Annotated in this window: 115 protein-coding genes and 1 tRNA gene (1 of these 116 cut by a window edge); 46 read left to right on the top strand and 70 right to left on the bottom strand. The window is 59.4% G+C overall.

The features are described 5' to 3' along the window. The 3 genes from pyk to QQJ86_RS07095 all read right to left on the bottom strand — a co-directional run. Positions 1 to 804, bottom strand: partial view of a pyruvate kinase gene (pyk, locus tag QQJ86_RS07085; protein ID WP_284320207.1) — the 5' portion only. Its footprint begins 669 nt before the window's first position; 804 of the gene's 1473 nt are visible here — the first part of the coding sequence; it begins with the start codon at positions 802 to 804; its stop codon lies beyond the left edge, outside the window. A 248-nt stretch (positions 805 to 1052) separates the two neighbouring features. Continuing rightward, entirely contained in the window at positions 1053 to 1865 is an 813-nt protein-coding gene (locus tag QQJ86_RS07090) for a S1/P1 nuclease (RefSeq protein ID WP_284320208.1), read from the bottom strand. Positions 1866 to 1917: 52 nt separating this feature from the next. Then, positions 1918 to 2382: an OsmC family protein gene (locus QQJ86_RS07095; RefSeq protein WP_284320209.1), complete on the bottom strand. Its 465-nt coding sequence runs from the start codon at positions 2380 to 2382 to the stop codon at positions 1918 to 1920. Between the two features lie 159 nt (positions 2383 to 2541). On the opposite strand from QQJ86_RS07095, the gene gap reads away from it, so the two are divergent. Further along, on the top strand, positions 2542 to 3555 hold the full coding sequence (gene gap, locus QQJ86_RS07100) for a type I glyceraldehyde-3-phosphate dehydrogenase (protein WP_284320210.1): 1014 nt from the start codon (positions 2542 to 2544) through the stop codon (positions 3553 to 3555). 70 nt (positions 3556 to 3625) lie between these two features. On the opposite strand, the gene QQJ86_RS07105 is transcribed toward gap, so the two are convergent. Continuing rightward, entirely contained in the window at positions 3626 to 4558 is a 933-nt protein-coding gene (locus QQJ86_RS07105) for a 2OG-Fe(II) oxygenase (RefSeq protein ID WP_284320211.1), read from the bottom strand. A 192-nt stretch (positions 4559 to 4750) separates the two neighbouring features. Between QQJ86_RS07105 and QQJ86_RS07110 the strand changes: the two genes are divergently transcribed. Continuing rightward, positions 4751 to 5173, top strand: coding sequence for a group III truncated hemoglobin (locus QQJ86_RS07110; protein ID WP_345782810.1), 423 nt, complete (start codon positions 4751 to 4753; stop codon positions 5171 to 5173). Between the two features lie 86 nt (positions 5174 to 5259). After that, positions 5260 to 5523 carry a hypothetical protein gene (locus QQJ86_RS07115; protein ID WP_284320212.1) on the top strand — a complete coding sequence of 88 codons (264 nt, stop codon included), beginning with the start codon at positions 5260 to 5262 and terminating at the stop codon, positions 5521 to 5523. A gap of 52 nt (positions 5524 to 5575) precedes the next feature. Here QQJ86_RS07115 and tpx read toward each other — a convergent pair whose 3' ends face one another. From tpx to hppD, 4 genes are all read right to left on the bottom strand, one after another. Next, a complete protein-coding gene (gene tpx / locus QQJ86_RS07120; protein WP_284320213.1) occupies positions 5576 to 6076 on the bottom strand; it encodes a thiol peroxidase in 501 nt (166 codons plus the stop codon). Between the two features lie 94 nt (positions 6077 to 6170). Beyond that, positions 6171 to 7154, bottom strand: a complete 984-nt coding sequence (locus QQJ86_RS07125; RefSeq protein ID WP_284320214.1) for a fumarylacetoacetate hydrolase family protein — start codon at positions 7152 to 7154, stop codon at positions 6171 to 6173. Positions 7155 to 7277: 123 nt separating this feature from the next. Then, positions 7278 to 8576, bottom strand: coding sequence for a homogentisate 1,2-dioxygenase (hmgA, locus tag QQJ86_RS07130; RefSeq protein WP_284320215.1), 1299 nt, complete (start codon positions 8574 to 8576; stop codon positions 7278 to 7280). A 175-nt stretch (positions 8577 to 8751) separates the two neighbouring features. Beyond that, entirely contained in the window at positions 8752 to 9846 is a 1095-nt protein-coding gene (hppD, locus tag QQJ86_RS07135; RefSeq protein WP_284320216.1) for a 4-hydroxyphenylpyruvate dioxygenase, read from the bottom strand. Positions 9847 to 9959: 113 nt separating this feature from the next. Here hppD and QQJ86_RS07140 point away from each other — a divergent pair, with 113 nt between their 5' ends. Next, on the top strand, positions 9960 to 10454 hold the full coding sequence (locus QQJ86_RS07140; RefSeq protein ID WP_284320217.1) for a MarR family winged helix-turn-helix transcriptional regulator: 495 nt from the start codon (positions 9960 to 9962) through the stop codon (positions 10452 to 10454). A gap of 49 nt (positions 10455 to 10503) precedes the next feature. Here the strand turns inward: QQJ86_RS07140 and QQJ86_RS07145 are convergent, their stop codons facing one another. Both QQJ86_RS07145 and QQJ86_RS07150 read right to left on the bottom strand, forming a co-directional pair. Beyond that, on the bottom strand, positions 10504 to 12012 hold the full coding sequence (locus QQJ86_RS07145; protein ID WP_284320218.1) for a peptide MFS transporter: 1509 nt from the start codon (positions 12010 to 12012) through the stop codon (positions 10504 to 10506). Between the two features lie 233 nt (positions 12013 to 12245). Further along, positions 12246 to 13094 (bottom strand): tryptophan 2,3-dioxygenase, encoded by an 849-nt coding sequence (locus tag QQJ86_RS07150; protein ID WP_284320472.1) that lies wholly within the window; start codon positions 13092 to 13094, stop codon positions 12246 to 12248. 271 nt (positions 13095 to 13365) lie between these two features. Between QQJ86_RS07150 and pdhA the strand changes: the two genes are divergently transcribed. From pdhA to QQJ86_RS07165, 3 genes are all read left to right on the top strand, one after another. Then, a complete protein-coding gene (pdhA, locus tag QQJ86_RS07155) occupies positions 13366 to 14451 on the top strand; it encodes a pyruvate dehydrogenase (acetyl-transferring) E1 component subunit alpha (RefSeq protein ID WP_284320219.1) in 1086 nt (361 codons plus the stop codon). A 3-nt stretch (positions 14452 to 14454) separates the two neighbouring features. After that, complete coding sequence (locus QQJ86_RS07160) at positions 14455 to 15435, top strand: alpha-ketoacid dehydrogenase subunit beta (RefSeq protein WP_284320220.1); 981 nt, start codon at positions 14455 to 14457, stop codon at positions 15433 to 15435. Positions 15436 to 15513: 78 nt separating this feature from the next. Next, entirely contained in the window at positions 15514 to 16887 is a 1374-nt protein-coding gene (locus QQJ86_RS07165; protein WP_284320221.1) for a dihydrolipoamide acetyltransferase family protein, read from the top strand. 64 nt (positions 16888 to 16951) lie between these two features. On the opposite strand, the gene QQJ86_RS07170 is transcribed toward QQJ86_RS07165, so the two are convergent. The 3 genes from QQJ86_RS07170 to QQJ86_RS07180 are packed head-to-tail and all read right to left on the bottom strand — an operon-like array spanning position 16952 to position 19247. Next, entirely contained in the window at positions 16952 to 17191 is a 240-nt protein-coding gene (locus tag QQJ86_RS07170) for a hypothetical protein (RefSeq protein WP_284320222.1), read from the bottom strand. After that, positions 17188 to 18558, bottom strand: a complete 1371-nt coding sequence (locus QQJ86_RS07175; RefSeq protein WP_284320223.1) for a HAMP domain-containing sensor histidine kinase — start codon at positions 18556 to 18558, stop codon at positions 17188 to 17190. Before QQJ86_RS07175 ends, QQJ86_RS07170 begins: the two co-directional genes overlap by 4 nt. After that, a complete protein-coding gene (locus QQJ86_RS07180) occupies positions 18555 to 19247 on the bottom strand; it encodes a response regulator (RefSeq protein WP_284320224.1) in 693 nt (230 codons plus the stop codon). Before QQJ86_RS07180 ends, QQJ86_RS07175 begins: the two co-directional genes overlap by 4 nt. A 170-nt stretch (positions 19248 to 19417) precedes the next feature. On the opposite strand from QQJ86_RS07180, the gene QQJ86_RS07185 reads away from it, so the two are divergent. The 3 genes from QQJ86_RS07185 to QQJ86_RS07195 all read left to right on the top strand — a co-directional run bounded on the left by QQJ86_RS07185 (position 19418) and on the right by QQJ86_RS07195 (position 22373). Then, positions 19418 to 19921: a Spy/CpxP family protein refolding chaperone gene (locus tag QQJ86_RS07185; RefSeq protein ID WP_284320225.1), complete on the top strand. Its 504-nt coding sequence runs from the start codon at positions 19418 to 19420 to the stop codon at positions 19919 to 19921. 194 nt (positions 19922 to 20115) lie between these two features. Continuing rightward, positions 20116 to 21699 carry an inorganic phosphate transporter gene (locus tag QQJ86_RS07190; RefSeq protein WP_284320226.1) on the top strand — a complete coding sequence of 528 codons (1584 nt, stop codon included), beginning with the start codon at positions 20116 to 20118 and terminating at the stop codon, positions 21697 to 21699. A gap of 200 nt (positions 21700 to 21899) precedes the next feature. Next, positions 21900 to 22373, top strand: a complete 474-nt coding sequence (locus tag QQJ86_RS07195; protein ID WP_284320227.1) for a BON domain-containing protein — start codon at positions 21900 to 21902, stop codon at positions 22371 to 22373. 279 nt (positions 22374 to 22652) lie between these two features. On the opposite strand, the gene QQJ86_RS07200 is transcribed toward QQJ86_RS07195, so the two are convergent. Further along, positions 22653 to 24029, bottom strand: a complete 1377-nt coding sequence (locus QQJ86_RS07200) for a tryptophan--tRNA ligase (protein ID WP_284320228.1) — start codon at positions 24027 to 24029, stop codon at positions 22653 to 22655. A 67-nt stretch (positions 24030 to 24096) separates the two neighbouring features. Beyond that, positions 24097 to 25020 (bottom strand): arginase, encoded by a 924-nt coding sequence (gene rocF, locus QQJ86_RS07205; protein WP_284320229.1) that lies wholly within the window; start codon positions 25018 to 25020, stop codon positions 24097 to 24099. Positions 25021 to 25174: 154 nt separating this feature from the next. Here rocF and QQJ86_RS07210 point away from each other — a divergent pair, with 154 nt between their 5' ends. The 3 genes from QQJ86_RS07210 to QQJ86_RS07220 all read left to right on the top strand — a co-directional run bounded on the left by QQJ86_RS07210 (position 25175) and on the right by QQJ86_RS07220 (position 27032). After that, a complete protein-coding gene (locus QQJ86_RS07210; RefSeq protein WP_284320473.1) occupies positions 25175 to 25462 on the top strand; it encodes a type II toxin-antitoxin system RelE/ParE family toxin in 288 nt (95 codons plus the stop codon). Beyond that, positions 25459 to 25752: an addiction module antidote protein gene (locus QQJ86_RS07215; protein ID WP_284320230.1), complete on the top strand. Its 294-nt coding sequence runs from the start codon at positions 25459 to 25461 to the stop codon at positions 25750 to 25752. Before QQJ86_RS07210 ends, QQJ86_RS07215 begins: the two co-directional genes overlap by 4 nt. 167 nt (positions 25753 to 25919) lie before the next feature. Next, positions 25920 to 27032 (top strand): GGDEF domain-containing protein, encoded by a 1113-nt coding sequence (locus QQJ86_RS07220; RefSeq protein WP_284320231.1) that lies wholly within the window; start codon positions 25920 to 25922, stop codon positions 27030 to 27032. Positions 27033 to 27054: 22 nt separating this feature from the next. On the opposite strand, the gene QQJ86_RS07225 is transcribed toward QQJ86_RS07220, so the two are convergent. The 11 genes from QQJ86_RS07225 to QQJ86_RS07275 form a co-directional block, all read right to left on the bottom strand. After that, a tRNA-Thr gene (locus tag QQJ86_RS07225) sits at positions 27055 to 27130 on the bottom strand. A 33-nt stretch (positions 27131 to 27163) separates the two neighbouring features. Beyond that, the gene (locus QQJ86_RS07230; protein ID WP_284320232.1) at positions 27164 to 27886 is read right to left on the bottom strand and encodes an SPOR domain-containing protein; all 723 of its coding nucleotides are present in this window, start codon (positions 27884 to 27886) and stop codon (positions 27164 to 27166) included. Positions 27887 to 27915: 29 nt separating this feature from the next. Then, on the bottom strand, positions 27916 to 28671 hold the full coding sequence (locus QQJ86_RS07235) for a type III pantothenate kinase (protein WP_284320233.1): 756 nt from the start codon (positions 28669 to 28671) through the stop codon (positions 27916 to 27918). Further along, on the bottom strand, positions 28668 to 29639 hold the full coding sequence (locus tag QQJ86_RS07240; protein ID WP_284320234.1) for a biotin--[acetyl-CoA-carboxylase] ligase: 972 nt from the start codon (positions 29637 to 29639) through the stop codon (positions 28668 to 28670). Before QQJ86_RS07240 ends, QQJ86_RS07235 begins: the two co-directional genes overlap by 4 nt. Before the next feature lie 303 nt (positions 29640 to 29942). Then, positions 29943 to 30362, bottom strand: a complete 420-nt coding sequence (locus QQJ86_RS07245) for a hypothetical protein (protein ID WP_284320235.1) — start codon at positions 30360 to 30362, stop codon at positions 29943 to 29945. A gap of 13 nt (positions 30363 to 30375) precedes the next feature. Next, a complete protein-coding gene (locus QQJ86_RS07250; protein WP_284320236.1) occupies positions 30376 to 31785 on the bottom strand; it encodes an ATP-binding protein in 1410 nt (469 codons plus the stop codon). Then, entirely contained in the window at positions 31757 to 32443 is a 687-nt protein-coding gene (locus QQJ86_RS07255) for a response regulator transcription factor (RefSeq protein WP_284320237.1), read from the bottom strand. Before QQJ86_RS07255 ends, QQJ86_RS07250 begins: the two co-directional genes overlap by 29 nt. Further along, positions 32443 to 32772: a PepSY domain-containing protein gene (locus QQJ86_RS07260; RefSeq protein WP_284320238.1), complete on the bottom strand. Its 330-nt coding sequence runs from the start codon at positions 32770 to 32772 to the stop codon at positions 32443 to 32445. Before QQJ86_RS07260 ends, QQJ86_RS07255 begins: the two co-directional genes overlap by 1 nt. Before the next feature lie 80 nt (positions 32773 to 32852). Next, positions 32853 to 33833 (bottom strand): tRNA dihydrouridine(20/20a) synthase DusA, encoded by a 981-nt coding sequence (dusA, locus tag QQJ86_RS07265; protein WP_423372884.1) that lies wholly within the window; start codon positions 33831 to 33833, stop codon positions 32853 to 32855. A gap of 78 nt (positions 33834 to 33911) precedes the next feature. Further along, a complete protein-coding gene (locus QQJ86_RS07270; protein ID WP_284320239.1) occupies positions 33912 to 34817 on the bottom strand; it encodes a tetratricopeptide repeat protein in 906 nt (301 codons plus the stop codon). 166 nt (positions 34818 to 34983) lie between these two features. Continuing rightward, positions 34984 to 35694 (bottom strand): hypothetical protein, encoded by a 711-nt coding sequence (locus QQJ86_RS07275; protein WP_284320240.1) that lies wholly within the window; start codon positions 35692 to 35694, stop codon positions 34984 to 34986. 384 nt (positions 35695 to 36078) lie between these two features. On the opposite strand from QQJ86_RS07275, the gene QQJ86_RS07280 reads away from it, so the two are divergent. Continuing rightward, the gene (locus QQJ86_RS07280; RefSeq protein WP_284320241.1) at positions 36079 to 36855 is read left to right on the top strand and encodes a ferredoxin--NADP reductase; all 777 of its coding nucleotides are present in this window, start codon (positions 36079 to 36081) and stop codon (positions 36853 to 36855) included. A gap of 82 nt (positions 36856 to 36937) precedes the next feature. Here the strand turns inward: QQJ86_RS07280 and QQJ86_RS07285 are convergent, their stop codons facing one another. Then, on the bottom strand, positions 36938 to 37588 hold the full coding sequence (locus tag QQJ86_RS07285; protein WP_284320242.1) for an RIO1 family regulatory kinase/ATPase domain-containing protein: 651 nt from the start codon (positions 37586 to 37588) through the stop codon (positions 36938 to 36940). A gap of 98 nt (positions 37589 to 37686) precedes the next feature. On the opposite strand from QQJ86_RS07285, the gene QQJ86_RS07290 reads away from it, so the two are divergent. Both QQJ86_RS07290 and QQJ86_RS07295 read left to right on the top strand, forming a co-directional pair. Further along, positions 37687 to 38172, top strand: a complete 486-nt coding sequence (locus QQJ86_RS07290; RefSeq protein WP_284320475.1) for a DUF456 domain-containing protein — start codon at positions 37687 to 37689, stop codon at positions 38170 to 38172. 93 nt (positions 38173 to 38265) lie between these two features. Beyond that, positions 38266 to 40032: a DUF885 domain-containing protein gene (locus QQJ86_RS07295; protein ID WP_284320476.1), complete on the top strand. Its 1767-nt coding sequence runs from the start codon at positions 38266 to 38268 to the stop codon at positions 40030 to 40032. Positions 40033 to 40398: 366 nt separating this feature from the next. Here the strand turns inward: QQJ86_RS07295 and QQJ86_RS07300 are convergent, their stop codons facing one another. Next, positions 40399 to 41394: a hypothetical protein gene (locus QQJ86_RS07300; RefSeq protein WP_284320243.1), complete on the bottom strand. Its 996-nt coding sequence runs from the start codon at positions 41392 to 41394 to the stop codon at positions 40399 to 40401. A 337-nt stretch (positions 41395 to 41731) separates the two neighbouring features. Between QQJ86_RS07300 and QQJ86_RS07305 the strand changes: the two genes are divergently transcribed. Next, positions 41732 to 42397 (top strand): energy transducer TonB, encoded by a 666-nt coding sequence (locus tag QQJ86_RS07305; RefSeq protein ID WP_284320244.1) that lies wholly within the window; start codon positions 41732 to 41734, stop codon positions 42395 to 42397. An 80-nt stretch (positions 42398 to 42477) separates the two neighbouring features. Here QQJ86_RS07305 and QQJ86_RS07310 read toward each other — a convergent pair whose 3' ends face one another. Further along, complete coding sequence (locus QQJ86_RS07310; RefSeq protein ID WP_284320245.1) at positions 42478 to 42762, bottom strand: hypothetical protein; 285 nt, start codon at positions 42760 to 42762, stop codon at positions 42478 to 42480. Positions 42763 to 43020: 258 nt separating this feature from the next. On the opposite strand from QQJ86_RS07310, the gene QQJ86_RS07315 reads away from it, so the two are divergent. From QQJ86_RS07315 to cls, 3 genes are all read left to right on the top strand, one after another. Continuing rightward, positions 43021 to 43599, top strand: a complete 579-nt coding sequence (locus QQJ86_RS07315) for a cysteine dioxygenase (RefSeq protein ID WP_284320246.1) — start codon at positions 43021 to 43023, stop codon at positions 43597 to 43599. Between the two features lie 43 nt (positions 43600 to 43642). Beyond that, the gene (locus QQJ86_RS07320) at positions 43643 to 45049 is read left to right on the top strand and encodes an FAD/NAD(P)-binding protein (protein ID WP_284320247.1); all 1407 of its coding nucleotides are present in this window, start codon (positions 43643 to 43645) and stop codon (positions 45047 to 45049) included. 85 nt (positions 45050 to 45134) lie between these two features. Next, positions 45135 to 46535 carry a cardiolipin synthase gene (gene cls, locus QQJ86_RS07325; protein WP_284320248.1) on the top strand — a complete coding sequence of 467 codons (1401 nt, stop codon included), beginning with the start codon at positions 45135 to 45137 and terminating at the stop codon, positions 46533 to 46535. Positions 46536 to 46539: 4 nt separating this feature from the next. On the opposite strand, the gene QQJ86_RS07330 is transcribed toward cls, so the two are convergent. Further along, the gene (locus QQJ86_RS07330) at positions 46540 to 46923 is read right to left on the bottom strand and encodes a hypothetical protein (protein ID WP_284320249.1); all 384 of its coding nucleotides are present in this window, start codon (positions 46921 to 46923) and stop codon (positions 46540 to 46542) included. Between the two features lie 61 nt (positions 46924 to 46984). On the opposite strand from QQJ86_RS07330, the gene pncA reads away from it, so the two are divergent. Next, on the top strand, positions 46985 to 47623 hold the full coding sequence (gene pncA / locus QQJ86_RS07335) for a bifunctional nicotinamidase/pyrazinamidase (protein ID WP_284320250.1): 639 nt from the start codon (positions 46985 to 46987) through the stop codon (positions 47621 to 47623). 155 nt (positions 47624 to 47778) lie between these two features. Here the strand turns inward: pncA and QQJ86_RS07340 are convergent, their stop codons facing one another. Both QQJ86_RS07340 and QQJ86_RS07345 read right to left on the bottom strand, forming a co-directional pair. After that, entirely contained in the window at positions 47779 to 47967 is a 189-nt protein-coding gene (locus QQJ86_RS07340) for a CPXCG motif-containing cysteine-rich protein (RefSeq protein WP_284320251.1), read from the bottom strand. 2 nt (positions 47968 to 47969) lie between these two features. Further along, a complete protein-coding gene (locus QQJ86_RS07345; RefSeq protein WP_284320252.1) occupies positions 47970 to 48689 on the bottom strand; it encodes an HAD family hydrolase in 720 nt (239 codons plus the stop codon). 125 nt (positions 48690 to 48814) lie between these two features. On the opposite strand from QQJ86_RS07345, the gene QQJ86_RS07350 reads away from it, so the two are divergent. Beyond that, complete coding sequence (locus QQJ86_RS07350; protein ID WP_284320253.1) at positions 48815 to 49726, top strand: ion channel; 912 nt, start codon at positions 48815 to 48817, stop codon at positions 49724 to 49726. A 156-nt stretch (positions 49727 to 49882) separates the two neighbouring features. Here QQJ86_RS07350 and QQJ86_RS07355 read toward each other — a convergent pair whose 3' ends face one another. Next, entirely contained in the window at positions 49883 to 50257 is a 375-nt protein-coding gene (locus QQJ86_RS07355) for a YciI family protein (RefSeq protein WP_284320254.1), read from the bottom strand. Between the two features lie 200 nt (positions 50258 to 50457). Here QQJ86_RS07355 and QQJ86_RS07360 point away from each other — a divergent pair, with 200 nt between their 5' ends. The 3 genes from QQJ86_RS07360 to QQJ86_RS07370 are packed head-to-tail and all read left to right on the top strand — an operon-like array spanning position 50458 to position 53282. Beyond that, positions 50458 to 50757, top strand: coding sequence for a lipid-A-disaccharide synthase N-terminal domain-containing protein (locus QQJ86_RS07360; RefSeq protein ID WP_284320255.1), 300 nt, complete (start codon positions 50458 to 50460; stop codon positions 50755 to 50757). Positions 50758 to 50803: 46 nt separating this feature from the next. Then, positions 50804 to 51079, top strand: a complete 276-nt coding sequence (locus QQJ86_RS07365; RefSeq protein WP_284320256.1) for a lipid-A-disaccharide synthase N-terminal domain-containing protein — start codon at positions 50804 to 50806, stop codon at positions 51077 to 51079. A 25-nt stretch (positions 51080 to 51104) separates the two neighbouring features. Continuing rightward, entirely contained in the window at positions 51105 to 53282 is a 2178-nt protein-coding gene (locus QQJ86_RS07370; RefSeq protein ID WP_284320257.1) for an alpha-N-acetylglucosaminidase, read from the top strand. A gap of 223 nt (positions 53283 to 53505) precedes the next feature. Here the strand turns inward: QQJ86_RS07370 and QQJ86_RS07375 are convergent, their stop codons facing one another. Further along, a complete protein-coding gene (locus QQJ86_RS07375) occupies positions 53506 to 54195 on the bottom strand; it encodes an aspartate/glutamate racemase family protein (RefSeq protein WP_284320258.1) in 690 nt (229 codons plus the stop codon). 178 nt (positions 54196 to 54373) lie between these two features. On the opposite strand from QQJ86_RS07375, the gene QQJ86_RS07380 reads away from it, so the two are divergent. Together QQJ86_RS07380 and QQJ86_RS07385 are read left to right on the top strand one after the other, a co-directional pair. Beyond that, positions 54374 to 54991 carry a hypothetical protein gene (locus tag QQJ86_RS07380; RefSeq protein ID WP_284320259.1) on the top strand — a complete coding sequence of 206 codons (618 nt, stop codon included), beginning with the start codon at positions 54374 to 54376 and terminating at the stop codon, positions 54989 to 54991. Between the two features lie 229 nt (positions 54992 to 55220). After that, positions 55221 to 55727 carry a RidA family protein gene (locus tag QQJ86_RS07385; RefSeq protein ID WP_284320260.1) on the top strand — a complete coding sequence of 169 codons (507 nt, stop codon included), beginning with the start codon at positions 55221 to 55223 and terminating at the stop codon, positions 55725 to 55727. A 19-nt stretch (positions 55728 to 55746) separates the two neighbouring features. On the opposite strand, the gene QQJ86_RS22800 is transcribed toward QQJ86_RS07385, so the two are convergent. Further along, positions 55747 to 55941, bottom strand: a complete 195-nt coding sequence (locus tag QQJ86_RS22800) for an SEC-C metal-binding domain-containing protein (RefSeq protein ID WP_425604580.1) — start codon at positions 55939 to 55941, stop codon at positions 55747 to 55749. Between the two features lie 221 nt (positions 55942 to 56162). Here QQJ86_RS22800 and QQJ86_RS07390 point away from each other — a divergent pair, with 221 nt between their 5' ends. The 4 genes from QQJ86_RS07390 (at position 56163) to QQJ86_RS07405 (ending at position 57386) form a co-directional block, all read left to right on the top strand. Beyond that, complete coding sequence (locus tag QQJ86_RS07390; protein WP_284320261.1) at positions 56163 to 56507, top strand: carboxymuconolactone decarboxylase family protein; 345 nt, start codon at positions 56163 to 56165, stop codon at positions 56505 to 56507. Between the two features lie 114 nt (positions 56508 to 56621). Next, the gene (locus QQJ86_RS07395; protein WP_284320262.1) at positions 56622 to 56864 is read left to right on the top strand and encodes a hypothetical protein; all 243 of its coding nucleotides are present in this window, start codon (positions 56622 to 56624) and stop codon (positions 56862 to 56864) included. Positions 56865 to 56941: 77 nt separating this feature from the next. Next, entirely contained in the window at positions 56942 to 57118 is a 177-nt protein-coding gene (locus QQJ86_RS07400; RefSeq protein ID WP_284320263.1) for a hypothetical protein, read from the top strand. A 79-nt stretch (positions 57119 to 57197) separates the two neighbouring features. After that, a complete protein-coding gene (locus QQJ86_RS07405) occupies positions 57198 to 57386 on the top strand; it encodes a DUF805 domain-containing protein (protein WP_284320264.1) in 189 nt (62 codons plus the stop codon). A 120-nt stretch (positions 57387 to 57506) separates the two neighbouring features. On the opposite strand, the gene QQJ86_RS07410 is transcribed toward QQJ86_RS07405, so the two are convergent. Beyond that, positions 57507 to 57887, bottom strand: a complete 381-nt coding sequence (locus QQJ86_RS07410) for a hypothetical protein (protein ID WP_284320265.1) — start codon at positions 57885 to 57887, stop codon at positions 57507 to 57509. 402 nt (positions 57888 to 58289) lie between these two features. Between QQJ86_RS07410 and QQJ86_RS07415 the strand changes: the two genes are divergently transcribed. The 3 genes from QQJ86_RS07415 (at position 58290) to QQJ86_RS07425 (ending at position 60553) form a co-directional block, all read left to right on the top strand. Continuing rightward, positions 58290 to 58919, top strand: coding sequence for a class I SAM-dependent methyltransferase (locus tag QQJ86_RS07415; protein WP_284320266.1), 630 nt, complete (start codon positions 58290 to 58292; stop codon positions 58917 to 58919). 1 nt (position 58920) lies between these two features. Then, a complete protein-coding gene (locus QQJ86_RS07420; RefSeq protein ID WP_284320267.1) occupies positions 58921 to 59844 on the top strand; it encodes a flavin reductase in 924 nt (307 codons plus the stop codon). 223 nt (positions 59845 to 60067) lie between these two features. Continuing rightward, positions 60068 to 60553 carry a DUF3592 domain-containing protein gene (locus QQJ86_RS07425; protein ID WP_284320268.1) on the top strand — a complete coding sequence of 162 codons (486 nt, stop codon included), beginning with the start codon at positions 60068 to 60070 and terminating at the stop codon, positions 60551 to 60553. A 240-nt stretch (positions 60554 to 60793) separates the two neighbouring features. Here the strand turns inward: QQJ86_RS07425 and QQJ86_RS07430 are convergent, their stop codons facing one another. Further along, positions 60794 to 61420 (bottom strand): TetR/AcrR family transcriptional regulator, encoded by a 627-nt coding sequence (locus QQJ86_RS07430; protein ID WP_284320269.1) that lies wholly within the window; start codon positions 61418 to 61420, stop codon positions 60794 to 60796. Positions 61421 to 61665: 245 nt separating this feature from the next. Here QQJ86_RS07430 and QQJ86_RS07435 point away from each other — a divergent pair, with 245 nt between their 5' ends. Both QQJ86_RS07435 and QQJ86_RS07440 read left to right on the top strand, forming a co-directional pair. After that, positions 61666 to 62412: an SDR family oxidoreductase gene (locus tag QQJ86_RS07435; RefSeq protein ID WP_284320270.1), complete on the top strand. Its 747-nt coding sequence runs from the start codon at positions 61666 to 61668 to the stop codon at positions 62410 to 62412. 70 nt (positions 62413 to 62482) lie between these two features. Further along, a complete protein-coding gene (locus QQJ86_RS07440) occupies positions 62483 to 62884 on the top strand; it encodes a nuclear transport factor 2 family protein (protein ID WP_284320271.1) in 402 nt (133 codons plus the stop codon). Positions 62885 to 63098: 214 nt separating this feature from the next. Here the strand turns inward: QQJ86_RS07440 and QQJ86_RS07445 are convergent, their stop codons facing one another. The 5 genes from QQJ86_RS07445 to QQJ86_RS07465 form a co-directional block, all read right to left on the bottom strand. Then, on the bottom strand, positions 63099 to 64643 hold the full coding sequence (locus QQJ86_RS07445; protein WP_284320272.1) for a glycoside hydrolase family 30 protein: 1545 nt from the start codon (positions 64641 to 64643) through the stop codon (positions 63099 to 63101). Between the two features lie 255 nt (positions 64644 to 64898). Continuing rightward, positions 64899 to 65681 (bottom strand): hypothetical protein, encoded by a 783-nt coding sequence (locus tag QQJ86_RS07450; protein WP_284320273.1) that lies wholly within the window; start codon positions 65679 to 65681, stop codon positions 64899 to 64901. Beyond that, positions 65678 to 66769 (bottom strand): hypothetical protein, encoded by a 1092-nt coding sequence (locus tag QQJ86_RS07455; RefSeq protein ID WP_284320274.1) that lies wholly within the window; start codon positions 66767 to 66769, stop codon positions 65678 to 65680. Before QQJ86_RS07455 ends, QQJ86_RS07450 begins: the two co-directional genes overlap by 4 nt. Before the next feature lie 266 nt (positions 66770 to 67035). After that, entirely contained in the window at positions 67036 to 67911 is an 876-nt protein-coding gene (locus QQJ86_RS07460; protein WP_284320477.1) for an alpha/beta hydrolase family protein, read from the bottom strand. A gap of 153 nt (positions 67912 to 68064) precedes the next feature. Then, the gene (locus QQJ86_RS07465; protein WP_284320275.1) at positions 68065 to 69576 is read right to left on the bottom strand and encodes an MFS transporter; all 1512 of its coding nucleotides are present in this window, start codon (positions 69574 to 69576) and stop codon (positions 68065 to 68067) included. Between the two features lie 278 nt (positions 69577 to 69854). On the opposite strand from QQJ86_RS07465, the gene QQJ86_RS07470 reads away from it, so the two are divergent. Continuing rightward, positions 69855 to 70133: a hypothetical protein gene (locus tag QQJ86_RS07470; protein WP_284320276.1), complete on the top strand. Its 279-nt coding sequence runs from the start codon at positions 69855 to 69857 to the stop codon at positions 70131 to 70133. Here QQJ86_RS07470 and QQJ86_RS07475 read toward each other — a convergent pair. The 15 genes from QQJ86_RS07475 to QQJ86_RS07540 all read right to left on the bottom strand — a co-directional run bounded on the left by QQJ86_RS07475 (position 70117) and on the right by QQJ86_RS07540 (position 85237). Then, complete coding sequence (locus tag QQJ86_RS07475) at positions 70117 to 70641, bottom strand: SLOG cluster 4 domain-containing protein (RefSeq protein WP_284320277.1); 525 nt, start codon at positions 70639 to 70641, stop codon at positions 70117 to 70119. The two genes, QQJ86_RS07470 and QQJ86_RS07475, sit on opposite strands and share 17 nt — an antisense overlap. 72 nt (positions 70642 to 70713) lie before the next feature. Continuing rightward, positions 70714 to 71130 carry a DUF6326 family protein gene (locus tag QQJ86_RS07480; RefSeq protein ID WP_284320278.1) on the bottom strand — a complete coding sequence of 139 codons (417 nt, stop codon included), beginning with the start codon at positions 71128 to 71130 and terminating at the stop codon, positions 70714 to 70716. A 157-nt stretch (positions 71131 to 71287) separates the two neighbouring features. Beyond that, a complete protein-coding gene (locus QQJ86_RS07485) occupies positions 71288 to 71683 on the bottom strand; it encodes a hypothetical protein (RefSeq protein WP_284320279.1) in 396 nt (131 codons plus the stop codon). Positions 71684 to 71842: 159 nt separating this feature from the next. Further along, on the bottom strand, positions 71843 to 72997 hold the full coding sequence (locus QQJ86_RS07490) for a serine hydrolase domain-containing protein (RefSeq protein ID WP_284320280.1): 1155 nt from the start codon (positions 72995 to 72997) through the stop codon (positions 71843 to 71845). A gap of 597 nt (positions 72998 to 73594) precedes the next feature. Then, complete coding sequence (locus tag QQJ86_RS07495) at positions 73595 to 75814, bottom strand: hypothetical protein (protein ID WP_284320281.1); 2220 nt, start codon at positions 75812 to 75814, stop codon at positions 73595 to 73597. A 145-nt stretch (positions 75815 to 75959) separates the two neighbouring features. After that, the gene (locus tag QQJ86_RS07500; RefSeq protein WP_284320282.1) at positions 75960 to 76418 is read right to left on the bottom strand and encodes a DUF3592 domain-containing protein; all 459 of its coding nucleotides are present in this window, start codon (positions 76416 to 76418) and stop codon (positions 75960 to 75962) included. An 86-nt stretch (positions 76419 to 76504) separates the two neighbouring features. Next, positions 76505 to 76897, bottom strand: coding sequence for a pentapeptide repeat-containing protein (locus QQJ86_RS22805; RefSeq protein ID WP_423372883.1), 393 nt, complete (start codon positions 76895 to 76897; stop codon positions 76505 to 76507). A gap of 23 nt (positions 76898 to 76920) precedes the next feature. Next, positions 76921 to 77703, bottom strand: coding sequence for a hypothetical protein (locus QQJ86_RS07505; RefSeq protein WP_284320283.1), 783 nt, complete (start codon positions 77701 to 77703; stop codon positions 76921 to 76923). Between the two features lie 114 nt (positions 77704 to 77817). Then, positions 77818 to 78531 (bottom strand): Rossmann-fold NAD(P)-binding domain-containing protein, encoded by a 714-nt coding sequence (locus QQJ86_RS07510; RefSeq protein WP_284320284.1) that lies wholly within the window; start codon positions 78529 to 78531, stop codon positions 77818 to 77820. 58 nt (positions 78532 to 78589) lie between these two features. Then, positions 78590 to 79108, bottom strand: a complete 519-nt coding sequence (locus tag QQJ86_RS07515) for a hypothetical protein (protein WP_284320285.1) — start codon at positions 79106 to 79108, stop codon at positions 78590 to 78592. 65 nt (positions 79109 to 79173) lie between these two features. Next, positions 79174 to 79893: a hypothetical protein gene (locus QQJ86_RS07520; RefSeq protein WP_284320286.1), complete on the bottom strand. Its 720-nt coding sequence runs from the start codon at positions 79891 to 79893 to the stop codon at positions 79174 to 79176. Between the two features lie 12 nt (positions 79894 to 79905). Then, positions 79906 to 80406 carry a Panacea domain-containing protein gene (locus QQJ86_RS07525; protein ID WP_284320287.1) on the bottom strand — a complete coding sequence of 167 codons (501 nt, stop codon included), beginning with the start codon at positions 80404 to 80406 and terminating at the stop codon, positions 79906 to 79908. A gap of 30 nt (positions 80407 to 80436) precedes the next feature. Beyond that, positions 80437 to 81171 carry a TSCPD domain-containing protein gene (locus tag QQJ86_RS07530; protein WP_284320288.1) on the bottom strand — a complete coding sequence of 245 codons (735 nt, stop codon included), beginning with the start codon at positions 81169 to 81171 and terminating at the stop codon, positions 80437 to 80439. A 216-nt stretch (positions 81172 to 81387) separates the two neighbouring features. Further along, positions 81388 to 81864, bottom strand: coding sequence for a hypothetical protein (locus QQJ86_RS07535; RefSeq protein ID WP_284320289.1), 477 nt, complete (start codon positions 81862 to 81864; stop codon positions 81388 to 81390). Positions 81865 to 81967: 103 nt separating this feature from the next. Then, on the bottom strand, positions 81968 to 85237 hold the full coding sequence (locus QQJ86_RS07540) for an LAGLIDADG family homing endonuclease (protein ID WP_284320290.1): 3270 nt from the start codon (positions 85235 to 85237) through the stop codon (positions 81968 to 81970). 480 nt (positions 85238 to 85717) lie between these two features. Here QQJ86_RS07540 and QQJ86_RS07545 point away from each other — a divergent pair, with 480 nt between their 5' ends. From QQJ86_RS07545 to QQJ86_RS07565, 5 genes are all read left to right on the top strand, one after another. After that, positions 85718 to 87091, top strand: coding sequence for a DegQ family serine endoprotease (locus QQJ86_RS07545; RefSeq protein ID WP_284320291.1), 1374 nt, complete (start codon positions 85718 to 85720; stop codon positions 87089 to 87091). 362 nt (positions 87092 to 87453) lie between these two features. Then, entirely contained in the window at positions 87454 to 88836 is a 1383-nt protein-coding gene (locus QQJ86_RS07550) for a LysM peptidoglycan-binding domain-containing protein (RefSeq protein WP_284320292.1), read from the top strand. Continuing rightward, positions 88833 to 89540 (top strand): HAD family hydrolase, encoded by a 708-nt coding sequence (locus tag QQJ86_RS07555; RefSeq protein WP_284320293.1) that lies wholly within the window; start codon positions 88833 to 88835, stop codon positions 89538 to 89540. The genes QQJ86_RS07550 and QQJ86_RS07555 overlap by 4 nt, the downstream gene beginning before the upstream one ends. 661 nt (positions 89541 to 90201) lie before the next feature. Continuing rightward, a complete protein-coding gene (locus QQJ86_RS07560; protein ID WP_284320294.1) occupies positions 90202 to 91578 on the top strand; it encodes a leucyl aminopeptidase family protein in 1377 nt (458 codons plus the stop codon). A 271-nt stretch (positions 91579 to 91849) separates the two neighbouring features. Continuing rightward, positions 91850 to 93583: a M1 family metallopeptidase gene (locus QQJ86_RS07565; RefSeq protein WP_284320295.1), complete on the top strand. Its 1734-nt coding sequence runs from the start codon at positions 91850 to 91852 to the stop codon at positions 93581 to 93583. Positions 93584 to 93756: 173 nt separating this feature from the next. Here QQJ86_RS07565 and QQJ86_RS07570 read toward each other — a convergent pair whose 3' ends face one another. From QQJ86_RS07570 to QQJ86_RS07630, 13 genes are all read right to left on the bottom strand, one after another. After that, positions 93757 to 94362 (bottom strand): DUF4126 domain-containing protein, encoded by a 606-nt coding sequence (locus tag QQJ86_RS07570; protein WP_284320296.1) that lies wholly within the window; start codon positions 94360 to 94362, stop codon positions 93757 to 93759. 223 nt (positions 94363 to 94585) lie between these two features. Further along, positions 94586 to 96895: a carboxy terminal-processing peptidase gene (locus QQJ86_RS07575; protein WP_284320297.1), complete on the bottom strand. Its 2310-nt coding sequence runs from the start codon at positions 96893 to 96895 to the stop codon at positions 94586 to 94588. A gap of 9 nt (positions 96896 to 96904) precedes the next feature. Then, complete coding sequence (lipA, locus tag QQJ86_RS07580) at positions 96905 to 97912, bottom strand: lipoyl synthase (RefSeq protein ID WP_284320298.1); 1008 nt, start codon at positions 97910 to 97912, stop codon at positions 96905 to 96907. Between the two features lie 8 nt (positions 97913 to 97920). Continuing rightward, on the bottom strand, positions 97921 to 98589 hold the full coding sequence (gene lipB, locus QQJ86_RS07585; RefSeq protein ID WP_284320299.1) for a lipoyl(octanoyl) transferase LipB: 669 nt from the start codon (positions 98587 to 98589) through the stop codon (positions 97921 to 97923). A gap of 238 nt (positions 98590 to 98827) precedes the next feature. Continuing rightward, positions 98828 to 99118, bottom strand: a complete 291-nt coding sequence (locus QQJ86_RS07590) for a YbeD family protein (protein ID WP_284320300.1) — start codon at positions 99116 to 99118, stop codon at positions 98828 to 98830. A 132-nt stretch (positions 99119 to 99250) separates the two neighbouring features. After that, positions 99251 to 100480: a D-alanyl-D-alanine carboxypeptidase family protein gene (locus tag QQJ86_RS07595; RefSeq protein WP_284320301.1), complete on the bottom strand. Its 1230-nt coding sequence runs from the start codon at positions 100478 to 100480 to the stop codon at positions 99251 to 99253. Positions 100481 to 100542: 62 nt separating this feature from the next. Next, a complete protein-coding gene (locus tag QQJ86_RS07600) occupies positions 100543 to 101481 on the bottom strand; it encodes a septal ring lytic transglycosylase RlpA family protein (protein ID WP_284320302.1) in 939 nt (312 codons plus the stop codon). After that, positions 101478 to 102488 (bottom strand): lytic murein transglycosylase B, encoded by a 1011-nt coding sequence (gene mltB / locus QQJ86_RS07605; RefSeq protein ID WP_284320303.1) that lies wholly within the window; start codon positions 102486 to 102488, stop codon positions 101478 to 101480. The genes QQJ86_RS07600 and mltB overlap by 4 nt, the downstream gene beginning before the upstream one ends. Positions 102489 to 102689: 201 nt before the next feature. Next, complete coding sequence (gene rodA, locus QQJ86_RS07610) at positions 102690 to 103808, bottom strand: rod shape-determining protein RodA (RefSeq protein ID WP_284320304.1); 1119 nt, start codon at positions 103806 to 103808, stop codon at positions 102690 to 102692. Continuing rightward, on the bottom strand, positions 103805 to 105823 hold the full coding sequence (gene mrdA, locus QQJ86_RS07615) for a penicillin-binding protein 2 (RefSeq protein WP_284320305.1): 2019 nt from the start codon (positions 105821 to 105823) through the stop codon (positions 103805 to 103807). Before mrdA ends, rodA begins: the two co-directional genes overlap by 4 nt. Next, entirely contained in the window at positions 105820 to 106308 is a 489-nt protein-coding gene (mreD, locus tag QQJ86_RS07620; RefSeq protein WP_284320306.1) for a rod shape-determining protein MreD, read from the bottom strand. The genes mrdA and mreD overlap by 4 nt, the downstream gene beginning before the upstream one ends. Further along, positions 106305 to 107312 carry a rod shape-determining protein MreC gene (gene mreC / locus QQJ86_RS07625; RefSeq protein WP_284320307.1) on the bottom strand — a complete coding sequence of 336 codons (1008 nt, stop codon included), beginning with the start codon at positions 107310 to 107312 and terminating at the stop codon, positions 106305 to 106307. The genes mreD and mreC overlap by 4 nt, the downstream gene beginning before the upstream one ends. A 20-nt stretch (positions 107313 to 107332) precedes the next feature. Continuing rightward, entirely contained in the window at positions 107333 to 108379 is a 1047-nt protein-coding gene (locus QQJ86_RS07630; RefSeq protein WP_284320308.1) for a rod shape-determining protein, read from the bottom strand. Positions 108380 to 108700: 321 nt separating this feature from the next. Here QQJ86_RS07630 and QQJ86_RS07635 point away from each other — a divergent pair, with 321 nt between their 5' ends. From QQJ86_RS07635 to fusA, 4 genes are all read left to right on the top strand, one after another. Next, complete coding sequence (locus QQJ86_RS07635) at positions 108701 to 109636, top strand: carbohydrate kinase family protein (protein WP_284320309.1); 936 nt, start codon at positions 108701 to 108703, stop codon at positions 109634 to 109636. A 17-nt stretch (positions 109637 to 109653) separates the two neighbouring features. Continuing rightward, positions 109654 to 110013, top strand: a complete 360-nt coding sequence (locus QQJ86_RS07640; protein ID WP_284320310.1) for a DUF1304 domain-containing protein — start codon at positions 109654 to 109656, stop codon at positions 110011 to 110013. A gap of 4 nt (positions 110014 to 110017) precedes the next feature. After that, complete coding sequence (locus QQJ86_RS07645) at positions 110018 to 110689, top strand: M24 family metallopeptidase (protein WP_284320311.1); 672 nt, start codon at positions 110018 to 110020, stop codon at positions 110687 to 110689. Positions 110690 to 110837: 148 nt separating this feature from the next. Then, entirely contained in the window at positions 110838 to 112976 is a 2139-nt protein-coding gene (fusA, locus tag QQJ86_RS07650; RefSeq protein ID WP_284320312.1) for an elongation factor G, read from the top strand. The last annotated feature ends 32 nt before the right edge of the window (positions 112977 to 113008 follow it).

Here is a 113008-nt window from a genome sequence, read left to right on the forward strand (position 1 = left end):
GATCTTCTTCTGCAGCCCAGGCAATTCGGCATCGCCGATTTCCACGCCCAGATCACCGCGCGCCACCATCACCACGTCAGAAGCGTCGATGATTTCGCCGAGCACGGGAATCGCATCCGCGCGCTCGATCTTCGCGACCAGCGACGCATTGCCACCCGCCTCTTTCAGCAGACGGCGTGCCTGATCCATATCCGCGCCGGAACGCACGAACGACACGGCAAGAAAGTCCGCACCGATCTCGGCGGCGAGTTTGATATCCGCCTTGTCCTTATCGGACAACGCGTCGACAGACAAACCGCCGCCCTGCCGATTCAAACCCTTGCGATCGGAAAGCTTTCCGCCGATCAGCACTTTGCATCGCACTTCAGTGCCGACCACGTCGAGCACAGTAAGCGCTACCAGGCCATCATCGAGAAGGAGAACGTCGTCGGCTTTTACGTCCTTAGGCAAGCCCAGGTAGCTCACACCCACGCGGGTGTTGTCACCGGGCGGTGCATCCGAACGACAGTCGAGCACAAACGGATCGCCGTCACGCAGCTCGATCGGGCCATTGGCGAAACGCTCCACGCGAATCTTCGGCCCCTGCAAGTCCGCAAGAACGCCCACTTCCTTGCCAAGCGTCTCCGCCGCCTTGCGCACCGCCGCCGCACGAGCACGATGATCGTCGGGTTGCCCATGCGAGAGATTGAGGCGCACCACATTGACGCCTTCGGAAAGAATTTTTTCGAGCATGCCGGGCGCGTCGGTGGCCGGGCCCAGGGTGGCGACGATCTTGGTGCGACGGGATTGAGTGTCAGTAGCCATTGCGGGAGTTTTGAGATTTGTCGGACGAGACTAACAGAACCCCCTGCCGCCCCTGCAATATCTTTTTGCGTGCAATCGTATGCAATATTGCGTGTGGCACTGCCGCAAAGCGCGCGCGCGATTGGACGGCTAGACGTAAATCGGGCTCTATGCGGCAATCAGCGCTGCGTGCGCGTGTAGCCATTTCGCAACATTGCAGCTTGGATACCGTCGCGCATGGTTCTTAGCCTGGCCGGCTTGCCATGCCTTCACCCGTTCTGCAACGCCAGGTTCAACACCTCAGCCAGCCGCCTGCCCGCCTCGCGCAGGCGGCTGTCGGCGACCGGCAGTTCGGTATCGACGTAGGTCTGGTCGATCTTGTGATTGGATGGATAAATGTCGCGCGTGATCTGGCACGACTCCTCAGCCCATTGCGCCGCCGGCTTGTCGAGCGGCGCGATGGGTGCCGGCAATGGCGCAGCGCCTTCGGCATCGAGCCGCTTCGCATAGGCTTTCCAATCCAGGCCGCGCGTGCCGAGCAAACCGGAGTCCCACACGCGATGCAGGTTCATGCCCTGCCCTTGGAATTGCACCTGGTAGGTGTTGCCGCCGGCATCGTCGCGATAGCCACCATGCAACGGCTGATGGATGTCGCCCACGAAATGCACGACGAACTTGAGCGCCTGCAGCCTCGCGGCATCAGGCTGGTTGCGATCGCTCAGGATGGCGACATAGTGTGGGATCGCTTCCACCACGCACTGGCCGTTCTTGCAATCGCGCGGCGGCACGTATTTGCAGGACGGATCGCGGAAATCGATGTAGTGCAGCGGGCGCGTTTCTTTCCACAAGTCCTGTTGCTTCGGATCGTTGCGGATCTCGTCTGGCCAACTGGCGATATCAGCAAGCGACTTGGTGTGATCCACCGCCAGCAACCGCTCCACTTCCGCTTCGGCCGCCGGGCTCAGATGCCGCTGCGCGAGTTGGGCCACTACGCTATGCCCGAGCGGCCCCCATGCATACGCGGTGGGTGTGATGGCCAAGGTGGCAAACAACGCAGCGGCCAGTCGACGCACGGAAAGCATGCTGAGATTCCTTACTAAGCAGCAGAGGATGATGCCACACACCTCGTGACAATCAGGCATGACTGGTGTGGACCACCGCCCCGGTGGCATCACGCACACTTACGTCCACCACCACGCCCTGCCGCACGCTTTCGGTAACGATGCAGAAATCCTCGAACTGGGCCAGTGCACGCTCGACATGTTCGAGCGCAGCGGTCGGTTCGGCCAGTTGCAGGTCCACGTTGATGCGCGTGACGCGCAAGCGTTTATGTTCGTTGCGTTCGAGGATCGCGCGTGCCTTGGTCACAAGTTTGTCGGGCGCGTTTTTGTACTTGCGCAAAGCGAACAACAAGCTGGCCGACATGCAGTTCGCCACGGCGGCGAGGAGCAAACGATCCGGGTTAGGCCCTGCTTCACTGCCCAGCGGTGCGGTTTCGTCCGTGGTGATGTCCGGTATGGCGGTGCCGTCGAAGCGGACACGGAACTCGTAATTGCCGGTCTGCTCCAGGGTCAGTTCAATGACCTGTTCGTCGCTCATGACATTTCCTCACGTAAGACTGGTTGAGCATCATGCAACGATTCCGTGCGTACGGCCCCTCCCCGGATGAGGGATACGGCCGGTTCGGGCTAGAATGCGGGTTTCGGCGGCCCTTCTGGCCGCCGTGCTGTCCCATCATCCTTTGGAGGACGCTGTCTCATGGCCATCAAGGTCGCCATCAATGGTTACGGTCGTATCGGCCGCAATACTCTGCGCGCGCTGTATGAAGGCAAGCGCACGAACGAATTCCAGATCGTCGCGGTGAACGACCTCGGCAACGCCGAGACCAACGCGCACCTCACCCAGTACGACACGGCCCACGGCCGTTTCCCGGGTGAAGTGTCAGTAGAAGGCGGCGAGCTGGTCGTCAATGGCGACCGCATCAAGGTTTGCGCCGAGCGCGATCCGTCCAAGCTTCCGTGGGCCGACCTGGGCGTTGACGTGGTGCTGGAATGCACCGGCCTGTTCACCTCCAAGGCCAAGGCCGGCGCGCATCTCGCGGCTGGCGCCAAGAAGGTGATCATCTCCGCCCCTGGCGACAAGGACGTGGACGGCACCTTCGTGTACGGCGTGAACCACGACAAGATCACCGCGTCGCATCAGGTGATCTCCAACGCCTCCTGCACCACCAACTGCCTGGCGCCGCTGGCCAAGGTGCTGCACGAAAAGATCGGCATCGTGCACGGCCTGATGACCACCATCCACGCCTACACCAACGACCAGGTGCTGACGGACGTCTACCACTCCGACCTGCGCCGCGCCCGTTCGGCCACGCATTCGCAGATCCCGACCAAGACCGGCGCCGCCGCCGCAGTGGGCCTGGTGCTGCCGGAACTCAGCGGCAAGCTGGATGGCTTCGCGATCCGCGTGCCCACCATCAACGTGTCGGTGGTGGATCTCTCCTTCGTAGCCGCGCGCAACACTACCAAGGAAGAAATCGACGCAGCCCTCAACGAAGCCGCCAACGGCGCGCTGAAGGGCATCCTGGCGGTGAACACAAAGCCGCTGGTGTCGATCGACTTCAACCACAACGCCCACTCCTCCATCTACGACTCGACGCAGACGCGCGTGATGGGCGGCACCCTGGTGAAAGTGCTCAGCTGGTACGACAACGAGTGGGGCTTCTCCAACCGTATGTTGGACATGACCAAGGCGTTGTTGGCGGCGAAGTAAGCCATCGTCCCTGCACATGCAAAACGGCCGCCCTGAGGCGGCCGTTTTTTTATGGCATGGCAGTTTCGTTTCAGCGCCGGAATCGCACATATGCCCGCTTGGCGAGATAAAGCAGGTGACCGGTCAACCCACGGTCCTGTGCTTCGCGCAACCCGGTGTTGTCTGTGTAGAGCATGCGGATATGCGCATCGCGTTGCTCCAGCAGTTGCTTGATTTCTGCCACGTCGCTACGCGTGAGCGTATGTCCATCGGTGAAACGCTCGGGCAGCTGGCGGTTGACGTAAAACGTGGTGTGCCTTGATGCCGTTTCTTCCGCCGGACGATCCTTGCTGTAGAAATACAAGGCGACTGAGCGACGCGTCATACTCGCGTGCTGCTCAGGGAGGCGGATCGCGTCGAAGCCGTGCCACGAACGCTCCGACGTCTCGAAGATCACGCAGCGATTGAACACCGGGCTTACCGTACGCGACGGGCGACCATCAGCGTGAGGATCACGGAACAGCTCCAGGTGGCCGCCCCACGCATCTTCCCACGCTGGGTTGAGATAGACGATCAGATTGAGCCGGCGATGCCAGCGTTCACTGGGGTGGTAATTGAAATCCACATGTGGATCCAGTGCCATGCCGTTGCGGTTTTCGTGCGTACCGCCACCCAGATACCAAGGATCGTAGATCAAGCCATCGACGCTCGTGATGCGACCGATCGTGTCCAGAAAAGCAGGGCTTTGAATCGCATCATCCAGTTGCTGATAAGCCTGTCCTAGATTCCGCACCTTGGCGAGCGTGGACTTGCCGCCGGGTTCACCGCTGTCTCCGATGAAATTGCCGCGCTCGAACGCAGGAAAGGCATCCAGCAAGGCGTGTGCGAAAGTCGGCTCGAGAAAATCGTCGATGACGACGTGCGGAAACGGTGCCGCAGTAGCGAATTCCCTGGAATATTCGGAAACCTTGGCCAGCACGACCGGATTGATGATGGCGGTTTCTGCAACAGCTTGCACTTGCATCGGTAGATCCCTCTCGTTCCCTTGCCACCCTTTCGTAGGCGGGCTTTGCACCATGGCTTTGATCCATGGGATTTCGCATTCTAACCGTTCCATCTTCCAGCGAGCATGGCCTGGGTGAACGCCCTTGGACATGCAGCGATTTGGCTTCAGTGTCGTCTTGCCGCAGCGGGTTTGGCATCTGCCGGTAGTACCATGACGAGCATGCAAGAACCCTCCAAACTCGATGCCTCGCGGATCGCACTGCTGGTCGATTGCTTCTACGCGAAAATACGCGTCGATCCCCTGCTCGGCCCCGTTTTCAACGCCGCCGTCCACGACTGGGAAGAACACAAGCGCACACTGACTTCCTTCTGGTGCTCCGTCGCACTGCAAGCCAACAGCTATCGCGGGAATCCGATGGCGGTACACCGCATGCAGCCAGGCATTCGCGCCGAGCATTTCGAGCGCTGGCTGTCGCTATGGAAGACCACCACGCGTGAACTGCTGGATGAGTCCGACGCCAAACTCATGCTCGAACACGCTGACCGTATCGGCCGCAGCCTGCGATTGGGGATGGGCCTGCCGGAGCGGCTGGAAACACGCGGATTGGCAATCCAGGTCATAGGCAAAGCCTGACCCACATCTCCCGCGGCATCTTTCCCCTTTCGCCTGCATCCGCCTGCACGCAATACTCGCATCTGGGGACAAACAGGGGCTTGGGAATGAAGTGGATGAAGCATCGTGCGCTTCGGTACGGGATTGCGCTCTGGATACCGCTCGCCGTTACATCGACCGCCGCGTACGCGCGAGACGACGCTCCACCAACCGCCAACGGCGCACCGATCCAAAAACGCATGTCGGATGCCGATTGGGCAGCGCTGTTCGACCCGCATACGCCATTAGTGGATCGCCAGTGCACGCTTGCCGAAATCGAGCAGTCGCCGCATCTGGGGGACGCGCTCTATCACCTCAAGGATTCGCATTGAGACAGACGAAAAAGGCCGGGATTAACCGGCCTTTTTTGCGTGCGTTCTGCGATCACTGCAAAGCGGCAAGTGCCGCGTCGTAATTCGGCTCGTGGGCGATCTCGCCGACCAGTTCGGTGTGCAGCACCTTGTCGTGCTCGTCCAGCACCACGACCGCACGCGCAGCGAGACCGCTCAGCGGACCGGAAGCGATCGCCACGCCGTAGTGCTTGAGAAAGTCATGGCCGCGCAGGGTCGAAAGCGTTACCACGTTGCTCAAACCCTCGGCACCGCAAAAGCGTGCCTGCGCGAAAGGCAGGTCGGCCGAAATGCACAGCACCACCGTATTGTTGAGCTGGCTGGCCTTTTCGTTGAACTTGCGCACCGAGGTGGCGCAAGTTGGCGTATCGACGCTGGGGAAGATATTCAGCACCTTGCGCTTGCCATTGAAGCTGGCAAGCGGGACATCGGAGAGATCTTTGGCAACAAGGCTGAACGCCGGTGCTTTGTCACCCGCAGCCGGGAGATGGCCGTCGACTTGAACCGGATTACCTTTAAGAGTGACTTGGGACATGCGCTACTCCTGACGTGAGGGGGGGAATCAGTCCAGGAAGATAGCGCTGATGCCACGGCGCGTCATCTCTGACCGCGCCGTGACTGGAAGCTCGTCATTTCAGAGAAGCAATGGCCTGCTCGATAGCACCAAAAATCGACTCCCCCTGTTCATGCGTGATCTCGATGCGCAGCGTATCGCCGAACTTCAAGAACGGCGTACTCGGTTTGCCATCACGCAGCGTTTCCACCGTCCGCTGCTCAGCCAGGCAGGAAGCGCCCTTGCTGGTGTCTTCATTGGCGATGGTGCCAGAGCCCACGATGGTGCCTGCCGTAAGCGGACGCGTCTTGGCCGCATGCGCCACAAGCTGCGCGAAGTTGAACTGCATGTCCACGCCGCATTCGGCTTCGCCGAACCATTTGCCGTTGAGCCAGGTACGCATCGGCAGATGGAGCTTCTCACCTTGCCATGCATCGCCGAGCTCATCGGGCGTGACGAACACCGGCGATAGTGCCGAACGAGGCTTGGATTGCAGGAAGCCGAAGCCCTTGGCGAGCTCGCCCGGGATCAGGTTGCGCAGGCTGACGTCGTTGACTAGGCCCACAAGCTGAATATGGCCAGCGGCCTGCTCGACGGTCACAGCCATCGGCACGTCGTCGGTGATGACCACCACTTCGGCCTCCAGATCGATGCCGTACTCCTCGCTCGGCACAACAACCGGATCGCGCGGCCCAAGAAAACCTGCACTCGTTGCCTGGTACATCAGCGGATCGACGTAGAATGACTCGGGCACTTCCGCACCGCGTGCACGGCGCACGCGTTCGACGTGCGGCAGATAGGCGCTGCCATCGACGAATTCGTAGGCACGCGGCAGCGGTGCAGCGAGTGCGGTCATGTCTAGCGCAAACGCACCCGGTGCATGGCCTGCGTTGAGCGCATCTGAGAGCGCATTCAAGCGCGGCGCACTGTTCGACCAATCGTCCAGCGCGGCCTGCATGGTCGCAGCGATGCCGGTGGCCTTCACGGCCTGCTTCAAATCGCGGCTTACCACGATCAGCGTGCCGTCGCGGCCGCCTTCCTTGAGACTTCCCAGTTTCATGCGTTCACTCCGCCAGGCTGCATCATGCGCAGCCGTCCAAGTCATCAATCGGCGGCAGCACTCCGACGTGCCACCAGGTTATTTGTAAAAGCAGCATCGTACCCAGTGTGAGCCACGCGCGACTCATGCGCGTTCCGGATCGAAATGCTTGGCGATGCCTTGCCAGCACTGGTAATAGTCGCGCTGCAGCTGCGGCGCATCGAGCGCCTGCTTGGTGGGATGGATCACTTTGCGCGTTTCGAACATGAAAGCCATCGTGCCGGTGATGTGATCGGGCTTGCTGACATCGGCGTTGCTGGCCTTTTCGAACGTCGCAGCATCCGGCCCATGCCCGCTCATGCAGTTGTGCAAGCTGGCGCCGCCCGGCGCAAAACCGCCGGCCTTGGCGTCGTACACGCCTTCGATCAGCCCCATGAATTCGCTGGCGACGTTGCGGTGAAAATACGGTGGACGGAAGGTGTGCTCGGCCACTAGCCAGCGCGGTGGGAAGATCACGAAATCCACGTTGGCCGTACCAGGGGTGTCGCTGGGCGACGTCAGCACCGTGAAGATGGACGGATCGGGATGATCCACGCTGATCGAGCCGACCGTGTTGAAGAGTGTGAGATCGTATTTATAAGGCGCGTAGTTGCCGTGCCACGCCACCACGTCAAGCGGTGAGTGGTTGATGCTCGCTGTCCACAATGCACCTTGGAATTTCGCGATCAGCTCGAAATCGCCTTCGACATCTTCGTAAGCCGCATGTGGTGCGAGGAAGTCGCGAGGTAAAGCCATGGAGTTGGCGCCGATCGGGCCGAGATCCGGCAAACGCAGCAATGCACCGAAGTTTTCGGCGACGTAACCGCGTGCTTCGCCATCCATCAACTCGACACAGAAACGCACGCCGCGCGGAATCACGGCGATTTCCAGCGGCTTGATATCCAGCACACCAAGCTCAGTAGCGATACGCAGACGGCCAAGCTGCGGAACGATCAACAGCTCGCCATCCGCGTTGTAGAAAAAGCGCCCCTGCATCGATCGGTTGGCCGCATACACGTGGATGCCGCAACCTGCCTGCTCGGCCGGACCACCGTTGCCGGCGATCGTCATCAGGCCATCGACGAAATCCGTCGGCTGCGACGGCAGTGGCCATGGATCCCAACGCAGCTGATTCGGTGTGGCCGGCGCTTCATCGAAGCGGTTGTGGAAGCTGGCATGCGCAAGCGACTCGAACGGCTTATGCATCGCAGCCGGGCGAATCCGGTACAACCAGCTGCGGCGATTGGTGTGACGCGGTGCGGTGAACGCGCTGCCGGACAGCTGTTCCGCATACAAACCATGCGCTACGCGCTGCGGTGAATTCTGGCCCGTCGGCAGCACGCCAGGGATGGCCTCGCTGGCGAACTCATTGCCGAAGCCGGATTGGTAGCCGTTCGATTCCATCTAGGTTTCACTCTTGCCGAGCTTTTTACTCCCTCTCCCCTCCGGGGAGAGGGCGGGGGTGAGGGGCCAATCTTGCGTGGAAAGTGCAATCGAAGCGAGGTTCTTTCACAGCTTACGGCAAGCCTTGTCCCCTCACCCCAACCCCTCTCCCGAATCGAGAGGGGGCTCAATTACGTTACAGCACGCCGCGGCGCATCTGGTCGCGTTCAATCGATTCGAACAGCGCCTGGAAGTTGCCTTCGCCGAAGCCTTCATTGCCTTTGCGCTGGATGATCTCGAAAAAGATCGGCCCGACGTTGTTCTGCGTGAAGATCTGCAGCAGCTTGCGCTGCTTGGTTTCCGGATCGGCGTCGATCAGGATCTTGTTCTTCGCCAAACGCGGCACGTCTTCGCCGTGGTTAGGAATACGCAGGTCGATCACGTCGAAATAGGTATCGGGCGTATCCAGGAATGCCACGCCCTTCGCGCGCATCGCTTCTACCGTTTCGTAGATGTTGTCGGTGAAGCAGGCGATGTGCTGGATGCCTTCGCCGTGATACGCATCGAGGTATTCGTTGATCTGGCTCTTCGGGTCGCTCGACTCGTTGAGCGGAATGCGCACGATACCGTCCGGTGCGGTCATCGCTTTCGACACCAGGCCGGTTTTTGCACCCTTGATGTCGAAGTAGCGGATCTCGCGGAAGTTGAACAGCCGCTCGTAGTAATCGGACCACTTCTGCATGTTGCCGAAGTACAGATTGTGCGTGAGGTGGTCGATGAAGGTGAGGCCGAAGCCAGCCGGATGTGGGTCCACGCCCGGTAGTGCTTCATAGTCGCCGTCGTAGATGTTGCCGGCATCGCCATAGCGGTCTACCAGATACAGCATGCAATCGCCGATGCCTTTCACCACCGGGGCATTTACCGCCTTGGTGTCTGCTTTGTGTGTGGAAGCCTCACCGCCATTGGCAAGCACCGCCTTCAGAACTTCATTGGCAGGCTTCTCGAAACGGATGGCGAAACCACAGGCGCAGGGACCGTGTTCGGCGGCAAAGTCGGCTGCGAAAGAATCCGGGTCTTCGTTGACCAGGAAGTTCACGCCACCCTGGCGATACACAGTGATGGGACGGCGCTTGTGCTTGAGCACCGCCGTAAAGCCCATGTTCTGGAATAACCTATGCAGTTCGTCGCTTCGGCCCGCCGGGGCGGCAAATTCAACGAATTCGAATCCGTTGATGCCCATGGGGTTCTCGAAGGTGGTCACGTGCATGCCGAGATTAGGCTGGGCGTTCATGGCGCTCTCCTGACATAGTCGGTGCGCGATGGCAGCCACGCTAGCGTGCCACCATCGGGATAAGGTCAACGTTATAGTTACAATTGCAACTAATTGCAAGGAACACCGCCACAATGTCCCATCCGCGCAAGCCCGCCCCCGCTGGAGCCGAACACGCCCCCTTGGAATTGGAGCGCTTTCTGCCCTATCGGTTGTCGATCCTTTCAAACACGGTGAGCCAGGCGATTGCGGACGACTACCAGCGCCGCTACGACCTCAGCGTGACGGAATGGCGCGTGATGGCGGTACTGGCCCGTTTCCACGGACTTTCAGCACGCGAAGTGGCCGAACGCACGGCAATGGACAAGGTGGCCGTAAGCCGTGCACTCGCCCGCCTGGTCGAAGCCGGCCGCGTGCATCGCGAAACGCACGGCAATGACAAGCGTCGTTCGGTGCTAAGCCTGACCGAGGCCGGCTGGCTGATTCACGACGATGTGGCCCCGATGGCGCGCGCGCGCGAACGCGAAGTGCTGGACAAGCTCGATTCCGAAGAACGCGCATGGCTGACGCGCATCCTGGACAAGCTGCTGGAAGGCGTCCAGGGAATGGGTGATGACGGGGAACCGTGAACGAGGAACGGCGCGTACCGAGATACGTCGACGTTCCCCGTTTCTGCAGCTATTTCACGCCATGCATCAGCCGATTCACAAGCGGCGAAATCAGCAACAGCAGCACGCCCGACCCCGCCAACACGTAGAAGCAGAACGTAAACCCGCTCAGTGCGGACGCAGCCGTCATGCCCGTGGCCCCGCTGATATGCGAAGCCAGCATGCCTGAGAGATTGCCGCCGAGCGCAGTGGACAAGAACCAGCCGCCCAAGCCGAGACCCACCAGACGCGGCGGCGCCAGCTTGGTCACCATCGACAGGCCGATCGGCGACAGGCACAGCTCGCCCACGGACTGGAACAGGTAGCACATGGCCAATGGCCAGAATGGAATCAGACCGTTGATGCCAAGCAGGTGCGACAGCGCGTAGATCAGGCTCACGAAACCCACGCCGTTGAACACCAACCCTAAGCCGAACTTGCGTGGAATCGACGGCTCTTTATGCCGCTTGGCCAGCCAGCCCCACGCGAACGCCGTCACTGGCGCCAAGGCCACCACCCATAGCGGCGTCATGGACTGGAACCAACCCACCGGGAACATCCAGCCACCGAACATCTGCCGATCAACAAGGTTTTCGGCCAGGAAGTTGAAGGTGGTGCCGAACAAGTAATAGAACACCCAGAACAGCACGTTGAACGCGAAGATGATCAGCATCGCGATCACCCGGTCGAGCTGCACACGATCATGGCGCTTCGCTTCGGCGATCAGCACCACCACCATGCCGACGAAGAGCAGTCCCATCACCCATTGCAAGCCTGCCGCGCCGAGCTTGGCGAGCAGCAGATACGTTGCAGGGACCGCCACCACCACCCCACCAATCACCTGCAACACGCGCATGCGGCTTTCGCTGCCAGGCGCCGGACGCCCCACGCCGCGCAAGCCACGCCGGCCAAACCAGAACCACAACAGGCTCAAGATCATGCCCACACCGGCTGCCGCGAAAACAACACGGAAGTTCTGCTGCAGCGGCGTCTTCGTGAAATAACTGGCCATCCAGCCCGTAACCAGCGGTGCCAGGAACGCACCGCAATTGATGCCCATGTAGAACAGCGTAAAGCCGCGATCGCGACGCTCGTCGCCGGGCGCGTACAACTGGCCCACCATCGAGGAGATGTTCGGTTTGAACAGGGCATCGCCCACGATGACCATCGCCAGGCCGAACAGCAAGGCATCACGACTGGGGATCATCAGCACAAACAAGCCCGCGGACATGACGACTGCGCCGAGCAGGATCGAGCGCTGATAGCCGATGATCTTGTCAGCGACATATCCTCCGAACACACCGAAAGCAAACGCCAGCGCCACGTAGGCGCCGAAAATGCTGCTGGCCCAACCCTGCCCGGTGGGATCACCGTTATAGAACTGCGCCACCGCGTACAACGCCAACGCCCAGCTCAGGCTGTAGTAGGCGAAGCGCTCCCAGAACTCCGTCATGAACAGCATCCACAGCGGACGCGGATGACCGAACAGCTGCGGAAAGTCGGGCGTGGTTTGGACGCCGGCTTCGGAATGCTGGTTCACTTAGGTTCCCCTTGGGATTGGACCCGGAAGATGTAACGGGCATGGTGCGTTCAAGTCAAACGCGATGCAGCAACTTTAGGGAATGGTCATTCCGACAAAGGCCGGCGTGCGAGGAAGCATATGGACATGTTCGGCCTTGAGGGCGAGGAATCCCGCACAGAGCGCATAGGCTGGAGTGCAAACCCCAACATCGGAATGTATCTGCACATGGGACGTTGGGTTTGCACCCTAACCTAGGCGCCAAGCACCGTGCGCACATCCAGCAGCTCAGGAAAAAATTCCAACTCCAGCGCCTTCTTCAAGAACGCCACACCCGAGGAACCACCCGTACCACGCCGATGTCCGATGATGCGCTCCACCGTTTTCATATGACGGAAACGCCAAAGTTGGAAACTCTCTTCCACATCCACCAATTGCTCGCACATGTGGTACTCCGACCAGAACGCCGCACGCTGTTCATAGATGCGCTTGAACACCGCCAATAAACCTTCATGGCGCTGATACGGTTCGCTCCAGTCGCGCTCCACTCGCTCCGCCGGCACGGCATGGCCGTGACGCGCGAGATAGCGCAGGAATTCGTCGTACAAACCCGGCGCCTCCAGCACTTCTCGCAACTGCGCCTGCGCCGAAGGGTCGTAATCGAACACCTTGAGCATCTGCGAATTCTTGTTGCCCAGCATGAATTCGATCATGCGGTACTGAAGCGATTGAAAACCCGACGACGAACCCAGCGCGTCGCGAAATTCCAGATACTCCGACGGCGTCAGCGTCTCCAGCACCGCCCATTGCTCGAACAACTGCCGCTGCACATGTTTCACACGCGCAAGAATTTTCAGGCATTCGTTCACGTCGTCGATACGCAGATGCGCGATGGCTGCTTTCAGCTCATGGATGACCAGCTTCATCCACAGCTCCGCCACCTGATGCATCACGATGAAAAGCATTTCGTCGTGATGCGGCGGCTGGGTGACGGGCTGCTGCGCGGTAAGCAATTGATCCAGCCGCAGATAGCCGCCATAGGTCATTCGGCCGCTCAAGTCGAGCTCAATCCCTGCCTCGAGGTCCCGCTGGTTGTCCGTCATGGTTGCCCGCAAACCCGCAAAAAGATTGATGTTAACCGCTATCGCGAACGCCCACGTACGGGCTCGCATGCTGCAGTGTACCTTGCGACGCAACAAGGCCGCCTGCTATCAATTGGCGTTTGTCTGGGTCCAAAAGGCTGTTTTGACTGTACGGACAGCGTCAGTGATGACCACGTAAAATACGTCAAAGCATCCTCAAGTGCGTCCGGCCCCACTGGATGGGCCGCGCCTCCCCCGCAGCGTTTTCCCTACCCTCATCCGGGAGCGAGTCGTGTCCATCGCCGCCAAGTTTGAAATCGAATATCTGCAGTATCTCGATGCCGAAGGCAAGCAGGTTCGGGATGACCTGCCCGAATTCACCAAAGATCTCGACCACATGGTCGAGCTGTACAAGCTGATGATGTCCACCCGCGTGTTCGACGCGAAGTCGGTGGCGTTGCAACGTACCGGCAAGCTTGGCACGTACGCAAGCTGTCTCGGTCACGAAGCCTCGCACGTCGGCATCGGCAGCGCCATGAAGCCGGAAGATGTGCTCGCCGTGAGCTATCGCGAATACGGTGCACAGCTCTATCGCGGCGTGCAGCCGCGCGAGGTATACATGTATTGGGGCGGCGACGAACGCGGCAACGATTATCAGAACGAGCCCGCACGTCATGACTTCGCCTGGTCGGTGCCGATCGCCACGCAATGCCTGCATGCAGCCGGTACCGCCTTGGCGTTCAAGATCCGCAACGAGAAGCGCGTAGCCGTGTGCACGATCGGCGACGGCGGTTCGTCTAAGGGCGACTTCTACGGCGCCATCAACATCGCCGGTGCACAGAACCTGCCGATGGTGGCGGTGATCGTCAACAACCAGTGGGCCATCTCGGTACCGCGCAAGATCCAGTCCGGTGCGCCGACCTTGGCGCAGAAAGGCATCGCTGCGGGTCTCTACTGCATCCAGGTGGACGGCAACGACATCATTGCCGTGCGCAAGGCGATGGAAGACGCGCTTGAGCGCGCGCGTAACGGCGAAGGCGGCAGCGTACTGGAGCTGGTCACCTATCGCCTGAGCGACCACACCACCGCCGATGACGCCCGTCGCTATCGCGGCGAGCAGGAAGTGAAGGACGCCTGGGCGAAGGAGCCGATGAAGCGCCTGCGCAACTGGCTGGTCGCCAAGAAAGTGTGGGACGACACGAAGGAAGAAGCCTGGAAAGCCGAGTGCGACGAGTGGATGGACAACGAGGTGAATGCCTACCTCCAGACCAAGACCCAGCCCGTCACGGCGATGTTCGATTACACCTTCGCCGAAGTTCCCGCGGATCTCGCCAAACAGCGCGATCTCGTGCTCTCGCTCGACAAGAAGGCGCACTAAGCCATGGCACAAATCACTCTTATCGAAGCCGTCACCCAGGCGCTTGCTTATGAAATGGCCCACGACGACAGCGTTGTCGTACTGGGCGAAGACGTCGGCGTCAACGGCGGCGTGTTCCGTGCCACGCAGGGTCTGCAGGAAAAATTCGGCGCGCTGCGCGTGCTCGACACGCCACTGGACGAAACCACCATCGCCGGTGTCACCGTAGGCTTGGCCGCGGCAGGCATGAAGCCGGTCGCCGAAGCGCAGTTCGAAGGCTTCATCTATCCGATGATGGAGCAGATCGCTTGCCACGCCGCGCGCATGCGCAACCGCACGCGCGGCCGCATTACCGTGCCGGCTGTATGGCGCGCACCGTGGGGTGGCGGCATTCGTGCACCGGAACATCACTCCGAAGCGAACGAGCATCTGTTCACCAATATTCCTGGTCTGCGCGTGGTGATGCCTTCGTCGCCCGCACGCGCTTACGGTCTGTTGCTCGCCGCGATCCGCGATCCGGATCCGGTGATGTTCTTCGAACCCAAGCGCATCTATCGCCAATACAAAGAAGAAGTGCCGGATGACGGCGAAGCGCTACCGCTCGATGTGTGCTTCGTGCTGCGCGACGGCACCGACGTCACCATCGTGACCTGGGGCGCACAGGTGAAGGAAGCACTGGAAGCCGCCGATGCACTGGCCGAGGAAGGCATCAGTGCTGAGGTGATCGATGTAGCCACGCTTACCCCGCTGGATTTCGACACCATCGCCGAATCGGTGCAGAAGACCGGCCGCTGCGTGATCCTGCACGAAGCACCCAAGACAGCTGGCTTTGGCGCCGAGATCGCCGCGCGCATCGCGGAGGAATGCCTGTACGACCTGCTCGCGCCGGTGGAGCGCGTAACCGGCTGGGATACGCACATTCCGTTGTTCCGTCTGGAGATGAAATATCTGCCGAGCACGGAGCGCGTGGTGGAAGCCGCCAAGCGCACGCTCGCCGCATCCTGACGTCCTCGCTCCCTCCCTTGCCGCATGCACGGGAGGAAGCAAAAACCGAACACACACTCACATTTCGGAACTCCGAACATGGCCGACATCAAGACGTTCTACCTGCCGGACCTCGGCGAAGGCCTACCCGACGCAACCATCGTCGAGTGGCACGTGAAGGAAGGCGATCAGATCAAACTCGACGCGCCGCTGGTATCGATGGAAACCGCCAAGGCGGTTGTCGACGTCCCCTCCCCGTACACGGGCAAGGTCGCCAAGTTGCATGGCGCAGCTGGCGACGTGATCGATACCGGTGCAGCGCTCGCCGAATTCGAGCCTGATCCGAACGCCAAGCAGCGTGCTGAAGCCGAATCCACCGGCCATCATCACGGCCCCAAGAAGGCCGCTGCCGCGGAGCCGAAGAAAGTCACCGCCTCCGACGAAGGTGGCGAGATCGAGACCAATGGCAAGGCGGATCGCGAAGACGAAGGCACCGTGGTCGGTGCGATGGTCAGCGGCAGCCACGTGCATGTGGAGCAGGCCTCCAGCGTCGGCGGCGTGAAGGCCGTACCGGCCGTGCGTGCATTGGCGAAGAAGCTCAAGGTCGACATCACGCGCGTGCGCGGTAGTGGCGCCGACGGCGTGGTGACCATGCAGGACGTGAAGAACGCCGCCGCCAATGGCACCGCTGCGCTTGGCGCCGCGCCCGCGCGCGCCGTGCCGGCTTCCGCCGGCCGCCACCTCGCTCCAGAACTGCCGGAACCGGAACCGGCACGCACCCCCGTGTCGCTGGCCGGCAAACCGGTGCGTACTGCGCCCCCGAGCGTCAAAGCAAGCGGCCAGCCGGAGCAACTCAAAGGCGTTCGCCGCAACATGGCGCGCGTGATGGCCGAAGCACACGCCAACGTAGTGCCGACTACGCTGGTGGACGATGCGGATCTGCATGCCTGGATCGGCAAGCAGGACATCACCGCCCGTCTGATCCGCGCGATCGTGACGGCGTGCAAGACAGTGCCCGCGCTCAACGCATGGTTCGACGGCAAGAACCTCACTCGTACATTGCATCCGCACGTGGACATCGGCATTGCTGTCGACACGGAAGACGGCCTGTTCGTGCCCGCATTGCGTAACGCCGATGTGCTCGATGGTGCCGGCATCCGTGCAGGCATCCAGCGTCTGCGTACGCAGGTGGAAGACCGCACGATTCCATCTTCGGAACTCAGCGGCTACACCATCAGCCTGTCGAACTTCGGCATGTTCGCTGGCCGTTACGCAACACCGGTGGTAGTACCGCCGTGCGTGGCGATCATCGGTGCCGGCAAGCTGAGCCATGACGTTGTCGCCGTGATGGGTGGTATCGAAGTACATCGCCGCATGCCGATCAGCCTCACGTTCGATCATCGCGCGGCGACCGGCGGTGAAGCTGCTCGCTTCCTGAAGGCGCTACTGGATAACCTGTCGCTGCCAAACTGATCTATCAAGCCGCACAAAAAAAAGGCGCCCGCAATGGGCGCTTTTTTTGTGCCTTCCATCGCTATCATTTTTGTTGCAAAAATGCGGTTACATGGGTGCCGACTGCTTCCGGCACATCTTCAAGGCAGTAATGCCCTACCCGTTCCAACTTGTATATGGTCGGTTGAGTGAAACGCACCCCATAAGCCGGCAACCAGGCATCGCTGATCAACGCATGGTTCTGGAATCCACTGTGCTTCAGCGTGCTCAAGATGTTGAAACCGAGTTCGCCTAACACAATGTGATTGACTGCCGCTTCGATCACGCGTCTTCTGAAGGCGCCTGTGCCGGCAGATGCATGATGATCTCCAACCCGCCACCATCCACGTTGCGCGCTGCAACTTTGCCGCCATGCGCGTGCATCACGCGCTGAACAATCGCCAGGCCCAACCCGTGGCCAGTGGCTTGCTCGGCGTTGCTGCCGCGAAAGAACGGGCGGAATAACAGATCGAGCTCTTCTTCAGGCACGCCCGGTCCGTGATCGCGAATACGTAGCTCCCACTGGGCAGCTAGCTCAGTCAATGCAATATGCACCACACCGTTCGATGGGCTGAACTTGATCGCATTGGCAAGCACATTGTCCAAAGCGCGTTCAAGCAGCAGGCCGCTGCCCTGCACCACCATCGACCCATTTCCGCTCATCTGCAGGACGATGCCGCGCGCCTCTGCATCAATACCTGCCGCCGCCACACGATCTTTGGCCAGTGCTGCCAGATCGACGGATTCACGCACCATGCCCGGCAGCCCGCCTTCCAGTCGCGACAGCGCCAGCATTTCCGCTGTCATACGATCCATGCGAGCAATCTCTTGCTCGGCACGCTGAAAATGGGCTGCCGCTTCGTGTGGATCGCTACTGTGTTGCGCCAGGTCCAGGATGAGATGCAGACGCGCCAGTGGCGAGCGCAGTTCGTGCGAGAGATCCTGCAACACGCCGCGATCGTGTGCGACGAGCATTTCGATGCGTTCGGCCATGGTATTGAAATCGTGAGCAAGCTGTCCGAGTTCATCGTGCTTGCTGATCCAACGCCGATCGACGCGTGTGGCAAATTCGCAGGACGCCATCAAACGCGTGGCCGTGCGCATGGCCTCTACCGGCCGCGATACACTGCGCGCCACCCACCAGCCGATGATGCCGATCATCAATAAGGAAAGCATGCCTTGCACAACGAGCAAAATCTTCTCTCGCGTGCGCGGTGGAATGCGGGTGCGCGAACTGCTTACGGCAACCATCTGCCGAGCATGGCCGTCGCTGCCCGTTACGTTCTGCACGGCGATATAGAAGCCCGGCCATGGATTCAACGTGATGTCGTGCCCGGAAGACAACCAATCGGGCAGCGTGTGACGAATGGGCGATGGCAGGCGGATGTCGCGTAGCGGTTCGCCGTTTTCATACAGTGTGGCATCGACACCCTGCTCGCGTTGCTGCGTGACCCAAACATCCAGGCCGTCATGTCCGCCTTTTTCATAGGCTTCGTTGGCCGCTTGTGCCAAGGCCGGCCAATCGAATGCCTGCTGCATCGAATACGCAAAGTAACTGCGCGTAAGCAAACCTCCCAACATCAACACCAGCACGTTGGCGATGCAAACGGAGATCAATAAGCGCCAGAACAGTGGGCTGCGGAACGTATTCATGCCTGCGCACCGTTCGGTACCAGTACGTAACCCGCACCACGCACTGAATCGATGCGTGGCGCCTGCGCCGAGGCCTCTGCCAGCTTGTGGCGCAGGCGGCTGACGTGCACGTCAATGCTGCGATCGAACCGCTCCAACTCGCGACCCAGCGCTACGCGCGTGAGTGAAGTCTTGTCGATGACTTCGCCAGCGCGCTGCACCAGCATCAGCAGCAGGGCGAATTCGGCGCCGGTGAGATTGAGTTCCTGCTCACCGGCGTACGCGCGTCGCTCACCTGGCAGCAGGCGCAATACGCCCGCGGTCAACTCACCCACGCTCTCCACGGTATGACGGCGTAGTTGTGCACGCACACGCGCAAGCAGTTCGCGCGGTAAGCATGGTTTGGAGAGATAGTCGTCCGCACCAAGCTCCAGCCCTACAACGCGATCCACCGGTTCTCCGCGGCCCGACAACATGATCACCGGCAAGCGATGTTGTGCGCGCAAGTCGCGTAGGGTATCCAGTCCACTGCGACCCGGCATCATCACGTCAAGAATCAGCAGATCCGGACGCAATGCCGGATCACGCAGCCTTGCCAGCACACCCTCGCTGTCATGCACGACATCCACCTGTAATCCTTCGCGGCGCAAGTATTCGGCGAGCAATGCGCACAGCTCGCGGTCGTCATCACCAATCAGTATCCGGGACATGCAGGCAGCCATCGACAGTACGTAGTTACTATCGCATGACAACCGGAAACGGCCGTAGGCTCGCTTGCGCTGGGCTGACTTTACCCTTCTTTACACCGCAGCAAAGATCTTCAACTCGCCCCTGCTTTCCAATAGTTACCACAATCCCTCACCCAAGCAGGAGCTTCACCATGCGTAAGTCCATCACGTTGTCGCTTATCCTTTCCGCCGCCCTCGGCATTTCCGCGCTGGCCTTTGCCGGCGGCCCGGGCGAAGGTGGTTTCGACCATGGTCCCCGTGGTGGCCACGCGGAAGGAATGCTCGCCCTCCGCGGCCTGAATCTCACTGACGCGCAGAAGGCCCAGGTCAAGCAGATCGTTCAGCAGAGCTTCGCTTCGCTGAAGGCACAGGGACAGGCCGTGCACCAGCAGCGCGAAGCCTTCGAAGCCTTGTCGCCGAGCGCTTCCAACTATCAGTCTTCGGCCGCCGCCCTTGCCCAAGCTGAAGCCAATTTCACCAGTGCGCGCATCATCGCCCGCGCGGCCGTCACGGCGCAGATCTACAACAGCGTGCTGACCAGCGCCCAGCAGAGCCAGTACACCACCCAGAAGGCCGCGTTCGAGGCCCGCAAGGCGCAATGGCAGCAGTTCAAGGCAGAACATCCGCTGCCGGCAACTGCGAGCTCCGCGCAGTAAAACATAACAAGAACAGCGGTTAGCCGATCTTAGCGGACGTTCTAACCGACACTTGAGCGATCGCCGCTGCACCGGCGATCGCTTTTTTGTTGCGTGTCTGCCCTCTTTCCTCGCGAACGAACGCCACGCGCTGTCACGCTTTTGTCTTGCGCAGCACTTAGCTTTCATCGGGCTGACCACCGAAGGGCACGCCCATGCAGACGGACGCCGCTGTTGCCAGTACCACCACCTCCACGCAAGGTTCCGGACGCGTGTTCGGCATTATCTTTGCGTTGATACTGCTGGTGGGAGCCGGTTATGCGGGCTTGCACCTGATCGATGATCTCTCCATCGTACGCTCGCATTCAACCGCGCCGTTCATCCTGTTGGGTGTGGCGTTACTGATCGCTCTAGGCTTTGAATTCGTCAACGGCTTTCACGACACCGCCAATGCGGTAGCTACGGTGATCTATACGCATTCGATGCCAGCCAATCTTGCGGTGATCTGGTCGGGCATCTTCAATTTCCTGGGCGTGTTGACGTCCTCTGGCGCGGTCGCCTTCACCGTAGTGTCACTGTTACCGGTGGAATTGATTCTGCAAGTCGGCAGTGGCGCAGGCTTTGCGATGGTGTTCGCACTGCTGTTCGCAGCCATCCTGTGGAATCTCGGCACCTGGTATTTCGGCTTGCCAAACTCTTCATCGCATACGCTGATCGGATCGATCATCGGCGTGGGTCTGGCCAACCAGCTCACCGCAGTGAAAACCGGTACCAGCGGTGTGGACTGGAATGCCGCCATGGATGTGTTGAGAGGCTTGGTTTTTTCACCTATCGCAGGCTTTCTGCTTGCCGGCCTGTTGATGTTGTTGCTGAAAGCGTTGGTCAAGATTCCCGCGCTGTACCGTGCCCCGGAAGGCCGTAAGCCGCCGCCGTGGCCGATTCGCCTGCTACTGGTGCTCACCTGCACCGGTGTCAGCTTCAGTCATGGCTCCAACGATGGCCAGAAAGGCATGGGCCTGATCATGCTGATCCTGATCGGTACCGTGCCCACCGCGTATGCCTTGAACGGCGCGGTATCCGGCAACCAGGTGAAAACATTCCACGAGGTTTCCGTGGAAGTCCAACAGGTGCTGAGCGTGATCGATCACGGCGCACCGGTGAACGGCAATCCACGTGACATCGTCACCACGTCGCTGCAACAGCGGAAGTTGCTGCCTGACACAGTGCCGGCGCTTTCCGCACTCATCGCTCAAATTGACCAGCAGGTAGGCAATCGCCCATCGTTGCGCTCGGTACCGCAGGAACAAATGGGCAACGTACGCAATGACATTTACCTCGCCAATTCCGCGATCCCTCTCGTGTTGTCACAGCCAGGTTTAAGCAGTGAACAAACCAGCACGCTCACTGCATGGCGTGGTCTGGGTGTCAAGGCAACTCAGTTCATTCCGGCATGGGTGAAGGTGGCGGTTGCGTTGGCATTGGGACTCGGCACGATGGTGGGCTGGAAGCGCATCGTGGTAACGGTCGGCGAACGCATCGGCAAGGAACATCTCACGTATGCACAGGGCGCATCCGCTGAATTGGTGGCGATGACCTTGATCCAGGCGGCCGACATGTATCACTTGCCGGTCAGCACCACACATGTGCTCACTTCGGGCGTCGCTGGCACGATGGCGGCGAACGGCTCGGGCCTGCAGTGGAGCACTGTGCGCAATCTTCTGTTGGCCTGGGTGTTGACGCTGCCAGCTTCGATTGTGCTTGCGGGCGTGCTCTTCATTGCGCTCAAGCATCTATTCTGAAAACACTCGCGTGCGCTGCTCGCAACGATTGCACAACAATCGATTGCCGACATCACCACATCACTGAACGGACGCAACACTTCTTGGTGTTTTGCGACGCTGCTTTAACGCATGCCCTGTTGCCATGGACCCGCGGATCGACAGCGATGCGCCTGTTTGCACGCTGATGCAGGCAGTCCACAGCTCCGAGGAGATTGCTCATGCGTAATCTGACTTATCTGCGCAAATCCCTGATCACTGCTGGAATGACAATAGCGTTTGTCGCTGTGCCATTCTCATTGATGGCACAGAGCACGCCATCATCCATGCCGCAGCAACAGACGCCGCCGTCGAACATGCAGCAACCCTCGACCATGCAGCAGTCGACACCGATGAACGATCAGTCGACCACCACCCGCAGCAACGAAACCGTGCCGGGCAAAGTCGACGACAGCTGGATCACCACCAAGGTGAAATCCAAGCTCGCTGCAGCGAAAGGCGTGAAGGCTTCCGATGTTTCTGTCAGCACGACCGACGGTGCCGTGACGTTAACGGGTACGGCAACATCCAAGGCGGAGAAGAATCGTGCGGTTCACATCGCGAAGGGAGTGAAGGGTGTGAAGAGTGTCGACGCCTCGGGCTTGACGGTGGGAGAGGCGAACTCCACGCCGAATAGCTCGTCCAGCGGCACATAAACTGGCTGCGTCATTTCCGCCTTGGTGCATTCCTATCCGGGGAAATTTTTACCTGGGTTGCCGAAATGCCTAAATGTTCGTCGTCCCGGCGAAAGCCGGGACCCAGCGACTTGGATGTTCATCAACGTCACTGGACCCCGGCCTTCGCCGGGGCGACGAACGGTGTTGTTGAAATTAAACGAAATTTCAGCAATCAAGCGATATGCAAAAAAATCTGACATCGCTTCCCCAAACAACAATGCACTTTCGCGGGAATGATGCCACCGAGGCAAATACGAATTACGCGCTCTTTTCCTGCTCGACCAGCAGATCCAGTGCCGCGCGCAAATAATTCAGCGCCTCATCGCGTTCAATATCGTCTGCGTAGTCGGGTGTGGTGGCGACGGGCTCGTCATCGAGTTCAAGCACCAGCGAACGCGGCAAACTGATCAGCGTAGCCGCGGAAGCGCCCAGCATTTTAAGGCGTTTCTGCACCGCGCCCGCTTCTTTGGGATCCTTGAAGGATTTCGATAGCAGCAACTCGTCGCCTTCCGATGAAAACAGCCGGAAGCGAAAGCTGCCATCCGTATCGCGGAAGCTCGCGAAGCGCGGTGGCCGAGAAGCTTTCACTGCCTGTCGTGGCTTGGTGGCAGCCACCGTTGCAATGGCGGACATCGAACGCAATCCGATCGCATCGCGCAGCTCGGCAATCTTCGGCCCAGCAATCGCACGTGCCTTGCCCGCACCTTCGCGCAGAATGGCTTCGATGTCGGCAGGCCGTGCAATCAGCGCCTCGTAGCGTTCGCGCATGGGCGCAATGTCTGCCTCGAGGCGCTCGTACAACACCTGCTTGGCTTCACCCCAGCCGATGCCCTCTTCCAGCGCACGGCGATAGGCGGCACTCTCGGTTTCGCTGGCAAAGGCGCGGAAGATCGTGAACAGCGCAGAGCTGTCCGGGTCTTTCGGTTCGCCGGGCGCGCGCGAATCGGTGACGATACGCATCACGGTATCGCGCAGCTGGTTCGTACCGCCGGCGAACAATGGAATGGTGTTGTCGTAGCTCTTGGACATCTTGCGGCCATCCAGCCCCGGCAGCGTGGCGACCTGTTCCTCGATCACCACTTCCGGCAGCACAAAGAAATCATGACCGTAGATGTGATTGAAACGCTGCGCGATGTCGCGCGCCATTTCGATGTGCTGGATCTGATCTCGCCCCACCGGCACCTGCTGCGCATTGAACGCCAGGATGTCGGCCGCCATCAGCACCGGATACATATACAAACCTGCCGTGATGGCTGCATCCGGGTCTTCACCGGCTTCCGTGTTCTTGTCCACAGCAGCCTTGTAGGCATGCGCGCGATTGAGCAGGCCCTTGGCGGTGACGCAGGTGAGGAACCAGGTGAGTTCCGGAATTTCCGGAACATCCGATTGCCGATAGAACGTCACCTTGTTCGGATCGAGCCCCGCTGCCAGCCAGGTGGCCGCGATTTCCAGGCGTGAACGTTCGATGCGGGCCGGGTCGTCGCTTTTGATCAGCGCGTGATAGTCGGCCATGAAGAAGAACGCATCGACTTCGGGTCGGCGGCTGGCAGCAATAGCGGGCCTGATCGCACCGACGTAATTGCCCAAGTGCGGCGTGCCGGTGGTGGTGATGCCTGTGAGGACGCGAGTTTGCATGCGGCAATCCAAGGAAGATCAAACACCCGCGCACCCTGCGCGGATAGGAATTTTCAGTGTACGGGCTTTAATCCGGTTCACGCATCAGCGTGGACTTGCCGAACAGCGATTCGACCAATTCCACCGCCAGCCTCGCGGTGCGATTGCGCTTGTCGTAGGCAGGGTTCAATTCCACGATGTCCAGCGAAGCCAAGCGGCCGGTATCGGCAATCATTTCCATGCACAGCTGCGCTTCGCGATACGTGGGGCCACCGCGTACCGTAGTGCCCACGCCGGGAGCAATGGAAGGATCGAGAAAATCCACATCGAAACTCACGTGCAAATGCGTGTTTTCGTCGAGGCCATCGAGCGCTTCTTCCATCGTGCGCTTCATGCCCACTTCGTCGATGTGGCGCATGTCGTAGATGTCCATCCCTGCCTGACGCACCAGCCTTTTTTCGCCTTCGTCCACGGAGCGGATGCCGATCTGGCGGAACACATCGGGCGTTACAGCAGGTACGCGATCGCCGATTTCCACCAGCTCGCGCGGACCATTGCCGCAAAGGCACGCCACCGGCATGCCATGGATGTTGCCTGATGGCGTGACTTCCGACGTGTTGAAGTCGGCGTGTGCATCCAGCCACAGCACACGCAGCTTGCGGTCCTGCTCGTTGCAATGGCGCGCCACTGCGCTGATCGAACCGATCGCCAAGCTATGGTCACCACCCAGCATGATCGGCAAGCGGCCGGCCTGCAGCTCCTGATGAATCGCCACATGCACGGCGAGGTTCCACGCGACCACTTCCGGCAAATGCCGGTAACCCTCCTCCGGCGGCTGCCAGGGGTTCATCGGGCCATGCAGATTGCCGCGATCGATCACATTCACGCCACGGCGGCGCAACTTCTCTGCCAGTTGCGCCACGCGCAGGGCCTCTGGCCCCATCGAGGCTCCGCGATGCCCCGCACCAATGTCGGTCGGCACGCCGACCAGTGCAACCGCTTGTTTTTTCATGCTGTTTTGCTCGTGCTCTTATGCATGGGCCTGCAAGTGTAACGGGTCGAAAGCTCCATGCGCTTACTGCACGAATGGCAATCAGCGCCTTGTGAGAGCCCTACCGAATGCTTTTTATTGTATCTAAAAGGATACAATAACCATGAAGTAGGGTATCAAGCAGACAGAAGAGTTCGCCGTCTGGCTTAAAGGATTGCGAGATGTGCAGGCGCACGCAGCGATTACCCGCCGCCTGGATCGTGCAGCCAATGGCAATCTGGGTGATGTCCAAACCATTCGCGAGGGCATTTCAGAGATGCGCGTGGACATGGGCAAAGGTTATCGGCTGTATTTCGTTACGCGCGGCCGAACCATGATCGTGCTGCTATGCGGTGGCCATAAGAAGACTCAGCGAACTGATATCAAACGAGCGCTGCAACTGGTTCAGGAGTATCGACTATGAAAAAGAAACTGCTTCCCTTCGATCCTTCCGAACTGCTCGACAGCGATGAAGCGATCGCCGCCTACCTCACGCAGGTATTGGCCGATGGCGATACGGACGAACTGTTGCGAGCCATCGGCTACGTAGCAAAAGCTCGCGGCATGGCACATATTGCGGAAGAAACGGGACTTGGTCGCGAGAGTCTTTATAAAGCGCTTCGCCCGGGTTCCAATCCGCGTTTCGATACCATCCTGAAGGTTTGCCAGGCCATCGGCATTCAATTTACAGCTCACCCGGCCGCACACGCGTGAGGCGCGAAAGCGTATGCTGATGGTTCAACTCGAACAAGCCTTGAATGGATGACAGCACCAAGAGCATGCTGAGCTCGCGCAAGATTCAATTCAAACAATGACTACGGCGAGCAGTTCTGGCAGGTCTTTGCTAGATTGACGCACCGCGCTCAAGCAGGGGACCTTGTGTGCCGTACCGCCTGGCTGTTTACCTTTTTCTGATAGGCCTGATATCCAGCGCCACGCCGGCTGGCGCGCAACAGATACCGCCACCACCTCCGCCGCCTTACGGCATGCGCGGCACACCACCACCGGGCATGCCGCCACCTCCGCCGCCTGGCGCGTGGTTGCCCCCACCGCGACGGTTGCCGCCGGCACCCTTACCATCACCCCCTTCTGCTTCCGTGATCCCAAGTCCGGCGACGGTATCCGCGGGGGATCAAACCAGCCATACGCCAGTCTCGATCACCTCGCCAGCAGATGCGGCATCGTCGCCACATCCTCCCGCAGTCGAACAACCCTCCGCACCAGCAGTCGTCGAACACACCCATGCAATGGCGGACACTCCGCGTCCGCCAAAAAACCATCTGCCATGGTTGCTGCTGGCCGCCCTGGCCGGCAGTTTGCTGGCATGGTGGGCTACCGCTCGAAAGAGCCGGCAGCTCTCGCTAGAAACCGAACGGTTGTCGCGGCGAGAGCGATTCCTGCATTCGGCTCATCAACAATTGCAGCAGAAATCGAAGACGCTGCAGCAGCTGTCCATGCACGACCCTTTGACCGGCGTACTAAACCGACACGCCTTCGCAGCAGAACTTCGCGAGCGCCTGGATCACTTGGCGCGCTATAACCAACCACTCAATCTGCTGCTGCTCGATCTGGATCACTTCAAAGCGATCAACGACCGTTACGGTCATCTAGTGGGCGATACAGCGCTGTGTCGGATCGCCGGCGTAGTGCGCGAACAATTGACCAGCGATGATCTGCTTGGCCGATTCGGCGGCGACGAATTCATGATCGCTTGCGCTGGACGCAGTCTCGACGAGTGCGTAACGCTGGCCAACGCGATTCGCACCGGCCTCGCCAAACAATCATCCACCGCTGAACCTGCCACCCCTACGCTGACGCTCAGCATCGGCATTGCACAGGCCAACGCGCAGACCAGCTATCAGCCGGAAGAGTTGTTCGCACGGGCGGATACTGCGCTGTATGCCGTCAAGCAGCGTGGGCGCGATGGCGTTGCAGTGGCCGATGAGGATTTGCCGCCTATGCCAGCGACGAATACGCTGCGGCGGCATCTCTAACGCAAGGGCTAGAGCTAAGGAATGGTGCCGACAGTCTGACTCGAACAGACGACCTACCGCTTACAAGGCGGTTGCTCTACCAACTGAGCTATGCCGGCACTGGGCCGTAGATTCTAACAGAGCATCCCTATCTAAAAGCAGCCCGTGCTGTGCGAACCGATGGCCGGGTCATGGACGCGACTGCGCCAGTCGAAGTGCTTGCTATCGGTCGGGATCAGGTCCAGCCAGTATTCGGGCACGGTTTCGGTGCGCTCGGTCATCTGCACCTGGAAGCCAGCGGCGACGATTTCGTCGCGGCGTTTGCGCGCATTGGCCGGGTCCTTGAACAGACCTAGCGATACGGTGTTCTGGTTGTCGCCCGCACTCACCACGAAATAGTCCTGGATGTTGCGCGCGCCAAGCTGACGCGCCTGGGCCAAGGCAGCCGCGTGATTCGGGCTGGGTGGCAGATGCACCCACCAGCCACGGGTTTGCGTGGTCTGCTCCTGCCGGGCTCGCATGCGCTGAACTTGTGCGCCGAGCGCGGTGCGCGCGATACGCAGATCCTCCTGCGTAGCGAACGGTCCCAGCGCCATGCACGTATAGCTGAGTGCGTTGGCATTGGTCGACGCGGCCGGCGCATTTGCGGTGGCAGGTGCTGTGGATGAAGGTGTAGCGGTCGTCGCCGACGGCGCCGCTGAAGCGGCTTGCGCAACGGTGGTGGCGGGCGGCGGCAATTCCGAAAGCAGGCGCAGTTTGGGAACGCCCGGATCGGTGGAGAAACGGGCGTGCGTATCTGTCTGACCCAGCAGCAACCACGCACCAACAGCGATATTGAGAGCGATCAGCAGAACGAACAGCAGACGCAGAACCATCAGCCACTTCCCCCAAGGATGATCGGATTCTAGGAGGATGGACGCGGCGGATGTGCGCTCGCCCACACATTGAGACCACGCAGCACGCTGTCCGCGGCAAGCTCGGCACGCGCGTCAAGCAGCGGCAGCAAGGCCACCGCATCGCCTCCATCCAGCAGCAGACGCTGTGCGCCGCCGGATTGCCTGGCGACATGGGTAGCAAAGCGCTCGATCAGAGCGGCTACCGCTTGCCAGCACCCCGAAACCACCGCGTCGGCCGTGTTGTCCGCGATATCACGTATCGCGCCGGGATGGTCCGGCCGCACGCGAGCGGTCGCACCGAGCAGGGATTGCTGCATCAGCAGTGGCCCGGGGGCAATCAAACCGCCCAGGTGTTGGCCGTCTGCGGTCAGCGCGTCGAGCGTCAACGCGGTGCCGATGCCCGCCAATATGCATGGCGCTTGCGCCTCCGCATGCGCAGCGACCATCGCAAGAAAGCGATCGACACCCAGCCGTGATGGTTCGGCGTAAGCGATACGCACGCCACAGGCTTCGGCCGGTGTGCGCACCCACTCAACCTGGCGCCCAAAACACTCAGTGACGACGCGTTCGATCTGACTTTCGCGAGACGTATCCACCACCGATGCGCCCAGTACGCGATCCGGCTGTTCCAGATCGGACCATGCGCGAGCCAGCACTACCGAAACATCCTCGTCCCACGCTACAGCACCGCGCTCACCCCAGTTGTCGGCGGACACCATCGCCCATTTCAATCGCGTGTTGCCTAGATCGAGCAGCAGCTTCATGCGCGTCGCACCGTGACGTCAGCGCTGTCGATGCCACGCAGGCCCGCCGCTGTTTGCAACTGCAACGCGCCACGCGCATCGATACCCGCGCCGATACCGTCGAGATCACCTGTCGGGCTACTCACGCGCAGCGGCACGCCACGCAAGGCATCGTGCTCGGTGTATTCGTCGACGAACGCTACGAAGCCGTCACGCTCGAACTGGTCAAGGCCTTCGACCATGCTGGTGATCAACGCGGCGGCCGCACGGTTGCGATCGGGAGGCGTGCCGTGAGCGAGCGCGGCCAGGTCGCATACCGGCTGACCCGCCTGCTCGCGCAACGCCTCGGTAAGCCGCAAATTGATGCCCACGCCGATGATGGCCGCGCATGGCCCCTGATATTCGCCACTCAGCTCGACCAGGATGCCCGCGAGCTTGCCGCCATCCGCCAGCACGTCGTTGGGCCATTTCAAGCGAGGTCCATGAATGCCCAGCGCCTGCAGTGCACGCAGCACGATGACGCCAGTGGCCAGTGACAAGCCCGACAGCGATGCGAAGCCCGCCTCGAACCGCTTCAGGCACGAGAGATAGATGTTCAAGCCCGGCGGTGACAGCCAGCTGCGCCCTCGCCTGCCGCGGCCCGCGGTCTGCGTCTCGGCCATCACGATGCTGTAATCAGGTGCGGAAGCAGCCCGACGCTGCAATTCGCTGGAGGTGGAATCAAGCTCCCAGGCGACTTCCAGCGCCCCCAGCCGAGGCACAACGTTGACTGGCAACACGGAACGGATCGCTTGCTCGTCCAGCATCTGCACCGGCCAGGGCAGTCGGTAGCCCGCCGTGCCGGCTGATTCGACCGGAACCCCGCGATGGCGCAGGGCTTCGATCTGCTTCCAGATGGCAGCGCGCGTGACGCCCGCCTCGGTGGCCAGGCGTGCCCCGGAAAGCGTCTCCCCGGAAGCCAGGGTGGCGAGAAGCTGTTGCGGCTGCATGGGTCTAGTGATCCCAGGAACCAGCGGATCGCGACGGCTGCAGAGAGATAGGAAAAAGAGCAACTGGCATGGATGAAAATAAACTCAAGGTTTAGAACGACAACAAATGTTGTCAGCTGCGCCGACCAAGACTTCCTCCTAAAAATCAAAAAGTTGCCTTCCAGTAGAGTCATCACTTCGGCATGGGATGAACTATAAGTTTATCGCTTCATCAATATTTGTTTACTTTGCTGTCAACAAAATGTTGACGAGCGCCATACCAGGCACTGGCATCCAGCCCAAGTTTCTGGGACGATCAGGAGGCTAGGCTGTTGCCTTTGGGGGCTTGATCGCCATGCGCGCCACGACGCTGTTGCTCGGATGCTTGCTGAGTCTTGGGGCCATCGCCAACGCGGCGGCCGCAGGCGCTGCTGCGTCCGCGGGTGCCATGAACGCCAGCGCTAACTGCACTGACCATAGCAGTGGTGGCAGCGAACACAGCAGCAGCCACGACACCTCTTCGTCCAACGGCGATGCGATGAACGTGCCACACAGCGTGAGTTCCTCTTCCTCGCCGTCATCCAGCAATAGACGCTCCAGCAGCACTAGCGGCAGCAGCAACATGGATGACAGCCCTACACGCTTCGGCGCCGATAGTTCGCCTGACGGGTCTTCGCACAGTTCATCCGGCCTTGGCTGGCAATCACTGCTGCCCGGTTCGATCCAGTAACCGTCTTCGGTCAAACCCTACTTCGAATCATGTGGCTGGTAATGCTACGCTGAAGCGCGCGCCGTTGAATTCCGCTGAACGGTCCACCGTCAGCTCACCGTTATAAGCACGCACAATGTCCTGCACGATCGACAGGCCGATGCCATGGCCTTTCACGCGCTCGTCGCCACGCACGCCACGCTGCAGGATTTTTTCGATCATGTCTGTTTCGATACCGGGGCCGTCGTCTTCGACGCTGAGCAGCAGACCCGGTCGTGGGCGTCCCGGTTGACGCTGCGCCTTCACCACCAACAGCACGTGGTGGTTAGCCCACTTGAACGCGTTTTCCAGCAGGTTGCCCATAAGCTCCAACAAATCGCCCTGCTCGCCGTAGAACGCTGCGCCGTCTTCGATATCGAATTCGCACAGCACGTTCTTAGCGGCATAGACCTTTTCCAGGCTTTGCACCAAGTCTTCGGCATAACCGGCAATGGGCACCGCACTTGCGGCGAAGGTCTGACGTCCCGTGGTCGCCGCGCGCGCAAGCTGATACGCAACCAGTTCGTCCATGCGCCGCACCTGGTCGAGCACTGGCGCACGCACGGGCGGCGGCAGTTCGCTGGCTTCTACCTGCGAGCGAATCACTGCCAGCGGCGTTTTCAAGCTATGTGCAAGATCAGCGAGCGTGTTGCGATAGCGCGTGCGCTGCTCGCGCTCGCTGTCGACGAAAGCATTGATGCGATCGGTAAGGCCGGTGAGTTCGACCGGATACTGGCTATCCAGATGATCGCTCTGGCCACGCTCGACGCGGCTCATATCGCTGGCCACTTTGCGTAACGGCGTAAGGCTCCAGCGCAACAGCAGCAACTGCAGCACGATCAGCATCACGCCCAGCGTGGCGAGCCAGCCCACCAGGCTGCGCCGATAGACGGCGGTGTTGCTCTCCAGTTCGTCTTCCGTCTGCGCCACCGTAAAGGTGAGACGCACCGCAGGTCGCTCGGGCACGTCCAGTGCCACACCGAAGCTGTAGTAATAAAGACGTCCAAGCTCGGTATCGACCGGCCCGATGAATTGCGACTGCCCCGGCTGCAGTGGATGCAAAAAGCTGAAGTCGCGCCCAAGCGCAGAGGATGATTCCCAGTGGAAACCATCGTCGCCCAGCACCACGGCATACAAGCCGGAGCCGGGGCGGGAGAACATGGGATCGGGCGGCGTATCAGGCATCAGCGGCGTGCCATCGCGCCGCGGGTCGGTACCGGCGATATAGGTTATGACGTAATCGTGCAGCCGGCCTTGCAGCTTGTTGATTTCGCTGGCGTTGTAGGTGCGCGACAAGGTCCAGCCGATGGCGCCCAGGAAGGCAGCCAACACGAGGCCGGTGGTAAGCGCTGCTCGCGCCGCCAGCGAGAACGGGCGGCGCTCCGCTGCATCATTCGTCTTCGCTGCGAGGGATGGCAAAGCGGTATCCGCGTCCACGCACCGTCTCGATCGGCTTCAGAGTGCCTTCCGAATCCAACTTTCTACGCAGACGGCCAATGAAGACCTCGAGCACGTTCGAATCGCGATCGAAATCCTGTTGATAGATGTGCTCGGTGAGGTCGGCTTTCGACACCAGCTCGCCAGCGTGGAGCATGAGGTATTCCAGCACCTTGTACTCGTAGCTGGTGAGGTCCACCGGCTTGCCTTCCACCGACACGGTTTGCGCGGTGGTGTCCAGCTTGATCGGGCCACAAGCCAGTACCGGCTTGGACCATCCGCTCGCACGGCGCACCAGCGCGTTGATGCGCGCCAGCAGCTCTTCGACGTGGAACGGCTTGACCAGGTAATCGTCGGCCCCGTGCTTCAAGCCTTCGACCTTGTCCTGCCAGCTACCGCGTGCGGTAAGGATAAGAATGGGGTAGCGCTGACCAGCTTCGCGCAGTGCCTTGACCAGATCCATGCCCGACATCTTGGGCAAGCCAAGATCGATGATGGCCAGATCGAACGGCACTTCACGGCCCAGGTAGATGCCTTCTTCGCCGTCCTGGGCGGTATCCACGGCAAACCCGTCGCGTTTGAGTCGAGCCGCCAGCGTCTCGCGCAGCGGCGCTTCGTCTTCGACCAGGAGGATGCGCATCAGTGTTTCTCCTTTTTGCTTCCGCCGTTAGGGGATTTCTTGGTGGGAGATTGTGCCGCAGGCGGCACGTGCGTGGCATCAGACGGCACGGCTATCACGCGTACGTGCCCCTCGGGCGTAAGCACCTTGATGCGGTATTCCACCTTCCGCCCGATGTGGCGCGGCTCGGCCGACAGCACCTTGCCGCCCACCCTTTGCTGTACTTGCGTAACGGCCTGGTCCAGGCTCAGACCGGTCTGTGGTGGCGATGACTGGGCGGCGACCACGCCGGTCGCCAACAGCCCGGCCGCGGCCATCCATGCGAGTTGCTTCAAAGCCTTAAGTCCCATGTTGAATACCGGAGCGATCCGGCTGACGGAACATACTGCGCAACCTGGGCTGAATAATGACCGGCCGGCTGAACGCCGCTTCACGCCGCCGCAGCCATCGGTGCCATGGCGCGCTGGATCAGCGACCATCCCGCACCATCCAAGTGCGCGCCCTCACTCAACGTGCGACGGAAACCGCGCGCCCCCGGTTCGCCCTGGTACAAGCCAAGCAGGTGACGACAGATGTGCTTGAGTGCCGTGCCTCTTGCCAACTCTGCCTCGACGTAAGGACGCATGTGCTGCAGCACGCTCTCGCGCGAAGGCAGCGGCACGTCGTAAAGCGCCGCCTCGACTCGCGCGAGTACATAAGGGTCGTGATAGGCCGCACGCCCCAACATCACGCCGTCCACGTGTGCCAGATGCTCGCGCACCGCATCCACAGTCGTAATGCCGCCATTGATCACCACCACCAGCTGCGGGAATTCACGCTTGAGGCGATAAACGCGCTGGTAATCCAGCGGTGGAATCTCGCGATTCTCCTTCGGCGACAACCCTTGCAGCCACGCTTTGCGTGCATGCACCACCAACACTTCCACGCCGGCTTCCAGCATGGTTTCAGTGAAGTGCTGCAAATCCGCGTATTCGTCTTGATCGTCCACACCGATGCGGCACTTCACCGTAACCGGCACGGAGACTGCATCGCGCATCGCCTTGACGCAATCGCCAACCAACACCGGCTCACGCATCAGGCACGCACCGAAACGACCGGATTGCACGCGGTCGGAAGGACAACCGACGTTGAGATTGATCTCATCGTAGCCGGCCACTGCGCCGTGTCGCGCCGCTTCTGCCAACTCCTGCGGATCACTGCCGCCCAATTGCAACGCCACGGGATGTTCCTGCTGGCTATGTTCCAGCAACCGCAGTTGCTTGCCGCGCACCAATGCCGCGCTGGTCACCATCTCGGTGTACAGGCGGGCATGGGGTGAAAGCAGGCGATGAAAGTAGCGGCAGTGCCTGTCCGTCCAGTCCATCATGGGCGCTACGGACAGGTGCCAATTGTGGGGGTTGATGCGGTGCATGGTGCGCATTCTACCCGGCCAATCATCGGATCGGCCCGTTGCAACCTGCACGCCCCTCGTAGTGTGTGTGCAGCACCACTACTGCGGATGAGCATCCCCCTGCGATTGATCCGTCGAAGAAGCTGGCGGCGTTGAAGGTGTCAGGAGTAACGAACTGTTGCTCACGTTCTCCAATGGTCCAACCTTGACGGCAGCCTTCCAAAAACTATCGGCCGCCTTAAAGTACATGGAAGAGTTCCAGCGATTGTCGGCCCAATAATCCCCGCAGCCAGTGATCGCACCACCCTCGATCGGACTGAGATCGCACCGGGGAAACTGACCTCCAGAGTCAAGCCCAGTAGCTCCTGTGGTGGGTGGTATTACCAAATTGCGAGGGGTCGAACCGCTAGAACCCAAACTGTTTGAAAACTGTGCAAGGGTGCCTGCCGCTAGATCGCCCCCAACGCCGGCGGGCGAACCGGTCATATGCAGCTTTTCTTGTTGAAATATGGCCATCAGGCGCCGCTTCGCAACAGCGTCCCCGTATTCGGTCGTGAGTTGCTTGAGAATCTCATTGGCCTTTTCTCGCTGCTGGGGATCGAGCTGCGCCCAAAGGCTATCGCGTGTAGCCACAAACTGCGGATAGTTGCGTTCCGCGGAAAGTGCTACCCATGCGTATGCCGTAGCGGGATCTTTAGCAACGCCCTGACCGTTGAAATACATCAAGCCAATATTTAGTTGCGACACCTTGTCTGCATAACGAGCACCGGAGAGGAAGTATTTCATCGCCCCGGCGTAATCACCTTTTTCGTAACGAAGAAGGCCTCCAAATTGGCCATGCAAATCAGGATGACCTTCGGTCGAATTTGCGCTCATCGACTCCAGCATGTGCTGCATTTGCTTGTCGGATAGCGCAGGCGCGTTGTTGCCGTCGGAGGCAAAAGTGATGGAGGGACCGAATCCGAGCACAACACTACAGATGATTGCACGACGTAGAGCTTTCATGACGCCCCCTTAGCCCACGGCAAAAGGCAAGTCGAACGAGCAATACGCAAGGCAGCGAGTCTACTCCCGGCGATGCGGGCCGTGTTACGAAATTGTTGAATCCCATTGTGACCCGATGTCCCCTGCAAACTTGCAGACGTCCAACTCCATCGACAGCATCAGCGGTCTACATGCTTGGCGCAGCCGTGCCGTCCGACCATTTGCCCACCGCTATCATCAGCACATTGATCGGCTCGGGCTCCCCATGAAACTGGGGATTCAACATGACAGGCGATCCGGCCTGATCAGCACCCCAATCCACATTGGTGGCCGTATAAAACATCAAGTGCGACATCCAATGACCGTATTGGTCATCGAGATAGCCTTGCTTGGACATCATGTAAGACATCGCTCCGGGTTCCAGCGGCGGCAGCTGCTTTGCGGCGAACGCAGCCGTCATGTCCTTTTTGATTTCTTCCCTGGATTTTCCACTCAGCACGAGAGCGGTTCTTTTAAGCGTGATGGGCAGGATGGATTTGACGGCCGGTGGGTTGAAACATATCGGCCCGCGCAGTTTCGGATTCCAGAACTGTGGCGCATCGAAGGGCGACATCCATCCCCGTTCCACGACACACACATAGCCATTCGTACCTTCCGCCGCCGTTACGTAACCATGCGACTGCAACACCAGCACCGTGGCGTGATCGGAAATAGCCGCTGGCGCCGCGCTTCGCGCCAGCTTTATTTCGGCGTCCCGATCCGTCATCACGTATTGGGAAAACGGCGCCATGCTCGGATAGCTGTGCTGCGCTTGCTGGGCGGAGGCGGCAGGGCCGGCAACCAGCGCGGCGAGCATGCATGATTCAAGCAAACGGCTGAAAGAATGGGCTTTTTTCATCTTGCTTCACTCCCCTTGTTCGTTGCTGTGACGGATGTTCGAAGCGCAGGCAAGCTACCGAACCTGACTCGCGCCTGGCCGGCAACCCACTGTGCTAGTAAACGACGAAGGCGTAGAGAGAAAATCGACATCTAAAGCCTTCAACATGACGCAAGCTGCAGGGGCCTCGAACCTAATGCTCTGTGCATCCCCTTGTCTCGCCCACCCAAATCCCCATGTGTGAGGGGCATTAACGCGGGCACAGGGCAAATGGCGTAACCTATGCGGCTTGTCCCGTGGCATACACGGCGCTCGCAAGGCAACGGCCCCGCCTCTCCCCGCGAGTTTTCGCTGTTTCATGCAGCGCGCAGTCCCCCTGTTCCACAACCCGAGAAGACAACGACCATGGTGGCTTTGGCGACCGAGCAAGTTATTGACGTTCACCACTGGAACGGCAGCCTTTTCAGCTTCCGCACCACGCGCGATCCGAGCTTCCGCTTTGATAGCGGGCAGTTCGTGATGATCGGCCTGGAAGTGGATGGCCGTCCGCTGATGCGCGCGTATTCGATCGCCAGCGCCAGTTGGGAAGAGCACCTGGAATTCTTCTCCATCAAGGTGGAGAACGGCCCCCTTACCTCGCGGCTGCAGCACCTGAAGCCAGGTGATCGCCTCACGGTGAGTCGCAAGCCCACCGGCACGCTGGTGCTCACCGATCTCAAGCCCGGCAAGCATCTGTATCTGCTCGGTACGGGCACCGGCCTGGCGCCGTTCATGAGCATCATCCGTGATCCGGAAACCTACGAGCGCTTCGACAAGATTGTGCTGGCCCACGGCGTGCGCAACATCAGCGACCTGGCCTATTCGGACTACCTGCAGAACGAACTGCCGCAGCACGAATACCTGGGCGAGCTGGTGCGCGAGAAGCTGATCTACTATCCCACTGTTACGCGCGAACCGTTCCGCAATCGCGGCCGCATCACGGATAACATCGTGGATGGCGCGATGGCCGCAACCATCGGACTGCCGACGCTCAATCCTGAGACGGACCGCGTAATGCTGTGCGGCAGCCCTGCGATGCTGGATGATCTTTGTGCACTGCTGGATGCACGCGGGTTCCATGCTTCACCCCGTACGCGCGAGCCGGGCGATTACGTGATCGAGCGGGCGTTCGTCGAAAAGTAATCAAAGACGAGAATGCATACGCAACCCTCGCAGCCGTTATTCCCGCTTTCGCAAGAATGACGGCCATCGGGGCTATGAAGGTCTAATCACGCACGCGTCCCTTACCTTCGTTATCCCAATACCCGAAAACCCTTCGCGCAATCAGCTTGTAAAGCCGCTTGCCCGTTGCACGCCACAAGCGCGAATGCGGTGCGGGCGTATTCAACATCACCTGCTGGCGTGCGCTGAGCGCATGCGCGCAATAGGTACGCTTATGCTTGAGCAGATGGCGCAGATCCTCGCGCGCCAATAGTCGGAACAAACGGCCGCGTTTTCCGCGTGTCCAGGCAATCTGGAAATCGACCAGCGCCGGACGCCCATCCGTGCGCACCAACCAGTTGGGCTCCTTCGCCAGATCGTTGTGCACGATGCCGTGTCGATGCAGTTGTGCCAGCAGGCGCAGCGCGTCGCGGTAGTAGGCAGGATCGCGTGGTTGCGCCTGCTGCATCGGCCTGCCGTCGATATAGCCACGCAACAGTTCATGGCCGTTCCACGCGAGCAACGCGGGCACACCGTCGACACCTCCCAGCTTGGCCAGCGCACGCGCTTCGCGCTTCGCCGCACGATAGGCGAACGCATACGCCCACCAGCGCGCCGCACGAATATCACGGCGAATACAACGCACGCCGTTGCGCTCGACGATCTCGATGCGGCCCAGTTCGTCGGCCTTCAGCAGCGTGGTGTTATCTGGCACAGGTTCACCCAGGAAGTAACGTGTCCGCCGCGAAACGGCGACAGACTATTGTGGCCGATTCACGGCCGAGCCGCTCCAAGGACCACTACATGTTTTTCATGGACATCGCCCTGTACGCACTCGCCATTGCCCTGATCCTGGGTGGCCTGATTGGCACCGTGCTGCCGAACGTGCCAGGCATTCCGATGATCTTCGGCGGTGTCTGGCTGGCCGCGGCCCTGGACGATTACCAGCACCTGGGTGTTATCTGGCTGATTGTTCTCGGCGCATTGGCCGCCTTCGGCGTGGCGATGGATTTTATCGCCGCGTCGCTGGGCGCCAAACGCGTAGGGGCCAGCTCGACGGCAGTCTGGGGCGCATCGATCGGCACCTTCGTCGGCATGTTCCTCGGCATTCCCGGCCTTATCCTCGGCCCCTTCGTCGGCGCCCTCGCCGGCGAGCTCATTTCCAGCAAAAGCGTACTGCGTTCCGCGCACGTGGGTATCGGTACGTGGCTGGGGCTGCTCTTCGGCACGCTGGTGAAGCTGGTGCTGTCGGTGGTGATGGTGGCGCTGGCAGCAGGGGTGTGGCTGCTGAATCTGTAACCCAAGTAACCCAAGCTTCTGGGCCATGGCACGGAGTCGGTCATAACGAATAAGCTCGCGCGACCAACCGACCCCACAGGGATATCCATCATGATGAAACGTCTCGTCTTGGCCGCGGCAATCGCCCTGGCTGCCACCGGATCGGCGTATGCACAAGGCACGCAAACGCCGTCCTGGGTCGAACGCAGCAACGGGGATGCCAAGGCGCTGCTCGACGCGCTGGCCCAATTCAATCCTGAAAACGCCACGCAGATCGGCCTCGCCGGCTACGACGACAAAGTCACCGATCTGAAACCCGACGCTGACGCACGCCAGCGCAAAGTGTTGCTCGACGCCAAGGCAACACTGCAGGGCAAGCTGGCCGCGGAGCAAGATCCGAATGTACGCCAGGATCTGCAGATCATGATCAAGTTCGCCGACCTGTCGGTCGAAGGCATCGACCTCAACGACAAATACATGCTGCCCTACCAGGACATGGGTCAACTGATCTTCAACGGCGAATTCGCCTTGCTGCGCGACGAAGTGGATGCCAAGCGCAGGCCGAACGCACTCAAGCGCCTACAGTGCTACGTCGGCCAAGCACCAGGCTGCACACCACTCACCAAGCTGGCAGAAGCACAAACCGCAGCGCGCTTGTCCGATCAGCATCTGCTTGGCCCCTACAAGGGCAACGTGGATCAGCAGCTCTCCAACAGCCAGCGTTATGCGCAAGGCGTGCGACAGTTGTTCGACAAGTACAAACTCAACGATGCCCAAAGCAAGGCGGCGCTCGATGCGCTTGATGCGCAGCTGAAGGAATACGACGCGTGGGTGCACACAACCATCGTGCCGCGCCAGCGCACCGACTTCCGCCTGCCCGAGCCGATGTACGCCTATAACCTCAAACAAACCGGCATCGACATTGCTCCCGAAGAACTGATCAAGCAGGCGCAGCTGGAATTCTCGGAAGTGCGTCAGGGCATGCAGATGATGGCGCCGATCGTCGCCAAGGAAGAAGGTATTTCTTCCAACGATTACCGCGACGTACTCAAGGCACTTAAAAAACAACAGCTGGGCAAAGATCAGGTAATGCCGTGGTATCACGAAGTGATCGGCAAGATCCAGGACACCATTCGCAGCGAACACATCGCCACCCTGCCGCAACGCGAAATGCAGATACACATGGCTTCCGACGCCGAGGCCGCCGCCACGCCCGCACCGCACATGGATCCACCGCCGCTCATCAACAATCATGGCGAACGCGGCACCTTCGTGCTGACGATGGGCAACCCATCCGCAGACGGTTCTACGGATGCGTATGACGATTTCACCTACAAGGCCGCCGCTTGGCCGCTCACCTCACACGAAGGCCGCCCTGGCCACGAACTGCAATACTCGGCGATGGTGGAACGTGGCGTATCGGTGGCGCGCAGCCTGTTCGCATTCAACAGCGTGAACGTGGAAGGTTGGGCGCTCTATTCGGAAGCGGAGATGCTGCCGTATGAGCCACCAGCCGGGCAATTCGTCACGCTGCAGCTTCGCCTGGTGCGTGCGGCGCGTGCGTTCCTCGACCCGATGTTGAACCTTGGCTTGATCAGCAAGGAACGCGCGCATGACGTGCTGCGCTACGACGTAGGCCTGTCCGAAGCCATGACACGCGAGGAGCTGGATCGCTACACCTTCAACAGCCCCGGTCAGGCGACGGCGTATTTCTACGGCTACATGCACATCCAGCAACTGCGCCTGCAGACCGAACTGGCCTTGGGCAACAAGTTCAACCGCCAGGCGTTCAATGATTTCCTGATCGGCCAGGGCGTGTTGCCGCCGGATCAGATGGCGGAAGCGGTGCGCACGCAGTTCATTCCATCGCAGAAGAAGTAATTCGTCTGAGCTCACGATGATCCGCCCCTCCCCTGCTCGCAGGGGAGGGAACTGCATCTCGCATAGCACAGCAACCTGTCCCCCTTTAACGAAGCCGTTGGTTTCCATCGGCAGAGCCTCCAACGATGGATCACCGGAATTGCGGCCAGGATCACAAGACCCGGTTCGTGAAGATGATCGTCACGCGAACTCCACGGTTCATCAAGCTCCCTTTCTGGAAGATAACTGCCACGGATATCGCCTCCCCGATATCCGTTAATCCTGCAACCCCGCACCCCCGCGGGGTTTTTTTTGGGGCTAAAAAAGTTTGGGCTAAAAAAAAGCTCCCCCGCCTGTTTGAGACGGGGGAACCGGATAACGCTTGGATCAATATCTCAAGGTCACGCTGCTCGACGTGGTGGAGACGTTATAGCTGCACTGTGGCGACGTGGAACCCACCGGATAATCCGCGCCCCATGGCGTATTGGAAATTTTGGTGAAGGCGGTGTTGTAAACGGCAATGCTCGAATACGTCAGTGGCGAGCTTGCCGGTAGCTGATTACAACTGCTGACGCCGTACACCTCCATCACGCCACCGAACACCCAAAGCAGATTGCCGTAAGGCTTCGTGGTGAGCGTGGTGCTCGTGTTGGTCGTCACATCCTTGGAGGTAATCGTCCAGGTGCTGCAGCTATTGGCAGCCTTGCACTGGGTGGTGCCAAGAATCGTATCGCCCGCTTTTACGTTGATCGGGCCGCTGTAGTAAGTCGTGCCGCTCACGCAGCAGTTCCAGCTCGACAGCGTCCACACGGTGCCACTAAATGCGCCGTAGCCGAGTACCGGTTGCAGGATGCTCTCCACAGTCGGCAACTGCTCCAGTCCAGGGAAGAAGTAATCGGTTTGTCCGGACTGGTTGGTCGGCGTGCTAGGTACTTTCCAGGTTGCCACAATCTTGCCAATGTTCACCGAGCTTGAGTAATTGGCGTCTTCCACCCAGCCGTTGATGGTCGGTTGGCGCGCCTGGATCGGCGGCAGGGAGAAACTGCCATTCGGCTCAACACGCGAGCCGTCGAAGCGATAGTGCGCTTGCGTGCAAAGCGCCGGCTTGCGCACCACGCCGTTCGCAGCTTCGATGCTGCCATCGGCATGCAAGGTTTCACCTTCTTCCACGCGCTGCACACAGGATGGCGAGAAAAAGCCGTTCGGTGTCACGACGTAATCAGTCGGCACGCCTTGCGGGCGCTGACTCGCTTCGAACTCGCTGACACCTTTCGGTGTAAATGTTTGCACCGCATTGTCCGCTGCAAACGCCACGCCGCACACGGCCATGACAAGCAGCGCGCATGCACTCTTCCACGTTATCCGCTGTGTAAATGGTTTCATGATTCGCGTATCCCTCTTCAATGTGAGTGAACGCGCTCCTTCGCATACGAAGGGTTTTTCACCGCTCGAGGTGAAGCACGAAACACAGATCCCCGATGGGGTAAGTCCCGGAACAGTCCCTGTCATCACCCCGGCAGACGGGGCCGGGGCACTTTCCGGATGAGGGTGTGCATTGGGGGTGAAGAACGCGCTGTTTTTTCACACAATTTGGACGGCTATTGCACAAACCCGAAAAGCAGGCATACGCTGGAGCCGCACCGGCCACGATCCCCCCGTGTCCCCACACGGCGTGCAACCGATGCATACAACTCACATCGTTCTGTCAGGAGGTCGTCCTATGTCGTCCGCAGGCCTGGCTGTCGTTCGTCGTGCGCATCATCCGGATATGGATATGATGCGCGTTGCCGCACTTAGCGCGGCTATCACCCTCAACCTTGCTGCACTCATCTTCGCCATGCGTCCGCTGGCGCCGCAGATTGCCGAAGTCATTGAATCGGTAAAACCCACCACGATCCACATCTTCCGAGATCCGCCACCGCCCCCACCACCGCCGGATATCGTGCTCAAGCCGTTGCCCAAATCGATGCCGGTCACCGCACCGGTACACGTGATGCAGAAGGTGTCTCCACCGACCCCAACGGCACCTCCCACGATAGAACCTTCGGACAACCCGAGGCCTGCCCCACCACCGGTAAACGTGACACCGCCACCTAGCATTGCGCCAGGTGTGGTGTCGCTTGCCTATCGTGCTTCACCGCTGCATTTCCCGGTCCAGGCGGTGCGCATGCACATGCAAGGCACGGTATTGCTGCGCGTACTGGTGGATGAAAACGGCAAGCCGATCGATGTGGTTGTCGAGCACAGCAGCGGCTACTCCGCGTTGGATAAAAGTGCGCGAGAACAAGTGTTGTCGAGCTGGCTATTCCAACCCGCCGTCATCGATGGCCACGCAGTAAAAGCGTGGGCGCAGGTACCCGTCGACTTCGTGCTGCGAGATATGTAACGAAAGCGATGAGGGAGTAGGGAGTACATCAACGGCACTGCCTTGGGTGCCGACGGTATTCCCTACTCCCGATTCGCGCTTCAGCGCGACACCGGCGTGGCAGTTGGCCGGCGTGCGAGATGGACGATCGTCCAGACCAGCCCGAACAACAGCAGAGCTGGCAACAGCACAGGCAGCAGCGATAGTGCAATCAGCGGCAACACCAGCAGCATGACCAAGCCACCAATAAAAAACCCGAGCGCGCCTGCGAGCAAGCTAAAGATGCCGCCGATCAGGCCGAAGGTCACTTTGAAGACAAGGCCGATCAACGAACCAACCAGCCACAGAGCGCCCACCACCAACAAGATTGCCATCAGCTCGATCATGTCCGTTCCTCCGACGTCGGTGCACGGTTAGATGCGCGTAGGTGCGGTCATGGTTTAAAGCACTGCATGCAGTCAAACAAAAGCATTAAAAATTTGTCTGCAAGCGCTGCATTGCCGCAACCATGGTCAGTCATAAGCATAGGCTGATGCGATCTGTCCTTCATGCCTCGAAAGTCATAGCCGATTGCTTCGACCTTACGACCATTTAACGGTACGCATGCTCCACTTCGAATCATCTCCGGTCTGCTTACGAGCCCTATGCGTACATACCGACACAGTCTCAAGAGCTTGCGTGATATTGCGCTCGCGTATTCGCTAGAAAAAAATCCGGATCTCGCTTCGCTCTCGCGTGAACTTGGCGCCATCGTCCATCGCGACGCGAAGGCGCTTGGCGATGGTTTGTACGACTTGCGTGCGCGCAATCGCGGTTTCGAACGTTGGCTGCTGGGACGCCGTGGCCGTCCGGGCGTGAGCGTGTTGGTGATGGCGTGGCCGCCTGGCTATAGCTCACCGTCGCACGATCATGCGGGTTTGTGGGGAATTGAATTGAGCTTGTATGGCGCACTCGAAGTGGAGTCCTGGTCGCGTGCAACCACCAACGATCCGTGGCAATTGCGAGGACGCGATTGGCTAGGCCCTGGCGATGCAACCTGGTTCGACACCGACCCGCCGTACATGCATCGCTGCCGCAATCTTTCGCGACAAGAGACTGCGTTGACACTGCATGTTTATGGCGGCGATCTTGACGATTACGCCACCTACGAGCAGGTCGAAGCTGAACCGTACTGGTTGAGCTTGCCGCAGCGCGCACGGATTGCCGGACCGATTCGCGTCTGATATCAACGTAAAGCCCAGGCTTACCTCTTCATCAAGGAGTGACATGTTTCGACGCGTCGCCATCATTGGCGGCGGCGCTGCGGGAGCCACGCTGCTCAGCGAACTGCTGGAGCGCCCCGTAGCGCAGCCGTTGCACCTGGACTGGTACACCGGTGGCGGCACGCCTGGTCGTGGCATTGCCTACGGCACGCGTTCGGAACGTCATCTGTTGAATGTACGCGCCGCATCGATGGGCATGTTCGCCAACCGTCCCGGCGGTTTTCTGGAATACATACAGAAGCGCAATCCGAAGGTTTCCGGCACAGATTTCCTACCGCGATGTTGGTACGGCGATTATCTTGAAGCCGAAACCGCCAGCGCGCTCGCCCGCGCCAAGAGTCAAGGCCACGACGTACACGTCATACCGTACAACGTCGACGCAATGGTGCCGGAAAACGACGGCGTCACCATCTTCCAGGGGGAAACTTCCACACGTGTCGAAGCTGCCGTGCTCGCGCTCGGCACGTTGCCTCCGCGCCCGCTTTCGCAAGTCAGCGATGCAGCATTAGCCAGCGGACGCTACGTCACGCAGCCCTGGTCTTTGCTGGCTGAGGCAAAGCCAGATACCCAGGCCCACCATGTAGCGATCATCGGGCTTGGACTTACCGCGGTCGACATCATCATCGAACTGGCCGCGCTGTGGCCCAACGCGCGCTTCACCGCCGTTTCCCGTCACGGCCTGCTGCCAGAAGTGCATGCAGCCAGCGCAGCGCTGCCCTACGAGGACAGCGACGAATTGATCGAAGCGATGCGCGATGCGCCCGACATCCGCACTTGGATGCATCTGTTGCGCGACGCTGTTGCGCACACCGATGACTGGCGCCGCGTGATCGACTGCCTGCGTCCACATACTTCAGCGCTGTGGGGATCGCTGCCGCACGCCGATCGCGCGCGCTTCCTGCGTCATGCGCGCTGGGCATGGGAACGCTCGCGCCATCGTCTGCCGCCGCAAGTAGCACAGGCCATTGGCAAGCTGGAGCGCGAAGGGCGGTTGACGCGCCTGAGTGGTCATCTGCATGGCGTTGCTTCGGCAGATCGTGGTTTGGAACTGCAATACGTACCTCGGGGTGGGCAACAGGTAGGCGCGCTCGATGCGGACTTGGTCGTGCAAAGCACCGGCCTCGATAACGATGTGCGTCGCGCTCAACATCCCCTGCTGCTGCAACTGGTCACCAACGGCCACATCCGCCCCGACCCCTTCGGCCTGGGCATCCAAGCCACTCCGGACGGCCATCTGTTGCACAACGGCAGCGCCTGGCCGCGGTTGTTCGCCATCGGCTCCATGCTTCGCGGCACCTTGTGGGAATCGACCGCGATGCCGGAAGTCCGTCAACAGGCCCGACAGTTGGCGGATCATCTGCTCGAACGGGAAGAGCAACGCAAGTTGGGCAAGGCGCACGCCGAACCCTGACATGGTCATCTGCACGACTGCGCTGGGGTTCGGGTAGGCTTCCTCAACCTACCCGTGCGCGCCAGGGAATGCTTTACTCGCTGCCATGACCCTGCCGCACATCCTGCCCCTGCTCGCCTTCCTGCTGCACCTGGCTGGCATTCTCGCCGCCATGCATGCAGTGATGAACACGCGCACGGCGCAAGGTGCGTTCGCATGGGCGCTGGGGCTGTCGTTGCTGCCCTATGTCACCCTGGTGCCTTACCTGTATCTCGGACGCAGCCACTTCCACGGTTATGTCACGCTGCACCGTGCTCATCACCGACGACTCTCGCAAACAACACGACGTGGGGAGCGTGTCGGCGTTCCGGAATCGTGCGTGCGCTACAGCGAAATGGCGCAGATGGTGCGCGGCACGTTTCATCCTGGCCAGCAGCTGAAATTACTGGTCGGTGGCGAAGCCGCTTTCGAGGCGATGTTCCAGGCGATCGCTCGCGCCGAACAGTGCATCCTGATGCAGTTCTTCATCTTCCACGACGACATGCTTGGCCAGCGCATGCAACACGCGTTGCTCGAACGTGCGTCGGCAGGTGTGCGCGTGTTCGTGCTGTTCGATGGCATCGGCAGCCACGCCCTGCCCGGCCATTACGTGGAGACACTGCGGAAAGGTGGTGTGGTCATCTATCCGTTTGCCACACGGCGGCGGCCCAATCGATTCCAGCTCAATTTCCGCAACCACCGCAAGATCGTGGTGGTCGACGGATCGCTGGGTTTTCTTGGCGGTCTCAACGTAGGCGACGAATACCTCGGCCTGAAACCACCGCTTGCGCCATGGCGCGATACCCATCTGCAACTGGCCGGCCCGGCCGTGGTCGAGTTGCAACGCAGCTTCGCGGTGGACTGGCATTGGGTGACGGGCGAACTGCCGCCCATGCTCCCATCGAGCCCCGCACAAGGCAGCGCGCATACGCTGATCGCCGCCACCGGCCCAGCCGACCCGCAGGAAACCTGTTCGCTGTTTTTCACGGCGGCGATCAATGCGGCACACAAGCGGCTATGGCTGACCACGCCCTACTTCGTGCCCGACCAAGCGGTGATGTCGGCACTGCGCCTGGCCGTGATGCGCGGTGTCGATGTGCGCGTACTGCTGCCCTCGCGCCCCGATCATTTCACCGTGTTTCTTGCCTCCACCCTGCACGCTCGCGATGCCATCGCAGCAGGCATCCGCATCTACCGTTACCAACCGGGTTTCATGCATCAAAAGGTCATCTTGATCGACGACGACACGGCGTGCGTCAGCAGCATGAATCTGGACAACCGCTCGTTCCGGCTGAATTTCGAAATCGGTGCACTGAACGTGGATCGCGCATTCGCTGCCGATGTGGAGCGCATGCTGACGGAGGATTTCGGCAAAGCGGTGGAAATCACACGCGAGGAATATCGCCGATCGCCCTATGTGCGTCGGCTGGCGATGCACGTGGCGCGGCTATTCGATCCGATCCTTTGAAAGGTCAATCTCCACGTAGAGCCCCACGCCAATCGCCGCCGCGCAGAATCCAGCCCACACCCGCGCCTACCAACGCACCGACCATTTCCCAGAACACGCGCAGCCCGATGTTGTCCGGATCGTGCACCTCGGCCAGCTTCGCCTTCAAGAACTGGATCGAATCCATGCGTGTGTAGTTGAAATAAATCAGATCCCACATATCGCCACTGGCGGTAAGCAGCAAGGAAAGCAGGAACGCGATGGCGATCATTTGTAGCGGCACCCAGCCCTGCCGACGGCCGATCGCGTACACGACCAGGTACAACAGGAAGGCGACGACAGCGCTGATCGCGCCTGCCTCCAGACCGCCTACCAGTCCGTACCCCATCCACGATTGGTCGTAATGCATCAGTCGCCGTTCCCGAAGTGTTCGCTTGCATTATGCCGTCGATCCGCGGTGGAATCTTGCAATGCATCAGCAAGCCGCACTTATCCTCGTCGACGTCCAACCTGACTTCATGCCCGGCGGCACACTCGCCTGTCATGAAGGGGACGCCATCGTTCCAGGCATTGACCAGTTACTGCGCCGCCACCTGTTCCAGCAAACGGTAGCCACGCAGGACTGGCATCCGCGCGGGCACGTTTCCTTCGCGAGCGTGCATGCAGGCATGGCACCGTTCCAGCAGATCCAGCTCTACGGCCAGCCGCAAACCCTGTGGCCGGATCATTGCGTGCAGGACACTGCCGGTGCGGCGTTGCATCCGGGCATAGACTGGTCGTCTGCGGACTTGATCCTGCGCAAAGGCAACCGCCCGGATGTGGACTCCTACAGCGCCTTCCAGGAAAACCATGGCCCCGACGGCAGCCGGCCCAGTACCGGCTTGGCCGGCTGGCTGCGCGAACGTGGCGTGCATGAGATATACGCAGCAGGCCTGGCACGCGATGTATGTGTGCTATGGACCGTGCAGGATGCGCTGGCACTGGGTTTCCGGGCCAACGTGGTGTGGGATCTTACGCGGCCGGTGACGCCGGAGAGCGATGCGGCTACACGGACGACGTTGGGAGAGTTGGGTGTTGGAATCGTGCAATCCGCTGAGTTGCGTGCTTAGCGCCCCTCTCCCCTCCGGGGAGAGGGCTGGGGTGAGGGGTCAACCTCGCCGAATGCCCGCCTATGCTCTATGGCCGTCATTCCCGCGAAAGCGGGAATGACGGCTTTCCAGGTACACCGATCATGCCGTTTCCACACAAGCACGCGCAGCAAAACTCAAACCTCGTCTTCCCCCGCCACATTCACATGCACATCCTCATCCGCGCCGATCCATACCTCAACACTGATCGGCCTGCAGCACACCTGGCAATCCTCGATGTAATGCTGATCGCCCGCTGAGGCATCGACCAAAATCTCGATGCGCTCACCGCAATACGGACATTGGATGGTGCGCGGCGTAAGCATGCTCAAGCTGCCGCGCGTGCAGCGAGCTGCGCGATCGCCGCAGGAATGGCGGAAGGTTCATCTACCGTGAGCATGCGCGGCGCATCCGCCTCGCCAAGGCTGTTCTCCAGCTCGTGTTCCCACGTCACGTGATAGGGCATGTGCACGCCCCATCCCCCAAGGCGGATCACCGGCTCGATATCCGAACGCAGCGAATTACCTACCATCGCGAATTGCTCCGGCTGCAACGAGAACTCATTGAGCACGCGGCGATATGTCGACGCATCCTTCTCCGACACGATTTCGATGCGATGGAACAAATCCGCCATGCCTGACTGCGCCACTTTCTTTTCCTGGTGGAACAGATCGCCCTTGGTAATCAGCACCACCGCGTGATGCTCTGCGACCGCAGCGACTGCTTCGCGCACGCCCGGCAGCAATTCCACCGGATGCTGCAGCACGGTCTTGCCAATCTCCACCAACTGGTGGATATCGGTGGCGGAAATACGGCCCTCGGTGATCGCGATGGCCGTCTCCACCATCGACAAGGTCATGCCCTTCGCGCCGTAGCCGAATAGCTTGAGGTTGCGCCGCTCGGTGGCCAGCATCCCGGCCTGCACATGGGTATCGCCCACGTCCACGTAGCGACCGATGATCTCGACGAAGCGCGTGCTGGCCTCGCGGTAATAGCCCTCGCTATGCCAGAGCGTGTCGTCGCCGTCAAAGCCGATGAGCTTGAGCATGAGCCTTGCCTTCAAGTGGGGTCGGCAAGCTTACCGCGCCCGCCAGCCGGGTGCATGGCCGATGCCAGAGCGCGTCACGCGGACGCTACAATTCCTTCACGGCATCGGCTGCAAGGAGTTTCACCATGAACCGCAAGCGGGTTGTGTCTTTCTGGCAACGGCCGCGTGTCGTGCACATTGGTGGCCGGCCATTCCTATCTCAAGGTTTGAACGAACGCTTCTGGGATGACTTCTATCACCGCGCACTGATCATGAGCTGGCCCGGATTCTTCGGGGTCGCCGTCAGCGTGTTCCTGATGTTCAACGCCCTGTTCGCCATGATCTACCAGCTCGACCCAACCGGCATCGCCAACCAATATCCGAAAGGGATCGCCGGCGCGTTCTTCTTCAGCGTGGAAACGCTCGCCACGGTGGGCTACGGCGACATGCATCCACAGTCGGTCTACACGCACGTCGTCGCCACGGCAGAGATCATTCTGGGCATGGGCAATATCGCCGTATTCACCGGCCTGATCTTCGCCCGCTTCTCGCGCCCGCGCGCCAAGATCCTGTTCGGCCAGCATCCGGTTGTGCGCATGATCGACGGCAAGCAAACGCTGATGTTACGTGCCGCCAACATGCGGCAGAACTTGATTGCACAGGCTTCCGCGCAGTTACATCTAATCCGCCAGCACGCTTCGCCGGAAGGGTTCCAGATCCGTCGCATCGAAGACATGAAACTGGTGCGCGACGAACATCCCATTTTCATGCTGAGCTGGAACGTGATGCATGTGATCGATGAGGAAAGCCCGCTGTACAACGCCACGCCCGAGAGCCTGGAAGCCAGCGAAGCGGCATTGCTGCTCACCATCGAAGGTGTCGACGAAACCACCTCGCAATCGATGCTGGCGCGCCATCAATGGGGCATCAAGGAAGTGCGTTGGAATTACCGCTATGTCGATCTGGTCAGGAAGGACAGCAACGGCGTCAGCGTGATTGACTACACCGTCTTCCATGACGTGCTGCCGCTGGATGAGGAAAAACAGAAGCTGACGTGATCGCCGCAAACTCCCTCCCCTGCTTGCAGGGGAGGGCTGGGGTGGGGTTGCATGAGCTTGCGGTGTTGCTTGAATTCAACGCGAGGTTGCTTCACCCCACCCTAACCCTCCCCTACTGCACGTAGGGGAGGGAACCGCTACGGCGCAATCTAGGCTTCACGCTCCGACGCGCTTACGCTCCGCATCGATATCCCTCACCGGCCGCACCTCGATGCATCCGGTCGCCGCCCACGGGAACGTCTGCGCAATGCGTACCGCCTCGTCGATGTCTGCCGCTTCGATCAGGTTGAAGCCCCCCAGATACTCACGCGCTTCCGTAAACGGCCCGTCGATCACCGTAGTGCGGTTGTTGCGCACGCGCACAGTCTTGGTCCGCGCCGGGGGCTCCAGTTGCATGGAATCGAGCAAATGACCCTCGGCACGCAACTCGTCGGCATGCTTGAAACAGCCGTTCATCATCGTGTCGAACTGGCCTGGCGGAAGGGCGTCCAGCAGGGTGTCGTCGTTATAGATCATCACCAGGAATTTCATGGGCTTCTCACGGGAACATGGGGAAGACAACCGACAGCCGGCGCAGGGTAGGCCAAGCCGGGGACAGGGTCCAGGCCCAGTTTTCATGGGGTTACGCTCACCGTTCGAGACGGAGCAGGCACGCCTGCCTTATAGTTCGCCTATCAAGTCTTTGAATTCGGGGCGGAGCCCTTCCGCCTTCGGCCACCCGAGTAATATGAATGGGAACGTTTAACAACGCCTGGCTCGTGCTGGGTTTGATCGGCCAGACGGTGTTTTCCGGTCGTTTTCTGCTGCAGTGGCTCTATAGCGAGTACAAGCGGCGCAGCGTCATACCCATGGCGTTCTGGTATGCCAGCATCGTTGGCGCCCTGCTGTTGCTGTGCTACGCCTGCTACAAGAAAGATCCGGTATTCATCGTCGGCCAGGCCAGCGGCCTGCTGATCTATTGGCGCAACCTGCAAATGCGCAAGCGCGACAAGAAAGAACCGGAAGCCGCACCCTCGGAAGTCACCTCATGAATACCTTCGAGCCTGTAGCAAAGCCGAGCCTTGCCTGGAGAACGCCGTGACGCTGGACCACCAAACCCTTTGGATCGGCGCCGGGTTGATGGGGCAAGTCCTGTTCGGCGTGCGCTTTCTGGTGCAATGGCTGTACAGCGAAGCGCGTGGGCAGAGCCTGATTCCCCCGGCATTCTGGTACCTCAGCGTGGCCGGCGGTGTGATCCTGCTGAGTTACGCAATCCATCAGCGCGAGGCTGTATTCATCATCGGCGAAGCGGTGACCCTGGCCATTTTCCTGCGCAACCTGATCATGCTGCGCAAGCAACCCGAGTCGGACTGATACCTCGCCCGCAACGCCACGAACCATGCGCAACTATCCGTTCTTGCCCTGGTTCGCTGCCGTTGCACTGCTGATCGCGAGATCGGGTTCAGCCAGCACTTTCGACACACGTCCCGAACAAGCCGTGCTCGCGCGCCTGTTGCCGCAGCAGGCGCAACAGTTCGAACTCGGTACGCTCACCGCTGAAAACGGCCACGAACGCTTTCGTATCTCACAGGCGAACGGCCATATCCGCGTGGAAGGCAGCACGCCAAGCGCATTGCTGTTCGGCGTCAACTGGTACCTGAAATATGTGGCACATGTGCAGATCTCGCCCAACGGCGATCGCATTGGCAATGCGCCATTTCCGCTACCGGCGAGCACGATCGAACAGGAAACGCCTTACGCCTATCGCTATGCGCTGAACGAGAACGTCGACGGCTACACCACGGCTTATTGGGATTGGCCGCGCTGGCAACGCGAAATCGATGTGCTGGCGCTGTCCGGCATCAATGCGGTGCTGATCGAACGCGGCATGGATACCGTGCTCTACCAGACGTTCCGCGATGTCGGCTATTCCGATGACGAGATTCGTCAATGGATCACCCAGCCCGCGCACCAGAATTGGCAGCTGATGGGCAATCTGTGCTGCTTCAACGGACCGATCAGCACGGCGTTGATGCATAAGCGCGCAGAGTCCGCGCAAAAAATCATCGCACGCTTGCGCGAACTCGGTATCACGCCGGTGCTACCCGGCTTTTATGGCATCGTGCCCGCGGATTTCCAGCGCAAGTTTCCCAAAGCACACGTGGTGCCGCAGGGTGAGTGGGCCGGCCTTACGCGGCCAGGCTGGCTCGATCCGCGTGATCCCATATTCGCCAAGATGGCTGCTGCGCTCTATCGCCATCAACGCGAGCTGTTCGGCGACAGCAGCGTCTACGACATGGAAGTGTTCCAGGAAGGCGGCGATGCCGGCAACGTGCCGGTGCCAGAAGCTGCACGGGACGTGCAGAGCGCTTTGCTCACTGCACATCCCGGCGCGCGCTGGATGATGCTCGCGTGGCAGGGCAATCCGCGACAGGATCTGCTTAGCGGCGTTGATCGCAAGCATCTGCTGATCATCGACATCGATCACGATCGCGTGCCACGCGACAACCGGCAAAAAGATTTTCAGGACGCGCCATTCCTGTTCGGCGGCATTTGGGAATTCGGTGGCCGCACCACGTTGGGCGCGAATACCCGCAACATCACCGAACGCCTGCAACGCCTGGGCCGCAGCAACGACAACATGGTCGGCACAGCCGTGTTCACCGAAGGCATGGATACCAATCCGTTCGCCTTCGATCTCTTTACCGAAATGGCCTGGCACAGCAAGCCTGTCGATCTTGAAGCGTGGACAGCTGACTACGTGCAGCGCCGTTATGGCGCCGCCGATCCACACGCATTGGCAGCATGGAATGTACTGCTGCATACGGCCTACGACATTCACATCGACCAGGTCGTGTTCAACAGCGAGCGCGATGCCGCGCAGGAATCCCTGTTCAACGCGCAGCCGAGCCTTACTGCGAATCGCGCATCGAATTGGTCGCCCGAAGCAATGCGCTACAGCGCCGAGGCATTCAAGCACGCGCTGCCCGAGATGCTGCAAGTTACCCCTGCCCTGCGCGGTAGCGACACCTATCACTACGATCTGGTGGATATCGCACGCCAAACACTGGCCAACGAAAACCGCCTGCTTTTGCCGCAGATAAAAGCAGCCTACGATGCCAAGGATCGTTCACGCTTCGAAACGCTCACGCAGCGCTGGCTGCACTTGATGGATCTGCAAGATCAACTGCTCGCTACCAACCGTTTCTTCCTTGTCGGCAACTGGCTGTCGCAAGTACAGCCTTGGGCCACAACACCCGAAGAACGCGCACGGCTCGATTACGACGCCCGCTCGCTGCTCACCACCTGGGGCGATCGCAAAGCCAGCGAAGGTGCCAGCCTGCACGATTATGGCAACAAGGACTGGGCCGGCCTTACCCACGATTACTATCGGGTGCGGTGGCAGACGTATTTCGCCACTCTGGACGAAGCATTGCGCACGGGCACGCCGCCCAAGTCGATGGATTGGTTCGACATGGGTGACGCGTGGAATCGTGGTACGCAGCATTACACCGATCAGCCCATCGGCGATGCCTACGAAATCGCAACGCAGATCGCCAGAACCTTGAACCCGTAGCCATCAGCACTCGCCACGAACGTCGTGAGTGAGTCCCTCTCCCTCCGGGAGAGGAGCCTGCCCTCGACTCGATCAGAGGCGGGTGAGGGTTCGGGCGAAGCGCGATGTCAACCTCTCGCACAAGCCTTGATGATTACGCGCTGATCGTACTCTCACCCCCAGCCCCTCTCCCGGAGGGAGAGGGGCTCATTGTGCACGGTGCAATCACAACCTACACGGCAACTCATTCAAGCGCCCATTCCACAGCCTTGTGCGCGTGAATCGCCGTGGTATCGAACAACGGCACGGTAGCGTCCTGCGGCCCTATCAGCATAGAGAGTTCAGTACAGCCAAGAATAATCGCCTGCGCGCCCCGCGCGACCATATCCGCCATGATCCTGCGGTACTCCGTACGCGAAGCATCGACGGTCTTGCCGAGGCACAGTTCTTCATAGATCACGCGATGCACCAAGTCACGATCCGTCTGATCCGGCGTCAATACTTCCAGACCGTGCTGCCGTAGATGATCTGCATAGAACGGATGCTCCATCGTAAAGCGCGTACCTAGCAGACCGACTTTGTTGAAGCCTGCCGCGCGGATTTCCCCAGCGACTGCATCCACCACGTGCAACACCGGAATACGCACAGCGGCTTCAATGGCAGGTGCCACTTTGTGCATGGTGTTCGCACAGATCAGCAGTGCATTCGCACCGGCTGCCTCCAGCCGTTGCGCTGCGTCGGCAAGCACACGCCCGGCCGTGTCCCAATCGCCGGCATGTTGCAACTGGGCGATCTCATCGAAATCTACGCTGTAAAGCACCAGCTTTGCCGAGTGCAGACCACCCAGCCTTGCTTTGATCGCCTCGTTGATGAACCGGTAGTAGGGAACCGTGGATTCCCAGCTCATGCCGCCGATCAGCCCAAGGGTTTTCATCCGTCCATCCTTCTGCCACGACAGCGCTTAGCATGCCTTATAGACGAGGCCATGTAAGGATAGAAATCGGGCCATTCAGCGCCCCGGCACTGTATGACTGAAGTTTCCCAGCAAGCCGCCGATAGCCTTGTTGAGTCCGCGACTACTACGCCGCCGACGGCTTTTCCTGGAGACCCGCATGATCTGCACCCGCCCCAATCTCGCTTACCTCAAGGCTGCCTGGGCAGCGCACGCCAGTATCAGCGCCGAGAACTGCAAGCAGAGTTACGAAGAAGCGGGGATTTCATTCGAGCGCGTCAATCATTCCTGGATCGTGCACAAGAACGAGACCCAGGTCTCCACCATGCCGCTGCGCTATACCCGTCAGGAGCTGCGCATGGGCTTTCTGGGACGCATCGAGATGGAGGCGCGCAAAGCCGCGGCCGAAATCGAAGCCGTGCTGCTGCGGGATCTGGATCTGCCGGAAGGCCACACGCTGATCGTGGAGCTGGAGGAATCCATGCGTCATCTGCGTCGCAACGGCAGTCGTGCGCTGGCGATCTTCATGCTGCCCACCGCGGAAGCGTCCGAGCGCATCGGTGTGGAAATCCAAACGTTTCTGGATGCACCACGTGCCTGCCTTTATGCGCATCGCGTGACCGGCGAAGGTTATTCCGGCCCCGACCTGCTCGACGGCTTCACCAAGCGCGAACGCCATCCTCGCGCCGCTACCTATACCGAGCTGGCGCAACACATTGCGCAAACGCTCAATAGAGCGTTGGAGAGAATCTCAGCTCCATCTGCGCACGTGCAGTAGTTGCCGCGCGTAACAATATCTAGCCCTCACGGTCGTCATTCCCGCGAAAGCGGAGGTGCTTTTCAACAGCGAAGCTGGTCAATCCATCTTCGCCTTTCCATTACAGCAAATGGATTCCCGCTTTCACGGGAATGACGGCCATGGGGGATACGCGCCATGTATGATCCAACGCGCACCGTAATTTAAAACCGATTGTCGAACATCTCCCCTCTCCCCAAGGAAGCTGCCGATGAAATCGATCTTCTTAGCCTCAGCACTCGCGTTGCTGACCGGCGCATCGTTCGCCGCCGATCAACCCGATAACGTGCAGCGTATCAATCCTGCCACCCTGAGCACGCCACACGGCTATACACACGTCATCAGCGTCTATGGCGGTCGCACGATCTACATCGCCGGTCAGGTGCCGCTCGATCAGCATGGCGCGCTCGTTGGCGCTGGTGATTTCGCCGCGCAGGTACGGCAAACCTTCGAAAACCTGAAAGCCGCCTTGGCAGCCAGTGGCGCCGGTTTTTCCGACGTGGTGGAGATGACCACCTACGTGACTGACATGTCGCAAGTCGATACGTATCGCAAAATCCGCAACGAATACATGCACGATCCTTTGCCTACTGCGACCCTGGTGGAAGTGAAAGGCTTATTCCGCAGCGATGTGATGATTGAAGTAAGCGCAGTAGCGGTAATGCCAGTCGCACCTAACAACCTGGTAAGGCCTGCCGAGCACACGTCGAAAGGCTGAGCTCCAAGTCGTCAAAAAGTCACGAAAAAAGGCGGCTCAGGGCCGCCTTTTTTATCGCACGTAATAATGGCGTCCGGCACCATCGAACTTGCCGTTGCGCATGCAGCAGTTCTTGAAACAATCTCGCAGAACCGCAGGGGCAAGGATCATTGCGGCCGAGTTTCTCGAAACAACTCCTTGTCGCCGTGCACGATACGTACACCTTTTTTGACACGCTGCTCGGAAGGGAACCCCTTACGGCGTTTACTACTGCGCTCGAAAGCAGAAGTTATGGAATGACATGGCACATCTCCTTGGCCTGCCCGTTAGCGGGCGCGGCATGATAGCCCGGATGCTCCCTTCATTCGCACATGCCCCGGCTCACCCAAGAGCGCATGATGGGCGAGCAGCCCGGGCGCTGTGCCCGCTGCCACCGTTCATAGCGAGGGCCTTCCCATGCTCGACTGGCTGGACTACCGCAAACAACTCATGGGCCGCATCGGCGAGATCGGCAAACTCAGCCCCGACACTGTCGCCGGCTACCAGACCCTGTCCCACGCCGCCCAGAAAACCGGCCGCCTGGACGCCAAGACCCGCGAATTGATCGCCCTGGCCGTGGCCGTGACCACCCGCTGCGACGGCTGCATTACCGTGCACACCGGCGAAGCCTTGAAGCACGGTGCCAGCCACGAGGAAATCGCCGAGGCGCTGGGCGTGGCTATTGCCCTCAACGCCGGCGCGGCATTGGTGTACTCGGCCCGGGTGATGGATGCGGTCAGCGCGCACGAGGCGGGGCGCTAGGGCACCAGGGATTCGGCGTCACCATTTCAAAATTCGGGAAGCCAAACGTCTCCACTAGGTCAGGCCCCCTCTGACCGATGACCTTGGCTACCCGAAGACGGTGATGCTGTGCCCATGACCATCCCAGAAATCGAACTGCAACTGACCAGCCTGCAAAGCGCCATGCCACGCCTGCTCCAGGACAATCTGGGCACCGAGTTCTGGATCGAGTTTCTGGACCGCGCCGACGCCATCCGCAACCACGTGTCGCTCGACCATTACGACTGGGTTACCGAGCGGATCTACGAAGTGCTGGCCAGCTACGGCATTTCGACGCCATCCCAGTGGATCCTTTCCGCAGCCGCCAAGGCAGACTGAAGCGACTTAAGGGATCTGCCGTTCGGCCGATAGGGTCATCAAGGGGCCTATTCATGCGGGACCCGGGGGGCTTCACCATGACCGCACCAACCGCCGTCGCTGTGCTGATGCTGCACAACCAATCCTGTTCCCAATGCCGTGTGGGTGAACCCTGCGTGGTCACCGAGCGCATTCTGGATGATTGGATGCGCCGACAAGCGGCCACCTCACCCGAGCCCGAAGCAGCATGCATGGCCACCGAGGACGCCGCCTGACCGCGGCACATACCATCGTCCCATTCCCTCGCTAAGCTAGGCCCACTCCGATACGGAGCCAACGGGGAGTAAGGGGCTTATGCATCCGCATCCGTTATTCGGCCTGGTCGCCGCCATCCTGGCAGTGATTCCCGCCTGGAAAATCGTCGCCAAAGCCGGCTACAACGGCGCCTGGTCACTACTGATCTTTGTGCCGTTGATCAACATCATCATGATGTACGTGTTTGCGTTCAGTCAGTGGCCGACAGAGAAGTCGAGAGCGCCTTAGCCTGCAGCAAGCCATGCGTATAGGTTGGGGCGCAAACCCCAACCCACGTAATCGCTGCAATGGACCACACGAAGCACTCCAAACGTCCTTGAGTGCTTCGCACTTCTATCCGATAAAACCTTATGGCGGCGAAGCACCCAGCAGCCCCACCTTGTAACCCGCCTCACGCAGCCGGCTGGTGGCCTTCATGCTCAACACCACCAGGATCACCAGACCCACGAGCGGAACAAAGCACCCGATAATCAGCAGCACCTTGGTGCCGGTGGAATATCCCAAGCCCCCGCAAACGCGAGCGACGCCGATCAGCGCCATGACAATGGCAACAAGAGCCAAGGCCAACGCCAGACCACCTGAGTGCTGTAACGCGATGGTCAGAAAGTTCAGGATGATCGAATAAATAATCAGCTTCTGCCCACTGGCAACCTGCTGCAATTCGTCGGTGTTGGAAAAACCATTATCAACCTGCGAACGCGGTGCTTCGTACGGATTGTTGCTGCTCATGCTTCCCCCTATCAGCGTTAAGAAACCTGCCAGCGGTATGCAGGCAAGCATTAAAAAAACGTCAGACCCCTAGTGATTTACTGCAAAACTTTCAGTGCATCGCCGGGTATTCCCCGAACACCGAGCGACAGGCTTGCTTGTTATACAACAAAGATTATCTGGCGCGCTTTTCAATAAGCCTGCCAAGTTAGTCGAGACTCTCCCCTCCTCCCCCGGGATAAGGAGCGAAACCCCGGAAAAACCTCAGGTTATACCTCCCTATTCTGCGACTAAAGCCGCCCAATTAATGAATCAAAACAACCTTTCATGACTTAATCGGCACCCACCCCTGAAAGTCCCTTTCAGCCAGGGGACGGCTGTCATCAATACGGCAACACGTTTGCTAGCGAGGTGGTCGACTACATGCACACTGGAGAGCAGTACCACAACCTCATCCTGACTTCGCGGCGAGATCGAGTGGTGCGGGACAGATTCCAGAAGACGGCGCTGGATTTGCTTCCTGAGGGAGCAGATGTACTCGACTTTGGTGCCGGCACCGGTATTGATGCAAAAATATTCGCCGCTAAAGGACATCGTACTTTCGTGTATGAGCCCTCGCAGGCGATGAGCGAATACCTGACCCGATATTGCAGCGATGACATCGATCGTAAAAGCATTGTCACGGTGACATCGCCGCTTGCATGCAAGGTGCAAGCCGTCACAGCAAACTTCGCGGTGCTCAATCACTTCGCGAGTCACACGCTGCTTTTTGAAGAGTTGTCGCGCGTAGTCCACCATGGTGGCTTTGTCCTAGCCAGCATGCTCAACCCGTATTACCTCGGGGATGCGCGTTACAGCTGGTGGCGGGCAAATCTCATAAACCTCATACGGCACGGCCACTACGCCATCGAAAGTGAAAGCCGCATCCATCGTTTTACGCCGCGCTCCGTAGCGCGAGCAGCAACACCGCATTTCCAACTTGAGCGCTTGACCCCGCGTGGCTTCGGGCTGGCCACTCAGCTCTACATGTTCCTGCTATTTCGGCGCGGCTAACATGTGGAAAGATTGGATCAGGCCGTTCGTGCGCCCACTTCCGCAATGGTCTCCGGTGGCCATAGCACCTCCGTCGCAACTGGTCACCGCCACCTTGCGCTGGAACGGAAAATCGACAGATGTTACGGCAGACCACACCGTGGCTTCGCTCAGGCCGCTTACGATTGCGACCAGCTTTGACGCCGGCCAGCATCCCGTACTCGAGTACATCGATAGCACTACAGAAAAGCGGCTCGGCGTCTTGCGCCTGGTGCGAGCTGGGACGGTCAATACCGAAGATTCGTCAATTGCCCTCTACCACGTTGCATCAGGCGAACATCACTGCCTCACGTGGCCGCGACGCTCGTGGAACGCATGGCTTCAAAACCGTAGCATGCTGAAAAATCGCGCATCAAGTCACTTGAATATGGAACCTGCAGCGGCACAGCAGCTCATGATTGCTTATCTGTGTCCGCGGCCAGTCATCCTTGTCTCTGTCAATGCGCCAGGCCACCAAAATATCTTCCCGATGGATTTAATTGGCCCGCTAAAACGCAGCGGATTTTTTTCGCTAGCATTGCGCAGCACCAACGTTTCTCAGCCTGTGATGCGCGAAGTACGCCGAGTTGCGCTGTCAAACATCCCTGCGGCAATGAAGGGGATTGTTTACAAGCTCAGCGAGCACCATAAGCAGCCGCTTCAGGATTGGAGTTCGCTTCCGTTCCCGGTTCAACAGTCGCGGGAATTTGGCATTCCCGCCGTTGCTGCAGCACTCCGTGTTCAAGAGCTGGCCATTGTGCACAGCCAGGAAATTGGTTCGCACACATTCTTCCTTGGCCGCGTTATTTCTGAGGAACATTGGTCGGAAGGCGCGCAGCTGCATCACACGGCGGGCTTTCATCAAATTTATCGCCGCAAGCGGGATATTCCGTTTACAGAGGTCTAGCCTAAGCGCTATTCCACTAGGTCAAAAACCGCACGGGCAAAGCTCTTAGCCACCGTAGCCAGCCCTCTTTGGCAACAGAGGTCGTCACAATGCTGACACAGATGGACGCCATAACGATGACGCGTCCATGTGTCGGATCTTCGGCCTTTGCAACAAAATACGGCCTGCATGGCGTCCCCATGCATCTAAGCCCCGAAGAGAGAATGCGCGATCAGAGGCCTCCATGAACACCCTTTTTCCAGCTCTTTTCAGCCTCGTATTTATTTGCATTGGCGCAGGCATTATCAGCTTTGGGCGAAATACAGCAGCCAAGGCGAAGCGCAGCTCGTCCTGGCCCACGACTGAAGGGGAAATTGCGCATTCGGCGGTTCTCTTTCAGACGGACACATCCAGTACGGGCAATGCATCAACGTATAAGGCCGATATCGTCTATCGATACAAAGTGCACGGCAGGAGTTATTCGTCTTCCAAAATCTCCTTTTTGGATCTCGCTACCTCTGCAACCAATCGCGCACAAAATCTAGTGGACCGTTACCCCGACAATTCCACAGTTCAGGTCTACTACAACCCTGCCAACCCCTCCGAATCGGTGTTGGAGCCGGGCGACGCGAGCGGCATCACGTTCCTATACCTTGTCGGGTCTCTGTTCGCTGCGGGCGGCCTTTTCTTCCTGATCATGAGCTTGACGGGACACGTGCACGTACGTTGAGTCGGAGCGGAAACTCTTAACTCATCGGGCCGTGAATAGAAGCATTGGCACTGTCTCGCACCGTCTTCTAAATCGTAGACCGCTTCAGAAAAACGGATCACGCTCTATAGCCACACCGCTTTCCGTAAGCGGAACGCTCAGCGACTTCACCCACCCCGTTCAATCGCCTTAAAGCCACATCTTCCATGGCTACGCCCTGTGCACGCGCTTGAAAATCTCTCCGGAAACATTGGCCGAGACTCACTCGTCCGTCGTCTTCTGCTCCACGAAATGATTGAGCAGCACGTGACGACTCGCCGCCATGATTTCCTCGGCAAACGCCGCATCTGCACTCACGACGGAACGGGAAAGAATGAGTGCACCGACCATTTCGCAGCAGAACGCAATGGCCATTCGTCGAGTCTCCTCCTGGTTGTTACCTTCAGGAAGGTGCTCGGCCACGGGACCCGCAAGGATCTCGATCATCGCGTTGAGACCCTTGGAGAAAATTGTCTGCGCCTGATCACCTAAACGACGCACATCGGCGGAAAGACCTGCCACGGCGCAGCCATGCTCGATGTCACTGCAATGGGTGCCGGATAGATAGAAATCCACTTGCCGCTGAAGCCGATCACCGTCTGGCGACAGCGGGGCTGCGATGGCGTCTTTGAGATCCTGGTTTGCTTTTTCCATGGCGCTGGCCACCACTTCGGCCGCTAGTGCCTCCTTCGACTGGAAGTGGTTGTAAAAGCCGCCCTGTGTAAAACCTGCAGCTTTCATCAGCGCGTTCAGGCCAACACCGTCGATCCCGTGCTCGCGGAACAACTTCTCTGAGGCCTCAATGATGGCCTTACGGTTTTCCGCGGCCTTCTGTCTCGACACACCCATGGCAAACACCTTTCGTCACGACCAGTGATGGGAATTATAGCCGCGATCGAAAATAACAATGGTGATCGCCATTGACAATTCGTCCCAGGCGTCTAAACTCAATGTCGTTCACCATTGTGTTTCCGGAAGAACCAGTCAGCCTTAGAAATGTTAATAAAATCAATCAAATAAGACCAAGTATGCGGCCATCGAACTGCGAAACCTGAGTCTTTCCATCCACATCCATCTCGCAAAAGGACCATCCCATGAAACTCACAGGCAACACTATCTTCATCACCGGCGGCGGCTCTGGCATCGGTCGCGGCTTGGCCGAGGCGTTTCACAAACTGGGCAACCAAGTGATCATCTCTGGCCGTCGTGCCGAGCGCCTGAAGGCAACCATCGACGCCAATCCAGGCATGCAGGCCGTCGAGCTCGACATCACCGACCCTGCGAGCATCAAAGCCGTCGCGAATAAGTTGATAGCCGACCACCCTGACCTGAACGTGCTCATCAACAACGCCGGTGTCATGTTTCCCGATGGCGCCGCCGGCCCTGTTGACGATGATCTTCTGACATCGACGGTTGCCACTAACGTGCTGGGGCCGATTCGCATGACTTCTGCGCTTATCGAGCATTTGAAGTCAAAAGATCGGGCAGTCATCGCCAACGTCGCATCCGTGCTTGGCTATGTACCTTTGGCCATCACGGCCGTCTATAGCGCGACCAAAGCAGCACTGCATTCGTACACGCTGTCGCAGCGTTATCTGCTCAAAGACACCAACGTGTCGGTCATCGAAATTGCGCCACCGTGGGTGCGTACTGAACTCTTGAATAGCAGCGAAGAAGAGCGTGCGATGCCACTTGATGAGTTCATCGCCGGAGCAATGCAGCAGCTAGGTACTGATACCAACGAAATACTTGTTGGACAGGCACCGGCGATGCGTGCAAACCCCGGCCCCCATGAACACGCCTTCGTCAACCAGTTCAACGACATGTTTGCCGCCGGTTGATGAGTTGGCGAACACCCTGTTCGCTCCTCATAACGCCCAAGCCACTTAATTTCCCATTGAGGAAAGTGCTATGTCCAAGACCACCCCTGAGCAAAACAAGGCGCTTGTGCTCAAAGCGTTCGACACGCTTTTCAACAAACGCGATTACGACGCCGCTGAGCGTTTCTGGTCGGAAAAATATATCCAGCACAGCGCCCACATCCCACCCGGCCGCAACGGCTTGTTCAATTTGATTCGCAGCCTCCCCGCCACCCTGCGCTATGAGCCGGGAGTGATCTTTGCTGAAGGTGACTATGTGATGGTGCACGGTCGCTTTTCAGGCACCGGCCGGCCGACGGCCTGGATCGCTGCGGATGTTCTGCGCGTCGAAAACGGCGTCTTTGCCGAACACTGGGACGTATTGCAGGACGAGGCTACACAAGCCGAATCCCAGAGTGGCCTGCCGATGTTTGGAACGCGTTTCCCTGCATGATGGGGAACCTGCAAAGGATCAGGTTCACTTTCAAGGTTGAGTGAAAGTAAACAGGTGAACCTGATCCTACCTTTGTAACGATTGTTCTGGGTCCGAAGCGGGTACTGACCGACCCAATAGTGCCGGATGCTCAAAACCCTCTTGCTTGAGTGTTCTAACTTTGGGAAGCGCTCTTACCTCTTCTTGCTTGATGGCCTGGCCCATCCCCGGCGCTTTACTTGGCGCTTTTCAACCACTCAAGGGCGCGCCGCGTCCATGCTTCCGTCTGGCTCGTGTTCCATACGAAGGTCGCCACGCTTTGCGGAGGCATCGTGTATTCGAAACGAGTCTGGCCTTGCGCGACCGAGACGGGGTGCGCATCCGTATTACTGTTCACCATCACCAAGACGATCGATCCGTCGGAAGCGTTCTGGAATGCCACATTAGCGAAGCCCTTGTCGGTCAACGTGGATTCCACCCGAACGGCACCGGGCAAGACGAACCTGCTGAAGTGCGCCAACGCGTAGTATTCGTCGTTGCGACTCACCGCGCCTGTGCGCGAATCGATCGTAATCACTCCCTTGCAGGCATCACAACCGCCGAAATGCGGGCCGTGTTGCTCATCGAGCGCCAGGTTCCAGTAAATGACGCCACGAGCCCACTGCCTGATACCTGTGACAAGCAGCTCTCGTGTAAACCAGAGCAGCTCGCCATTTATGCTCGACGCCCAATCGCCCCCGGAACACTCGGTGATGTAGGTGTCCTTTGTGGGATACGCACGATGGACGCGACTTTGCGCATACTGGCTGCCGTCATAGCAATGCCAGGCAACGCCATCGATATAACCGGATGCATCGGGGGTTGCCAACACGCTCAATGCTTGTTCGGGCTGATTCCAGTTGTGATCCCATTCCAAGATCTGTGTTTTTTGCTTGCGGCTTGCCAACTTCGGGCCGAGATATTGAGCAACGATGCGCGCTCGCGTAGCCGCAGGCATTTCCATGCCAGGATACGTAATGGGTACGAAGCCGGGCTCATTCTGCAAAGTCAATGCGAAGATCGGGATGCCATAGCCCAGGTACGTGTCGAGATACTTGACGAGATAGTCCGCATACGTACTTTCGTACTGCGGCAGCAACTCCCCGCCAATCAGGTTTTCGCTGGTCTTCATCCATGCTGGCGCGCTCCATGGCGATGCGACGATGCGCAGCCCCGGATCGATGGCAAGGATCTGGCGCACCGTCGGTACCACGTCGTGCACAGTGGGCGTGACATTGAAATGCAGCAGCTGCGGATCGACCTGGCCGAAAGGAACATCATCCAGGGTATACGGCTTCAACGAGAAATCCGAAGCACCAATGGTCAGGCGCATCATGTTCAAGCCAAGATTGGGTGGTGGACCATATAGCTCGTGCAACAAGGCCCTGCGCTGAAAGAAATTCAGCTTGTTCTGAAGCAACCACGCCGACGAGTCCGTCATAGCCGCACCAAAACCGACCATGGTTTGATACTTCTTCTGGACGTCGATAACGATATCGGCCGGCAACGAGCCGCGGGCGGTCATTTCAATGTCGGACTGCTGCTGCAGCTTCAGTCGACGATTTGCCGTGCTCAGCCACAGCTCGACAGTGGGCGTGACCGGCCGCGTCGAAGGAGTAGCTTTAGGTTTTACTGCGGGTTGCTTGAAGCGTGGCGCATAAAGCGCGGCCAACGTAAGCAGGATGAGCAATGCGATGACGACGATGACCGTTCGATGGAAATCCAACCTGCGCTCATTCATGGAACGCAGATCACCCATGGCTCACGTTGCAGCGCACTTGGATCATGAAGCTTCCTGGTTTCCGCAGAATAGTAGCAAAGTGCTTTTTCTACATGAGAAACGCGCCGTGAGCTAGCCCTGTTTCCGCGGATGATTTCATCGATCACCTCAAACATTCTCTCGAATGTTTCGTGTAAGCGATATGGGCATGTTCGTTCTGGGTCGGAAGCAAACATGAGGATCTACCACAAGCTGAGCCGACCGGAGACAGCTTCTTCAAGGCTCAATGACAACATCCTTATCCTCGCCCATTCCATGGTATCCACCGGGAGCGATCACGGTGACGTGCCCTGGATCATCAGCCCGGTAGACGTTTGTGTAGATAGAGGTCGCCACCGTTCCTGAGCAGTCGTCGAACGTTAATGTGTTGTCGATCTTCCCACTCGCGATATTAACCAAGCGCAGGTCAACCATGGATACCGGGCAGTTTTTCGAGCGCCGATAAACACCCAGCAACATATGATTTTTGGCGTGATGCCACATGGGGATTTCGACAACGCCTTCTAGCAAAGGACCATTGCTTACGGTGTCATCGAGGCGTCCTACCTGGTTCAAGGCAATGGGGAGGCTCTTCTTGCCATCATTCCATTCGCCGGTCGCACCGTTGTCGGTAATGGTCAATGTGATGGGACATGGCTGGGGATGCTGCGGTGAACGGGCCGGAACGTGAGGCCCTTCAGCGAACGATGTGGGTTCCAGCGCCTCACACAGCACCATTTTTCCATCGGGATTGAGATGGCCCTGCAACGGAATGGGAATGCGATGGGCATCGTAGTAGTAACTTCCGTCGGCGTGATATTGGTTTGGTTGGTTATGGTCGAGGACGTCGTAGGTTTGCAAGGACACATGGACAGGAAGGCTTCCAATGGTGCCGGCATAGTTTCTGACTTGATACCATCCCGCGTGTGCAGATGATGCAACTACCAAAAGCAAATAAGGGGCAAGCCCGAATAGAATGCGTTTTACTGTCATCGGATGGGTCGCTTCAATAATCATCATGGATAGCGGGCTAGATCAGTGCGGATCGATGCGACATTCGCACGGCCTTTGTCATTCAACATAGGGATGATCTCGGCAAAGGGAACCTGGACTGTACAAGGCCTCATCGATCCGGCTCCCAGCCAAAAAACAAATCCCTTGGCATCCATGCTGACGTCGATATCGTCACTTACACCCATTGAGTCGTCGCACGCCACAACGTCTTCATCGGATTCCTCATCCCGCGCAACGCTCTTTTCCATGTGTCGCCCAATGATCAGTTCCAATGATTTTGTAGCGGTTTTTTTGCCCGAGCCAAACCAGGACCACAAATCGGTCATTTTCTCGCCCGTCACGCGGTTCCATAACACGCCTCCGCGTTCGGGAACCTCAGCAGACCCGCACGAACCCGGATAGAAAACCCACGTTGCATACACCCAGTGCTCTGTGAGAAAGACGGGTTCCAACTCACCACTGCCTGGACTCTCCGTCGCCGCGCTATCGTTGTTGTCGCCGGATGGGCAATACGTGGGTGAGTCGGGCATGACGTCGAGAAGGTCTGCATTGATCTTCGCGGTGATCTTGTCTTTCCCTACTAGCCGTATGAGCATGCTAGGACGCTCGTTGCGAAATTCGTCGGCGTTCATGTAGCTCAGCTTCACGTAGTGGATGCCGCTGACTTTGTCGATTTCCGTGCTGGCCACCGGAAAGTGGATGCCGTCGATAAATGATTTGTCGCCGCAGTTACCACTATTTCTAACGCGGTTCAGCCGTATCGCAAGCTCCTTGCCATGGCCCGACCAGATGGCGACCAGTCGCTCCGCGTCAGCGGTACGTATGGTCCAGACGCTATCAGCCTGATTTTCTTTGTGACCGGGCGACGCTTCCTTGAAGCGAAGTTGCGCAGCATTTACGTCTGGAAGATTCGCTGGGACGTAAAGCGACAATCTTATTGGCGTGGCGTGCTTGTCGTAATAGTAGAAACCATACTCCGCCGATGTGTAGCACGCAGTGATCGGCTGCGCCCCCAACGTTCCCTTCCAAATGCCACTAATCGATGGTGGATTCGCAGCACGCGCATAGCCGGCGCATAAAAACAGCACCAGCATGCCGGTCCATTGTGCAAAGGCGATAGTGACGCGACTCATCTCGTCCAATCCTAGTTAGGTCAGGTAGCCAGCATCTGTCTCGAACAAAAGAATAAATAGCAGCCAAGACCCATAGCATTTGCGATCAAGCAGGACGCTGCCGCTTTGGGCGTTCTCATATTTACTACTATCTCTTGGGGATCATAGCGCTGAGCGAGGGCAAGCTCGTGCGGTAGATATGGCGACTAGCTGGCACGCGGCACGTGCCCGCGATTCAGCCACTGACGCTACTTGGCAAGTGGCGCAAGCCATTGCAGCACCGCACGCGAAAGCTCAACACGCTGATCGGAATAGGCATGGTCGGTGGCCAAGTGCGTGGTGCTCACCTGTGTATCGCCTGCTTTCCGAAGCGACGCGGCGAAAGCTTCATTTGCATTCGTAAAGCCGTCGTCGGATGTGACGATCAACGCTGGTCGGCTCTTAAGCGCATCGACCTTTGACCGGAAGACCCAAGTTGATGCGTGATCCGCCAGCTCTTTGGCAAGTCCGTCCGCAGTGCATCCGCTGAGTGGGGCCATTCCTTCCGAGGCTAATCCTGCGCTCATGTCATGCAAGGCGGATTGTTGGGAGCCTTGTGCCGACATCTGCTCAAACACGCCGCCCATGTCAGCTGCCGAGATCATCGCAATTCCTTTGATGGCTGGGTCCGCTGAAGCGGCCTGGACCGTCATGAAGCCGCCCATGCTGTGTCCCACGAGGACGATGCGTGTCGGATCCAGACGCAGTCGCTTGGCGTTCGCGGGTTGCCGCAGATAGGCAAGCACGGCTGCGGTGTCTTCGATGCCGTGCGAGAACGAGAAAGCCCCAGACGAACCCCAGGCTCCGCGGTAGTTGAAGTAGACGACGTCCCATCCTGCGCGCCGGATGTCCTGCGCCAAATCCAGATTGCGCTCATTCCCCGGGAAGCCGTGCAGAAGAACTACTGTTGGATGTGGCTCGGCGCCTGCCGCAACGTAGACCAAGGCATTCATCTGTGCGCCATGGCTGGGGATCTGCATGGCTTCCATGGAGGCCCGGTTCTCGGTCTGGGGCTTCTTAACGATGCTCGTTTTGTCTGTTGTCGTTTCTGCATGCGCACAGGCAGGAGCCAGAGTAAGGCCCACGAACAAACAGGCTGCCAAGAACACAGATGTCATGCAAATCTTCATGTAGTCCCCACTAAATGAATAGCCAAGCTTCCACGAAAATTTGAATGGAAGCGCGAATGTGTTGCGGGTGCGAGCGTTGGTGCGGGAAAAGGACGCCGATCGGGATTGTCATCTATTTCTAGCAGAATCGAACGCTTCATGCGTCACATGCTTCCCCTCGATGAGAATCCACGCACTGACTGCACTCAACAGCGCGAGTGCCGAGGAAACTAGCATCACCCGCCGAAAACCTGAAACAAATGACACGTTCACCGCATGTCTCAATGCGACCACCGTCGCATCCGGATAGCCGCCGGGAATCACCATACCCGCGAGTTTCTGACGTTGCCCCACAACTGCGGAAACCAACGCTGCCGGTGCATGCAGGCTTTGGAGTTCGGTGTCCAATGTTGCATTGAAAGCCAGATTAAGCATGAGCCCAAACAGCGCGATGGCGAGCAGAGCCGCTGCGCGCGACACCGCGTTGTTAATGCCTGACGCCGTGCCTGCCAGCTCTTTTCCCACCGCATTCATGACAGTCGTGGTCAGCGGCGCCACCGTGACACTCATGCCAACGCCGAGCACACAAATAGCGGGAAAGAACGCCTTCCAATAGCCGCTCTCGGTTGAAGATAGCGCGAACATGGCGAATCCGATCGCCGCTATGGCCGGCCCTGTCACCAGCGGAAGCTTGGAGCCAAACCGGTCTACTAAGCGACCCGTCCAGCGCGACAACAGAAACATGATCGCAATAAACGGCAGTAACGCGGCGCCTGCTGCGGTGGCGCCATAGCCCTGCACCTGAATCAAGTTCAGTGGCAGAAAGAACAGGCTTCCACCCAGCGCCGCATAGAGCAGCAACGTCAGCATATTTGCGCCTGCAAAGTTGCGCTCGCGGAAGAGCGTCATGGAAAGCATGGGCGATGCTGCCCGCATCTCGACGCGCACGAATAGCAGTAGTGCGAAGATGCCGATAGCAGCGGCCATCCAGATCGGAGTTGCCGTCCAGCCACGAGATGGCGCCTCGATGAAAGCGAATACCATTCCCGCCAAGCCAATGGTCACCAAGCTGGCACCAAGCGTGTCGATGGGACCAGCATTCGTGCTTCCCTTGCTTTCGGGGACCTTCGCCATGCATATCGCTAGCAGTACGACGCCCACAGGCGCGTTGATCAGGAAGGCCCAGGGCCATGAGTAGTGCTCTACGAGAAAGCCCCCGATGACTGGACCGATCGCCGCGGTGATGCCACTGAACGCAGACCATGTGCCGATGGCTGCACCGCGTTCTGATTGCGGAAAGGTCGCACTGATCAACGCCAAGCTACCTGGCACCAGCAAGGCCGCGCCAATGCCTTGAATGGCGCGAGCAGTAATCAATGGCCCCACTCCAGAGGACAACGCACAACCGATCGACGCCAACATAAATACGCCCGCGCCGATCATGAAAATACGCTTGCGACCGAAGCGGTCTCCCAACGCCCCACCTACCAACAGCAGCGAAGCAAGAAACAGAGCATAAGACTCCATCACCCATTGGGCATCTGATGCCGTGGCACCCAGCGTTCGCTGGATAGTTGGAAGCGCCACGTTAACCACTGTGCCGTCGATGAAAGCAAGGCTGGAACCAAGGATCGCGGCCACAAGCGTCCAATGTCGCGATGGCGCCGAACAAGGTACTGCCTTTGCGCCGCTAAGGATCGCACCTTCATCGCAAGGAGGTCTTCCAATCTGGCTCATGGGCTTTACCGTAATTGGGATTCGGCTGAGCTTACTCTGCTATCAGTAGGGGAACCGACGAGAAGGGCGCTCGACGAACGAGAACGATAGAACGCAGCATTTGCCCGCCCTTACGCCCCGTTTCTACGGCAGCCAGCTTCGCGCGACTATCCTTATAAGCGGATGAGACTGGAGATGCCGCCATGTCCGAGAATACGAAGACTCCACTCGAACACGTCAACGACGTCCTTGCGCAACTCAAAGAGATGCGTCATTACGCGAAGAACAACGTCGAAACCCTGACGGCGCAGTGGCTGCTGTTCGATGGCGAACTCAAGAAACTCAAGCAGAGCGGGCCAATCGAAACGTTGATGACGCGTCAAAGCGAGCTGCACGATGCGCTGGAAGAAGAGATCGCCACGCTTGAGAAACTGGCGGCGACGCTACAGCCTCCTCCGGAGGAGACTAGCCCTCAGGCTTGATCAAACGCAGCGTGTTGAGCTGACGCTCAAGGGCTTCCATAGAGTCCCAGGGCAAGATGGGTGAATTTTGCCTTTCGTCGGGCGGATTCTTTGGCAGCCCATCAGACCAGCCACCACAGCCCACAAGCGGTAGCAGTGGCCGGTGATGAAGCCACGCAAAGCAAACTTCCGAGATGGTGCCGGCACGACCTCCGATGACGATACATGCATCGCCGGCAAGCGCCATGATCAGATTTCTGGCATCGCCCATTCCGCAGGGTATGACCACTGTTGCCGGCCAATCCGGCGCAGGCATGTCGGCATCCGTGATGATGCTGACGACCACTCCACCGGCGGCCTTGGCCCGTTCTGCCGCTACACGTGTCGCGGGACTTCCGCAACCGCTGATCACGGTAACTCCTAAACGAGCGAGTAACTCCCCAGCCTGTCCAGCCAAGTCGTATGCCTTGGACCCCGGCTCTGCACTTCCCAACACGCAAACTTGAGGCTGGCGAGTTCCACTGAACATGTCTGTCCTTGTGCTTGGTTCTTTAACTGCTGTGGCTGTTATGGAACGGGAGCGAACTTTGCCTATTCAACATCACGCCGCAACTTCCCTCGGCCATCTCCACGCATACCGGACGACAAGGACCGTCAGCGCCATCTCAATCACGCCTAGAACAATATAAAAAATCCACGCTCCCGGCATGGTGATCAGCATGATTGCGGTGTAGATCACACCAAGAATAATGTTTAGTAGACGATTCGTTCTCGGGGGCAATACCAGTGAAAGGAATACCATGACGCCTGGAATCGCCATCAGAACAGCGACAGGCACCAACGACGATTGACTTGTTGGGCCGATGGGGCCTTGTCCCGCCAACATTCCCTTGAGCTGCCCAGGCACATAAAGCCCGAAATAGTCGCCGTAGATGTAGCAAAACATCACCGCTGCCCACAGCGCTGACAGCTTCAGCTTCACATGAACCTTCATGTCTTGCAGCGTGATAGAGCTCATACCCTTTCCCCCGCCTCGACTGAACGGAACGAAGCCTTTTCGTTGCGTCTAACTAATGTGCCGCGGACGTTTCTGAACTACGCGTGCCAAAAGTACTCCGCTCCAACCGCCATAGGGACAGCGGACTTATGCTTAACGTAGTCACCAACCCATGCGCTTAATTTTCCACTGCAGCCCTGAGTGCTGCCACATCCGCTTTCGACAAGTAGCGTTCGAGCGGTGACGCCGGGTTGGGCGCGTAGAAGTATGCTGTCGCGGTGCCATCTTTTGACTCGAATAAGTTCAAGGTGGTCTGTCCGCCGCTTGGATCGCGCATGACAATGGCTAAGGCAATTGGCGCGGGAGGTGTTCCCATCAATCCTCTCCATCCGGCGTCGTGCGCTTTCATCCACGTCGACAGTCGCGCCACTTCTTGCGGGCTTAACGATCCACCGGAAACTTGAGGGCCATAGACGGACGCCGTTGCAATGTCGGGCATTTTGATAATCCTGTAGCAACCTGCCAGATCAAGCACTAGCGTAACGATGAGAGCGATTCGCACCATGACACGCATAACACCTCCTTCCTCCCCTTGCGGCTCAAGTCTGAGTCACTCCCGGATCAACACCCCATAAATACGCACAGCATGCTCAGGCAATTTTTTGAGTCACCTACTTTAGTGGCCTCGATCATGTGATCGCAGACTTCAAACCTGAGCCGCCACCCTGCCTTTCTACTTATCTGCCTTTGAATCCTCTGTTTTTGTCGCCAGATCGCGCTCATGCACCGCCTTGGCTATCGCTTTCAGCGCGCCCTCGGTACCTTCGCAAGCATCATTGGCCAGTAACACAAAGCCTTCGTGCTGCTTCGGATAGAGTACTACCTGGCTGGACATGCCGAAGCTTCCGCCACCGTGCCAGATAACGGGCTGACCTTGATCGTTTCCGAGGTTCCAGGCCATGGCATCGCCGTCGTTCGCGTTACCTATCAAAACCTGGTGGGATAGACGGACGGAGGCATCACTGTCATCCAGTTGCCAGCGGACGTATTTCGCCATGTCCTCGGTGGATGCATACAGCCCCCACGCCGCGCCTGCGTTTTGTGGGCGATATGGGGTACCGCGGCCATAGCGGTCGTAGCCGTTGACGAGGCGCGATTGTTCGTTGCTATCCAACATGAAGCCGGTGGACGCCATTCCCAGCGGTTGCGTGATGTATTGGCGCAACAACTCGTTGAACGGCTTGCCGTATACCTCTTCCACGCCAAGCCCGATCACGAGAAAACCGGCGTTGGAGTAAACCTGCTTTTCGCCGGGCGCACTACGCAGTTTGGTGTCGTGCAACGCAGCCAGGAACTGCTCGCGGCCGAAGCCCTGGTTGAGGGCGACCATGCGAGCGTTGAAGTCGGGCGCATTCTTGTTCGCAAAGAGCGCATCGGTATCGGGGATATCGCGCGGCATACCGGAGTAATGCGTGACTAATGTGCGCAAGGTGATCGGCTGGCCGCTCCAGGCAAGGTTGCGGTAGTCGCCCGGCAGATCATTGCGGAAGTCACCATTCAAGCTCATGCGGCCGTCGGCGATCGCTCGCGCTGCCAACGTTGCGGTAAATGTTTTAGTGACCGAGGCCAGCTCGTAGATGCTTCGCGGGGTTGGCTTCTCGGCTTTGCTGCGCGATGTGCTGCCGTAGTCGTAGAAGTAGGATTGGCCCGCCTCCACCACCGTAATCGAAACGCCAACATGGCAGCGGTTGCGGAAGTAATCGTTGGCTGCCTTGTCAACGGCAATATCCAGTGCCGAGTGGCGCGGGTTGTCGCTGGGTATTCCGCTCGCTGCGGCGGATGTGCAAACGGCGGTGGCCAAGTAAAGCAACACCAGAACGCACCCCATCCACCGCTTGCTTGTCTTCGCAGATTTAGAGCTCTGCGCCATCCGTCGAGGCATAACCGTTCCTTCAATGGGAAGCTGTTGTGGAAGCCGATAAAGACATGCAAGCAGCGCGTAAGAACTTCAGCGAAGACTTATGCCAGCATCGCGGCCAGGGTCGACACACAGATCACTACGCAGACGGCAAAGAAGCTGTTGAGCATCAGGGTTTCAAATTTCATGGTGGCTCTCCGTTCGATAAGTTAGTGAGGCTTTCGAGATAGGTGTTGCAAGGCCGATGCCAACTGCATCAACGCTTCGAAAACCGCATAACGGCGCCATTTGTGACGGAGAGTGGAGATATGCCGCTTTGTCCGCGGACAGTTGTCTGCGTTGTCCGGACGGTGCACGGACAAAACTATTTCAGGAAGGTCACGCCACGATTGCTTATAAAATAGAAAAGAGTGCGATCAATCCGCACTTTTCTTAGAGTTAGGTGAGACAGTCCATTTCTTGAGTGGATCAAGCTTGCCAAGTGGCATCGACTGCAAAAATAGACGAAATGGGAAGGGGCGGAGTGCTTTTCTATAGAAGAGCACTCCGCCCTCTTCATTACATGCCCTAGTGCGAACCCACCACTATCGAACGCCGGTACATATCGTTATTCGTCGGCCAATTCACTTCCGGGTCTGAGTAGTACAGGTAAGAAACATTGTTGATCTTTACCAGCTGCGGATATCCCATCCAGCAACTTCCCGAATCATGCGCCTTCAGGATGGGATTGTTCGGCGACTGTACCCACGCAGCGGGATTGGAAAGGTTGCCTTCATAGACCCTGGACAGGCCAATACCCCAATGGCCGCTGCAGTTATATGCATCCGCTCCTTCGGCCACCATGTAGTAATAGCCATCCTCGTATAGCACGCCGCCAGAACCATTGTTGTTCGCATTCCACGATCCTGTCGGCGGCTGCGGCAAGGCGCCATAAGTCGGATCCGACCATATAGCTGCTGCTGCGGGCCAGACGGCGTTACTGTTCCACGTCTGCAGGTAATTCATCGACGCTTGATGCCGTGACGTGATACTAGCTGTGCTGTTCACATCGACCCATTGCAGATAGAGCGCCTGCGTATTCACATCTTGGATGACATTGGGCGTACTCGCGCTGCTGTTGTAATCAGGAGGCGTCACCAAAGCCCCTTGTACGGTCCAATTGTTGACGCCGTCCCCTGAGTAGGCGAGCAGCGAAGAAAATGGATGCGAGCCGGCACCTTCAAATACCAGGTAATAGCCATTACTAGTCTTGTAAGCCGTACCGTCGTAGGCAGTCACCAAGGTACCAAATCCGGGTACGGTGGGATTCGGCGTCACTGAAATAATCGGCGAAGGCTGTGCGGCAAAGCTTGCTCCGCCGTCACTGGATATGCCCATGTGTTCTTCGAAATTACCGTTAGACAGTTGCTGCCTGTAGTACCCGTACAACTGCCCACTACCGTTGGAGACAACGGAAAGCCTTCCAGGCGAGCTGGTAAGGGCCGATGTCGACGGGGAACCCTGCGTATAAAATCCGATCTGCTGATATCCGCTCGATTGAGGGCTTACGAGTTGAAGCCTGATCGAGTCGACGGCCAGTCCCGGGTCCGACCAATCCGCCAGCACAACCCCTTGGCCATTGTATGTAAACGTATTGAGGGCTTTGTACCATTGGTAGCCCGTGGATGACACCGCCGTACCTTGCGAAGCGACGGTTTGATTCTGAGACGTCGCAATCAGTCCGTAATTATGCGATTGACCATCGGTGGAGCGCATTCTGACGTCGACGCTGTATTGCGCACCCGACACCAACCCAGTGGCTGGAACATTCCACCATAGGTAAATGCCCGTGGAGCTGCGCGTTACAGATTGACCATCGCTGGCTGCGCTGTCATCCGACACTGTTCCGCCGGCGATGGGGGCAGCCGGCTGAGTGGTGACGCCCGACATGCCAGCATTACCAAACCACGCGTGGTAGAGGCTCAACGTAGGGTCTAGGGGCTTGTCCTGCACAACGCGCACCTGATCGACCACTAGATTCGGATCGGAATAATCGGCAATGCGGACTGAAGAGCCGGTGTAGCTGAAGTCGCCGATCGGCACCCAAGTATATGTACTGCTGGTCACGGGGGCGGACATGACCGCGACCTCCGTGTTGTTGACGACGACATGCTCCGTAAAGGTTGCCGACGCCACGCCCTGCGTTCTGATCCTGGCGTAAACCGTGTAGTTGCCGTGCAACATGGGCGTCGCGTTTGGCGTCCACCATGTGTAAATGCCGCCGGTAGTGCGAGTTACTGCCGATCCGGATATGGCCGCAGGATCCGATATCACCGTGCCGCCCGAGACCGTGGCGGCGTTGACCGTCTGAATTGGCTCAATAATCAGTTTGTCGATCGCCATGGACGGGTCGGACCAATCGGACATGCGCAATTCGCTTCCGGCGAAGCTGTACTCGCCCAGCCGATACCAGTGATAAGCACTCGATGCGACGGTACCGCCCAGCGACGCAATCTGATTTTCGTTGGCGTAGACATAGTCGGTAATACCATGCGCATTTCCGTCCAAGGAACGGGCACGCACAAACATGACGTAATCGCCACTGGGTACCGAATTGTTCAAAACCCACCATGTATAGATGCCGGATGTCGTCCTGGTAACAGCCTGCTGATTGCTCGCATCTGCATCCGTGATGACGGTTCCACCAGATACCGCCTCTGCCTCTACGGTATCTTGTGCGAAAGCTTGAGTTGCCCATGGCAGCGCAGCGAACATCGCTAACGCTAATAAACCCTTTGTTGTTCTCATCGATCACTGCTCCCTGTTGAAAAGTAGAACGAACGAAATAATAAGCGAACTACGCATCGTCTTTATGACGAAAGACACGGAATTGAGAAAAGAAGGAGCTTTTCTGCAGTACGGCTATCTCTTATCGCCTCATCCATCAACCGACTCAGCGGTTGAAGTACCGCTGCTTGATGTACGTGAGGAAAGGCATCAGGACGAAACACATAACGGTCAAATACACGATAAGGCGACCGAGCATTTTCATAGACATACCAACCGTACCGCTCATGCTTCGCGATGGGTCATCCGAACGATAGGTGATCGGAATGACGACACCAGGCCTTATCTCTTGGCACGAACCATTACCGTCGAACGCACCCCACTCCGTCTTCGTCGTATAAGCCTGGCCATCCACTTCGTAGCCATATGTATAACTGAAGACCCCCTTGCTCCCGCAGCCACTTCGCTCAATAACAACACCCGTCGATACCACGACTCCATGGCTGAACGGCAAGATGTGCCACATCCAAAGGAGCAGCGAGAGAACGCTTAGCGCGCCCCAAAGCCAAAGCATGGAGCGGCGCTGCTCTGCGTGGTATTCCAGAAAACTGTCGAACCAACCCATTGGTGGCACCCCCTGTTTGCTCTTAGAGACAGGACAGAAACTTCTTACCCCCAACTCTTACCATTGCTCTGGTTTGGAGCAATAACTCAACCTGATGCAATGTCCAATGCCATTTCCCCGCTAAGACCCCGCGTAGCGGACTGTTTACAGGCGTACCAACGGGAACCCCTAAATGTGCAGTCACCGCCTAGATTGTCCTGAGTAAACTCGCAATGTTCGAAACTGCATTCGACAACTCGACAGCCCGAAAAGCTACAGCCACGGAATCGGCAGTTTCTAAACGTCACCCCAACAAGGGCAATCCCATTGAAAAGCGCCCAGTAGAAGTCCCCGTCATCAAATTCGCAATCGATGAATTCTGAGGTGATGTGCAGGCCTTGACCATCGATGTCACGAAATTCGCAAAACCGAAATACATGTTCTTCCCAACTTAAAGGCTTGGACAAGCGGTGCTCAAAAGTTTCATTTTCGATTTGCATGGAAATGAACCTAGAATCGGTTTTTAATAGCGCTTTACAGGCACCCCAGACTTCCGGGACAGAAGCTGGATGAGAGGCGCGTAGTCAGACTCGTCCCTTGCGGGAAAGTCGTTGCAGGCATCCAGCATGCGACCATCTTTGAAGCTAACGAAGTAGCGGTCCTGATATCCATATCGGTTGCGTACCGGCACTATTTCGATACTCTTAATCTCGGAATAGCGAAATAGCTCTTCGTGAACTGCGAAAAATGGATGGACGACCAAGCCATTGTCCCTGGCCTGCACGTACCAGTTCAATGCCCACGGGAACGGAATCAACGCCAACGCTACGATTGCGGACCCGCATACGCGGTAAAAACTTTCGTAGCCGCCACTATGGTTACGCATGGATGTATAAGCCAGATACCATTTCGTGTCCTCTGGCCACCAATGTCTCATGACTGGGATAAGCATCGCCGTCGCAACACCCATCCCAACGATACCTCCGATAGAAGCCAGAACACCTTCTTCCGCAGCAACAGTTATCATCGCGGGTGGAAGTATCATCATGCGCAAATTGGAAATGACGTGCAGAACAAAGTATGCAGCGCTACCCACGCCAATCGTCAGAAGAAGAAAGACCAACCTGGCACGACCATCCAGCCGCCCAAAGTGGTTTCTGCTTTCAGCACTTTTTAGAGATATTTTTCCCTCTAGAACGGTAAACAAGCTCCGCTTTCCGCGAGCCACATACGTATTTAGCCCCCAAGCGACCGTGATGCTGAAAATAAAGCCTAACACCAGGATCAAAATCGATTGATATGTCATCGTGATGCGTCGTGCGCGGAGTAACTCGAATTGAGCTGGAGGATCATCCAGTGATTCGGATTGTGTTTTACTTCGATGCTATGACGTGGTCTCAGATAAGTGCTGCGCAATAGCTCAACCTTGCACCGTTCTTTGGGATTTCCCTTGTCGCCTCTGACGCCTGACAGCGCTTTCAACAAAGAGCAGCCAGAAAGCGGCAAAGGCCACGATCAACGCACTCAACATCCACTTCCCAACAAGATGGGAGGTAGGTTCGGGCGTCACTGAATAAGGAAAGTACTCGTATGACGGTGACCAGATTGCTACAAGCGCTATGCCACCGAACAAGAGGGCGATCAACGACACAACTATCCGACCAGCCAGGAGCTTGTTGTTAGTGCGGTCAGCGCTTGAGGTGTCTTCTACATCCGCCTCTTCTACTTCATAGTCTCCTTGACTGGCGGCATTCATCACGTGGAGCGCCGCACCCAATTGCTCTGTACGCACAAAGATGCGAACTCCACCCAGAGCCTGGAACCATAGTGGATTGGTCTGGGTGACATTTGCACCCGCTAAGTGCGCGTCAATGCCATCTGCCTGCAAGCGGCCAAGCAGAATCTGTGCGTTTAGTGGTGAAAGACCGCGTACGAGCTGCCGAAAACCTTCCGGCAATACACCGACTTCGTCTCCCATACCAGCGGCGTGGGTTGATCCAGTAAGCAAGCCTCTCCGATTCAGCTCAGCCCTCAATAGCGCGAGCGCACCTTCATCGAACTGACCCGAAGCAAACTGCTCCTGCAATTCGTCGTTAGACATTGTAGCAAAACGGTGTGCGAGATCCTTTTCCATTGCATTCCCCTAAATGCCGCGTAATAACTCAACCTGGCACCGTTCTTTGCACCGTTCTTTATTGAGGCTGAGATAAATCCTTAGCTCTCATAGCCATTGTGATTCGATGATGGTCTGCGTGCTGCTGAGCATCAATCCTAGCCGCGTCCGCAATCAGCTTCTTGTGAAGTTGCCTGAGATTCTCTTGGTCCTTGGCACACAGCAACTCAAGCCGTGCATTTCTAACGAGCTCTTCAAACTGCTGACGTCCTAGCTCTCTTGAATTCTCCATTTCCCGAACACCCAACCTCGCAAGCATGCTGCTGGAAGCAACCGCAAGCGCGGGCAAAATAGTCAGCACGCATTTAACCCATCCCATATCGAAGAGATTTAGGGCAGAGGCGACTCCAGAGAAGATTGTCGTCAGCAGCGGCGCGGCGACAGACACCACTTCCAAGAAAATCCATAGCTTATAGTGACGATCCTGTTGACGCTCATACCATTTGAGGTGATCGCGTTCTAGCTCGTTTATAAACTCTTCCACATTTCGACTACTGAAGTCCCCTGCCGAACTACCAGACTCAGATTTGTCAGCCATCACTCCTCCTCAACCACAGTACGATGGCACTAAGCTGTTAAGAGAAAACTGACCCTAGTTCCCGACTATGCAAAGAGGTCGAATTGGCCAGACTGGGCATCCCGATCGTCATCAGATTCGGACATTACCGATTGCCCGTCGGCTCTAGCTTGGAGAGCAAGATCGAAACCCTGGGCAAAGATAGTCAGCATTTCATCGCGCTCCCGCTTATCTAATGCCGGAATCGATGCTGCATCTATCACATGGAGCTCCCTTCCTACCCTGGGGTCGCTCTCACTGCATATTACGAGTTGCACGAGTGCGTCGTCGTAATCAGGATCCTGCTTAAAGACCTCTCGCAACATCGTCACGAAGAGCCGCAGCCGGGCGTCATTGAACTGGTTTGTTTTCCAGAAAATAAACCAGGGCAAGTGAGTCTCCTCACCCTTGTAATAAGCCAACGGGGGATTCACCGGAACACGCAAATGCTTACCAATCGGGTAATGCCGGGGTACGATTTGGCTGACGATTCCAGCCCCGGCGTTATCCGCATAGACTTTCAGTAGCGGCAGAATTTCTAAGTAATTCTTTCGAGCCACTGTTAGCTTTATTGCTGCAGCAGCAGACCTAACTTGTTCATATGGAACACTGCGACTGATCAAGTCATACGTGAGCTTGTACAAGTTTGCATAGCTAAAGGGCGGCCCTTTATCGGCCAACTGTAATAACCGCTTGGCAATTTTCTGGGGATTAGGATCCCAAATACCTGCAGCATGTTGTATAGAAGGTACTTTGAGCTTGCCCATACCCTTCTCACTTTACTGGATCGGAAACTGCTCGGGAGACCGCGAATAAAATTCGAGAATTAGCTCATTATCTATAATCATTCCTGGATTGATAGGTGCAGCATGGTTCCACACCATATCCCAAGGACCACCAACCACATGACTTATTTCAACTAAATCCCCAGCACCCATTTGACTGTAAAAATCCACAATACGGGGTAATAGGGCAGTCAGCTCAGCATCAAAATCATATTCTACGACAACCAGATCTCCCGTTTTCCGATCTAGTCGAATAGCACGCCTATTGATTGGATGCTTATCAAAATCTTTAAATTCGCGATAGACATGTTGAAGCACCGGTCCAAATTGCCAAGCTTCGAAATCTTGCTTCACAAGAGGGCGATGTAATTCAATTAGCGTCCAAACATGACAAAAATAAATGATCTTTTGAAGCGCCAGATTTGTTATCCGGCGATTCTTCTCGGTGCAAAAATCCAAAATGTAGTTAGCAACCGCTCGACCGTCGTAGCTCACGTTCCCCTCCAAGAGCTCGGTGTGCCTACCTTAACCGCACTTGCTATACCCACAATTCAAACAAGTCTGACACCCATCCATCAACACCAACGCCTTCGTATTGCACTTCGCACACAACGTAGCCCCCGGCGGGAAGCCGGCTGAGTCGTTGGTGTCGGCATCAGTGGGGCTCAGCTCAGTTTTTTTTTGAGCAGCGTTTTCGTACGCAGCGCGCTTTTCGGCAATGAGGGCGCGCTGGGCGTCGCTCATCTCGGGATCGTGGATGAGGCCGATGTTCTTCATGTGTTGCTCGATCACCGCGCCGATCTCGGCGACGATGCTGGGCATGTAGACGCCGCCGGCTTTGAAGTAGCCGCCGCGGGGGTCGAAGACGGCCTTGAGTTCTTCGACGATGAAGGTGACGTCGCCGCCTTTGCGGAACACGGCGGAGAGGATGCGGGTGAGTGCGACGATCCACTGGAAGTGATCCATATTCTTCGAGTTGATGAAGATCTCGAAGGGGCGGCGCTGTTCGTACTGGGTGCCGGCGTTGAGCACGATGTCATTGATGGTGACGTAGAGGGCGTGCTCGAACAGCGGGGATTTGATCTTGAAGGTGGAGCCGATCAGCGCTTCGGGGCGCTCCAGGCTCTCGTGCATCTGGATGACTTCCGCCATCGGCGCTTCTTTGGGCTGCTCGGCGGCAGGTTGCGCGGCGAGTGCGGCTTTGTCTTCGGGTTTGACGACCTCGTAGCCTTTGATCTTCTTTGCGATCTTGATCGTCATAGCGATGTTTCCTGTTGTTGTGCGTGGCGCTTAATAGGTGAGTTGGATTCGCTAGCGGCTCTTTCAAGCGCTTTGGCGAGGTTGGCCCCTCACCCCAACCCTCTCCCCGAAGGGGAGAGGGAGAGAATTTGTTGGCCTCTCACTGTCGATGAACGATGGAGAGACCTTTTAAAAAGAAATCCGGCCCGACTCGCGCCGGGCCGGATTGGGTGTTGCTTACTTCTTGCGGGCGGCCTTCTTGGCGGTTTTCTTGGTCGCCTTACGACCGGCCTTCTTGCTGGCAGTGGACCTCTTCACCGCTTTCTTGGCGGTTTTCTTGCTAGCAGCCTTTTTGGCTGTCTTCTTCGATGCGGCCTTGCGGGCCGTCTTTTTGCTGCTGACCTTCTTTGCAGCTTTCTTGGCAGCGCCTTTCTTAGCTGCCTTCTTGCTGGCTTTCTTTACAGCCTTCTTGGCTGCGCCCTTCTTTGCAGCCTTCTTTGTAGCCTTCTTTGTAGCCTTCTTAGCTGCGCCCTTCTTGGCGGCCTTCTTCGCCGCTTTCTTAGCAGGGGCTGCTTTCTTGGCAGCGGCTTTTTTAGCTGCTTTCTTGCGACGAGCCTTCTTCGGCGCTGCGGCCGGTGCGGGCTCTTCGGCTACCGGGGCGGCCGGGGTGAGCAGATCGTCATGATGTACTTCAAATTCGGTATCGATGGACATGCGGGTATTCCCCTCCGGACGTTTGTTATGGAACTTTCAACAGGCTTGATTACGGTGTGTGCGGAAACGTAGCGCGATTTCGCGTTGCGTGCCACTACTGTTACTAAAACTTTCCGTAATAGCCTTCCTTCAAAGCATCGAACAAATTGGCGGCGGTGTGAATCTCTCCGTCGTATTCCACTTCTTCGTTGCCTTTCAGTTCCACAACACTACCGTCCTCCAATTCGAAGCGGTAGAGGGTGTTTTCCAGATCGGCTTCTTTCACCAGCACGCCCTGGAATGCAGCGGGGTTGAAGCGGAACGTGGTGCATCCCTTGAGGCCCTGTTTATAGGCGTAGAAGTAGATGTCCTTGAAGTCTTCGTAAGGGTAATCGGTGGGTACGTTCGCGGTCTTGGAGATGGACGAATCCACCCAAAGTTGCGACGCGGCCTGGATGTCCACGTGCTCTTTGGGGCTGATGTCGTCAGCCGCGACGAAGTATTCCGGCAGCTTGGTCTTGGCGTCATCGCTGAACGGCATGGCCTCCGCATTGATGAGCGCGCGATAGGCGAGCAGCTCGAAGCTGTACACCTCGACCTTCTCTTTGGTCTTGCGGCCCTCGCGGATGACGTTGCGCGAGTAGTGATGGGCGAAGCTGGGTTCGATGCCGTTGCTGGCGTTATTGGCCAGCGACAGCGAGATGGTGCCGGTGGGCGCGATGGAAGTGTGGTGAGTAAAGCGTGCACCCACTTCAGCCAATTCCTTAACGAGATTCGGCGCCACGCTGGCGACGCGCTGCATATAGCGGCTGTATTTGGCGTGCAGCACGCGGCCGGGAATGAGGTCACCGACCTTGTAGCCGTCCTCAACCATCTCCGGACGCTTGCGCAGCATGTCGCCAGTGACGGTGTAGTTCTTGTTGAGCACGGGTGCGGGGCCTTTTTCCTTGGCCAGATCCAGCGCCACTTCCCAACCGGCCACAGCCATTTCTCGCGACACCTCTTCGGTGAAGCTCACTGCATCCGCGCTGCCATAGCGCAGCTTGAGCATGGTGAGCGTGCTGCCGAGGCCGAGGAAGCCCATGCCGTGGCGGCGCTTGGAGAGAATTTCGTTGCGCTGCTCTTCCAGCGGCAGGCCGTTGATCTCCACCACGTTGTCGAGCATGCGGGTGAAGATCTTTACGACTTCGCGGTACTCATCCCAGTCGAAGCGCGCCTTCGGGCCGAACGGATCGCGCACGAAGGTGGTGAGGTTGACTGAGCCGAGCAGGCACGAGCCGTAGGGCGGCAGTGGCTGCTCGCCGCAGTTGTGGGCATGCAGGCCATTGCCGTCGAAGGTATTGATGCCTGGCACCTGCACGTCGTAGACGTCTTCTACACCGTCAGCTTCCAGAGCGATCACGGCAGCAACGAAGCGCTCGCGATTCAGGGTGCGGCGATATCCGGCCAGAAGCGACTTCAGGCGTGCTGCCTTATCGCTGTCAGCAAAGCCGATCAGCTCGTTGAAGCGCGCCAGCGACTCACCGGCAATCACCAGCTCATGCTGGGCCTGCGTGGCGTAAGCGCGGATGCCGCCGTTGCCGTCTGGCAGCATGCTGCTGCCAGCCACACGGCGATCACGATAGACGCGGGAAGGAATGCCGAGACGCAGCAGCATGCGCTGTACGGCCTCCAGGCGTGCGATATCCGATTGCGCGAGGCGCACGGACACACCTTTCGTCTGGCTGCCCTGTACAGACCCGTCGGCGTCGAAGAAGCCGCGTAAAAAACCGCGGTAGGCGTCACTGGAAGCTTTCTCAAGCGCCGGTGTAATCGCCTTGTCGCCAATGCTCATGCCCAACTCAAATGCCAGGTCACGCAACGCAGCAGACTTAATGCGCCATTCGCCACGCCCTTGCACTTCGAACCAACCGTTGAAATCGGCGCGATGCGGCAAGGTCTGCGCACAGCGCAGCGCCTCGCTCATGAGCGCCTGCGCACCGCTGCTACCGGTTGCATTGACGGCTGCAGCCTGCGTCCAGACCGAAAGAACAGCCGCTTCTTGCTTGAGCGTACCATCGCCCACTAGCAAGCCGAGCAGATAGCCCTGCTCCTCGGTCAATGCACCCGCCCAACTTGCATTGTCGCGGTGGTCGTTCAGCAACACGCGATCACCTGCGCGCAGCTGACCGGCTTCGCACCACTCCGTCTGCACATTCCAGCGAGTCAGATGGGATACACGACGTACTCGATGATCGGCAGTAAGACGCAGCCGATATCCCTCTTCCGTATGTAGCGCAAGCACCGGCTTGGTGGCAGTACGGAAAAAGCCTTCGATACTCGTGGCGTGGTCTTTGCCGTCCACACGCGCCATGAAACGACGGCCGAGCAGATCGCTGACCTGGCGAGGACCTTCGGCGGTCTGCACCCAGGTATCCGCGGTAACGCACGGGTTGGTAGCGCGAATGTGCTCGCACCACCAGTTGTTGTTCATCTCGTTCACCTTGTCGATGAGGATGAACCCGGGCTCGGCGTAGTCGTACGTCGAGACCATGATCATGTCCCACAGGTGACGCGCGCGGATGTGGCCGTAGATCTTGCAGGCGACCAGGCCGTCGTCACGCGTGACGTAGTTTTCGCTGGTGGGCCATTCGCGCCACACGACCGTGCTGGCATCGCCGAGGTCGACGTCGCCCTTCTCTTTGACGTGCACGGGGAACACCAGCGGCCAGTCTTGATCGTGCTCCACGGCCTGCATGAAGCCGTCGGTGATCAGCAGCGAGAGATTGAACTGACGCAGACGGCCGTTCTCGCGCTTGGCGCGGATGAACTCTTTTACATCCGGATGGCTGACGTCGAATGTGCCCATCTGCGCACCGCGGCGACCGCCGGCGGAGGACACGGTAAAGCACATCTTGTCGTAGATATCCATGAAGGACAGCGGGCCGCTGGTGTAAGCGCCCGCACCCGACACGTACGCACCGCGCGGACGCAGTGTGCTGAATTCATAGCCGATGCCGCAGCCGGCCTTCAGCGTGAGGCCTGCCTCGTGCACTTTCTGCAGGATGTCGTCCATCGAATCCTTGATGGTGCCGGACACGGTGCAGTTGATGGTGGAGGTGGCGGGCTTGTGTTCCAGTGCACCGGCATTGGATGTGATGCGGCCAGCGGGAATCGCACCGCGACGCAGCGCCCACAGGAAACGCTCATACCAGTGCTCGCGCAGCTCAGGTGTGGCTTCCACTTCCGACAACGCGCGCGCAACGCGCTTCCAGCTGTCGTCGATGGTGGCATCGACCGGCTCGCCGGTCTTGGTGCGCAGGCGGTACTTCTTGTCCCAGATGTCCTGTGACGCAGGCTGCAGCGGAATGGTGGCGGCGTCACGATTTGTGTTTGTTGCACGCAGGGTGCTCATCGGCTTCCTGACCTCCTGGCATGGCCTCACGGCCCCGTTGGTTTCTTATAAGTAGAGGTGTAATGGCGTCAGGAAAGAGGAAAAGCCCTGTCGTACCCGGTTCACGCCCCGCGCGTGAAAGTCGGGTCCGGCGATGATTCGCGAACAGCAGCAGCCCCCTCCTGACGTTCTGTATCCAGCCCCAGCACTTGGGTGACAAATGGAACTCTGCACACAAGATGTTGTGGTTGCGACTGGGCGAAAGTTACCCCCGTGATCGACGGATGTAAAGGGCTGACTGCAACATGACGAGCTATGGGCTGAAAATATTCATCTAGCTAACTTATTTGTTACACAGAAATACGCCGACACAACGCAGCGTGGATGGCTTGCTCCCCATCAACCGCTTGCGCGCACGTCGCAGGCACGTTGCATGCTTGGGAACCGCTTGCGTTGTGCTGAGTCGAAGTAGCAGTTTTTTTCTTCGCTTCAGGAGACTTCATGGACGCACGTTTTCTCCGCAGTTTTACTGCCCTTCTCGTTGCGGCTTCGTTCGCCGCGCTGCCGCTGCGCACACAGGCCGGCTTGCCGCCGGCGGTCAACGGTCAGCCACTGCCGTCACTCGCACCGATGCTGGAAAAGGTGACGCCCGCGGTAGTGAACATCTCTACCAAGACGCGCGTGCGGGTGAGCAATCCGTTCTTCGACGATCCGGTGTTCCGGCAATTCTTCGGGCTGCAGAGCTCACCGCGCGAGCAGGTGGAGCAGAGCCTGGGTTCGGGCGTGATCGTGGATGCGGCGAAGGGTTACATCCTCACCAACAACCACGTGGTGGGGGGCGCTGACGACATCACCGTAACGCTGCAGGATGGGCGCAACGTCAAAGGCACGCTGGTGGGTACTGACCCGGCGACGGACGTGGCGGTGGTGAAGATCACGGCGGACAAACTACAGGCGCTGCCGATTGCCGATTCATCTTCGCTGCGCGTGGGTGATTTCGTGGTGGCAGTGGGCGATCCATTCGGCTTGGGCCAGACGGTGACATCCGGCATTGTCTCTGCGCTGGGTCGCTCTGGGTTGGGCGGATCGAGCTTTCAGAACTTCATCCAGACGGATGCGTCGATCAATCCCGGCAACTCCGGCGGCGCGCTGGTGAATCTGCGCGGCGAACTGGTGGGCATCAACACGATGATTCTGTCGCCCTCCGGCGGCAACGTCGGTATTGGCTTTGCGATTCCCACCAAGATCGCCAGCGAGGTGATGGAGCAGCTGATCGCGCACGGCAAGGTGAATCGCGGCAGCCTGGGCGCGCAGACGCAGGACATCACGCCGAACGTCGCGCGCGTGCTGGGCCTGAAGAACAACGAAGGTGCGGTGGTGACGCGCGTGCAGCCCGGTTCCGCGGCTGATCATGCAGGGCTGGAAGTAGGCGACGTGATCACCTCAGTGAACGGCCAAACGCTGCAGAATTCCGATCAACTCAACAACGCACTGGGCCTGCTGCCGGCAAACAGCACGGTAAGCCTGACTGCGCTGCGCAATGGCACATCTCGCAAGCTCTCGGCGCAGCTCACGCCGCAGAAGCTCGCCACGCTCGATGGCACCAAGCTCGATCCGCGCCTGACCGGCGTGACCTTCAGTGAACTCAGCGATCAACAGGCGAGCCAGGGCACGACGGGCGTTTCGGTTGCTGCGGTGAATCCCAATAGCCGTGCTGCGCAAGCGGGGCTTGCGGCGGGGGATGTGATTGTTGGTATCGGGAATCGCCGCATCACGAGCCTGCGGGATTTGCAGGGGTTGATGGCGATGCGTCCGCGTCAGTTGGTGTTATTGGTGGCGACGGATGAGGGGTTGAATTACGTGGTGGTGCAGTAGCGACTCACTACTCCCTCCCCTGCATCGGCAGGGGAGGGTTGGGGTGGGGTTGTACGTGCTTGCCGCACAACTTGAATTCATCGCGAGGTTGCTTCACCCCACCCCAGCCCTCCCCTACTAACGCAGGGGAGGGAGCCGCATCGTCGCGATGATGATGACTCTAGGCAAAACGAAAAATCGCCTCCGCGCCGTCTGTTTCGATCAACTGTTTCATGCAACTCCATGAACGCACACGATGTTCATGCGCGCCATTGCTTGATGTTTTGGCTCCGGGCCGCTGAAATACGGCATCCGTCACTGCGTGATAGCGCCTTCGGCGGCACACTCGCTTCGTTTCCCCCATCTGCAGGTCGCGTCTTTCTATGCCCGTACGCATCACCCGTCTGCTTTCCGTTGCCCTGATCGGCGCCGGCCTTTCCACTGCCGTGCTTGCCGCGGCCACACAGTCGCTCACTTGGCGCGGGGACGTGGTGACCGCCAACGGCGTGGTCAAAGGCGTAGCGAAGGCCTGGCAGTCGTCCGGCCACGGCGCGGTTCAGATCCAACCGTTCAATACCGCTTCCGGCCTGGATGCAGTTTCTGGCGGTTCGGCCGACATTGCCGGCAGCGCGCGTCCAAGTTCCGGCAGCGCGGTGGACAGCAACCTCACCTTTACGCCGGTGGCGTGGGACGGTTTGGTGCTGGTGACCAGCCCGGCCAATCCGGTGAGCAGCCTCACGCTGAAGCAGGTGCACGACATCTACTTCGGCAAGATCACCAACTGGAAAGAAGTCGGCGGCAACGATGGCCCGATCGACGTGTTTGCCGTGGCCAGCCCCGGTGACGGCGTGGAATACAGCCTGCGCAAGCTGCTGTTCGGCCGCGGCAGCCAGCCGGTGGCTGCGCCGCGCTTGTACGTGAATGTCACGCAGCTTGAGCAATCCGTGATGCTCGATCCACGCGGCTTCGGTGTGAGCACACTGTCGAGCGTGGCCGGCAATTCGAAGATCAAGATGATCCGCATCGACGGCACTGCGCCCAGCGCAGGTACGGTCGCCAGCGGTGCGTATCCGCTGTTTGTCCCGCTTTATCTGGTGACCAATCCTTCAAGCCCGAATGCAGCGGCGGCGAAGGAATTCGTCGACTTCGCACTGAGCGCAAAGGGCGAGGCCGCACTGCGCGCTCACTCGCTGGTGCCGTATCAGGCTGGCAGCGCGCTGATCGCGATGGATGACTCGCGTCGCAGCCAAATCCTTGCGCAGGTCGGCGCGCACGCCAGTGCAGAACCCACGCAGATCGCAGCTGCCTCGCGTCCGGTTGCACCGGCTGCCGCCATGGCCGCCGCACGTACAGCGACGCCCGCTACGCCGGCGCTTAGCAAGGTCAGCGGCGCCGTGGTGGCCGCGCCACAACCGAGCAGCCTGAAAGGCGTGCGTGGCGATGCGTTCACCGAGCTGGCCGCTGCCGGTCGCGGCAGCAGCTTCACCAAGGTGACCAGCGATGCGTACGTGAGCGTCAGCAAGGTGAGCAAGGTCACCGCAAAAGCCGCCGGCAAGGCTACAAGCATCGAGCCGAAGGCCGAGGCCAAGAAGAAAGTGGCCAGCGTGGACAAGAAGCCGGCGCGCAGTTATCGCGTTGGCGCCGGCGAAACGCTGTATTCCATCGCGCGCAAGCACGGTGTGGACGTGGCGCAGATTCGTAGCTGGAATCATTTGAAGGACAACACGGTGCGCACCGGCCAGGTGCTGCGCATCGACGCACGTTGAAGTCGCTTCGCTTGCAGATCCTTGCCATCACCATCGATCTGGACGACACCCTGTGGCCGGTCATGCCGGCCCTGGAAAAGGCAGATCGCGATCTGAACGACTACCTGCGGCAGCATTACCCGCAGGTAGCGAAAACCTGGCCCATCCCTGCGTTGCGTGAACTGCGCGCACAGGTGGCCGCCGAACGCATCGACCTGGCGCATGACTTCACCGCGCAGCGCTACATCACCATGCAGCGTGCGTTCGATGCCTGCGGCATCAGCGACGCGCCGCTGGATGCGTTGTGGGAAGTGTTCGCCACCGCTCGCAACAGTGTGGAGCTCTACTCTGATGCCCTGCCCGCGCTGGAACGCCTGCGTGCGACATGGCCGGTAGCCAGCCTGACCAACGGCAACGCCGATCTGGAACGCATCGGCTTGCATCTGCATTTCGCACATCACATCAGCGCGCGTGACGTCGGCGTGGCCAAGCCCGATGCACGGATTTTTCTTGCTGCGGCTGAGAAGCTGGGCATGGCGCCTGAGAACATCCTGCATGTGGGTGATGATCCCGAACTGGATGTAGTGGGTGCGCGCGATGCGGGGATGCGTACGGCGTGGATAAATCGCGCGGGGCATCCCTGGCCCGGGGCGTTGGGGGCTGCGCCGGATTTGGATTTGCGGGATTTGGCGGCCTTGGTGGAGTGGCTTGAGAAATCCCCTTGATACTCTCCTCTTCCTTTGGCTTGATTAGCGTCTCGCCTCAGCTGGGCTTGTCGTGGTGTTGGGACATTGCCTGCGGCGCTTTCGGACCCTAAAGGGCCCGAGTCACTTTTCTTTGCTGGCCCAAAGAAATGGCCTCAAGAGCTCATGGCATGTGTCAGTTACAAGCCTGATAGATTACGCCGTGCTTTGATCGTTAACGGGCCAAGCTTCTTCAGCGCCGCTATACCGCGAGGCGTCGAAGCGTTGAGGGCTTAAAACGCGCCTGCCCACAGGCTGAGCATTGCCGAGATCGGCCTTAAGTCCTCAGTGCTTCGACGCCTCGCGGTATAGCGGGGACGCTGAACCTTGGGCCAGCAACGTTCGATCTAGCCATAAACGTTCGGGCTCCTACCTTACCCATGCCGCGAGCTCTTGAGGCCATTTCTTTGGGTTACTTTTCTTTGGGCCAGCAAAGAAAAGTGACCCGGGCGCTTCGCGACCGGAAGCGCCGCAGGCAATGCCACAACACCACGACAAGCCCAGCTGAGGCGAGACGCTAATCAGGTCCCGAAGGGAGAGGGGGCTATGTGCGCGAAACCGCGAGTTTTGAACCCCCTCGGAAAAACGCGCATCATTTGCGACCAATCCCACTTCCCGCGCAAGTCCGAGCGCAAGGAATCGCATGCCCGCCCTGATCACCCAACGCTCCAACCGCCGCGCCCCCACGCCCATCGAAGCCACCGACGTCGTGCACCTTGGCGCCACGCGCAAGCGCTTGAGTACCACGCAACGCGGCTGGCTGGATGAGAACGGCTTCGATGCGAAACCCGGAAGCGTTTGCCTGGTGCCGGATGCGAACGGCAAGCTCGCACGCGTGCTGGTTGGCGTGGATCGCCAGGATCCGCTCGCGGCGCTGGCCGCGTTGCCGTTGAGCTTGCCCACCGGCGAATACACGCTGGCCGACGAAAGCGTGCCGCTGGATGCCGAACTTGCCGCGCTGGGTTGGGCGCTCGGCGCCTATCAATTCACCCGCTATCGCAAAGCACGCCGCCCGGGTTCGCCGTTGGTGGTCAGCGCTGAGACCGTCGCTGCGTTGACGCCCCAGATCGAAGCGACTTATTTCGTGCGCGATCTGGTCAATACACCCACCGAAGATTTGGGCCCCAAGCAGCTCGCAGACCAGATCAAGGCGCTGGGGAAAACCTACAAGGCGAAAGTGCGCGAGTGGGTGGGTGACGAGCTGCTGGAAGACAACTTTCCCACTATTCACACCGTCGGACGGGCCAGTCATCGTCCGCCACGCCTGGTCGAATTGACCTGGGGCAAAGCATCGGATCCAAAAGTGGTGCTGGTCGGCAAAGGCGTGTGCTTCGACACCGGTGGCCTGGATCTGAAACCTTCTGACGGCATGCGCTGGATGAAGAAAGACATGGGCGGTGCTGCACATGCAATCGCGCTGGCCGGCCTGGTGATGGAAGCGAAGCTGCCGGTGCGGCTCACCTTGCTGGTGCCGGCGGTAGAGAACGCCGTCTCCGGCGCGGCGATGCGTCCGGGTGACGTGGTGATCACGCGCGGCGGGCACAGTGTGGAGATCGACAACACCGATGCCGAAGGCCGCCTAGTGCTGTGCGATGCGCTGGCCTATGCAGCCGAGCATAAGCCGGAGCTGATCATCGATTTCGCCACGCTCACCGGTGCGGCTCGTGTGGCGCTCGGCCCCGATCTGCCAGCGCTGTTTGCCAACGACGATGCGCTTGCTGAGGCCGCGGTGGCCAGCGGCAACGCCGTGGCTGATCCGCTGTGGCGACTGCCGTTGTGGCGGCCGTATCGCAAGATGCTGGAATCGTATATCGCTGATTTCGCGAATGCAGGCGCGTCACGTCATGCCGGTGCGATTACTGCGGCGCTATTTATGGAGCGCTTTATTCCGGAAGGCATGCCGTGGCTGCACCTGGATACGTATGCGTGGAACGATGGGGATCGTCCGGGGCGTCCGCGTGGAGGCGAAGCGATGGGGTTGCGGGCGATGTTTGCGTTGTTGAGTAAGCGGTACGGCTGAGCGATGCCAAGGCTGCCCCTCCTTCCTTGGTCATAGGTATTGGCGCAACTAGTAGGACCTCATTTTTACCTCACCGTCGCCCCGGCGAAGGCCGGGACCCAGCGACTTGAGGATCGTCAAAGTCCCTAGGCCCCGGCCTTCGCCGGGGCGACGGTGAGGCGTAAAGGAAATTTTGTCGCAAGCGCCGAGCACCCTTGCATGACTTATGGCTTAGTCACCCCGCCACCCAACCCTGCATGATGCGTGGATGTCCATCTGGCACTCATGATCCATGCACCCATTGCGTCCTGCCCTGCTCGCCTTCAGTCTCGTGCTCAGCCTTGCCGGTTGTGCCAGCGTCTTGCATCACCAACCGCCGCTAACCAAGCTCACGGAGAATTCCGGCGGCGTGATGCCCGACGAACAGAAGCGCATGCATTTCGATCATGCGGAGCTGCACATCGCCGTTGATCCTTCGCAGCAGCGTATCGACGCCACGGCCACACTGAGCTTCACTGCGCACGAACCGACCAACGCGCTGGTGCTCGATCTGGATCGCAATCTGCCGATCAGCGCCATCGAAGTGGATGACAAACCACTGGCTTCCACCGATTGGAGTAATCCAGAAGGACGCCTGCGCATCCAGCTGCCGCATGCTTTGAATGCTGGCGAACGCGTGTCTGCCACTGTGCATTACGGCGGCCGTCCGCACGTAGCGAAGCGGGCACCATGGGATGGCGGCTTCGTGTGGAGTCATACGAAGGATGGCCAGCCGTGGGTCGGCAGCGCGGTGGAAGGGGAAGGTTGCGACTTGTTCTGGCCATGCATCGATCATCCGCAGGGCAAGCCCGATCTGGTTGACCTGTACGTGACGGTGCCCAAACCGCTGGTGGCGCCAGGCAATGGTGTGCTGATGGGTGTCAGCGATGAGGGCGACAAGCGCACCTATCACTGGCGCGCCAAACATCCAACGACCTATGCGATCTCCATCAACGTTGGCCCGTACCAGGAACTCACCGGCGAATATCACAGCCGCTACGGCAACGTGATTCCGCTGCAGTATTGGTACCTGCCCGGCGAGGAAGAGCAGGCGCGCAAGCTGTTCGCGGAATTCCCGCGCATGCTTGCTTTCAACGAGGCAGTGATCGGCCCCTACCCATTCGGTGACGAAAAGATGGGTGTGGTGGAAACGCCGTATTTGGGCATGGAGCACCAGACCATCAATGCCTACGGCAACCACTACGCGAAAGACGGCAGCGGCTTCGACTGGCTGCTGCAGCATGAGTTTGCGCATGAGTGGTTCGGCAACCAAATGACCAATGCCGACTGGGACGACATGTGGCTGCATGAAGCCTTCGCCACCTACATGCAACCGCTGTACAGTCAGTCGATCAATGGCGATATGGGTTATTACGCTTGGCTCGGCAAGCTTCGCCTGACACTGCACGACCGCTTTCCGCTCGTATCTGGCACCAGCAAAACCGAAGAACAGGTGTATGACGATGAGCGCGGTCCTGGCCTGGATATCTACAACAAAGGCGCGCTGATGTTGCATTCACTGCGCACGCTGATCGGCGACGAAAAGTTTTTCGAAAGCCTGCGCGTGCTGGTGTACGGAACGCCCGATCCCAAGCCTGGCAACTTCGCGCCGCATTATGCGAATGCGCACGACTTCATCGACATCGTGAATAAGGTGAGCGGGCGCGATCTGAGCTGGTTCTTCAATGTGTACTTGTATCAGGCACAGCTGCCTGCGCTGGATGAGCAACGTCAGGGCACCACGCTGAGCTTGCATTGGCGCGTACCGCACGATCTGCCGTTCCCGATGCCGGTGGAGGTACAAGTGGATGGCAAGCTGCACGTGCTGCCGATGACGCATGGCGAAGGTGTGCTCGACGTGCCGGCGGATGCTTTGGTGATCATCGATCCGCATTCGAAGTTGCTGCGTGATTTGCCGCAGGTGACGGAGTATCAGCAGTGGCAGAAGGCGCAGAAGGCGGCGCAAAGCAAAGCGAAATCCGGCTAACTTACAGTGACCAGCCCCCTCCCCTGCTCGCAGGGGAGGGTTGGGGTGGGGTTGCGTGAGCTTGCCGCGCCATTTGAATTCACGGCGAGGTTGCTTCACCCCACCCTACCTCCGCCGGCTTGCCGGAGGAGAAGAGAGAATGTCCCCTGCTACACGTAGGGGAGGGAATAGCTTCATGGCATGTTTGGAATTCCCTGGAGCTTGCGCAGCCGCGTAACGATCATGCGCAAACCGCGCACAATCTTCGGCAGCAGCCAACAAATCAGCACGATGAACAACGCAAGCAGGATCAGCAGCACCAACGGATGCTGCCACGCCAAGTAGAGAATCCCCAGCAAGGAAATATCCTCGCCCGCGCTCGCGCCCCAATTGCTGAAAGGCTCGGGCGACGTATTGATCAACGCCCGCGTGCCCGACTTGGCCAGATGCGTGCCTGTGACGATCGCACCGCCTAGTAGAGCCGCGGCCACCTGCTCATCCACGCCACTGTTCTTGAACACACCCCAGGCCAGCAAGGTGCCAACGGGAATGCGGATGAAGGTATGGATGGAATCCCACACGCTGTCGAACATGGGGATCTTGTCAGCGAGAAACTCACCCACCATCAGCACGCCGGCGGTGATCAGGACCCAGTTGTGGCTCAGCACTTCCAACCCGGGCGGCAACGTGACGTAACCCAGCCGCCCGAGCAGGCCAGCGATGAACAGCGTGGCGTACAGACGGATGCCGCTGGCCCAGGCGAGGCCGCCGGCGAGGGCTAGATTGGAGAGCAGGTTCATGGATAACGAGTCCTGGTCGCAGCGGGGCCTATGCGTGCAATCCTCGCTCCAAAGGGTATGGATATCTACCGCTTTGCTGCACGGCATGCCATTGCCTCACCGTCATTCCGGCGAAGGCCGAGGCGCTTCGCCGGAATGACGGTGAGGTGCGTCTGGCTTATGCGTATACACGCAAAAAAAACAGCGCCGAAGCGCTGCTTTTTTGTCCCAAAATCAGACCGACTTATTTGCTGCTGCTCGACGCTGCCGGCTTGGTAGCCTGCGAAGCACCCGGCTCCGTCATGGGCGTAGGCAGTGAAACCTGGCCGTTCGTCGAAGCGAGCGAAGCGCTGTCACCCTGCTTGCCGCCGTAAGGCAGCACTTCCGCCGCCAGCTTCGGGTTCGCATCGATCAGGCCGACCGCGTCGAAAAGCACGTGTGCGGTTTCCTGCAACTGCGGATCGGGTGCCTTCTTGGCGTCTTCCTGTTCCTTCAATTCTGACTTCAGGCTGCGCTCGTTCGGGTTGAGGCCGTCATCGAGCTGGCTCTGGTCTTCGACAGCCGCCGTGGCGCCGCCGTCGACGGTCTTGTGGCGTGTACGGAATTCGGCCTGCAACGCATCCAGCTGCTTGCGCTCCGTCTCGCGCTGGTCGTAGTTGAGCGAGATGCTGGTGCGGTCGGCCAGCTTCTTGTACTGCGTCAGCTCGTCGAGCATCAGCTGCCATGCGGGCGACTTGGCGACACGCGTGTCATGCAACTGCTGTAATTGCGACAGGTACGCCTTCATATCGGCCACCGGCTTGTAATCAGCCGGCGCGATCTGCGTCCACTGCAGTGCGTTGTCGTAGGTGGACTCGCCGAAATCCTTGTCGTCGCCGTTGCTCGGATACTGCAGATCCGGCGTAACGCCACGCAGCTGAGTGGAGCCGCCGTTGATGCGGAAGAATTCCTGCACGGTCATCTTCAACGCGCCGTAGTTCGGCTTGGCGTCCGGATCAGCGGCGAAACGATTGAGGTCGATCAGTGTCTGCACCGTGCCCTTGCCAAAGGTCTGCGTGCCGATCACCAGGCCGCGGCCGTAATCCTGGATCGCGGCGGAGAAAATCTCCGAGGCCGAAGCCGTGCCGCGGTTGACCAGCACCGCCAGCGGACCGCTCCAGGACATGCCCGGATCGTCGTCGCCCTGCACCTGCACCTGGCCGCGCGCATCACGCACTTGCACCACTGGGCCCTTGTCGATGAACAGGCCGGTGAGTTCGTTCGCCTCGTACAGTGAGCCGCCGCCGTTGTTGCGCAGATCGATCACTACGCCCTGTACACCTTCGGCTTTCAGCTCACCCAGCAGTTTTGCAACGTCGCGGGTGGCGCTCTTGAAGTTCTTGTCACCTTCGCTGCGTGCACCGAAGTCGGAGTAGAACATGGGCAGTTCGATCACGCCGATCTTGCGGGTGACGCCGGCGTCGGTGATCTCGATGACCTTCTTCTTGGCCGCCTGCTCTTCGATGGTGACCTTCTTGCGCACCAGCGTGATGGTTTCGTGCTTGCCATCGGTGCCCTGGTCAGCCGGCACGACTTCCAGGCGCACGGTGGTGTCTTTCTTGCCGCGGATCAGGTTGACGACGTCGTCGATGCGCCAGCCAACCACGTCCTGGAACGGGCCGCTTTCGCCTTGACCGACGCCGAGCACGTAGTCGCCCACGTGCAGCTTGCCGGACTTGATGGCCGGAGCGCCGGGTACGAGTTCACGGATAACGGTGTAGTCGTCGCGCTGTTGCAGCACCGCGCCGATACCTTCCAGCGAGAGCTTCATCGAGATGTCGAAGTTCTCAGCCGCGCGCGGGCCCATGTAGTCGGTATGCGGATCGGTGGAGTTCGCATACGCGGTCATGAAGGTCTGGAACGCGTCCTGGCTGTCCAGCTGCTTCACGCGGTCGATGTAGTTGGCGTAGCGCTTGTCCAGCGTCTTGCGGATGTCGTCATCGCTCTTGCCGGCCAGCTTCAGACGCAACCAGTCGTTCATGGTGCGCTTGCGCCACAGGTCGTTGAGTTCGCCCTGGTCCTTGGGCCACTCGGCCTTCTTGCGATCGATGGTGTAGGTGTCTTGAGTGTTGAAGTCGAAGCCTTGCTTCAACAGGCCGCGCGCGTAGTTCATGCGGTCGATCGCGCGCAGGACGTACTGGTTGAAGATATCGAACGGGCCGGAGAGATCTTTGTTCCAGATCGCGTTGCCGAACTGGCTCTTGTACTTGACGAACTTCGCCATGTCTTCCTGCGTGAAGAAGACCTTCTCGCCATCGAGCAGCTTGAAGTACAGGTCGTAGATCTTCTGCGACATCGCATCGTCGAGCGGCTGCGCGTCGTAGTGGAAGCGGGTGAGCAGGTGCGCCGAGATCAGCGCTGCGCTGGCCTCATCAGTGGTCGGTGTGAGCGGTAACTCGGACACCTTGCGCGGCTTGCTGGCGCCGAGATCGGCCGCCGATTGCGCGAAGGCTGCCGTGGTCGTAACGCTAAAGGCGATCAGCAGGGCCAGCAGGGGACGAAAACGAAAGGTCATAGTTTTCTCTTAGGCGTGCTCGGTGACGCCAGCCGCGTGAGCCTGCTGGTCGGCGTGATAGGAAGAACGGACAAGGGGACCGGAGGCGACGTGATGGAAACCCATCGCCTCGCCCGCGACGCGCAACGATTCGAACTCATCGGGTGTCCAGTAGCGCACCACCGGATGATGATGCGGCGTGGGCTGCAAGTACTGGCCGATGGTGATCATGTCGACATCGTGCGCGCGCAGGTCGCGCAGCGTTTCGATCACTTGTTCGTAGGTTTCGCCCAGGCCCAGCATGATGCCGGACTTGGTGGGCACATCCGGATGCTGCGCCTTGAAGCGCTTGAGCAGGTCCAGCGACCACTGGTAGTCGGCACCCGGGCGCACTTCGCGATACAGATGCGGCACGGTTTCCAGATTGTGGTTGAACACGTCCGGCGGAAAATCCTTCAGCACTTCCAGCGCGCGCTCCATGCGGCCCTTGCCGCGAAAATCCGGCGTGAGAATTTCGATCCGGGTGGTCGGACTGGTATGGCGCACCGCGCGAATGCATGCCGCGAAATGTTCCGCGCCGCCGTCGCGCAAGTCGTCGCGATCGACAGAGGTGATCACCACGTACTTCAGGCGCATATCGCGAATGGTGTCGGCCAGACGCGCCGGCTCCAGCGGATCAGGTGCCGCCGGGCGGCCATGCGCCACGTCGCAGAATGAGCAGCGGCGCGTGCATACATCGCCGAGGATCATGAAGGTGGCGGTGCCCTTGCTGAAACACTCGTGGATGTTCGGGCAAGACGCTTCTTCGCACACCGTGACCAGCGCGTTCTCACGCAAGCGCGCTTTCAACTGCTGCACGGCGTTGCCTTGCGGTAGACGCACGCGAATCCAGCTCGGTTTGCGCAAGGTGGGAACGTTGGTATCGAAACCGGCGCGGTTGAGCGCGATCTTGTCGCCGCCGAGCTGTTTCTCGGCGGGCGCGCCGCTGACGACGCTGATCGGAATAGTCTTCGTGGAAGATGCGCTGGTATCGCTCATGAAATAGCTCAGACCACCACTCGGGCGGGGAGTTCGGGGATCACGGGAACGGCCGCTTCAGCTTCGAAGCCAAACTGCCGGCAGAACTCACCGATCAGCACATCCTCGACGTCCGACAGCCGCGACGGACCGCCCAAGTCTAGCACCTGTGTGACCGCCAGACCCTTGTAACCGCAAGGATTAATACGGTGAAACGGTTCCAGGTCCATGTTCACGTTGAAGGCCAGCCCATGAAAGCTGCAGCCCCGGCGCACGCGCAGGCCCAAGGCTGCCACCTTGGCGTCTGCCACATAGACCCCTGGGGCACCTTCACGGCGGACGGCCTCGATGTTCCAGTGTTCCAGGGTGTCGATGATGGCCTGCTCGATCCGGTTCACCAGCTCGCGTACACCCACCCCTAAGCGGCGTAAGTCGATCAGCGGATAGGCCACGATCTGGCCGGGGCCGTGATAGGTGACCTGTCCGCCGCGATCTACGGGTACCACCGGAATCTCACCAGGCGCCAAGACGTGCTCCATCTTGCCGGCCTGTCCGAGAGTGAACACGGGATCGTGCTCCAACACCCACAGCTCGTCCGTGGTTTCAGCCGTGCGGTTATCGGTGAAGGCGCTCATCGCCTGCCAGACCGACTCGTAGGGTTGGCGGCCGAGGCGACGGATGTTCAGCGGAAGGGACATGAAGGGGCAGTCTGCGCGGGATTGGGACCAATTTGTGGCCGCTGGGTAGAGCTTGCAAGTGACAGAAGTTGCGCCTTTTCTAGCGCCCTCTCCCCTCCGGGGAGAGGGCTGGGGTGAGGGGTCGCTTCTGCGACGCTGCCATGTCAATGCGGGCTTTCAATGATCAAGTTTCCCGCGAGATTCACCCCTCACCCTTCCCTCGCCCGGCGGGGAGAGGGAAAAGCAGTTCGACGCAGCTTCACAGCGTGAAGCGAATATCCGGATCCGCACGCAACACGCTATGCGCCAGGTCGTATTGCTCACGCGTATCGCAGCGGAAGCTGACGGTGACAGAGAGGAAGTTGCCCTCCCGCGACTGACGGTGCTTTACGGTCTCGTGCAGCACGTGCAGTCCGATGCCTTCGAGAATCTGCGGCACGCGGGCTTTCAAGTCTGCGCTCGCGTTGCCCATGGCGGTGATCTCGAATTCGCCAGGGAATTGGAAACCTTGGCCTTCCTGCTGTGCCTGGATGTCGCTCAGCTCTTTCATGGGCTCGCTCCAATACTTCGTCATTCCGCGGAACCGTCATTCCCGCGAGGCGCTTCACAACAGCGAAGCTGGTCAAACGGGAATGACTTCCGTGTGGTGCATCCCTCCCTTTGGGGAGAGGGAATTCAATGCTTACTTCTTGCCGCTACCGTGGAACCACAACAGGATGCTGTCCCACAGGCGCTTGAAGAAGCCGCCTTGCGGCGCATCGTTCATCGCAACCAGCGGCACGTCCAGAATCGCCTGGCTATCTTCGGTGATGTGCAGCGTGCCGACCTGCTGGCCTTTCTTGAAGGGCGCAATCAAGGTGGAAGGAATATCCATCGTCGCCTTCAGCTTGTCGTAGTCGCCCGTCTTCACGGTTACCAGCACGTCCTGCTCCACGCCGAGCGGTATCTGGTTGTCCTCGCCCTTCCAGAGGCGCGGAGTGGCCAGCGCCTTGCCGACTTCATACAATTTGTGCGTTTCGTAGAAACGGAAACCGTAGTTCAGCAGCGCAATGGCCGCATCGGCGCGCGCTTTCTCGTTGCTGGAACCCATCACGATCGCGATCATGCGCGAATCGCCGCGTTTGGCCGACGCCGCCAGGCAGAAACCCGCTTCGGCGGTGTGGCCGGTCTTGATGCCATCCACACTGGGGTCGCGCCACAATAAGGTGTTGCGGTTCCCTTGCTTGATGCCGTTCCAGGTGAATTCCTTGATCGCGGAGATCGCGTAATCCTCTGGATAGTCGTGAATCAACGCGCGCGAAAGAATCGCGATGTCGTGTGCGGTCGAGTAATGGTTATCAGCCGGATAGCCCGAGGCGTTCACGAAATGCGTGTTCACCATGTTGAGCTGCTTGGCGTAAGCATTCATCAGGTTCGCGAACGTTTCTTCGGAACCCGCTGTGTGCTCGGCCAGCGCAATGGCGGAATCGTTGCCGGACTGGATGATCATGCCGTACAGCAGATCCTTCAACGGAACCTGGCTGTTGAGCTTGAGGAAGCTGGTGGAACCGTCGGTGCCGGCACCGCCTGCGCGCCAGGCGTGCTCGCTGATCGTCACCGGATCGGTGAGATGGATCTTGCCTGCCACCAACTGCGCTGAAACCACGTAGTCGGTCATCACTTTGGTGATCGAGGCCGGCTCCACGCGTGTGTCGGGATTCTTCGAGGCCAGCACTTGGCCGGTGGCGTAATCCATCAGCACCCATGCTTTGCCATCCACATCCGGCGGCGGCGGTACCGGCACCTGCACGGCGGCCGGGGCCGGCGGCGGATTCGGTACGGGCTTGGGCGGCGTCTGCTGTGCGATGGCACTGACGCCAAACACCAGGGCGGCAGCAGCAAGAATGTGCAAGGGGCGGCGGAACAGATTCATTGTGGGATTACATCCGTAAATGCTTTGGCGCGCGGGCGCCATGACTACTTCGCAGAAAAACGTCAGTCTACCGCGACCTGCGGCTGCGGCAGACCCATTTGTTGGATCTTGGAACTCACCTGATCGGCGCTGTCCACGTCGGAAAGCGGCCCTACTCGCACGCGGTGCACGAGCCGGCCGCCAATCGTCGCATCAGACACCTGCACCGGAGCGAAATTCGCCACACGCAATTGCGCGGCAATGCGCTCGGCATTGGCAGCGTCGGAGAATGCGCCAACTTGCAGGTAAATACTGGGCGCATGCGCGGGCGTAACGGTGGCAAGCGGCGGAGGTGGTGGCGCTTCCTGCGGCGGCGGTAGTGGCGCGGAGGGATCGATGCCCTGCACCTCCACCAAGCCCGTGCCCTTGGGCCAGACGCCGATCTTCACGGCCGCGGCGTAGGACAGGTCGATCACGCGGTCTTCGTGGAACGGGCCGCGATCGTTGATGCGCACGATCACGCTCTTGCCGTTCTGCAAGTTCGTCACGCGCGCGTAGCTCGGCAAAGGCAGCACCTTGCTGGCGGCGGTGAACTTGTACATGTCGTAGTCCTCGAGGCTCGAGGTCTTGTAGCCATGGAACTTGCTGCCGTAGAACGAGGCGATGCCGCGCTCATCGTAGCCTCGCGCTGTCGGCAACACGCTGTAGGTTTGGCCGAGCACGGTGTACGGCGACTTGTTGCCGTAGAGCGAGCGCTGCTCCACCTTCGGCACCGGCTCGGGCAGGTTGCTCACGTCCGGCGGTGGACCATCCGGGATGCTGTCGCTGCCATCGCGATAGCGGCTGCTTTGCGGCTTGCTGGTGTCATCGTAGGTACCGCCGCCGGAGCCGGAACCTGAGCCATATCTGCTCGAACTTCCATGCGCGGACGAGTAAGACGGGCGCGTGCTGCGGTGGCTGCCGCAACCGACCAGCATCAGCGTGATCGCAAGCAGCCATGACAGGCGCCAGAGCGTCTTCATCGCGTGGCGGTCTCCCGATTGTTCACGCCGTCGACGATCGCCTGCGCGAGCTGATTCACAGCCATTGCGTACATCACGCTGCGGTTGTAGGTAGTGATCACACGGAAGTTCTGGAAGGTGAACCAGTATTCGGGTCCGTTCGCGCCCTGCAAAGTCTGCATGCTGCTCAACGCGCCCGGATCGAGATGCTGCAGCGGGCCGTAGCCCCAAGCCTCGAGCTGTTCCACCGTCCACTGCGGCGTAGCGTCTTTTACCGTCAACGCTTTCGCTGCGGCATCCGGCTGCGCTCGCGCTGCCACCGGACCGCCGGTCACCCAGCCGTGCTTGGCGAAATAGTTGGCCACGCTGCCGATGATGTCGGGCAACGAATTCTGCAGATCGATGCGACCGTCGCCATCTTCGTCCACGGCAAAATCGCGGATGCTGCTAGGCATGAACTGCCCCCAGCCTTGCGCGCCCGCATAGGAGCCGGTGAGCGTATCGACCGATCCCCCAAGCTGCGTATCAGGCAACTCCAGCAGCGTTTTCAGCTCATTGCGAAAGAACGCCGCACGTGGCGGGTAATACAGACCCAGCGTGACCAGCGCATCGAGCACTTTGTACTTGCCGGAGTTGCGGCCATAGAACGTTTCCACGCCGATGATGGCGACAATGTACTGTGGGGCCACGCCGTATTTCGCAGCAATCCGCTCCAGCAACGCCTGGTGATCGCGATAGAAGGCAACGCCTGCATCAATGCGTGCCTGCGTCAGAAAGATCGGCCGGTACTCGCTCCACGGCTTGGCTTCGGCCGGGCGGCTGATGGCGTCGAGGATGCTCTGCTGCCGCTTCGCACCGTCGAGCAAAGCGTTCAAGGCGGCCGGATTCTTGCCGGTGTCTTTCGCTACTTCGGCGACCAGTTGCTGCTGACCTGGATGCTCGGCCCAGGCTGCGAGGGGCGCAGCGAAACATAGCGCTGCGAGTGCAAAAATGATTCGTTCCTTCATGCGGGCGAGCGTAACACGCATATGCGTTTTACTCCCTCTCCCCCATCTTTGATTGAAGATGGGGGAGAGGGTTGGGGTGAGGGGACACACTCGCGACAATCTCTACCATCATTGCAAGTCCAAGCGTTTTCAGCTTCACGCAAATGCCAAAACATTTCGCAAGATTGCCCCCTCACCCCAGCCCTCTCCCCGAAAGAGAGAGGGAGCGATCATCGCGGCGCATCAGTCATGTACTTTGCGGTTCGCATGAATCGACATCAACACGCCAAACCCCACCAGCAATGACACGGCTGACGTACCGCCATAACTCACCATCGGCATCGGCACGCCCACCACAGGCAAAAGGCCCGCCACCATGCCGCCGTTGACGAACACGTAGACGAAGAAGCTCATGCCGATCGCGCCGGCGAGCAGGCGTGAGTAAGTGTCCTTTGCTTCCATCGCGATCCACAGGCATCGGCCGATGATGAAGGCATACAGCACCAGGATCGCGCACACGCCGATCAGGCCAAATTCCTCGCAGAACACGGCAAAAATGAAGTCGGTGGTGTGTTCGGGCAGAAAATCCAGGCGCGATTGCGTGCCCTGCTCGAAGCCCTTGCCAAAAATGCCACCGGAGCCCACTGCGATCTGCGACTGGATGATGTGCCAGCCGTTACCGAGCGGATCAGATTCCGGATTGAGCATGGTGAGAATGCGATCGCGCTGGTACTGATGCATGAAATGCCAGGCGATCGGCACCATGCCTGCCGCGCCCGCGAGCAGCAGACCGATGCGCCACCACGCCATGCCGGACAAGAACAGCGCGAAGCTGCCCGCCGCCGTCACCAGCAAGGCCGTGCCCAGATCCGGCTGCTTGCCGATCAAATAGGCCGGAATCGCGATCATGCCACCGACCACCGCGATGTCCTTCCAGCTCGGCGGCAATTGGCGCGGATGCAGATACCAGGCCACCATCATCGGCATGGTCAGCTTCATCAGTTCGGACGGCTGGAAGCGCATGATGCCCAGATTGAGCCAGCGATCCGCGCCACGTCCCTCGCCCAGCACCGCCACCACCACCAGCAGCATCACGCTGCCGGCGTAGAGCCAAGGCGTCCAGTTGCGCAGTACCGAAGGCGGAATGCGCGACATCAGCAAAATCAACGCGCCGCCGAGCGCGAAGCGCGCGGCCTGTCCGACGACCAGAGGAAGACTGCCGCCACCTGCGCTGTACAGCGTGACCAGCCCGACGCTGCACAGAAGCATCAACGCGAAGGCCAGCGGCAGGTCGATACGCGGACGCGTCAACACGCGGCGCAGGAAACGGTGGAAGCGGATGCGCAGGGTATCGATCGTCATTGCACGTCGTCTCCCGCGGTGGAGCTGTCCGGAGCAGGCATGTCACCCTGCGGCGTGTCCTCGGGCGCCGGTGGTGTTTGCGCCGACGAGGCCGGCGCTATGGCGGATTCCGGCAACGGCTGGTGCGGCGGTACCGCACCGCCCTGCGCGGCGAGCCATGTATCGAGAATCTTGCGCGCGATCGGGCCTGCGTCCTTGGCACCCCAGGCGCCCGCCTCCAACATCGTGACGACGGCGATGCGCGGGTCTTCGGCCGGCGTGAAGGCCTCGAACCAGGCACGATGGCGCGCGGCGAGATACGCCGTGTTCTTGTTCTCGTTGTAATCGTTGCTGGTACGCGAGAAGCGCTCAGCGGTACCGCTCTTGCCAGCGAGGCGATACGGAAAGCCGTCGCCCAGCTTCGTGCCGAAGCCGGTGGACAGCGGATCGTTGCTGTAGATCACCAGCTGCATGCCCTCGTTCACCGCCTGCCAATCCTTCATGTTTTTGATCAGCGAGGGCCCGACGGGAGCGTTGGCCAGGGGTGTCGACGGCTTGCCAACGTCCGCAGTCGCCATGACCACGCGTGGTGCATACGGTACGCCGCGGCCTGCAAACGTGGCTAAGGCGTGCGCCAACTGCGTGGTGGTGACGGACCAATAACCTTGGCCGATACCCGCGATCACGGTTTCGCCCGGATACCAGTTCCGTTCCTTTGGCGAATGCTTGGCCTTCCATTCGCGCGAGGGCAGGATGCCGGACACTTCGCCCGGAAGATCGACGCCGCTGGGCTGCCCGAATCCATAGCTCCCCATGAATTCGCTGACACGGTCGATACCCAGATCCAACGCGAGCTTGTAGAAGTACGTATTGACCGAGGCGTAGATCGCCTTGTAGAGATTCACCGTACCGGCGCCATAGCGCTGGTCGTCGCGATAGCCGCGCGCCTGGCCCGGAATGTAGAACACACCGCTGGAAAATACCGAATCCTGCGGCGTGCGCACACCGTATTCCAGACCTGCGAGGGCCATGAACGGTTTCACCGTCGAGCCGGGCGGATAGGCTGCTCTCAGCGCGCGGTTGATCAGCGGTTTGTCCGACGCCGTGATCAAGCCTTTGTAGTCAACCGAACTGATCCCATTGACGAACAAATTGGGATCGAACGACGGCACGCTGACCATCGCCAGCATCTGGCCGTTGCGAGGATCGATCGCTACGGCCGAGCCCGGCCTGCCTTCAAACGCGTCCTGTGCCGCCTGCTGCACGCGCGCGTCGATACTCAGATAGAGATTCTTGCCCGGCACGGGCGGATGCGTTTCCAGTACGCGTTGCACGCGTCCATCGGCGTTGACTTCGTCCAGCTCGTAGCCCGGCGTGCCATGCAGCAGATCTTCATACGAACGCTCCAGGCCGGTGCGTCCGATATGCGTGGTGCCTTTGTAGCGATCCGGATCGAGATTGGCCATGTCGTCCGCGTCGATGCGGCTCACGTAGCCAACCACGTGCGCAAACAACGCTCCCATCGGATAGTGACGGGTGAGATACGGCACCACATCCACGCCAGGAAAACGCCAGCGATTCACGGCGAAGCGCGCGATGTCGTCTTCGGTCAGGCGCATTTTCAGCGGCACACTGTCGAAACGGCGCGACTGCTTGAGCTGCTTGTGGAAGGCGTCCAGATCATCCTGATCCAGCGGAATCACCTTGCTTAGCTCGGCCAGCGTGTCGTTCATGTGCTGCACCAGCTCCGGCCGTACTTCGAGCCGGAAGGCCGGCACGTTATCGGCCAGCAACACACCGTTGCGGTCGTAGATCAGGCCACGTGCCGGCGGAATCGCACGCGGCTTCACACTGTTGTTGACCGAGCGCGTCGCGAACTCGTCGTGGTGCAGCACCTGCAGGAACACGTAGCGCCCCACCAGCGCGCACAGGCCGAGCAGGATCAACGCGAAGCCCGCGAACGCACGGCGCCGAAACAGCTCGCCTTCGCCGCGCGTGTCTTTGTAGATGCGCAGGCGTTTTGCACCTGGCTTCATTGCAGCCTCAACCGCATCCGCAAGTCGTCAAGCAACAAGAACAGGAACGGCCATAGCGCTGCACTGACGAACGGCGAGGCCCACCACAAAGCTGGCGGTGTGGATTCACCCGCAAAGGCACGCACGATGAGCAACAGGAAACGATCGTTGACCAACAGTGCAAGCACCGCCAGCGTTTGCTGCCACATCGGGAAGAAACGCAAGCGCGAGCGGAAACGCAGCGCGATGAACGCCAAGACGCACAAGCGCAACGCTTGCTCGCCCAACAACACGCCCGAAAGCAGATCGGAGCAGATGCCCAGCACGAAAGCGAGACCCAGCGTGACGCGCTGCTCGCCTGACTCCAGCGCCCAATACAGCAGTACCAGCGCGGGCCAGTAAGGCTTGAAGGCATCCAGCACATGCGGCAGGGGCACCAGCATCAACAGCAGCGCCACGGCCAAGGTGCCGACGAACCACCAGAAGGTCAGTCGTTGACGGCTCATGTTTGGGGCGTTCCCGTCGTGCTTTGTGTCGAAGCCGGTTGCGTGAATGGCTTCGCAGACACTGGCGTGGATGCGCGCGGCGCCGCCGCGGTGGACGCCGGTGCGGGTGCTTCGCTGGCCGGCGGACCGGCAGGTTGAACAAGGGACGGCGGCCCCGCCGATTCGGCCAGATCGTGCAGCACTAGCACTTCATCGACGCGATCAAGGTCAGCCGTAGGTTGCGCGTGCGCCTCCAGGAACATGCCGCTCGCGGCCGGCTCCACACTGCCGATCTCACCCACCGGGAAACCCTGCGGAAAGCGCCCACCGAGGCCGGAGGTGAGCAGCTTGTCGCCTTGATGCAAGTCGGCCGCCATCGGCACGTTCGGCAAAGTGAGCTGCTGGTCATTGCGCGAACCGTAGGCAATGGTGCGCAGGCCGGTGCGCTGGACCACTACCGGCACAGCGTGATCCGGATCGGTCACCAGCATCACGGTAGCGGAATTGGGCAGTACGTCGACAATCTGCCCCACCACACCATGCGCATCGATCACCGGCTGGCCGGCTTTGATGCCATCGCGTGCGCCAAGATTGATCATGATGCGGTGCCGGAAGGCGCCCATATCCATGCCGATCACACGTGCCAGCTGCACGTGCAGTTCCAGGCTGTGCTGGGTATCGAGCAGTTCCTTCAGGCGCTGATTCTGCTCAGCCACCGCAGCCATGCGGTTGAGCTTGGCGTTGGCCAGCAACAGATCCTCGCGCAGACGCTGATTCTGTTCGGTCAGCATGCGGCGATCGGCAAAAGCCACGCTCAACGCGTGGAAGCCATCAGCGGGCAGGCTCGCCAAACGGTAGACGGGTTCGATCACGATCGCCGTGGCGTAGCGCAAGCGCCACAACCAGCCGTTGCGATGGTCGAGCACCATCAACACCATCGCCATGGCGAGATAGAAGATCAGCCGCAAAGTGCCTGCGGCGGTGCCGGCGAACAGGGGCGAGGACTCCTCGCGCGCGAGCGGCATGGCCTACCCCCGAGGCAAGGTTATTCGGGAGCGAAGAAGTCGCTGCCGTGCTGATCGATCAGCTCCAGCGCCTTGCCGCCACCACGCGCCACGCAGGTGAGCGGATCGTCCGCCACCTGCACGTGCAGGCCGGTTTCCTCGGACAGCAGGCGGTCCAGGTCACGCAGCAGTGCGCCACCGCCGGTAAGCACGATGCCGCGCTCGGCCACGTCGGAGCACAGTTCCGGCGGAGTTTGTTCCAGCGCCGACTTCACCGCCGCCACGATGCCGGCGAGCGGCTCGTGCAGGGCTTCGAGGATTTCATTGGAGTTGACCGTGAACATGCGCGGCACGCCTTCGGCCAGGTTGCGGCCGGAGATTTCGATCTCCTTGACCTGGCTCTGCGGGAAGGCGCAGCCGATTTCCAGCTTGATGCGCTCGGCCGTGGATTCACCGATCAGCGTGCCGTGGTTGCGGCGCACGTAGTTGATGATGGACTCATCGAAACGGTCACCACCCACGCGCACGGACTGCGAGTAGACGATGCCGTTCAGCGAGATCACCGCCACTTCGGAGGTGCCGCCACCGATATCCAGCACCATCGAGCCACGGGCCTCATGCACCGGAATGCCAGCGCCGATCGCGGCGGCCATCGGCTCTTCGATCAGGAACACATCGCGAGCACCCGCGCCTTCGGCCGATTCCTTGATCGCGCGGCGCTCCACCTGGGTGGAACCACAAGGCACGCAGACCAGCACGCGCGGGCTGGGACGCAGCAGGCGGGAACGGTGCACCTGGCGGATGAAGTGCTGCAGCATCGCCTCGGTCATGGTGAAGTCGGCGATCACGCCATCCTTCATCGGGCGCACGGTGGCGATGTTGCCCGGCGTGCGACCCAGCATGCGCTTTGCATCGCTGCCCACGGCGGCGACGGTGCGAGGGCCGCCCGGACCACGATCCTGGCGAATCGCCACGACAGAAGGTTCGTTCAGGACGATTCCCTGGCCCCGCACATAGATAAGCGTGTTGGCTGTACCAAGGTCGATGGAAACATCGTTGGAAAACATCCCGCGAAACTTCTTGAACATGGGTCCGCCGCGCACCGTCTCTGGCTAAAAAGTAAGCGCGCCAGTCTAGTCAGCAAAACCCTTGTCCGCAAGGACATAGGCGTTAAAAAAGCGGTTTTTTAGGGGCAATCATGAGGAAGATGCGGGGAACGTGCGATTTACGGTTGCGCACTGATCTGGCTCATTCGGGGTTTTAGAGCCTGTCACCAAGCGAAAACCTTGCGTGCATCAACCTCCCTCTTCCCCTCAACCAGTTTCCCGTTTCCGGCTCAACCGCTACGATAATCCGTTTGCCGCCGTGGCCCTGCCACGCCCAGCCAACCTTATTTGGACCGTCAACCCATGTCTGCCGTCATCTGCGGATCGCTTGCCTACGACACCATCATGGTGTTCCAGGACCAATTCAAGAAGCACATCCTTCCCGATCAGGTGCACATCCTGAACGTGTCGTTCCTGGTGCCGCAGATGCGCCGCGAATTCGGCGGCTGCGCCGGCAACATCGCCTACAACCTGAAGCTGCTGGGCGGCGATCCGCTGCCGGTCGCCGCGGTGGGCCAGGATTTCGCGCCCTATCGCGAGCACCTGGAACACTGCGGCATCCGCATGGATTGCATCCGTGTATTCGAAGACCAGTTCACGCCGCAGTGCTTCATCACCACCGACCTGGACAACAACCAGATCACCGCCTTCCACCCCGGTGCGATGTCCAGCGCGCACGCCAACCACGTGCGCAACATCCCGCATATCAGCTTCGGCATCGTCGCACCCGACGGTCGTGACGCGATGCTGCAGCACGTGGATGAGTTCCACGCACGTGGCGTGCCGTTTGTGTTCGATCCGGGCCAGGCCATGCCATTGTTCAATGGCGATGAATTCCGGTCGATGATCGAAAAGTCGACCTATGTGATCGTCAACGACTACGAATCTCAACTTCTGCAGCAGCGCACCGGCTGGAGCGCAGCGGACATTGCCTCGCGCGTGAAGGCCTACATCGTGACGCTCGGTCCGCGCGGCTCGCTGATTTACACCGACGGCACCACGCATGAGATTCCCCCGGCGCGCGAGCGCCAGGTGGTGGATCCCACCGGCTGCGGCGACGCTTACCGCGCCGGGCTCATCTTCGGCATCATGAAAGGCCTGGATTGGCCGACCGTCGGCCGCATGGCCTCGCTGATGGGCGCGCTGAAGGTGGAGCATCCCGGCACGCAGAATCAGCATTTCACCTACGACCAATTCGCCGCCGAGTTCGAGGAACAGTTCGGCTACGCGCTGAGCTGAGTCCGGGAAAAACTACCATGTCGATCCTTGCCAGCATTGCGGTCACGATCATCGCGCTGATGCACGTATGGTTTCTGATCCTGGAAATGGCGCTGTGGGACAAGCCCACAGGCCGGCGTGCGTTCGGCACCACCGCCGAATACGCCGCGCAGACCAAAGTGCTGGCGGCCAACCAGGGGCTCTATAACGGGTTTCTTGCGGCTGGCCTGTTCTGGGGCTTGATCCTGGGCGGCGCGGAAGGCACGCACGTAAAGCTGTTTTTCCTCAGCTGCATCCTGGTGGCTGGCATCTACGGCGGCCTCACTGCCACGCGCAAGGTGTTGTGGATCCAGGGTCTGCCTGCCGCGATCGGCATCGCGCTGGTATTGGCGGGCTGAGCGCATGAGCGATCACGGTCGCGAAGCGGTTGGGCAGCGGTTCGATTCCGCGCTCATGCTGCATGCTCGCGATCGGAGCTGGGCCGCCCTGCAAGGCATTTGCGAACGCATGCACCCTGGCATCAGCGAGGACGAAGCACGCGCGCAGGCCATGCAGGTGTTCGCGGAGCTGGGCATGGAACGCCTGTGGCATCCGGTGATCATCCGCATCGGCCCCAACACCACCAAAACCTACCGCGAGCGCTCCCTGCCGGACGTGCGGCTGGGCGAAAACGACAGCTACTTCATCGACCTTGGGCTGGTGTTCGACGGCCACGAGGGCGATGTCGGTGACACCTTCGTCATCGGCCAAGCGCCTGAGCGACTGGCCTGTGCCGAGGCGGCGCGCGACCTGCACCGCGACGTGGCCAATATGTGGCGCACTGAGGGCTGGAGCGGCCAGAGGCTTTATAATTACGCCCACGAACGCGCCGAGGCGATGGGCTGGCGTTTCAACCATGCCATCAAAGGGCATCGCGTAAGCGACTTCCCGCATTCGGTGCACAAGGGTGGCGACCTGGGCGATCTGGAACACGAGCCTGCCAAGGGCTTGTGGATTCTCGAGATCCAGATCACCCACCCGACCGAACCGTTCGGCGCTTTTTACGAAGACTTGCTCGCCGAAGCCGTGCCATGAAGGCGCTGGTTTCGGCAACGCTGCATACACAATTGAACCGTACGCTGCGGACCATGGATGGTCTGTCCAAGCCTTATCGCGCTCTCCCGCCTGGGGTGAGAAAATAGCTTTCTGCTCGACCAACGACTTCTACTACGGAACCAACGCTGTGGCCCGCCAAAAACCTCTCCACCTCTATCGCAACATCGGCATCATTGCTCACATCGACGCCGGCAAGACCACCACGACCGAGCGCATCCTGTATTACACAGGTAAGAAGCATCAGATCATCGACGTGCACGACACGAAGGATGGTAAGGGCTCCACGACCACCGACTACCTGGAACAGGAAAAGAAGCGCGGCATCACCATTCAGTCCGCTGCTGTGTCGACCGAGTGGAAGGGTCACCAGATCAACGTGATCGACACCCCAGGGCACGTGGACTTCACCATTGAAGTGAACCGCTCCCTGCGCGTGCTCGACGGTGCCGTGGTGGTGTTCGACGGCGTGGCCGGCGTAGAGCCGCAGACCGAAACCAACTGGCGCCTGGCCGACCAGTACAACGTGCCGCGCATGTGCTACATCAACAAGATGGACCGCATCGGCGCGAACTTTAAGCACGCCGTGAACGGCATCAAGAACCGCCTGGGCGCCAACATCGTGCTCTGCCAGGTGCCACTAGGCAGCAGCGACGACTTCATCGGCATGGCCGATCTGATCGCCGGCGTGGGCTACATCTGGGACAGCAGCGACAAGGACAGCAAGTGGGAGACGATCCCGCTGGACCAGGTCGCCGACCATCCCAAGGTCAAGGCATTCACCACCACCGCCGACACGGAATGGGTGTCCCAACTCGCCGAGCTGCGTGCGCATAGCATCGAAAGCGCGGTGGAAATGGACGACGACGCCATGCATGCCTACCTCGACGGCCAGGAGCCGACGCTGGAAACGCTGAAGAAGTGCATCCGCAAGGGCTGCGTGGCCGGCAAGCTGGTGCCCGTGTTCTGCGGTTCTTCGTACCGCAACAAGGGCGTGCAGCAGATGCTCGATGGCGTGATCGACTACATGCCTTACCCAGGTGAGAACGGCGGCATTTCGATGGTGGACGAGGACGGCAACATCATCGGCGAGCAGGCGGTGACCGACGACGCGCCGGTGCGCGCGCTGGCCTTCAAGGTGATCAACGACCAGTTCGGCACGCTCACCTTCACCCGCATCTACTCCGGCGTAATCAAGAAGGGCGACACGCTGCAGAACGTCACCCGTGGCAAGAAAGAGCGCATCGGCCGCATCGTGGAAGTGCAGGCCAACGCCACCAAGGAAATCGACGAAGTGCGCGCCGGTGATATCTGCGCGTTCGTTTCGCTGAAGGAAACCGAGACCGGCGACTCGCTCACCGATCCGCAGCATCCGGTGCTGCTGGAACGCATGCGCTTCCCCGACCCGGTGATCAGCGTGGCGGTGGAACCGAAGAGCCGCAACGACATCGACAAGCTCTCCACCGCGCTCTACAAAATGGTGAAGGCTGACCCGTCGCTGCGCATGGAAGTGGACCAGGAAACCGGCCAGACCGTGCTCAAGGGCATGGGCGAGCTGCACCTGGAAATCACCATCGACCGCATGCGCACCGAACTGGGCGTGGAAGCGAACATGGGCAAGCCCAAGGTCAGCTTCCGCGAAGCCTTCGGCCAGACGGTGGAACACACCTACACGCACAAGAAGCAGTCCGGCGGTTCGGGCCAGTTCGCCGAAGTAAAGATGATCTTCGAGCCGGGCGAACCAGGCAGCGGCGTGGTGTTCTCCGACGAAGTGGTCGGCGGCCGCGTACCGCGCGAATACATCCCGGCGGTGGAACACGCCATCACCGTGGAATCGCGCCAGGGCCAGGTGGCTGGCTATGAAGTGCTGGACTTCAAGGCACGCCTCGTCGATGGCAAGTACCACGATGTGGACTCCTCGGCACTCGCCTTCGAAATCGCCGGCCGTGCCTGCTTCCGCGAAGCGCAGAAGATGTCCAAGCCCAAACTGCTTGAGCCGGTGATGAAGCTGGAGGTGGTCACCGAAGCCGACTACCTCGGCGACGTGATCGGCGACATCAACCGCCGCCGCGGCTCGGTCAGCGAGCAGGGCCAGAAGGGCACCAACGCCTTCGTACAGGGCTTCGTGCCGCTGGCGGAAATGTTCGGCTACATCAACTTCCTGCGTTCGGCCACCAGCGGCCGCGGCACCTTCTCGATGATCTTCGATCACTACGAAGAAGTGCCGGCGAGCATGGTTGCCAAGTTGATGGAGAAAGAGGCGAAGTAAGCCTCCGTTCGTGCTCCAAAAGCAAAGCCCAG

The sequence above is a fragment of the Dyella acidisoli genome (genome assembly GCF_030160295.1).
Taxonomy (GTDB): Bacteria; Pseudomonadota; Gammaproteobacteria; order Xanthomonadales; family Rhodanobacteraceae; genus Dyella_B; species Dyella_B acidisoli.

Bases quoted from the DNA above. Each gene is read 5' to 3' on its own strand.
- QQJ86_RS07180 (WP_284320224.1), bottom strand. From the start codon at position 19,247: ATGTCCCGGATACTGATTGGTGATGACGACCGCGAGCTGTGCGCATTG.
- QQJ86_RS07190 (WP_284320226.1), top strand. From the start codon at position 20,116: ATGCAGACGGACGCCGCTGTTGCCAGTACCACCACCTCCACGCAAGGT.
- QQJ86_RS07175 (WP_284320223.1), bottom strand. From the start codon at position 18,558: ATGAATACGTTCCGCAGCCCACTGTTCTGGCGCTTATTGATCTCCGTT.
- QQJ86_RS07230 (WP_284320232.1), bottom strand. From the start codon at position 27,886: ATGGTTCTGCGTCTGCTGTTCGTTCTGCTGATCGCTCTCAATATCGCT.
- QQJ86_RS07090 (WP_284320208.1), bottom strand. From the start codon at position 1,865: ATGCTTTCCGTGCGTCGACTGGCCGCTGCGTTGTTTGCCACCTTGGCC.
- QQJ86_RS07595 (WP_284320301.1), bottom strand. From the start codon at position 100,480: ATGAATCTGTTCCGCCGCCCCTTGCACATTCTTGCTGCTGCCGCCCTG.
- QQJ86_RS07480 (WP_284320278.1), bottom strand. From the start codon at position 71,130: ATGAGCTCTATCACGCTGCAAGACATGAAGGTTCATGTGAAGCTGAAG.
- QQJ86_RS07255 (WP_284320237.1), bottom strand. From the start codon at position 32,443: ATGCGCATCCTCCTGGTCGAAGACGAAGCGCCGCTGCGCGAGACGCTG.
- QQJ86_RS07270 (WP_284320239.1), bottom strand. From the start codon at position 34,817: ATGAAAGCTCTACGTCGTGCAATCATCTGTAGTGTTGTGCTCGGATTC.
- QQJ86_RS07160 (WP_284320220.1), top strand. From the start codon at position 14,455: ATGGCACAAATCACTCTTATCGAAGCCGTCACCCAGGCGCTTGCTTAT.
- QQJ86_RS07290 (WP_284320475.1), top strand. From the start codon at position 37,687: ATGGACATCGCCCTGTACGCACTCGCCATTGCCCTGATCCTGGGTGGC.
- QQJ86_RS07280 (WP_284320241.1), top strand. From the start codon at position 36,079: ATGGTGGCTTTGGCGACCGAGCAAGTTATTGACGTTCACCACTGGAAC.
- QQJ86_RS07515 (WP_284320285.1), bottom strand. From the start codon at position 79,108: ATGGCTGACAAATCTGAGTCTGGTAGTTCGGCAGGGGACTTCAGTAGT.
- QQJ86_RS07140 (WP_284320217.1), top strand. From the start codon at position 9,960: ATGTCCCATCCGCGCAAGCCCGCCCCCGCTGGAGCCGAACACGCCCCC.
- QQJ86_RS07430 (WP_284320269.1), bottom strand. From the start codon at position 61,420: ATGGGTGTGTCGAGACAGAAGGCCGCGGAAAACCGTAAGGCCATCATT.
- QQJ86_RS07240 (WP_284320234.1), bottom strand. From the start codon at position 29,639: ATGCAGCCGCAACAGCTTCTCGCCACCCTGGCTTCCGGGGAGACGCTT.
- QQJ86_RS07560 (WP_284320294.1), top strand. From the start codon at position 90,202: ATGCCCGCCCTGATCACCCAACGCTCCAACCGCCGCGCCCCCACGCCC.
- QQJ86_RS07305 (WP_284320244.1), top strand. From the start codon at position 41,732: ATGTCGTCCGCAGGCCTGGCTGTCGTTCGTCGTGCGCATCATCCGGAT.
- QQJ86_RS07445 (WP_284320272.1), bottom strand. From the start codon at position 64,643: ATGAATGAGCGCAGGTTGGATTTCCATCGAACGGTCATCGTCGTCATC.
- QQJ86_RS07485 (WP_284320279.1), bottom strand. From the start codon at position 71,683: ATGCGTGTCATGGTGCGAATCGCTCTCATCGTTACGCTAGTGCTTGAT.
- QQJ86_RS07380 (WP_284320259.1), top strand. From the start codon at position 54,374: ATGATCTGCACCCGCCCCAATCTCGCTTACCTCAAGGCTGCCTGGGCA.
- QQJ86_RS07640 (WP_284320310.1), top strand. From the start codon at position 109,654: ATGTCGATCCTTGCCAGCATTGCGGTCACGATCATCGCGCTGATGCAC.
- QQJ86_RS07520 (WP_284320286.1), bottom strand. From the start codon at position 79,893: ATGGGCAAGCTCAAAGTACCTTCTATACAACATGCTGCAGGTATTTGG.
- QQJ86_RS07495 (WP_284320281.1), bottom strand. From the start codon at position 75,814: ATGAGAACAACAAAGGGTTTATTAGCGTTAGCGATGTTCGCTGCGCTG.
- QQJ86_RS07490 (WP_284320280.1), bottom strand. From the start codon at position 72,997: ATGGGGTGCGTTCTGGTGTTGCTTTACTTGGCCACCGCCGTTTGCACA.
- QQJ86_RS07150 (WP_284320472.1), bottom strand. From the start codon at position 13,094: ATGACGGACAACCAGCGGGACCTCGAGGCAGGGATTGAGCTCGACTTG.
- QQJ86_RS07115 (WP_284320212.1), top strand. From the start codon at position 5,260: ATGAAGTGGATGAAGCATCGTGCGCTTCGGTACGGGATTGCGCTCTGG.
- QQJ86_RS07185 (WP_284320225.1), top strand. From the start codon at position 19,418: ATGCGTAAGTCCATCACGTTGTCGCTTATCCTTTCCGCCGCCCTCGGC.
- QQJ86_RS07630 (WP_284320308.1), bottom strand. From the start codon at position 108,379: ATGTTCAAGAAGTTTCGCGGGATGTTTTCCAACGATGTTTCCATCGAC.
- QQJ86_RS07390 (WP_284320261.1), top strand. From the start codon at position 56,163: ATGCTCGACTGGCTGGACTACCGCAAACAACTCATGGGCCGCATCGGC.
- QQJ86_RS07360 (WP_284320255.1), top strand. From the start codon at position 50,458: ATGGGAACGTTTAACAACGCCTGGCTCGTGCTGGGTTTGATCGGCCAG.
- QQJ86_RS07530 (WP_284320288.1), bottom strand. From the start codon at position 81,171: ATGACGATCAAGATCGCAAAGAAGATCAAAGGCTACGAGGTCGTCAAA.
- rodA (WP_284320304.1), bottom strand. From the start codon at position 103,808: ATGACGATCGATACCCTGCGCATCCGCTTCCACCGTTTCCTGCGCCGC.
- QQJ86_RS07450 (WP_284320273.1), bottom strand. From the start codon at position 65,681: ATGATGATTATTGAAGCGACCCATCCGATGACAGTAAAACGCATTCTA.
- QQJ86_RS07195 (WP_284320227.1), top strand. From the start codon at position 21,900: ATGCGTAATCTGACTTATCTGCGCAAATCCCTGATCACTGCTGGAATG.
- QQJ86_RS22805 (WP_423372883.1), bottom strand. From the start codon at position 76,897: ATGCAAATCGAAAATGAAACTTTTGAGCACCGCTTGTCCAAGCCTTTA.
- QQJ86_RS07235 (WP_284320233.1), bottom strand. From the start codon at position 28,671: ATGAAGCTGCTGCTCGATCTAGGCAACACGCGATTGAAATGGGCGATG.
- lipA (WP_284320298.1), bottom strand. From the start codon at position 97,912: ATGAGCGATACCAGCGCATCTTCCACGAAGACTATTCCGATCAGCGTC.
- QQJ86_RS07395 (WP_284320262.1), top strand. From the start codon at position 56,622: ATGACCATCCCAGAAATCGAACTGCAACTGACCAGCCTGCAAAGCGCC.
- mrdA (WP_284320305.1), bottom strand. From the start codon at position 105,823: ATGAAGCCAGGTGCAAAACGCCTGCGCATCTACAAAGACACGCGCGGC.
- QQJ86_RS07105 (WP_284320211.1), bottom strand. From the start codon at position 4,558: ATGCAAGTGCAAGCTGTTGCAGAAACCGCCATCATCAATCCGGTCGTG.
- QQJ86_RS07350 (WP_284320253.1), top strand. From the start codon at position 48,815: ATGAACCGCAAGCGGGTTGTGTCTTTCTGGCAACGGCCGCGTGTCGTG.
- QQJ86_RS07510 (WP_284320284.1), bottom strand. From the start codon at position 78,531: ATGGAAAAGGATCTCGCACACCGTTTTGCTACAATGTCTAACGACGAA.
- QQJ86_RS07260 (WP_284320238.1), bottom strand. From the start codon at position 32,772: ATGGGACTTAAGGCTTTGAAGCAACTCGCATGGATGGCCGCGGCCGGG.
- QQJ86_RS07215 (WP_284320230.1), top strand. From the start codon at position 25,459: ATGAAAAAGAAACTGCTTCCCTTCGATCCTTCCGAACTGCTCGACAGC.
- QQJ86_RS07400 (WP_284320263.1), top strand. From the start codon at position 56,942: ATGACCGCACCAACCGCCGTCGCTGTGCTGATGCTGCACAACCAATCC.
- QQJ86_RS07320 (WP_284320247.1), top strand. From the start codon at position 43,643: ATGTTTCGACGCGTCGCCATCATTGGCGGCGGCGCTGCGGGAGCCACG.
- QQJ86_RS07385 (WP_284320260.1), top strand. From the start codon at position 55,221: ATGAAATCGATCTTCTTAGCCTCAGCACTCGCGTTGCTGACCGGCGCA.
- QQJ86_RS07440 (WP_284320271.1), top strand. From the start codon at position 62,483: ATGTCCAAGACCACCCCTGAGCAAAACAAGGCGCTTGTGCTCAAAGCG.
- gap (WP_284320210.1), top strand. From the start codon at position 2,542: ATGGCCATCAAGGTCGCCATCAATGGTTACGGTCGTATCGGCCGCAAT.
- pncA (WP_284320250.1), top strand. From the start codon at position 46,985: ATGCATCAGCAAGCCGCACTTATCCTCGTCGACGTCCAACCTGACTTC.
- QQJ86_RS07500 (WP_284320282.1), bottom strand. From the start codon at position 76,418: ATGGGTTGGTTCGACAGTTTTCTGGAATACCACGCAGAGCAGCGCCGC.
- QQJ86_RS07125 (WP_284320214.1), bottom strand. From the start codon at position 7,154: ATGAAACTGGGAAGTCTCAAGGAAGGCGGCCGCGACGGCACGCTGATC.
- cls (WP_284320248.1), top strand. From the start codon at position 45,135: ATGACCCTGCCGCACATCCTGCCCCTGCTCGCCTTCCTGCTGCACCTG.
- QQJ86_RS07635 (WP_284320309.1), top strand. From the start codon at position 108,701: ATGTCTGCCGTCATCTGCGGATCGCTTGCCTACGACACCATCATGGTG.
- QQJ86_RS07165 (WP_284320221.1), top strand. From the start codon at position 15,514: ATGGCCGACATCAAGACGTTCTACCTGCCGGACCTCGGCGAAGGCCTA.
- rocF (WP_284320229.1), bottom strand. From the start codon at position 25,020: ATGAAAAAACAAGCGGTTGCACTGGTCGGCGTGCCGACCGACATTGGT.
- QQJ86_RS07310 (WP_284320245.1), bottom strand. From the start codon at position 42,762: ATGATCGAGCTGATGGCAATCTTGTTGGTGGTGGGCGCTCTGTGGCTG.
- QQJ86_RS07435 (WP_284320270.1), top strand. From the start codon at position 61,666: ATGAAACTCACAGGCAACACTATCTTCATCACCGGCGGCGGCTCTGGC.
- tpx (WP_284320213.1), bottom strand. From the start codon at position 6,076: ATGTCCCAAGTCACTCTTAAAGGTAATCCGGTTCAAGTCGACGGCCAT.
- QQJ86_RS07475 (WP_284320277.1), bottom strand. From the start codon at position 70,641: ATGTTCAGTGGAACTCGCCAGCCTCAAGTTTGCGTGTTGGGAAGTGCA.
- QQJ86_RS07340 (WP_284320251.1), bottom strand. From the start codon at position 47,967: ATGCTTACGCCGCGCACCATCCAATGTCCGTATTGCGGTGAGCGCATC.
- QQJ86_RS07420 (WP_284320267.1), top strand. From the start codon at position 58,921: ATGTGGAAAGATTGGATCAGGCCGTTCGTGCGCCCACTTCCGCAATGG.
- QQJ86_RS07570 (WP_284320296.1), bottom strand. From the start codon at position 94,362: ATGAACCTGCTCTCCAATCTAGCCCTCGCCGGCGGCCTCGCCTGGGCC.
- mreC (WP_284320307.1), bottom strand. From the start codon at position 107,312: ATGCCGCTCGCGCGCGAGGAGTCCTCGCCCCTGTTCGCCGGCACCGCC.
- QQJ86_RS07275 (WP_284320240.1), bottom strand. From the start codon at position 35,694: ATGAAAAAAGCCCATTCTTTCAGCCGTTTGCTTGAATCATGCATGCTC.
- dusA (WP_423372884.1), bottom strand. From the start codon at position 33,833: ATGCACCGCATCAACCCCCACAATTGGCACCTGTCCGTAGCGCCCATG.
- QQJ86_RS07575 (WP_284320297.1), bottom strand. From the start codon at position 96,895: ATGACCTTTCGTTTTCGTCCCCTGCTGGCCCTGCTGATCGCCTTTAGC.
- QQJ86_RS07645 (WP_284320311.1), top strand. From the start codon at position 110,018: ATGAGCGATCACGGTCGCGAAGCGGTTGGGCAGCGGTTCGATTCCGCG.
- QQJ86_RS07355 (WP_284320254.1), bottom strand. From the start codon at position 50,257: ATGAAATTCCTGGTGATGATCTATAACGACGACACCCTGCTGGACGCC.
- hppD (WP_284320216.1), bottom strand. From the start codon at position 9,846: ATGAACGCCCAGCCTAATCTCGGCATGCACGTGACCACCTTCGAGAAC.
- QQJ86_RS07375 (WP_284320258.1), bottom strand. From the start codon at position 54,195: ATGAAAACCCTTGGGCTGATCGGCGGCATGAGCTGGGAATCCACGGTT.
- QQJ86_RS07330 (WP_284320249.1), bottom strand. From the start codon at position 46,923: ATGCATTACGACCAATCGTGGATGGGGTACGGACTGGTAGGCGGTCTG.
- QQJ86_RS07200 (WP_284320228.1), bottom strand. From the start codon at position 24,029: ATGCAAACTCGCGTCCTCACAGGCATCACCACCACCGGCACGCCGCAC.
- QQJ86_RS07470 (WP_284320276.1), top strand. From the start codon at position 69,855: ATGTCCGAGAATACGAAGACTCCACTCGAACACGTCAACGACGTCCTT.
- QQJ86_RS07545 (WP_284320291.1), top strand. From the start codon at position 85,718: ATGGACGCACGTTTTCTCCGCAGTTTTACTGCCCTTCTCGTTGCGGCT.
- QQJ86_RS07300 (WP_284320243.1), bottom strand. From the start codon at position 41,394: ATGAAACCATTTACACAGCGGATAACGTGGAAGAGTGCATGCGCGCTG.
- QQJ86_RS07540 (WP_284320290.1), bottom strand. From the start codon at position 85,237: ATGAGCACCCTGCGTGCAACAAACACAAATCGTGACGCCGCCACCATT.
- QQJ86_RS07590 (WP_284320300.1), bottom strand. From the start codon at position 99,118: ATGAAAGAGCTGAGCGACATCCAGGCACAGCAGGAAGGCCAAGGTTTC.
- QQJ86_RS07370 (WP_284320257.1), top strand. From the start codon at position 51,105: ATGCGCAACTATCCGTTCTTGCCCTGGTTCGCTGCCGTTGCACTGCTG.
- mreD (WP_284320306.1), bottom strand. From the start codon at position 106,308: ATGAGCCGTCAACGACTGACCTTCTGGTGGTTCGTCGGCACCTTGGCC.
- QQJ86_RS07295 (WP_284320476.1), top strand. From the start codon at position 38,266: ATGAAACGTCTCGTCTTGGCCGCGGCAATCGCCCTGGCTGCCACCGGA.
- hmgA (WP_284320215.1), bottom strand. From the start codon at position 8,576: ATGGAATCGAACGGCTACCAATCCGGCTTCGGCAATGAGTTCGCCAGC.
- lipB (WP_284320299.1), bottom strand. From the start codon at position 98,589: ATGTCCCTTCCGCTGAACATCCGTCGCCTCGGCCGCCAACCCTACGAG.
- QQJ86_RS07405 (WP_284320264.1), top strand. From the start codon at position 57,198: ATGCATCCGCATCCGTTATTCGGCCTGGTCGCCGCCATCCTGGCAGTG.
- QQJ86_RS07315 (WP_284320246.1), top strand. From the start codon at position 43,021: ATGCGTACATACCGACACAGTCTCAAGAGCTTGCGTGATATTGCGCTC.
- QQJ86_RS07535 (WP_284320289.1), bottom strand. From the start codon at position 81,864: ATGTCCATCGATACCGAATTTGAAGTACATCATGACGATCTGCTCACC.
- QQJ86_RS07550 (WP_284320292.1), top strand. From the start codon at position 87,454: ATGCCCGTACGCATCACCCGTCTGCTTTCCGTTGCCCTGATCGGCGCC.
- QQJ86_RS07505 (WP_284320283.1), bottom strand. From the start codon at position 77,703: ATGACATATCAATCGATTTTGATCCTGGTGTTAGGCTTTATTTTCAGC.
- QQJ86_RS07095 (WP_284320209.1), bottom strand. From the start codon at position 2,382: ATGAGCGACGAACAGGTCATTGAACTGACCCTGGAGCAGACCGGCAAT.
- mltB (WP_284320303.1), bottom strand. From the start codon at position 102,488: ATGCGTGTTACGCTCGCCCGCATGAAGGAACGAATCATTTTTGCACTC.
- QQJ86_RS07345 (WP_284320252.1), bottom strand. From the start codon at position 48,689: ATGCTCAAGCTCATCGGCTTTGACGGCGACGACACGCTCTGGCATAGC.
- QQJ86_RS07110 (WP_345782810.1), top strand. From the start codon at position 4,751: ATGACGAGCATGCAAGAACCCTCCAAACTCGATGCCTCGCGGATCGCA.
- QQJ86_RS07425 (WP_284320268.1), top strand. From the start codon at position 60,068: ATGAACACCCTTTTTCCAGCTCTTTTCAGCCTCGTATTTATTTGCATT.
- QQJ86_RS07565 (WP_284320295.1), top strand. From the start codon at position 91,850: ATGCACCCATTGCGTCCTGCCCTGCTCGCCTTCAGTCTCGTGCTCAGC.
- QQJ86_RS07455 (WP_284320274.1), bottom strand. From the start codon at position 66,769: ATGCTGGTGCTGTTTTTATGCGCCGGCTATGCGCGTGCTGCGAATCCA.
- QQJ86_RS07415 (WP_284320266.1), top strand. From the start codon at position 58,290: ATGCACACTGGAGAGCAGTACCACAACCTCATCCTGACTTCGCGGCGA.
- QQJ86_RS07600 (WP_284320302.1), bottom strand. From the start codon at position 101,481: ATGAAGACGCTCTGGCGCCTGTCATGGCTGCTTGCGATCACGCTGATG.
- QQJ86_RS07410 (WP_284320265.1), bottom strand. From the start codon at position 57,887: ATGAGCAGCAACAATCCGTACGAAGCACCGCGTTCGCAGGTTGATAAT.